Annotated in this window: 97 protein-coding genes, 1 tRNA gene and 2 pseudogenes (1 of these 100 cut by a window edge); 37 read left to right on the plus strand and 63 right to left on the minus strand. The window is 72.5% G+C overall.

Going from position 1 to position 114992, the window contains the following annotated elements; all coding sequences use genetic code 11:
* The 4 genes from BMX65_RS20925 to BMX65_RS20940 form a co-directional block, all read right to left on the minus strand.
* Positions 1 to 2708, minus strand: partial view of a type I polyketide synthase gene (locus BMX65_RS20925; protein ID WP_075001890.1) — the beginning only. The gene continues 4753 nt to the left of window position 1, outside the view; only the first 2708 of its 7461 coding nucleotides appear in the window; the start codon lies at positions 2706 to 2708; its stop codon lies off the left edge, out of view.
* Positions 2705 to 4021, minus strand: coding sequence for a nitric oxide synthase oxygenase (locus BMX65_RS20930; protein WP_075001891.1), 1317 nt, complete (start codon positions 4019 to 4021; stop codon positions 2705 to 2707). The genes BMX65_RS20925 and BMX65_RS20930 overlap by 4 nt, the downstream gene beginning before the upstream one ends.
* 84 nt (positions 4022 to 4105) lie before the next feature.
* Positions 4106 to 5323 (minus strand): cytochrome P450 family protein, encoded by a 1218-nt coding sequence (locus BMX65_RS20935; RefSeq protein ID WP_075001892.1) that lies wholly within the window; start codon positions 5321 to 5323, stop codon positions 4106 to 4108.
* Between the two features lie 75 nt (positions 5324 to 5398).
* A complete protein-coding gene (locus BMX65_RS20940) occupies positions 5399 to 6997 on the minus strand; it encodes a LuxR family transcriptional regulator (RefSeq protein WP_143081873.1) in 1599 nt (532 codons plus the stop codon).
* A 347-nt stretch (positions 6998 to 7344) separates the two neighbouring features.
* Between BMX65_RS20940 and BMX65_RS33655 the strand changes: the two are divergent.
* Positions 7345 to 8187 (plus strand): annotated as a pseudogene (locus BMX65_RS33655) (metallophosphoesterase family protein); the annotation flags it as partial.
* Between the two features lie 168 nt (positions 8188 to 8355).
* The gene (locus tag BMX65_RS33660) at positions 8356 to 9012 is read left to right on the plus strand and encodes a 4'-phosphopantetheinyl transferase family protein (protein ID WP_275435217.1); all 657 of its coding nucleotides are present in this window, start codon (positions 8356 to 8358) and stop codon (positions 9010 to 9012) included.
* Between the two features lie 234 nt (positions 9013 to 9246).
* On the opposite strand, the gene BMX65_RS20950 is transcribed toward BMX65_RS33660, so the two are convergent.
* The gene (locus BMX65_RS20950; protein WP_075001895.1) at positions 9247 to 9903 is read right to left on the minus strand and encodes a maleylpyruvate isomerase N-terminal domain-containing protein; all 657 of its coding nucleotides are present in this window, start codon (positions 9901 to 9903) and stop codon (positions 9247 to 9249) included.
* A gap of 242 nt (positions 9904 to 10145) precedes the next feature.
* Between BMX65_RS20950 and BMX65_RS20955 the strand changes: the two genes are divergently transcribed.
* Entirely contained in the window at positions 10146 to 10676 is a 531-nt protein-coding gene (locus tag BMX65_RS20955; protein WP_027758969.1) for a hypothetical protein, read from the plus strand.
* Positions 10677 to 10755: 79 nt separating this feature from the next.
* On the opposite strand, the gene BMX65_RS20960 is transcribed toward BMX65_RS20955, so the two are convergent.
* The 7 genes from BMX65_RS20960 to BMX65_RS20990 form a co-directional block, all read right to left on the minus strand.
* Positions 10756 to 12837: a SpoIIE family protein phosphatase gene (locus tag BMX65_RS20960; RefSeq protein WP_075001896.1), complete on the minus strand. Its 2082-nt coding sequence runs from the start codon at positions 12835 to 12837 to the stop codon at positions 10756 to 10758.
* Between the two features lie 345 nt (positions 12838 to 13182).
* Entirely contained in the window at positions 13183 to 13719 is a 537-nt protein-coding gene (locus BMX65_RS20965) for a Dps family protein (RefSeq protein WP_075002018.1), read from the minus strand.
* Positions 13720 to 14150: 431 nt separating this feature from the next.
* Positions 14151 to 14480 (minus strand): plasmid stabilization protein, encoded by a 330-nt coding sequence (locus BMX65_RS20970; protein ID WP_075001897.1) that lies wholly within the window; start codon positions 14478 to 14480, stop codon positions 14151 to 14153.
* Between the two features lie 230 nt (positions 14481 to 14710).
* Positions 14711 to 15202: an ATP-binding protein gene (locus BMX65_RS20975; protein WP_075001898.1), complete on the minus strand. Its 492-nt coding sequence runs from the start codon at positions 15200 to 15202 to the stop codon at positions 14711 to 14713.
* A gap of 555 nt (positions 15203 to 15757) precedes the next feature.
* On the minus strand, positions 15758 to 16549 hold the full coding sequence (locus BMX65_RS20980; RefSeq protein ID WP_075001899.1) for an enoyl-CoA hydratase/isomerase family protein: 792 nt from the start codon (positions 16547 to 16549) through the stop codon (positions 15758 to 15760).
* 141 nt (positions 16550 to 16690) lie between these two features.
* Entirely contained in the window at positions 16691 to 17968 is a 1278-nt protein-coding gene (locus tag BMX65_RS20985; protein ID WP_075001900.1) for a L,D-transpeptidase, read from the minus strand.
* A gap of 333 nt (positions 17969 to 18301) precedes the next feature.
* Complete coding sequence (locus tag BMX65_RS20990; protein ID WP_079172011.1) at positions 18302 to 19588, minus strand: L,D-transpeptidase; 1287 nt, start codon at positions 19586 to 19588, stop codon at positions 18302 to 18304.
* A gap of 223 nt (positions 19589 to 19811) precedes the next feature.
* Here BMX65_RS20990 and BMX65_RS20995 point away from each other — a divergent pair, with 223 nt between their 5' ends.
* The 3 genes from BMX65_RS20995 to treS all read left to right on the plus strand — a co-directional run bounded on the left by BMX65_RS20995 (position 19812) and on the right by treS (position 25249).
* A complete protein-coding gene (locus BMX65_RS20995) occupies positions 19812 to 21092 on the plus strand; it encodes an MFS transporter (RefSeq protein WP_075001901.1) in 1281 nt (426 codons plus the stop codon).
* Between the two features lie 430 nt (positions 21093 to 21522).
* Entirely contained in the window at positions 21523 to 23121 is a 1599-nt protein-coding gene (locus BMX65_RS21000; RefSeq protein ID WP_075001902.1) for a M4 family metallopeptidase, read from the plus strand.
* 418 nt (positions 23122 to 23539) lie between these two features.
* Positions 23540 to 25249, plus strand: a complete 1710-nt coding sequence (gene treS, locus BMX65_RS21005; protein ID WP_075001903.1) for a maltose alpha-D-glucosyltransferase — start codon at positions 23540 to 23542, stop codon at positions 25247 to 25249.
* Between the two features lie 92 nt (positions 25250 to 25341).
* Here treS and BMX65_RS21010 read toward each other — a convergent pair whose 3' ends face one another.
* Positions 25342 to 26772 (minus strand): cation:dicarboxylate symporter family transporter, encoded by a 1431-nt coding sequence (locus BMX65_RS21010; RefSeq protein WP_420856827.1) that lies wholly within the window; start codon positions 26770 to 26772, stop codon positions 25342 to 25344.
* Between the two features lie 174 nt (positions 26773 to 26946).
* Here BMX65_RS21010 and BMX65_RS21015 point away from each other — a divergent pair, with 174 nt between their 5' ends.
* Positions 26947 to 28644, plus strand: a complete 1698-nt coding sequence (locus BMX65_RS21015) for an ATP-binding protein (RefSeq protein ID WP_075001904.1) — start codon at positions 26947 to 26949, stop codon at positions 28642 to 28644.
* Positions 28641 to 29363 (plus strand): response regulator, encoded by a 723-nt coding sequence (locus tag BMX65_RS21020; RefSeq protein WP_075001905.1) that lies wholly within the window; start codon positions 28641 to 28643, stop codon positions 29361 to 29363. The genes BMX65_RS21015 and BMX65_RS21020 overlap by 4 nt, the downstream gene beginning before the upstream one ends.
* A 172-nt stretch (positions 29364 to 29535) precedes the next feature.
* On the opposite strand, the gene BMX65_RS21025 is transcribed toward BMX65_RS21020, so the two are convergent.
* Entirely contained in the window at positions 29536 to 30162 is a 627-nt protein-coding gene (locus tag BMX65_RS21025) for an Hsp20/alpha crystallin family protein (protein WP_079172012.1), read from the minus strand.
* A gap of 312 nt (positions 30163 to 30474) precedes the next feature.
* Positions 30475 to 31386: a LysR family transcriptional regulator gene (locus tag BMX65_RS21030; RefSeq protein ID WP_075002022.1), complete on the minus strand. Its 912-nt coding sequence runs from the start codon at positions 31384 to 31386 to the stop codon at positions 30475 to 30477.
* Between the two features lie 182 nt (positions 31387 to 31568).
* On the opposite strand from BMX65_RS21030, the gene BMX65_RS21035 reads away from it, so the two are divergent.
* Entirely contained in the window at positions 31569 to 32936 is a 1368-nt protein-coding gene (locus BMX65_RS21035; RefSeq protein ID WP_075001906.1) for an MFS transporter, read from the plus strand.
* A 285-nt stretch (positions 32937 to 33221) separates the two neighbouring features.
* Here BMX65_RS21035 and BMX65_RS21040 read toward each other — a convergent pair whose 3' ends face one another.
* Positions 33222 to 34247: an ATP-dependent 6-phosphofructokinase gene (locus tag BMX65_RS21040; protein WP_075001907.1), complete on the minus strand. Its 1026-nt coding sequence runs from the start codon at positions 34245 to 34247 to the stop codon at positions 33222 to 33224.
* Positions 34248 to 34576: 329 nt separating this feature from the next.
* Between BMX65_RS21040 and pta the strand changes: the two genes are divergently transcribed.
* Genes pta through pyk form a run of 3 tightly spaced genes read left to right on the plus strand, consistent with a single transcriptional unit; the run spans position 34577 to position 39464 of the window.
* Positions 34577 to 36721 (plus strand): phosphate acetyltransferase, encoded by a 2145-nt coding sequence (gene pta, locus BMX65_RS21045; protein WP_075001908.1) that lies wholly within the window; start codon positions 34577 to 34579, stop codon positions 36719 to 36721.
* 42 nt (positions 36722 to 36763) lie between these two features.
* Positions 36764 to 38020: an acetate kinase gene (locus BMX65_RS21050; RefSeq protein WP_075001909.1), complete on the plus strand. Its 1257-nt coding sequence runs from the start codon at positions 36764 to 36766 to the stop codon at positions 38018 to 38020.
* A 22-nt stretch (positions 38021 to 38042) separates the two neighbouring features.
* A complete protein-coding gene (pyk, locus tag BMX65_RS21055) occupies positions 38043 to 39464 on the plus strand; it encodes a pyruvate kinase (RefSeq protein ID WP_075001910.1) in 1422 nt (473 codons plus the stop codon).
* A gap of 131 nt (positions 39465 to 39595) precedes the next feature.
* On the opposite strand, the gene BMX65_RS21060 is transcribed toward pyk, so the two are convergent.
* From BMX65_RS21060 to BMX65_RS21080, 4 genes are all read right to left on the minus strand, one after another.
* Positions 39596 to 41080, minus strand: coding sequence for a hypothetical protein (locus tag BMX65_RS21060; RefSeq protein ID WP_338068948.1), 1485 nt, complete (start codon positions 41078 to 41080; stop codon positions 39596 to 39598).
* On the minus strand, positions 41049 to 41651 hold the full coding sequence (locus BMX65_RS21065; protein ID WP_075001912.1) for a DUF6114 domain-containing protein: 603 nt from the start codon (positions 41649 to 41651) through the stop codon (positions 41049 to 41051). The genes BMX65_RS21060 and BMX65_RS21065 overlap by 32 nt, the downstream gene beginning before the upstream one ends.
* A 115-nt stretch (positions 41652 to 41766) precedes the next feature.
* The gene (locus BMX65_RS21070; RefSeq protein ID WP_075001913.1) at positions 41767 to 42384 is read right to left on the minus strand and encodes a DUF6230 family protein; all 618 of its coding nucleotides are present in this window, start codon (positions 42382 to 42384) and stop codon (positions 41767 to 41769) included.
* Between the two features lie 693 nt (positions 42385 to 43077).
* Positions 43078 to 44037, minus strand: a complete 960-nt coding sequence (locus tag BMX65_RS21080; RefSeq protein WP_075001915.1) for a tetratricopeptide repeat protein — start codon at positions 44035 to 44037, stop codon at positions 43078 to 43080.
* Positions 44038 to 44237: 200 nt separating this feature from the next.
* Here BMX65_RS21080 and BMX65_RS21085 point away from each other — a divergent pair, with 200 nt between their 5' ends.
* Complete coding sequence (locus BMX65_RS21085; RefSeq protein WP_075001916.1) at positions 44238 to 44942, plus strand: TetR/AcrR family transcriptional regulator; 705 nt, start codon at positions 44238 to 44240, stop codon at positions 44940 to 44942.
* A 138-nt stretch (positions 44943 to 45080) separates the two neighbouring features.
* Positions 45081 to 45563: a cupin domain-containing protein gene (locus BMX65_RS21090; RefSeq protein WP_162637672.1), complete on the plus strand. Its 483-nt coding sequence runs from the start codon at positions 45081 to 45083 to the stop codon at positions 45561 to 45563.
* Positions 45564 to 45588: 25 nt separating this feature from the next.
* Here BMX65_RS21090 and icmA read toward each other — a convergent pair whose 3' ends face one another.
* The 4 genes from icmA to BMX65_RS21110 form a co-directional block, all read right to left on the minus strand.
* Positions 45589 to 47289, minus strand: a complete 1701-nt coding sequence (gene icmA, locus BMX65_RS21095; RefSeq protein ID WP_075001917.1) for a coenzyme B12-dependent isobutyryl-CoA mutase large subunit — start codon at positions 47287 to 47289, stop codon at positions 45589 to 45591.
* 190 nt (positions 47290 to 47479) lie between these two features.
* Positions 47480 to 47818 carry a DUF3817 domain-containing protein gene (locus BMX65_RS21100; protein ID WP_075001918.1) on the minus strand — a complete coding sequence of 113 codons (339 nt, stop codon included), beginning with the start codon at positions 47816 to 47818 and terminating at the stop codon, positions 47480 to 47482.
* 103 nt (positions 47819 to 47921) lie between these two features.
* Positions 47922 to 48440: a MarR family winged helix-turn-helix transcriptional regulator gene (locus BMX65_RS21105; protein WP_075001919.1), complete on the minus strand. Its 519-nt coding sequence runs from the start codon at positions 48438 to 48440 to the stop codon at positions 47922 to 47924.
* Position 48441: 1 nt separating this feature from the next.
* Positions 48442 to 49785, minus strand: a complete 1344-nt coding sequence (locus tag BMX65_RS21110) for an MFS transporter (RefSeq protein WP_075002024.1) — start codon at positions 49783 to 49785, stop codon at positions 48442 to 48444.
* A gap of 102 nt (positions 49786 to 49887) precedes the next feature.
* Between BMX65_RS21110 and BMX65_RS21115 the strand changes: the two genes are divergently transcribed.
* Entirely contained in the window at positions 49888 to 50946 is a 1059-nt protein-coding gene (locus BMX65_RS21115; RefSeq protein WP_079172013.1) for an ArsR/SmtB family transcription factor, read from the plus strand.
* On the opposite strand, the gene BMX65_RS21120 is transcribed toward BMX65_RS21115, so the two are convergent.
* A complete protein-coding gene (locus BMX65_RS21120; protein WP_075001920.1) occupies positions 50900 to 51196 on the minus strand; it encodes an MTH1187 family thiamine-binding protein in 297 nt (98 codons plus the stop codon). The two genes, BMX65_RS21115 and BMX65_RS21120, sit on opposite strands and share 47 nt — an antisense overlap.
* The gene (locus tag BMX65_RS21125; RefSeq protein ID WP_075001921.1) at positions 51193 to 51588 is read right to left on the minus strand and encodes a DUF3817 domain-containing protein; all 396 of its coding nucleotides are present in this window, start codon (positions 51586 to 51588) and stop codon (positions 51193 to 51195) included. Before BMX65_RS21125 ends, BMX65_RS21120 begins: the two co-directional genes overlap by 4 nt.
* A 157-nt stretch (positions 51589 to 51745) precedes the next feature.
* Between BMX65_RS21125 and BMX65_RS21130 the strand changes: the two genes are divergently transcribed.
* The 4 genes from BMX65_RS21130 to BMX65_RS21145 all read left to right on the plus strand — a co-directional run bounded on the left by BMX65_RS21130 (position 51746) and on the right by BMX65_RS21145 (position 54401).
* Positions 51746 to 52390: an AIM24 family protein gene (locus tag BMX65_RS21130; protein ID WP_075001922.1), complete on the plus strand. Its 645-nt coding sequence runs from the start codon at positions 51746 to 51748 to the stop codon at positions 52388 to 52390.
* Complete coding sequence (locus BMX65_RS21135) at positions 52390 to 53040, plus strand: AIM24 family protein (protein ID WP_075001923.1); 651 nt, start codon at positions 52390 to 52392, stop codon at positions 53038 to 53040. Before BMX65_RS21130 ends, BMX65_RS21135 begins: the two co-directional genes overlap by 1 nt.
* Positions 53040 to 53843, plus strand: coding sequence for an AIM24 family protein (locus BMX65_RS21140; RefSeq protein WP_075001924.1), 804 nt, complete (start codon positions 53040 to 53042; stop codon positions 53841 to 53843). The genes BMX65_RS21135 and BMX65_RS21140 overlap by 1 nt, the downstream gene beginning before the upstream one ends.
* Positions 53844 to 53924: 81 nt before the next feature.
* Positions 53925 to 54401 carry a MarR family winged helix-turn-helix transcriptional regulator gene (locus BMX65_RS21145; protein WP_075001925.1) on the plus strand — a complete coding sequence of 159 codons (477 nt, stop codon included), beginning with the start codon at positions 53925 to 53927 and terminating at the stop codon, positions 54399 to 54401.
* A gap of 95 nt (positions 54402 to 54496) precedes the next feature.
* On the opposite strand, the gene meaB is transcribed toward BMX65_RS21145, so the two are convergent.
* Together meaB and BMX65_RS21155 are read right to left on the minus strand one after the other, a co-directional pair.
* Positions 54497 to 55453: a methylmalonyl Co-A mutase-associated GTPase MeaB gene (gene meaB / locus BMX65_RS21150; RefSeq protein WP_075001926.1), complete on the minus strand. Its 957-nt coding sequence runs from the start codon at positions 55451 to 55453 to the stop codon at positions 54497 to 54499.
* 201 nt (positions 55454 to 55654) lie between these two features.
* Positions 55655 to 56854 carry an acetyl-CoA C-acetyltransferase gene (locus BMX65_RS21155; protein WP_075001927.1) on the minus strand — a complete coding sequence of 400 codons (1200 nt, stop codon included), beginning with the start codon at positions 56852 to 56854 and terminating at the stop codon, positions 55655 to 55657.
* 136 nt (positions 56855 to 56990) lie between these two features.
* Here BMX65_RS21155 and mce point away from each other — a divergent pair, with 136 nt between their 5' ends.
* The 7 genes from mce (at position 56991) to BMX65_RS21190 (ending at position 67288) form a co-directional block, all read left to right on the plus strand.
* Complete coding sequence (mce, locus tag BMX65_RS21160; protein WP_075001928.1) at positions 56991 to 57431, plus strand: methylmalonyl-CoA epimerase; 441 nt, start codon at positions 56991 to 56993, stop codon at positions 57429 to 57431.
* Positions 57432 to 57823: 392 nt separating this feature from the next.
* The gene (gene scy / locus BMX65_RS21165; RefSeq protein WP_075001929.1) at positions 57824 to 61612 is read left to right on the plus strand and encodes a polarized growth protein Scy; all 3789 of its coding nucleotides are present in this window, start codon (positions 57824 to 57826) and stop codon (positions 61610 to 61612) included.
* 125 nt (positions 61613 to 61737) lie between these two features.
* The gene (locus tag BMX65_RS21170; protein WP_075001930.1) at positions 61738 to 62691 is read left to right on the plus strand and encodes a coiled-coil domain-containing protein; all 954 of its coding nucleotides are present in this window, start codon (positions 61738 to 61740) and stop codon (positions 62689 to 62691) included.
* A 254-nt stretch (positions 62692 to 62945) separates the two neighbouring features.
* Positions 62946 to 63989: an ABC transporter ATP-binding protein gene (locus BMX65_RS21175; RefSeq protein ID WP_075001931.1), complete on the plus strand. Its 1044-nt coding sequence runs from the start codon at positions 62946 to 62948 to the stop codon at positions 63987 to 63989.
* Positions 63986 to 64756, plus strand: coding sequence for an ABC transporter permease (locus BMX65_RS21180; protein WP_075001932.1), 771 nt, complete (start codon positions 63986 to 63988; stop codon positions 64754 to 64756). Before BMX65_RS21175 ends, BMX65_RS21180 begins: the two co-directional genes overlap by 4 nt.
* 223 nt (positions 64757 to 64979) lie before the next feature.
* The gene (locus tag BMX65_RS21185; RefSeq protein WP_075001933.1) at positions 64980 to 66356 is read left to right on the plus strand and encodes an ABC transporter ATP-binding protein; all 1377 of its coding nucleotides are present in this window, start codon (positions 64980 to 64982) and stop codon (positions 66354 to 66356) included.
* On the plus strand, positions 66356 to 67288 hold the full coding sequence (locus tag BMX65_RS21190; RefSeq protein ID WP_075001934.1) for an ABC transporter permease subunit: 933 nt from the start codon (positions 66356 to 66358) through the stop codon (positions 67286 to 67288). The genes BMX65_RS21185 and BMX65_RS21190 overlap by 1 nt, the downstream gene beginning before the upstream one ends.
* Positions 67289 to 67338: 50 nt before the next feature.
* Here BMX65_RS21190 and BMX65_RS21195 read toward each other — a convergent pair whose 3' ends face one another.
* Positions 67339 to 67698: an ATP/GTP-binding protein gene (locus tag BMX65_RS21195; RefSeq protein WP_075001935.1), complete on the minus strand. Its 360-nt coding sequence runs from the start codon at positions 67696 to 67698 to the stop codon at positions 67339 to 67341.
* A gap of 301 nt (positions 67699 to 67999) precedes the next feature.
* On the opposite strand from BMX65_RS21195, the gene BMX65_RS21200 reads away from it, so the two are divergent.
* Positions 68000 to 69046, plus strand: a complete 1047-nt coding sequence (locus tag BMX65_RS21200) for an LLM class flavin-dependent oxidoreductase (protein ID WP_075001936.1) — start codon at positions 68000 to 68002, stop codon at positions 69044 to 69046.
* Between the two features lie 189 nt (positions 69047 to 69235).
* On the opposite strand, the gene BMX65_RS21205 is transcribed toward BMX65_RS21200, so the two are convergent.
* Positions 69236 to 69628 carry an SCO5389 family protein gene (locus BMX65_RS21205; protein WP_019354640.1) on the minus strand — a complete coding sequence of 131 codons (393 nt, stop codon included), beginning with the start codon at positions 69626 to 69628 and terminating at the stop codon, positions 69236 to 69238.
* A 219-nt stretch (positions 69629 to 69847) separates the two neighbouring features.
* Here BMX65_RS21205 and nucS point away from each other — a divergent pair, with 219 nt between their 5' ends.
* Positions 69848 to 70510, plus strand: a complete 663-nt coding sequence (gene nucS / locus BMX65_RS21210; protein WP_019354639.1) for an endonuclease NucS — start codon at positions 69848 to 69850, stop codon at positions 70508 to 70510.
* 167 nt (positions 70511 to 70677) lie between these two features.
* Here nucS and BMX65_RS21215 read toward each other — a convergent pair whose 3' ends face one another.
* The 4 genes from BMX65_RS21215 to BMX65_RS21230 form a co-directional block, all read right to left on the minus strand.
* Entirely contained in the window at positions 70678 to 73038 is a 2361-nt protein-coding gene (locus BMX65_RS21215; protein ID WP_079172014.1) for an ATP-binding protein, read from the minus strand.
* Positions 73039 to 73147: 109 nt separating this feature from the next.
* On the minus strand, positions 73148 to 73507 hold the full coding sequence (locus BMX65_RS21220; RefSeq protein ID WP_075001938.1) for an STAS domain-containing protein: 360 nt from the start codon (positions 73505 to 73507) through the stop codon (positions 73148 to 73150).
* Positions 73508 to 73785: 278 nt separating this feature from the next.
* The gene (locus tag BMX65_RS21225) at positions 73786 to 74634 is read right to left on the minus strand and encodes a 3-hydroxyacyl-CoA dehydrogenase family protein (RefSeq protein WP_075002025.1); all 849 of its coding nucleotides are present in this window, start codon (positions 74632 to 74634) and stop codon (positions 73786 to 73788) included.
* 189 nt (positions 74635 to 74823) lie between these two features.
* Positions 74824 to 75477, minus strand: a complete 654-nt coding sequence (locus BMX65_RS21230) for a TetR/AcrR family transcriptional regulator (RefSeq protein WP_075001939.1) — start codon at positions 75475 to 75477, stop codon at positions 74824 to 74826.
* Positions 75478 to 75559: 82 nt separating this feature from the next.
* Between BMX65_RS21230 and BMX65_RS21235 the strand changes: the two genes are divergently transcribed.
* From BMX65_RS21235 to BMX65_RS21255, 5 genes are read left to right on the plus strand one after another with little or no spacing between them, the layout of a single operon-like run.
* Complete coding sequence (locus tag BMX65_RS21235) at positions 75560 to 76381, plus strand: ABC transporter ATP-binding protein (protein ID WP_075001940.1); 822 nt, start codon at positions 75560 to 75562, stop codon at positions 76379 to 76381.
* A 40-nt stretch (positions 76382 to 76421) separates the two neighbouring features.
* The gene (locus BMX65_RS21240; protein ID WP_075001941.1) at positions 76422 to 77177 is read left to right on the plus strand and encodes an ABC transporter permease; all 756 of its coding nucleotides are present in this window, start codon (positions 76422 to 76424) and stop codon (positions 77175 to 77177) included.
* A gap of 54 nt (positions 77178 to 77231) precedes the next feature.
* Positions 77232 to 77804, plus strand: coding sequence for a cob(I)yrinic acid a,c-diamide adenosyltransferase (locus BMX65_RS21245; protein ID WP_075001942.1), 573 nt, complete (start codon positions 77232 to 77234; stop codon positions 77802 to 77804).
* Complete coding sequence (locus BMX65_RS21250) at positions 77801 to 78442, plus strand: HAD family hydrolase (RefSeq protein ID WP_075002026.1); 642 nt, start codon at positions 77801 to 77803, stop codon at positions 78440 to 78442. The genes BMX65_RS21245 and BMX65_RS21250 overlap by 4 nt, the downstream gene beginning before the upstream one ends.
* Before the next feature lie 41 nt (positions 78443 to 78483).
* Positions 78484 to 79308 carry a hypothetical protein gene (locus BMX65_RS21255; protein ID WP_075001943.1) on the plus strand — a complete coding sequence of 275 codons (825 nt, stop codon included), beginning with the start codon at positions 78484 to 78486 and terminating at the stop codon, positions 79306 to 79308.
* A 46-nt stretch (positions 79309 to 79354) separates the two neighbouring features.
* Here BMX65_RS21255 and aac(3) read toward each other — a convergent pair whose 3' ends face one another.
* Entirely contained in the window at positions 79355 to 80206 is an 852-nt protein-coding gene (aac(3), locus tag BMX65_RS21260; protein ID WP_075001944.1) for an aminoglycoside 3-N-acetyltransferase, read from the minus strand.
* A 214-nt stretch (positions 80207 to 80420) separates the two neighbouring features.
* A pseudogene (locus BMX65_RS21265) lies at positions 80421 to 80999 on the minus strand (hypothetical protein); the annotation flags it as partial.
* A 426-nt stretch (positions 81000 to 81425) separates the two neighbouring features.
* Between BMX65_RS21265 and BMX65_RS21270 the strand changes: the two are divergent.
* A complete protein-coding gene (locus tag BMX65_RS21270; RefSeq protein WP_075001945.1) occupies positions 81426 to 82772 on the plus strand; it encodes a sensor histidine kinase in 1347 nt (448 codons plus the stop codon).
* Positions 82762 to 83448, plus strand: coding sequence for a response regulator (locus tag BMX65_RS21275; protein ID WP_075001946.1), 687 nt, complete (start codon positions 82762 to 82764; stop codon positions 83446 to 83448). Before BMX65_RS21270 ends, BMX65_RS21275 begins: the two co-directional genes overlap by 11 nt.
* 66 nt (positions 83449 to 83514) lie before the next feature.
* Here BMX65_RS21275 and BMX65_RS21280 read toward each other — a convergent pair whose 3' ends face one another.
* The 24 genes from BMX65_RS21280 to BMX65_RS21395 all read right to left on the minus strand — a co-directional run bounded on the left by BMX65_RS21280 (position 83515) and on the right by BMX65_RS21395 (position 109061).
* Positions 83515 to 83973: a DUF2550 domain-containing protein gene (locus BMX65_RS21280; RefSeq protein WP_075001947.1), complete on the minus strand. Its 459-nt coding sequence runs from the start codon at positions 83971 to 83973 to the stop codon at positions 83515 to 83517.
* Positions 83974 to 84122: 149 nt separating this feature from the next.
* Positions 84123 to 84506, minus strand: coding sequence for a F0F1 ATP synthase subunit epsilon (locus BMX65_RS21285; protein ID WP_075001948.1), 384 nt, complete (start codon positions 84504 to 84506; stop codon positions 84123 to 84125).
* Between the two features lie 163 nt (positions 84507 to 84669).
* Positions 84670 to 86112, minus strand: a complete 1443-nt coding sequence (gene atpD / locus BMX65_RS21290; RefSeq protein ID WP_069992806.1) for a F0F1 ATP synthase subunit beta — start codon at positions 86110 to 86112, stop codon at positions 84670 to 84672.
* A 2-nt stretch (positions 86113 to 86114) separates the two neighbouring features.
* Positions 86115 to 87053 carry a F0F1 ATP synthase subunit gamma gene (locus BMX65_RS21295; RefSeq protein ID WP_075001949.1) on the minus strand — a complete coding sequence of 313 codons (939 nt, stop codon included), beginning with the start codon at positions 87051 to 87053 and terminating at the stop codon, positions 86115 to 86117.
* Positions 87054 to 87055: 2 nt separating this feature from the next.
* Entirely contained in the window at positions 87056 to 88627 is a 1572-nt protein-coding gene (gene atpA, locus BMX65_RS21300; RefSeq protein ID WP_075001950.1) for a F0F1 ATP synthase subunit alpha, read from the minus strand.
* A gap of 144 nt (positions 88628 to 88771) precedes the next feature.
* Positions 88772 to 89587 (minus strand): F0F1 ATP synthase subunit delta, encoded by an 816-nt coding sequence (locus BMX65_RS21305; RefSeq protein WP_075001951.1) that lies wholly within the window; start codon positions 89585 to 89587, stop codon positions 88772 to 88774.
* Positions 89584 to 90123, minus strand: a complete 540-nt coding sequence (locus tag BMX65_RS21310) for a F0F1 ATP synthase subunit B (RefSeq protein ID WP_398760604.1) — start codon at positions 90121 to 90123, stop codon at positions 89584 to 89586. Before BMX65_RS21310 ends, BMX65_RS21305 begins: the two co-directional genes overlap by 4 nt.
* A gap of 55 nt (positions 90124 to 90178) precedes the next feature.
* Positions 90179 to 90421: an ATP synthase F0 subunit C gene (gene atpE, locus BMX65_RS21315; protein ID WP_019354619.1), complete on the minus strand. Its 243-nt coding sequence runs from the start codon at positions 90419 to 90421 to the stop codon at positions 90179 to 90181.
* 78 nt (positions 90422 to 90499) lie between these two features.
* Positions 90500 to 91327: a F0F1 ATP synthase subunit A gene (gene atpB, locus BMX65_RS21320; protein ID WP_177214315.1), complete on the minus strand. Its 828-nt coding sequence runs from the start codon at positions 91325 to 91327 to the stop codon at positions 90500 to 90502.
* Positions 91328 to 91539: 212 nt separating this feature from the next.
* Entirely contained in the window at positions 91540 to 91965 is a 426-nt protein-coding gene (locus BMX65_RS21325) for a Cg1360 family ATP-synthase-associated protein (RefSeq protein ID WP_075001953.1), read from the minus strand.
* Between the two features lie 268 nt (positions 91966 to 92233).
* Complete coding sequence (locus tag BMX65_RS21330; protein WP_075001954.1) at positions 92234 to 93556, minus strand: MraY family glycosyltransferase; 1323 nt, start codon at positions 93554 to 93556, stop codon at positions 92234 to 92236.
* A 140-nt stretch (positions 93557 to 93696) separates the two neighbouring features.
* A complete protein-coding gene (locus BMX65_RS21335) occupies positions 93697 to 94359 on the minus strand; it encodes an arsenate reductase/protein-tyrosine-phosphatase family protein (protein WP_019354615.1) in 663 nt (220 codons plus the stop codon).
* Positions 94359 to 95006, minus strand: a complete 648-nt coding sequence (locus BMX65_RS21340; protein WP_075001955.1) for an L-threonylcarbamoyladenylate synthase — start codon at positions 95004 to 95006, stop codon at positions 94359 to 94361. The genes BMX65_RS21335 and BMX65_RS21340 overlap by 1 nt, the downstream gene beginning before the upstream one ends.
* Entirely contained in the window at positions 95006 to 95851 is an 846-nt protein-coding gene (gene prmC, locus BMX65_RS21345; protein WP_075001956.1) for a peptide chain release factor N(5)-glutamine methyltransferase, read from the minus strand. Before prmC ends, BMX65_RS21340 begins: the two co-directional genes overlap by 1 nt.
* 19 nt (positions 95852 to 95870) lie before the next feature.
* Complete coding sequence (gene prfA / locus BMX65_RS21350; protein WP_075001957.1) at positions 95871 to 96941, minus strand: peptide chain release factor 1; 1071 nt, start codon at positions 96939 to 96941, stop codon at positions 95871 to 95873.
* Positions 96942 to 97078: 137 nt separating this feature from the next.
* The gene (rpmE, locus tag BMX65_RS21355; protein ID WP_075001958.1) at positions 97079 to 97303 is read right to left on the minus strand and encodes a 50S ribosomal protein L31; all 225 of its coding nucleotides are present in this window, start codon (positions 97301 to 97303) and stop codon (positions 97079 to 97081) included.
* 246 nt (positions 97304 to 97549) lie between these two features.
* Positions 97550 to 98740, minus strand: a complete 1191-nt coding sequence (locus BMX65_RS21360) for an LCP family protein (protein ID WP_107437545.1) — start codon at positions 98738 to 98740, stop codon at positions 97550 to 97552.
* Positions 98741 to 99148: 408 nt separating this feature from the next.
* Positions 99149 to 101161 (minus strand): transcription termination factor Rho, encoded by a 2013-nt coding sequence (gene rho, locus BMX65_RS21365; RefSeq protein ID WP_075001960.1) that lies wholly within the window; start codon positions 101159 to 101161, stop codon positions 99149 to 99151.
* Between the two features lie 403 nt (positions 101162 to 101564).
* Positions 101565 to 102548: a homoserine kinase gene (gene thrB, locus BMX65_RS21370; RefSeq protein WP_075001961.1), complete on the minus strand. Its 984-nt coding sequence runs from the start codon at positions 102546 to 102548 to the stop codon at positions 101565 to 101567.
* 409 nt (positions 102549 to 102957) lie between these two features.
* Entirely contained in the window at positions 102958 to 104073 is a 1116-nt protein-coding gene (gene thrC, locus BMX65_RS21375; RefSeq protein WP_075001962.1) for a threonine synthase, read from the minus strand.
* A 175-nt stretch (positions 104074 to 104248) separates the two neighbouring features.
* Positions 104249 to 105547, minus strand: a complete 1299-nt coding sequence (locus BMX65_RS21380) for a homoserine dehydrogenase (protein WP_075002028.1) — start codon at positions 105545 to 105547, stop codon at positions 104249 to 104251.
* A gap of 145 nt (positions 105548 to 105692) precedes the next feature.
* Positions 105693 to 107108: a diaminopimelate decarboxylase gene (gene lysA, locus BMX65_RS21385; RefSeq protein WP_075001963.1), complete on the minus strand. Its 1416-nt coding sequence runs from the start codon at positions 107106 to 107108 to the stop codon at positions 105693 to 105695.
* A 34-nt stretch (positions 107109 to 107142) separates the two neighbouring features.
* Positions 107143 to 108183: a DALR anticodon-binding domain-containing protein gene (locus BMX65_RS21390; protein WP_075001964.1), complete on the minus strand. Its 1041-nt coding sequence runs from the start codon at positions 108181 to 108183 to the stop codon at positions 107143 to 107145.
* A gap of 389 nt (positions 108184 to 108572) precedes the next feature.
* Entirely contained in the window at positions 108573 to 109061 is a 489-nt protein-coding gene (locus BMX65_RS21395) for a response regulator (protein ID WP_075001965.1), read from the minus strand.
* A 150-nt stretch (positions 109062 to 109211) separates the two neighbouring features.
* On the opposite strand from BMX65_RS21395, the gene BMX65_RS21400 reads away from it, so the two are divergent.
* A tRNA-Arg gene (locus BMX65_RS21400) sits at positions 109212 to 109283 on the plus strand.
* Between the two features lie 1029 nt (positions 109284 to 110312).
* Here the strand turns inward: BMX65_RS21400 and BMX65_RS21405 are convergent.
* Positions 110313 to 111485, minus strand: coding sequence for an RNA polymerase sigma factor (locus BMX65_RS21405; protein WP_075001966.1), 1173 nt, complete (start codon positions 111483 to 111485; stop codon positions 110313 to 110315).
* 8 nt (positions 111486 to 111493) lie between these two features.
* Positions 111494 to 111901, minus strand: coding sequence for a YciI family protein (locus BMX65_RS21410; protein ID WP_075001967.1), 408 nt, complete (start codon positions 111899 to 111901; stop codon positions 111494 to 111496).
* 493 nt (positions 111902 to 112394) lie between these two features.
* Here BMX65_RS21410 and BMX65_RS21415 point away from each other — a divergent pair, with 493 nt between their 5' ends.
* On the plus strand, positions 112395 to 113495 hold the full coding sequence (locus BMX65_RS21415; protein ID WP_075001968.1) for a branched-chain amino acid aminotransferase: 1101 nt from the start codon (positions 112395 to 112397) through the stop codon (positions 113493 to 113495).
* Between the two features lie 321 nt (positions 113496 to 113816).
* Here the strand turns inward: BMX65_RS21415 and BMX65_RS21420 are convergent, their stop codons facing one another.
* Positions 113817 to 114905: a DUF8094 domain-containing protein gene (locus BMX65_RS21420; protein WP_075001969.1), complete on the minus strand. Its 1089-nt coding sequence runs from the start codon at positions 114903 to 114905 to the stop codon at positions 113817 to 113819.
* Positions 114906 to 114992: the final 87 nt, after the last annotated feature.

The raw sequence follows: 114992 nt of genomic DNA on the forward strand, positions 1-114992 counted from the left end.
GGCAGCGGCATCACGGTGACCCCGCCCGCGAGGGCGAGGGTGGACTCCCCGGTGCGCAGCGACCGGCAGGCCAGGTGCACCGCGGCCAGCGACGAGGAGCAGGCGGTGTCGACGGTGAGCGCGGGGCCCGAGAGGCCGAGCACGTAGGCGAGCCGTCCGGACAGCACGCTCGGGGTGCCGCCGGTGAGCAGGAAGCCGCCCGCCGCGTCGGCCTGTTCGTGCAGCCGGGCGCCGTAGTCCTGGGCGGTGGCGCCCGCGAAGACCGCGGTGCGGGTGGCGCGCAGCGTGCCGGGGACGATGCCCGCGCGCTCGACGGCCTCCCAGGCCACTTCGAGGAACAGCCGCTGCTGCGGGTCCATCGCGGCCGCCTCCCGGGGGGAGATGCCGAAGAACTCCGCGTCGAAGCGGTCGATGCCGGTGAGGAATCCGCCGGGGCGCAGTCCGGTGACGTCCATCCGCTGCCAGCCGCGCTCGCCGGGCGGCGGGGTGATCGCGTCGACGCGGTCGGCCAGCAGCCGCCACAGGTCCTCGGGGTTCTCCACTCCGCCGGGGAACCGGCAGCCCATGCCGACGACCACCACGGGGTCGGCCGCCTCCTCGGGCGCGGCCGGGTCGGCCGCCGCTGCCGCCGGTCCGCTCGTCGGCCCCGTCGTCGCCGGGGCGGCCGCGGCCGGATCCTGGTCCGGCGGGCCGGCGAGATGCTCCGCCAGCGCGGCGGGGGTGGGGTGGTCGTAGAGCAGGGCGACCGACAGGTCGGCGCCGATCCGCTCCTCGACGAGATCGCGCAGCTCCAGGCCCATCATCGAGTCGAAGCCCTGGTCCCGGAAGGGGATGTCGGGCGCGACCGCCGCGCCCAGCACTCCGGCGGCCAGCTCCAGTACCGCGGCCAGCGGCGGGTCCTGGGTGCCGGACGCGGCTCCGGCGGCCCGCGTCGGCGCGGGCCGCGCCGCCGGGGCGTCCTCCGCTTCGGGCACGGTTGCGCCCAGCCCGGCGGGCCAGTGGCGGCGGCGCTGGAACGGATAGCCCGGCAGCGGCACCCGGACCGGCGCGTACTGCTCGAACACCGCGTGCCAGTCGGCCTGTTCACCGGCCAGGAAGCGGTCGGCGCACTCCTGGACGGACGAAGCGGCGGCGGGAGCGCCGTCGCCGACGGCGGCGCCGACCGGGTCGGCGGCACCGGCCAGTTCGTCCAGTCCCGCCAGCAGGGCCGCCCGGTCGTGGGCGAGGACGAGCGCGCGGCAGGGGTGCGCGGTGCGGGCTGTGGCGAGTGTGCCGGCCACGTCCACCCGGCGCAGCCCGGGGCGGGCGGTCAGGTGGGCGCGCAGTGCGCGGGCCGCGGCGGCGAGGGCCGCGGGCGTCCGCGCGGACAGCGGGAAGGGCAGCGGCTCCGCGGGGTCCACGGCGTCCGCGGCGGGCCCGGGTCCGTCCCCGTCGTGCGCGGCGAGGACGACATGGCAGTTGGTGCCGCCCATGCCGAACGCGCTGACACCCGCCAGCAACGGCGCCTGGGGACGGGGCCAGTCCGCGGTCGTGGTCTGCACCCGCAGGCCGTGCGCGTCCAGCGGGAGCCGGTCGGGGGGCGCGGTGAAGTGCAGGCTGGCGGGCAGTTCCCGGTGGTGGAGCGCCAGCGCCGTCTTGACCAGTCCCGCGATCCCGGCGGCGCCCTCCAGGTGGCCGATGTTGGTCTTCACCGAGCCCACGGCCAGGGGTGTGGCGGAGCGGCCGGCGAAGACCTCGCCGAGCGCGTCCGCCTCGGCCGCGTCACCGGCCGGTGTCCCGGTGCCGTGCAGTTCCACGTACTGCACGTCCGCGGGGTCCGTCCCGGCGGCCCGGTGGGCGGCCCTGAGCAGTTCCCCCTGGGCCCGCGGGTCGGGCGCGGCCATCTCCTCGCCCGCGCCGTCGTGGTTGACCGCGGCGGCGCGGATCACGCAGTACACCCGGTCGCCGTCGGCGACCGCTGCGGCGAGCGGCTTGAGCACGACCAGTGCGCCGCCCTCGCCGCGGACGAACCCGTCGGCGTCCCGGTCGAAGACCCGGCAGCGGCCGCGCGGAGAGAGCACTCCCAGGCGGGCTGCCGCCAGTTGGGTGTCCGGGGCCAGCGCCAGGTTCACCCCGCCGGCCAGCGCCAGTTCGCACTCCCCGGCGCGCAGGCTCGCACACGCCAGTTGGACCGAGACCAGCGAGGAGGACTGCCCGGTGTCCACGAGCAGGCTGGGGCCGCGCACCCCCAGGTGGTGCGAGATCCGGTTGGCGATCACGCCGCGCTGCAGGCCGGTCATGGCGTGGTGGGACAGCCCCGCCGAGCCGTGCCGGGAGGCCAGCAGCGCGTAGTCGTCGGACAGCGAGCCGACGAACACGCCGACCGGCCGGTGGCGCAGTGCGCCGGGTACGACACCGGCGTCCTCCATCGCCTCCCAGGCCAGCTCCAGCGCCAGACGCTGCTGCGGGTCCATGGCCGCCGCCTCGCGGTCGGGGATCCCGAAGAAGTCCGCGTCGAACTCGTCGACGGAGTCCAGGAAGCCGCCCTCGTCCGGCAGCCCGGGCCCGGCCGGTACGGGCGCGGTGCGGCGGCGGGCCGACGGGCGCGCCACGCTGTCGGTTCCGGCCGCCAGGTTGTCCCAGAACTGCGTCGGGCCGTCGGCTCCGGGCACACGGCACCCCACCCCGACGACCGCGATCGGGTCGACGGGTGCGTTCTCCCGCGTCATCCGGTGATCCCTCCTGGGTGGGGCTGACCGGCTGCCCTCTGCCGGTCAGCGCCGGGGGGCGGAGCGGGGTGCGGGCCGGGTGTCCGCTGCGGGCCGTCGGCGCGGCCGCCGGAGGCCGGAGCCTGCTCCTGGGTGACGGGGCAGGTCCGGTGCAGGTAGTTGGGGCGCAGATCGCCCTCGTCGTAGTAGCGGTGGAAGACGAGGGTGGCCGAGCCGGAGAGCGGCGGCACGATCCACGACCAGTCCGCCGGGCAGCTCCGGCCCGCCTCCTCCTCGCGCTCGACGTGGGTGAGGAAGCGCTTGGCCTCGGTGTGGTGGTCGGTGATCTTGACGCCGGCCCGGGCGAAGGAGTGCAGGACGGCGACGTTCAGCTCGACCATCGCCCGGTCCCGCCACAGCGAGGTGTCGGAACTGGTGTCCAGCGCCATCTTCGCCGCGACGACGGGCAGCATGTCGTAGCGGTCGGTGTCCCCGAAGTTGCGGGCCCCGATCTCGGTTCCCATGTACCAGCCGTTGAAGGGCGCCGCCGGGTAGCGGATGCCGCCGATCTCCAGGTCCATGGCGGAGATCACGGGCACCGCGTGCCAGCGCAGCCCCAGCCCGGCGAACCAGGGGTACCGCGGGTGGGACAGCTCGACCTCCAGCACGGCCTCCGGCGGGAGTTCGAACACCTCGATCCCGTCCCGCGGGGTCTCGATGACCAGCGGCAGCACGTCGAACCGGGTGCCGGGGCCCCCGGGCCAGCCGTGCCGCAGTGCCAGTTCCGTCAGACCGGTGTTCATCGGGTCGCCGAGGACCGTGCCGTCCGGCTGCCGGTATCCGGCGTACCGGATGAGCTGCTCGTTGTGGAAGCGGGGTCCGGGTGCGTCGGGCCCGTCCGGCGCGAACACGGTGATGGTGGGCCGGATCCGGCCGCCGCCGCCCGCCTCGGTCAGATGCTTGACCGACTCGGCCGCGATGTCCGCCGCGTCCCGGGTGGCGCGCCGGTCGCGCACCCGCAGGCTGCGCCAGTACAGCCTGCCGATGCACCGATTGCTGTTGCGCCAGGCCACCCGCGCCCCGAAGGCGAGTTCCGCCTGGGTGTGGGTGTAGGTGCCGGTGGCGTCCACCTCGGCGCGGATGTCGGCCATCCGCCGGGCGGCCGAACCGCCCTGCCCCTCGCCCTCGCTGTGGAAGAGGCCGACGAACCGCTCCGCTTCGTCCAGCAGCCGGGCGGTGTCCCGGGCGGACGAGGCGGACGGCGCCTCCGCCGCGAGCGGAGCGGCGCCGGTGGAGCGTTCGGCGGCACGCCGAAAGAGACTTTCACTGAGCAAGGCTTCCCCGTTCCCATGCCCCCGCTGTTCCCCGTCAGTGCGCCGCTCCCCGGGCCCTCGCTCGCGGCCGGCGGAGCGGCTCGCTCAGTGCAGCCGGATCGGCAGTGTGCTCAGGCCGCGGACCAGCAGGCTGTTGCGCCACTGGAGGGTCTCCGGCTCCCGGGCCAGGCTCAGGTCCGGGAAGCGGGCGAGCAGCCTGCTCAGCGCCACCTCGATCTCCACCCGGGAGAGCGGTGCGCCGAGGCAGTAGTGGATGCCGTGGCCGAAGGCGAGGCTGCCGCCCAGCGGCCGGGTGAAGTCCAGCCGGGCCGGTTCGGGGAACTTCTCCCCGTCGCGGTTGGCGGCGATCAGCGAGACCAGGACGAACTGGCCCTTGGGGATGGTGGTGCCGGCGACGGTCACGTCGGTGGCGGTGGAGCGCAGGGTGGCCACGTTGACCGGGCCGTCGAACCGCAGCAGTTCGTCCACCGCGTTGGGCATCAGCGACGGGTCCGCCTTGAGTTCGGCGAGCTTGTCCGGGTTCTTCAGCAGCGCGAGCACGGCGTTGCCGACCATGCTGGCGGTGGTCTCGTAACCGGCGACGAACATCAGCGCGCAGGTCGAGACCAGTTCCCGGTCGCTGAGCCGGTCGCCGTCCTCGCGGGCGTTGATCAGCGCGGTGATCAGGTCGTCGGCCGGGTCGGCCCGCTTGGCCTCGATGACGTCGACCAGGTACTGGTCGACCCCGCGCACCGCCTCGTTCATCCGGGCCGGGTCGTTGGTGGTGAAGATCGTCTCGGTCCAGGTGCGGAAGGCGTCCTCGTCGGCCGGCGGGATCCCCAGCAGCCGGCAGGTGACGGCCATCGACATCGGGAACGAGAGGGAGCGCAGCAGGTCGACCTCGCCCGCAGCGGAGAGCGAGTCCAGCAGGCCGTCGACGATCTGCTGGATCTCGGGGCGCAGCGCCTCGACCCGGCGGCGGGTGAACGCCTTGGCCGCCAGTTCACGCAGCCGCGTGTGGTCCGGCGGGTCGGCGAAGAGCATGTGCTTGGTGAGGATGTCGGTGTATCCCTCGTGCGCCGACACCCCGGTGGTCTGCTGCGCGAAAATGTCCGGCACACCCGAGAAGTCCTTGGTGAACCGGGCGTCGGAGAGGGCCTCCTTGGCCTCCTCGTAGCGGGTGATCACCCAGACGTCGATACCGTCGGGGGTCCGCATCGCGTGGACGGGTCCTTCCACCCGGAGGCGGTCGTAGACCGCGTACGGATCCTGGAAGAACGACATGTCGAGGACTTCGCGGCCGGGCCCGGTCAAGGTCGTCATACGCTTCCACCTCTCCTGTCCCACAAGGGCGTCTCGAACCTATGGTCCTGAACCGGAACCTGCCAATAACGAGAATCAGTTACCCCCGCCCGCGGGCATGGCCGCCCGCTCGGAAGCCGCCGTCGACTCCGCGAGCGTGACCACGCGGGCGACCGCCACCCGGGAACCCACCCGCAGCTTGCGCAGGATCCGGCCGACGTGGACCTGGACGGTGTTCAGCTTGATGTCGAGCGCGCTGGCGATCTGCTGGTTCGAGCTGCCGCGCGCGATCAGCCGGGCCACCTGCAGCTCCCGCGGGGACAGGCACTCGATCGCCCCTGACCCCCGGCCCGTGTCGCCGACGGGGGCCGACCGTCCGGCCGCCCGCAGCAGCCGGACATTGTCCGCCGCGACCGGCGCGGCGCAGTGCCGGTAGAGCTCCTCCGACCGGGCCAGCGCCGACTGGGAAGCGCGGCGGCGCCCCTTCCGCCCGTGCGCCGCCCCGGCCATCAGGTACGCGGCGGCCAGCCCCAGCCGGGCCCGGTCGCGCTCGAACGCCACGCACGCGGTGTCGGCCGCCCGCTGCGCGTCGTCCGGGTCGGAGCCGAGCACCGCCTCGGCGTAGGCGAGTTGGGCGTAGCCGTGGGCGCGGTCCATGCCGCAGGCCAGCGCGCTGCCCATGGCCAGCCGGCTCCACTCGCGGGCCTCGCCGTACTGGTCGAGCGAGGAGTCCGCCGAGGCCAGCACCGCGTAGACCCGGGCCCGGCCGACGACCGGGACCAGCGGCAGCCGCTTGCCGCCCACGGCCTCCAGCACCGTGTCCCGGCCGTCCCGCAGCGATCCCGTGCGCAGCATCGTCATCCCGATCAGTGCCAGCGCCGCGTTCTCGAACCGGCCGGGGAACGGGGTGACGGTCCGCGCCTGCTCGGCCAGTTCCCGGGCACGCTCGTTGTCGCCCGCCTCCAGCGCGATCTCGCTGAGCGCGATCAGCGCCGTCTCGACCAGGTCCGGGTGCCCGCGGGCCTCAGCGCCCCGGAGGGCGTGCAGGGTGTGCTGCTCGGCCTCGCCGAGCCTGCCGAGTTCGCGCAGTGTGGCGCCGTGCAGGACGCGGAGCAGGAGCGCGTGCCGCCACTCCTCCAGCGCCTCGGCCACCCGCATGCCGCGGCGCTGGTGCGCCTCGGCCTCGGGGAGCCGCTGGAGCTGGCTCTCCACCCAGGACAGGTCGGTGAGTAAGGGCAGCAGCCGGCCGACGGCCGCGTCGTCGGTGCGGTCCAGGTGGGCGGCCACCCGGTCGGCGTGCACCCGGGCCGTGTACAGCCCGCCGGTCCAGCAGCCGGCCAGCGCCAGCGACATGCCCGCCTCGGCGACGGCACCGCGGTCACCGAAGGCGACCGCGCGCTCGAAAGCCTGTGCGGCGTAGTACTCCTGCCGCAGATGGTCGTTTTTCTGCAGATAGCACCTGCTCGCCTCCAGCAGAAGTGCCAGTGCGCCCGGATCGCAGGTACCGATCCTGGCCAGCTCCCCGTTGATCTCGGCGAGCCGGTGGTCCGGACCCGCGAGTTGCTCGTGCAGTACCGCGTCGAAGTCGGGAACGCCGTAGCCGGGAGCGCTGCGGTCGGGAATGCCGTGATCGGGAACACTGCGGTCGGGGACGTCGTGGTCGGGGACATCCTCCCGGCGGAAGGATCGCGCCATGGAGAAGGGTATGTACGCCTCCATAAGGGCATCTTCGACCAGGTTCGCGATGCACATGCACCGGAGGGCCAGGAGTGTATCCCTGATCACATACCACTCGGTACGGGAACTTGAACTTCTGTATAGACCAAGCAAGTTGGTCCCGAGGTCTCCCGAGGTGACAGCTCCCGGCAGGGAACCGGACCACGCCCCGCAGCACCCGGAGGCCGGTGCCCGGAGCACCTCCGGGAGCCGTTGACATGCCGGGCGGGCGCTTGTTTCCATGCGGCAGCGAGCACTGCCGGTCAGTCACCGGCCGGCGCGGGCGCTTCGGGCGCGCGTCGCCCCTCGCGGACGGGGGTGAGCACATGGCCGGAAGGCTGCTGGCGGTCAGCGATCTGCACGTCGCCTTCCGCGAGAACCGGACCCTGCTGGAGTCCCTCCGCCCCGGGAGCGACGACGACTGGCTGATCGTCGCCGGGGACGTCGCGGAACGGTTCGCGGACGTCGAGCAGGCCCTGCGGCTGCTGAGCACCCGGTTCGCCAAAGTCCTCTGGGCCCCCGGGAACCACGAGTTGTGGACCCATCCCGGCGATCCGGTGACCCTGCGCGGCGACCGCCGCTACCGGCGGCTGGTCGAGATGTGCCGCAGCCTCGGCGTGGCCACACCCGAGGACCCCTACCCGGTGTGGCACGGCGCGGGCGGACCGGTCACCGTGGCCCCGCTGTTCGTCCTCTACGACTACTCCTTCCGCGCCCCGGGAACGGCGACCAAGGAGGAGTCGCTGCGCCGCGCGCACGAGGCCGGTGTGGTGTGCACCGACGAATACCTGCTGCACCCCGACCCCTATCCGACCCCGGACGCCTGGTGCCGGGCCCGCGCGGAGTGGACCCGGCGCCGGCTCGAAGCACTCCCGCCCGGGCGGCGGACGGTACTGGTCAACCACTGGCCGCTGGTCCGGGAACCCACCAGGATCCTGCGCCATCCGGAGTTCGCCCAGTGGTGCGGCACCGAGCTGACCGCCGACTGGCACCGCCGCTTCCGGGCGGCGGCAGTCGTCTACGGCCATCTGCACATCCCCCGCGTCACCTGGCACGACGGAGTCAGGTTCGAGGAAGTCTCGGTGGGCTACCCGCGCGAATGGCAACCCCGTGATCCGCGGGAGCCGCTGCGCCCGGTGCTGCCCGCCGCCGGCCCGCCACCACCGGCACCCGCCGCTCCGGCGGCTCCGGCCGCGCAGGCTCCCGTTCCGGCTGCGTCTCCGGCCGGGGAGAGCACCCTGCTGGGCACGCTGCTGCCCTCCTCGGTGGCCGCCGCCGAGGCGTTCGCGGATCTGCCGGGGGCGCCCGCCGACCATCTGCACCCGCAGGAGGCGCAGGTGGTCGACCACGCGGTGCCGCGCAGGCAACGCGAGTTCGCCACGGTGCGGCAGTGCGCCCGGCGGGCCGCGGGCAGCCTCGGGGTACGGCCCGTCCCCCTGCTGCCCGACCGGCGCGGCGCCCCGCAGTGGCCGGAGGGCGTGGTGGGTGCCATGACCCACTGCGAGGGCTACCGGGCCGCCGCCGTGGCCCGCAGCGGGGAGATGCTCGGTGTCGGGATCGACGCCGAACCCAACGAGCCGTGCCCGGCCGGGGTCCTGGACCTCATCTCGCTGGAGCGCGAACGGGAGTGGGTGGCCGCGCATGCGCGCGCCGCGCCCGGAGTCCGCTGGGACAGACTGCTGTTCAGCGCCAAGGAGTCGGTGTTCAAGGTGTGGTATCCGCTGACCCGCCGCGAACTGGACTTCGAGGAGGCGCACATCGAGGTCGACCCGCACGACGGGACCTTCACCGCCCGGCTCCTGGTCCCGGGACCGACGGTCGGCGGCAGGCGCCTGGACGGGTTCGCCGGGCGCTGGCTGTGCCGCGGCAACCTGCTGATCACCGCGATCACCCTGCCGGCCACCGCGCCCGGGCACGGCTCCCCGGCCCCGGCACCCGCAGCGGCCGGCCACGGCCGGGACTCCGGCGGCGTGCCGCGGCTCACCGTCCCCTGAGGGCCCTCCGGTCGGCGGTGGGCGGTCAGCGCAACTCCGCGCCGCGGACGGCCCGGTCTGCTCCCTGGCGGCCGCAGGTTCCCCGTCCGGCCCGGCATCTTCGGGCACCTCGATCGCGTACCCGTGCAGCGGCTGGGAGGTGCGCCGGCCGCCGCAGCCCAGTTGGAAGCGCAGGTCCCACGTGCCCGGGGCAGGCGCCCGGCCGTGGCCGGCCGTGCCCCGGCCGAGGACGGGTCACCCCAGGTGGAGCGGCACGCGTACGGCCGCGGCGCCGAGTGCGGCCCGCTCCGCCGCCGTCGGGGCCCGGCGGCCGGTGCCGACCAGGAGCGCGTCCCGGTCGCCGAGCGAGGCCGGGAACGCGGCACCGGCGATCTCCTCCAGCGCCGCCCGGGACCGGGCCAGGCTCTCGGCGGGCGGTCCCGGCACGTGCGGCAGATGCGCGACCAGGTCCAGATGGTGCAGCGTCCACTCCAGGACGTAGGCCGCGAGGTAGTCGCCCGCGGTGAGGACTTGGCCGCGGGTCCGCACCCGCTGCTCCGGGTCTGCGAGTGCGGCGGCGCGTCCCGCGGCGGAGCCGACGTCGTCGAGGTGGAAGGTGAGCAGGTGCGGCTCCCGGTATGCCGCGGCCAGCCGGACGATGAGCGCGTCGAGCGGATCATCGCCGGTCGGCGGCCGGTCCGCGACCTCCCAGTAGGTCACCGCGTCGGCGGTCGGCTCGCTCCCGGTAGGGGTGGCGAGGGTGATCAGGACGTCCTGCGCGTCGATGACCAGATGGCACACCAGGTCCCGCACGAGCCACCCCGCGCACCCGGAGGGCTTCTCGAAGTCGGCTTCCGGGAGCGCGGCGACCGCCGTCCGCAGCGCCGTCCACGAGCAGGCGAAGAGGTCCACTGTCGGCACGCTAGTGCGGCACGCACCCGGCGGACAACCGGACACGGGCCCCGCCTGGTGCTGTGACCGCGGACGTTCACCGGGTCGGGGCGATGTCCTCGATCGCCGGGCGACTGGACATCCCAGCGTGTCCGGCGATGTGCGCAGTCCTCAGGTCCTCCCTCGGCGGGTGTGCCGTCATCCGCAGGGCGGAGACGGTCCGCCGTTGCGGACGACGCGCGGCTGACCTGTCCAGGACCAGCATGTACCTCATGACGACAGCGACCGTTCCGCTCCCCGGCTCCGCATCTGCGCCTGCCTGGGCTCGCCGCGCCGCCCACGCCATCGCTCTGTGTGCAGTCCCGTCCGGCCTGTGGCGCATCGCCATGGCATCCGGTGTCCATGTGGGCTACAGCGACCAGGTGCTCCGCGACGTCTACGACATCCCGGGCTGGGGCATCGCATACGTCGTCGGTCTCTCCCTCCTTGCCGAGCTGGCCGCTCTGTTTCCGCTGCTGCTCGTCAGCAACCGGTGGCGGCCGCTGCATCCCAGGATCCTCGCCCCGCTGGCCTGGACCGCCTCGGGCATCCTGGTCCTGGTGGCACTGTGGCAACTCGTGGTCGCTTTCACCGTCGAGAGCCAGACGTACCTGTCGAGTGGTACAGCACAGACCGTCTGGGGCTTCGCTTTCGCCCCGCTGTTCGCCATCCCGGCCCTGATGACTGCGGTGACTTGGTCGTACGCAAGACGGCACCGGGCACGAGGACAGGCAAAGCGCCGGCCACGACCTTGACACTCGACAACCTCTCCGCGCACACGAACTGGCGGATGACACGTCGGGCGGTCAGGAACAAGCCTTCCCGGTCACAGCGCTAGTGCGCGTTCAGCGGGATCTCGCACCAGACGCGCTTGCCGTTGCCGCGGGGTTCGACACCCCAGTCGGTGGCCAGCTCCTCGATGAGCATCAGGCCGCGCCCCGAGGTGGACTGCTCGGTGGCGGCCCGGCGGTAGGGGTTGTCGGGCGAGGTGTCGGTGACCGCGATGCGCAGGGCGCGGCTGCCGTTGCGCACCGGCCGGGCCGTGAGGGTGGCGTCGCCTTCGGTGTGCAGCAGCGCATTGGTGGCCATCTCGCTGGCGAGCAGCTCGGCGGTGTCCGCCAGGGAGTCCAGGGACCAGCGGTGCAGTGCGGTGCGCAGCGCCTGCCGGGCCGCGTGCAGGGACTGCGGGTCGCTGGAGGAGATGGTGACGGCCATCTGCGGTGCGGCCGGGCGCCGGCCGGAGGCACGGCGCAGCAGCAGCAGCGCGACATCGTCCTCTTCGCCGGTGAAGTCGCCCATGGTGCGCAGCAGGTGGTCGGCGAGGTCGTCGGGGCGTACGGGGCCGTGCCGCACCGCTTCCAGGAGCCGGGCGCGGCCCTCGTCGAGGTCCTGGGTGCGGGACTCGATGAGGCCGTCGGTGCACATCAACAGCGAGGAGCCGGGCTCGACCAGGGTCTCCGAGAGGGCGTACGGGGGCTGGGCCGAGGGCGCGGTGAGCCCGAGCGGCAGCCCGACGGGGGTGTCCAGCCATACGCAGCTCCCGTCGGGGCGGCGCAGCACCGGTTCCGGATGACCGGCCCGGACGGTGACGGCGACTCCGGTGCGGGGGTCGAACAGCACCAGGAGGCAGGTGGCGAACCGGTCGGTGTCCAGTTCGGCGAGGAAGGCCGAGGCGCGGGCCATGACGGTCAGCGGCGGGTGCCCCTCGGCGGCGTAGGCGCGCAGCGCGATCCGCAGCTGCCCCATGACGGCGGCGGCGGTCACGTCGTGCCCCTGGACGTCGCCGACCACGGCGGCGATCCGGCCGTCCGGCAGCGTGACGGCGTCGTACCAGTCGCCCCCGATTCCGCCGCGGGCCCGCGCCGGACGGTAGCGGGTCGCGATGGCCAGGCCGGGGACGTGCGGGATGTGCCCGGGCAGCATCGCCGTCTGGAGTCCGGCGGCCAGCTCGTGCTCCTGGTCGAAGAGCAGGGCCCGTTGGAGGGACTGGGCGATGGTGTTGCTGAGCGCGGTCAGCACGGTGCGCTCGTCGTGGGTGAAGCGGTCCTTGCCCTCGTAGGTCAGGCCCACGGCGCCGATGGGGGTGTCGTGCGCGATCAGCGGGAAGTACACCGCTGCGGTGGCGCGGGGCACCAGGCCCAGGTACTGGCCCAGCCCGGGGTAGCGCCGGGCGAACTCCGCGCGGCTGGTGACGAAGACCGGCTCCCGGGTGCGGACCGCCTCGGTGAGCGGCAGCGGGGCGCCGATCCGGGCCAGGTGGAAGTCGCGGATGATCTCGTCGGGCACCCCGTTGGAGCCCACCAGCCCCATCCGCCCGCCGTCGACCAGACCGAGGGTGATGCTGGCCGCCCCCAGCCGCTGCACCAGCCGGGTGGTGGTGAGCGCCTCCGCGACGTCCTCGACGGTGACGGTGGGGGCGAGGGCGTCGTTGACGTGGCCCACGAGGTCGGCCTGCCGCCGCCGCTCGCTCTTGGCCTGCCGCAGTTCTCGCGTCTGGTCGACCGCCTGGAGCTCCTCGCTGGCGTCCCGGATGATCCCCACGACCCGCGCCGGGGTGCCCTTGTCGTCGCACACGACGGTGGCCTGGGAGTGCGTCCAGCGCAGCGAGCCGTCGGGATGGCGTACCCGGAAGTAGATGCTGTATCCCGTCCGCGCCTTCAGCGCGCGGCCGACCTGCGCCTGGACCCCGGGCAGTTCCTGGGGCACCATCCGGTCGGCGATGGTGGCCGGGCGCTCGTCGTACTCCCCCGGCCGGAACCCCAGCACGGCGAGTCCCGCGTGGTCGTACTTCATCTCGCCCGACTGCAGGTCCCAGCAGAAGCTGCCCATGCCGTTGACGGCCAGCGCGACCTCGGCGGCGACCGGCGGGTCGCCGCGACCGGCGGGCCCCGTGTTCGGTTCGCGGAAGCGGTGCATCGCTGTCTCCCGATCGCGTGGCCTCAGTGCCTGCGCCCCGCTCAGCGACAGCCGAGGCAGCGCCTGGCGAGGCCACCTCCCCATCATGCGGGGAGCCGACCGGTACCGCGCGGCGAGCGGCGCGGCGCTGGCCCGGACGCGTGAGGGACCGGCCGGGCGGGAGCGGGGGCGGAGCGGTCCGGAGGGGGAGCCGCCGGGGCCGAGGCGCCGGCCCGGCAGTCCGTCGGTCCGGGGGGCCGGGGTCCGGGGAGCCGGGGGCCGGGGGGCCGGGGGCAGCAGGACAGCCGAGGACCCCGGCGCCGGAGCGCCGGGGTCCTGGGAAGGGTGCGGGTGCCGGGCCCGTGGTCAGGGCTTTCCGCGGGCCTGGCCGGCGGCCTTCTCGGCGGCGGCCGACTCGGAGTCGTGCGGGCTCGTCGCGAGCTTGCCGCCGCCGCTCTCGATGTGGGCGCGGACGAACCACTGGAACAGCTCCAGTTTGCGCAGGTGCTCGATGAGCAGGTCCTGGGTGACCAGGTCGGAGCTGTCGGTCGCCTTGACGGCCTTGCGGTGGTCCTCGATCACGCCGGTGTAGACGACGTCGAGGGCGCCGAGGTGTTCGATGGCCTCGGCGCGTCCGAGCGTGTAGTCGTGCCAGGTCCGCTCGGCGACCAGCACTCCCGGGGTGCCCCAGGGGGAACCGCCCAGCGTCGAGATCCGCTCGGCCGTGTTGTCGATCATCTCCCGGACGGCGTCGACCTGCGGGTCGAGCATCTCGTGGACGGCGATGAAGTGCGGTCCGATCACGTTCCAGTGCACGTGCTTCAGCGTCAGCGCCAGATCGTTGAGCGCGTGCAGCCGCATGCGCAGCAGTTGGATGACGCTGCCGCCCTCTGCCGTGGACATGCCGGGAACGGTGTAGGACGGGGTCGAGCCCTCGTTGGACGCGTGAGCTGCCACGGTGCGCTCCAATCCTCGGAAGTGGTCGGGAGGCGCGGGGCCGACGAGGTGGGCCCGTCGCCCTCCCAGCGGGTACGGCTCCACGGAGTGGGCGTACGTGAGCTGTTCCCGTCCCGGGGTTTCCGCCGAGCACGAGGCCAAACCTTGCCGCACATCCATTCGGGCGCCGGGGTGGCGAACCGGTCCGAGACCGTGCGGGAGTGCGGGACACCTGGAATACGGGACTCCCGGGACGCGGAACACCTGGGGCGCGGGACTCGCGGGGCGCGGAACACCTGGGGCGCGGGACTCGCGGGTCGCGGGACTCCTGGGGCGCGGGGCCCGGGCGCACACGGAGCGCCCGGACGTGCCGGGGTCCGGGCGTGCGGAGCGGCCCCTCAGCGGCCGAGGGCGCGCTGGAGCTGGGCCTTGGTCATCTGCGAGCGGCCGCGGACACCTCGCTGCCGGGCCTCGTTGTAGAGCTGGTCGCGCGTAAGGCCGCCGGGGCCCATGCGGTTGCCGGAGCGCCGTCCGCCGCGCCGGGAGGGGGCGGTGTCGCGCACCGAGGTGCGGCTCGCGCTCCTGGCCTCACCGTGCCGGGCACGCTCCTTGTTCACCGTGCGGGCCGCGATCTCCTCGGCCCGCGCGGGTGAGGCACCCTGCCGCCGGGCTCCCTCCTTGATGTGCTCGTACTGGCGTTCGCGCTTGCGGTCGGACCCTGCAGGCATGGTTCCTCCGAACGTCGAAAGATCCCCCGCCGCATCGCGCGCCGGCTCGCGGCGTGCCGTCGCGACGGTTCGGCACCGGGTTCCCCGCGCCCGGGAGCGCCACACCTCGGTGGCCGGCACGCCCGGGCCGGCGGACGGGCCGCCGGGCGCCCGTACAGGTCCGGACCCGGTTCCGAGTCCGGGTCGGGCGCCCGCAGGGCGGCTCGCAGGGCGAGGGGGCCGGGACGGGGTCAGCTCGTCGCACGCATCTCGAACCACGTCGTCTTGCCCCGCGGCAGCAGATCCACACCCCAGCGCTCGGCCAGAGTGTCCACGAGGAAGAGCCCCCGGCCGCTGGTGTCCAGCTCTCCGACCGGCAGCAGGCACGGCAGCCCGCGGGAGGGGTCCCGGACCTCGACGCGGATCCACCCCGAGCGCCGCAGCATCCGGATACCGATGGTGTGCGCGCCGGTGTGCCGCACGGCGTTGCCGACCAACTCGGAGACGAGCAGCACGGTGTACTCCGTGCGCTCCGCCGGAAGGGCCCACCGCTCCTGCAGCACGGCCTGGGTGAGGCGCCGGGCCAGACGGGCGGATTCCGGAAGGTTGGGCAGCGGCACCTCCCGTACGGTCGGATCGCCCGCTTGTTCGAGAACGGTGCGCACCGGCTCGGCGTCCCACTTCCCCGCTGGGTCTTCCGGAACCCGTTCGGTCACGCTCGCCACATCTCCCTGACCCGCCATGCCTCCATCATGGCGGCAGGGGGGTGCCGCTGGGGGCGGTTCGCGGGTATCCGCGAAGGCGGAACGACCGCCTCCAGGGCGGACCGTCCACCGCCACCCTGCTCCCCGGAACCCGGTGGATGCGCCCTGACCAGGGACGACCTGGGGTAACCAGTCGTGCGCAGATGATCACACCACGCCACGGCCCACCCACGAACGAGGGAGGCCCGGGCACGACGAATTCCCCCACACGGTGGGGTGTTCGGCCCGTGCGACGCTTTACGCCACCCCCGACCACCCCACCCCGCCGCCCTCTTGCCCGGCGCGGAGCGGTCGAGCACCGAATCGGCCGCCGGGGGACGGGAGGTCGGCCCGGCGGTCGTCCGGTCGGAACAGCCGGGCCGTGACGGCCGGTCGGCCGGGACAGCCCGTCGACCGGTCCCGCCGGTCGGTCGGTCCCGCCGGTCGGTCGGTCCCGCCGGTCGGTCGGGAGAGCCAGTCGGTCGGGAGAGCCAGTCGGTCGGGAGAGCCAGTCGGCCGCTCCAGCCGCGCCGCACCCGGCCGACCGCGGACCCCTCAGCGGAACCGGGCCTTGCCGGGGCCGTCCTCCACGAAGCTGCGCATGCCGATCTGCCGGTCCTCGGTCGCGAACAGTCCGGCGAACCAGTTCCGTTCGAGCGCCAGACCGGTCTCGATGTCCGCCTCCAGACCGAAGTCGACCGACTCCTTCGCCGCGCGCAGCGCGAGCGCCGGCCCCCGCGCCAGTCGCACGGCCCAGGCGTGCGCCTGCTCGTACACCTCGGCGTCCGGCACCACATGGTCGACCAGGCCGATCCGGGCGGCCTCGGCCGCCGCCACCGTCCGTCCGGTGAAGATCAGGTCCTTGGCCTTGGCGGGACCGACCAGCCGGGACAGCCGCTGGGTGCCGCCCGCGCCGGGGATCAGCCCCAGCAGAATCTCCGGTTGCCCCAACTTGGCGCCTTCGCCCGCGAACCGGACGTCCGCGCACAGCGCCAGCTCGCAGCCGCCGCCGAGGGCGTAGCCGGTGACGGCCGCGGCGACCGGCTTGGGGATGCGGGCCACCGCGGTGAACGCCTCCTGGAGACCGCGGGAGCGCAGGACCATCGCGGAGTGGTCCATCTCGCGCATCTCCTTGATGTCCGCACCGGCCGCGAACACCTTCTCGCCGCCGTAGAGCACCACGGCGCGCACGTCCTCGCGGCGGGTGGCCTCCTCGGCGAGTTCGCGCAGCAGGTCCTGGGTGGCGATGTCGAGGGCGTTCATCTTCGGCCGGTCGAGCCGGATGGTGCCGACGCCGTCGGCGACCTCGAGGCGCGCGGTGGCGCCGCTGGATTCGTCAGTCGTCATGCCGGGAAGGTTAACGGCCGTTCCGCGCTGCGGACCCGGTGCCATTCCTCACAGCGCCGGCCGGTCCCCCGCTGTCCCGGAGCGCCCGGCCACTGCCGCCCCCCGGGCACTCCGCGCGGCGGGCCGCCGAGCGACGGCCCGCTACTGCTTCGCCGTCCACTTCTCCCAGGACATGTTCCAGCCGTTGAGGCCGTTGTCCGGCTTGATGGTCTCGTCCTGCGAGTTCTCGACCTCGACCACGTCGCCGACCATGGAGTGGCTGAAGAACCAGGCGCCCGGCGTCCCGTTGGCGCCGCCGCCGCGCATGTCGAACAGGCCCACACAGCCGTGGCTGCCGTTGACCTTGCCGAACTGGTACTTGGCCATCCAGTAGTTGCCGTGGATGAAGGTGCCCGAGGTGCTCAGCCGCATCGCGTGCGGCACGTCCTTGATGTCGTACTCGCCGCCGAACCCCACGGTGTCCCCGTTCATCCGGGTGACCTCGTGCTTCTCGCTGATGACCATACGGCCGTTGTAGGTGGGGTTGGCCGGGCGCCCGGAGGTGATGGGAAAAGTCTTGATCTTCTCACCGTCGCGGGTCACGGTCATCGTCTTCTTCTTCGCGTCCACCACGCTGACCTGCTGCCTGCCGACGGTGAACCGCACGGTCTTGCGCTGCGTCCCGTAGACGCCCTCGGAGCCCTCGACGCCGCTCAGGTTGAGGTCGACGGCGACCTTCGTCCCGGCCTTCCAGTACTTCTCGGGCCGGAAGTCGAGGCGCTGGTTGCCGAACCAGTGGCCCGCCACCTCGACCTCCGGGTCCGCGGTCACGGATATGGCCTTCTCCACGGCCTCCCGGTGGGCGACCGGACGGTTGAAGTTGACCGAGAACGGCATCCCCGCGCCGACCTTGTCGCCGTTCTCCGGCGTGAAGTAGCCCACGAAGGTGTTCTGCGGCACGAACGTGGTGAACGCGGCGTGCTTGGCCGCGGCGCGCCCCTCGGAGTCCTCGGCCACCGCGTCCACCGTGTACTTGGTACCGGCCGCCAGGTGGGTGGCGGGGCGCCACACCGTGCCGCCCTCGGCGAGCTTCCCCTCGACCTTCGCGCCCTTGGCGTCCTGGACGGTCACCTTCGTCAGCTTGCCCTTGGCCGCCTGGACCTCCAGGACGCCCGAGGTCTGCACGTCGTCGGCGCCGTCCTTCGGGGCGACGGTCAGCACGGCCTCGGAGGGCCCCTTGGCGGGCTTGTCCCGGTCGTCGTCGCCGGTGTTCGCGCGGGCGCCGGTGCCGCCACCGCCGCCGCAGGTGGTCAACGTGAGCAGCAGCACCACCAGCAGCACCACGAAGCCGACGGCTGAGCCTCCGATGATCCGGGCACGGCTGTCCCCCCGGATCGCCTTCCACGTGAGCTTGTCCCCGGCCACGGTCTTCAGATCCAAGACGGCCCCATCCCTCGTCCTCACACGGCTTCGCGCACCCGTGTGCGCCCCCGAAAACGCGACATCGCGCCGCCCGGCCGTGAACGGCACATGAACGGCGGCGCGCATCCGCATTGTTAGATAACCACACCGCAATGACGGCGAACCGCTCCCTGGGGTCACCGTTCGGTCGCGTTTTTGGGAAGGGCGGAAGGAGAGGGTGTGCCCGGTCACCGGAGCCAGGGCGCCGCGTCCGTGCTCGGGAGACCGCGGTCGGGCTGGAAGCCGCGGACGAGGGGAAGCGGACGAGGGGAAGCAGACGGCCGGGAGGCCGGCGCGCCTTCCGGCCGCGGGTCAGTCCAGGGCCGAACCGCCGACCCAGGTCTCCCAGGGCATGTTCCAGCCGCCCAGCCCGTTGTCCGCCGCCACGGTCCGGTCGTGCGAGCCGCGCACGGTGACCAGGTCGCCGATCAGCGAGCGGTGGAAGAACCGCCCGGCGGGGGACTTGTCGTCCCCGCCGCGCTCGTCCTCCAGTCCGACGCAGCCGTGGCTGGTGTTCTTCTTGCCGAACGTGCGCTCGGAGGCCCAGTAGTTGCCGTGCAGGAAGGTGCCGCTGCGGGTGAGGCGCATCGCGTGCGGGACATCCTTGATGTCGTACTCGCCACCGAAGCCCACGGTGTCCCCGTTCATCCGGGTCTCCTGGAACTTCTCGCTGATGACCATGCGGCCGTTGTAGGTCGGGTTCTTCTTCGTGCCCGCCGTGACGTCCAGCCGGTCGACGGTGCGGCCGCCCTGGCGCACGGTCAGGGTGCCGCGGCCCACGTCCACGACGCTGCGCTGGTCGCGGCCGATGGTGAACGTCACCTGCTTGCGCTGCGTCCCGTAGACGCCGGGCGCCCCGCGGACATCGCGCAGCCGCAGGTCGAGGGTCACCTCGGTGCCGGGCTGCCAGTAGGTGCGGGGCCGGAAGTCGAGCCTGTTGCGGCCGAACCAGTGGGGGGCGATCTCCACGCGGGGGGTGGAGGTGACGTCGACGGCCCGCTCGACGGCCGCCCGGTCGGCGATGGGCCGACTGAACTCCAGCGAGACGATCATCGCGGTGCCGACGGTCTGGCCGTCCTCCGGGCGGAAGGTGCCCACGAAGCGGTGCGGCGGCACCCGGGTGGCGAAGGTGGCGTGCCGGATCACCCGGTCTCCCTCGCCGTCGACGGCCACCACGTCCACCTCGTAGGTGCCGGCCAACTCCAGCACCGTGCCCTTGCCGTGCCCGGCTCCGCGCCCTGAGGCGTTCTCCTCGGAGGCGGGCAGCGGGCGCCAGCTCCGCCGGTCGGCGGAGAACCGGCCCGCGATGGCCCGCCCGGCGTCCTTGCCCTTGTGCTGCATCCGGACGCTGCGCAGCTTCCCTTCCGGGACCGAGACCTCCACCCGCGCGTCGGTGGGGACGTCGCGGGCGCCGTCCTCGGGCGTCACCCGGATGGCGCCCTCGGGCGGCTTGGAGTCGTCCACGACGGCGCATCCGACCGGTGCGGTGCACAGGAGCGCGAGCACCACAGCGGCCGATCCGGCGCGCACCGCCCGTCGTACGCCCCGCGCGTGGTGCAGCAGCGCCCCGACCCGCCGTGCCGTCGTGCCCCGTCCCATACCGTCCCCGCTCCTGTGCGTCGCCTGCTGTCGAGGGCGTTCAGCCGCCCGCTCTCACCCGGACGAACGGACCAACGAAGCGCGTGCGGGAGGGACACCGGGCTCACACGGGTGAACGAGGAATCCCCGCGGCGGCCGAGCCGCCCCCGGAGCGCCGCGCACGTACGGGTACCGCGGGAAATCCGTTCGCCGCGGACCGCGCCCCCGGCCACACTGGCTGGACGTGACCCCTCCCGGTGCCGCGACGGCCGCTCTGCGTTCCCGCAACTTCGCCCTGTTCTTCACCGGCCGGGCCGTCGCCAAGCTCGGCGACGCGATGCTGCCCATCGCCCTGTCCGCCGGACTGATCCAGCACGGTCACGGGCCCGGTGCGATCGGGGCGGCGCTGGCCTCGCTGACGGTGTTCCTGGCGGGCTTCGTCGTCTTCGGAGGCGTCTTCTGCGACCGGTTCGACACCCGGACGCTCATGATCGGCGCGGATCTGGTGCGCGTGGTCACCCAGGCCGGCATGTCGGCGCTCTTCCTGAGCGGGCACGTGGTGCTGTGGCAGGTGTGCGCGATCGGTGCCGTCAACGGCGTCTGCGCGGGCCTGTTCCAGCCGGGGGTCGCCAGCACCGTTCCCCGGGTGGCCGACGACGTGCAGGGCGCCAACGGGCTGATCCGCACGGCGGAGTCCCTGGCCATGCTGCTGGGCCCGGCCCTCGCCGGTACGCTGGTGGGCGGCTTCTCCCCGGGCGGGGTGTTCGCCGCGCATGCCGGGACCTATCTGCTCAGTGCGGTGTGCCTGGCGCTGCTGCGGCTGCCGGCCGCCCGGGGCCGCCCGGCGGAGCGCACCCGCTACCGCGCCGACCTGGCCGAGGGGTGGCGCGAGTTCCGGGCCCGCACCTGGATGTGGAGCGTCATCCTCATCTGGATGGTCTACATGGTCACCGTCTCCGGACCGCTGGTGCCGCTGACCGCAGCCGAGATCATCCCGTCGCAGGGACCGGGGGTCTACGGGCTGGTCAACTCGGCACTGGGCGGCGGCACCGCGCTGGGCGGGCTGCTGGCGCTGCGCTTCCGGCCCGAACGGCAACTGCGTGCCGGGGCGTTCGCGCTGCTCGGGTGCTGCTGCTATCCCGCGGCTGTCGGCCTGGGCCTGCCGCCCGCGGTCATGATGGGGGCCGCGGCCGTCTGGGGTGTGGGCGGCGGGGTGTGGAGCGTGATGTGGGCGACCAGCGTGCAGACCCAGGTGCCCGGGCAGATCCTCAACCGCATCCACGCCTACGAGGTGGCCGGCTCGCTCGCCATGATGCCCGCGGGCCAGGCACTGGCCGGCCCCGCGGCGCAGTTGCTCGGGGCCCGGACGGTGCTGCTCGCGGGCGGCGTGATCATGGTCGGGATCAGTGCGGCGCTGCTGTCGGTCCCGGCCGTCCGTACGCTGCGCGCGGTGCCCCGCCGAACTCCGGCCCGCGGGAGGCCGTCCGCGGGGCGCGGCGCGGCGACCCGCGACGTCGACGCCTGAGCCCGCTGCTGCCGGGAGCACGGCCGGCGCCGGGTGCGTACCGGTGACGGCCGGGTACCGGCGGCACCGCGACACCGCGACACCGCGACACCGCGACAGTGCGGCACCGCGACACCGCGGGGCAGTGCGACACGGCAGCGGGCAACGGGCAGTGCACGGGCGCTGGACAGCGGAAGCACTTCTGTCAATTGTCCGCTATGCGGGCACGAGTTTCGTATCAACGAACAGAATCTGGCCAACCTGTGATCAGAGGTTGATGCGCCGGTGACATGTCCATGTCGTTAGTGGCAGGCTCACCAGCACGTCACACGGGATACGTACAGCAGCACGATCCCCGTCCGTACTTTCGCGTGACGCACCGCAGTTCAGTTCTGCCCGGGCGGTTGATCAGCCATGCCGTCCGGTCCCCACGGCAGAAGGAGTCACCGACGTGAGAATCACCTCCAAGCAGCGGATATCTGCCCTCGCCGCCACGGCGGCCCTGGTCGCGGCGGGAATCACCGCCGGAACCGCGGGCGCGGCCCCGGCCGGCGAGACCACCGCGAACGGCGCACTGCCCGCGCAGTTGACCGCGAGCCAGCACACGAAGCTGGTCAAGACGGCGGACACGGAGGCGGCGAAGTCCGCCGACGCCCGTGCCCTGGGCCTCGGCTCCAAGGAGAAGCTCCACGTCAAGGATGTCGTCAAGAACAAGGACGGCTCCACACACGTGCGTTACGAGCGCACCTACGACGGGCTGCCCGTCCTCGGCGGCGACCTCGTGGTGCACAAGTCCGCCTCCGGCAAGCGCACCGGCGCCTCCAAGGCCACCCGCGCGAAGATCGCGGTGAAGACATCGGCCCCCGCCGCGCACAAGCCCGTCAAGGCCGAGGCCAAGGGCAGCAAGGCCCCCCGGAAGATCGTCTGGGCGGGCGAGGGCAAGCCCGTGCTCGCCTGGGAGACCGTCGTCGGCGGCGTGCAGAAGTCCGGCGCGCCCAACCAGCTCCACGTGATCACCGACGCGAAGACCGGCAAGAAGCTCTTCGAGTTCCAGGGCATCAAGGAGGGCACCGGCAACAGCCAGTACAGCGGCAAGGTCGAGATCGGCACCTCGGGCTCGTCCGGCTCGTTCACGATGAAGGACGACGCGCGCGGCGGGAACCGCACCTCCGACCTCAACGGCGGCCAGAGCGGCGAGGGCACGGTCTTCACCGACGACGACGACGTCTGGGGCGACGGCACCACCGGCGACCGGGCCACCGCGGGCGTGGACGCGCACTACGGCGCCGGCCAGACGTGGGACTACTACAAGCAGGTGCACGGCCGCGAGGGCATCGCGGGCGACGGAAAGGGCGCCCTCAGCCGGGTCCACTACGGCGACAACTACGTCAACGCCTTCTGGGACGACTCCTGCTTCTGCATGACCTACGGCGACGGCCAGGGCAACAAGAACCCGCTCACCTCGCTGGACGTCGCGGCGCACGAGATGTCGCACGGAGTCACCTCCACCACGGCCAACCTGGAGTACGCGGGCGAGTCGGGCGGCCTGAACGAGGCCACCTCCGACATCTTCGCCGCCGCGGTCGAGTTCCACGCCGACAGCCCGGACGACGTGCCGGACTACCTCGTGGGCGAGAAGATCGACATCAACGGCGACGGCACCCCGCTGCGCTACATGGACGAGCCCAGCAAGGACGGCAGCTCGCTGGACTACTGGAGCCCCGAGGCCGGGGACGTGGACGTCCACTACTCCTCCGGCATCGCCAACCACTTCTTCTTCCTGCTGTCCGTGGGCAGCGGGGAGCGCGAGGTGAACGGCGTGAAGTACAACTCGCCCACCAAGAACGGCGAGAAGCTGGACGGGATCGGCATCGAGAAGGCCGAGCAGATCTGGTTCAAGGCGCTGACCGAGCAGATGACGTCGACGACGGACTACGCGGGCGCGCGCAAGGCGACCGTGCAGTCCGCCACCGACCTCTACGGCGCGGACAGCGCCGAGGTCAAGGCGGTGAAGGCCGCCTGGGCCGGGGTGAACGTGACCGGTAGCTGAACTGCGGCGGCGCCGCCCGCGGGGCTACGGCCCGTCCCCCACCGGGGAGGCAGCGGATCGGTGCCCGCCCGCGCGTGACATCGGCTCCCAGGACCTGTCGAGGTCCTGGGAGCCGTTGCCGTTTCCGGGAGCGCGCGGCTGCCGGTCCGCACCGGCGCACCGCCGGGGGCGCGGTCGGCCGCCGAAGCACCACACCCACGCGGCGGCGGTGTCGTTGAACAGCTCGCGCTTCGCATCCGGACCGTGTGCCGCTCAGTTGAGCGGCTCCGGGTCCTGCCGGTACGCGCCGCGTACGCCGAAGAGCCCGATCACTGGGGCAGGGAGGGCGGCGTGCGGCTCCTGCGGGGGAGGTGGGTCCTCCGCCCGGCCCGCGTCCGCGCCCTGCGACCGTCCTCACCGACCGGAGGGTCACCCACGCATGAGCGTCAACGAGCCCGTCCCCGACACCTTCGAGGACACCCCCGCCCGGGACCGCGATCCCGACTGGTTCAAGCGCGCCGTCTTCTACGAGGTGCTCGTCCGCTCCTTCCAGGACAGCGACGGCGACGGCATCGGGGATCTGAGAGGGCTCACCGCGAAGCTGGACTACCTCCAGTGGCTCGGCGTGGACTGCCTGTGGCTGCCGCCGTTCTTCGAGTCCCCGCTCAAGGACGGCGGCTACGACGTCTCCGACTACACCTCCGTGCTCCCCGAGTTCGGCGACCTGGCGGACTTCGTGGAGTTCGTGGACGCCGCGCACCAACGCGGCATGCGCGTGATCATCGACTTCGTCATGAACCACACCAGCGACCAGCACCCGTGGTTCCAGGAGTCCCGGCGCGATCCGGATGGGCCGTGGGGCGACTACTACCTCTGGGCCGACGACGACAAGCAGTTCCAGGACGCCCGCGTCATCTTCGTCGACACCGAGGTGTCCAACTGGACCTTCGACCCGGTGCGCAGGCAGTACTACTGGCACCGCTTCTTCTCCCACCAGCCCGACCTCAACTACGACAATCCGCTGGTCCAGGACGAGATGATCTCCGCCCTGCGGTTCTGGCTGGACCTGGGCATCGACGGCTTCCGGCTGGACGCCGTCCCCTACCTGTACGCCGAGGAGGGCACCACCTGCGAGAACCTTCCGCAGTCGCACGCCTTCCTCAAGCGGGTCCGCCGGATGGTCGATGCCCACTACCCCGACACCGTGCTGCTGGCCGAGGCCAACCAGTGGCCGGAGGACGTCGTCGACTACTTCGGCGACTACGCGACGGGCGGCGACGAGTGCCACATGGCCTTCCACTTCCCGGTCATGCCACGCATCTTCATGGCCGTGCGCCGCGAGTCGCGCTACCCGGTCTCCGAGATCCTCGCCAAGACGCCCGCGATCCCCTCCCGCTGCCAGTGGGGGGTCTTCCTGCGCAACCACGACGAGCTGACCCTGGAGATGGTCACCGACGAGGAACGCGACTACATGTACGCGGAGTACGCCAAGGACCCGCGGATGCGGGCCAACATCGGCATCCGCCGCCGGCTGGCGCCGCTGCTGGACAACGACCGCAAGCAGATCGAGCTGTTCACCGCGCTGCTGCTGTCGCTGCCCGGCTCGCCCATCCTCTACTACGGCGACGAGATCGGCATGGGCGACAACATCTGGCTCGGCGACCGGGACGCCGTCCGCACCCCCATGCAGTGGACGCCCGACCGCAACGCCGGGTTCTCCTCCTGCGATCCGGGACGGCTGTTCCTGCCGACCGTCATGGATCCGGTGCACGGCTACCAGGCCACCAACGTCGAGGCCGCCATGAGCTCGCCGAGTTCGCTGCTGCACTGGACCCGGCGGGTGATCGAGGTGCGCAAGCAGAACCCCGCCTTCGGGCTGGGCTCCTACGAGGAGCTCTCCTCCTCCAACCCGTGCGTCCTGGCCTTCCTGCGGGAGCTCGGACTCCCCGACGGCGGCGACGACCTGGTGATGTGCGTGCACAACTTCTCGCGGTTCCCGCAGCCGACCGAGCTGGATCTGCGGGAGTGGAAGGGGCGGGTCCCGGTGGAGCTGATCGGCGGCGTCCGCTTCCCCGCCGTCGGCGACCTGCCCTACCTGCTGACGCTCGCGGGGCACGGCTTCTACTGGTTCCGGCTGCGCAGGACCTGATCCCGCACCGGAACGCCCCCGCTCCGGCGGATGCGGGGCGGGGGCGGGGCGGCCTCGGGGGCCGGGGGGACCGGGGGGACCGGGGGGCCGGATCAGCCCTTGCCGGCCGCGGCGGCGCGCTCCTGCTGCGGGACCTGCTCGGCCGCGGCCTCGTCCACCCGGTCCCGGGCGGACTCCTCGTGGGCGGCCTCCAGGGTCCGCTCGTCGAAGGGCAGCGCACCGCGCAGCACCTCACCGACGCGCTCCCGGTCGATCTCCTTGGTCCAGGTGCCGACCAGCACGGTGGCCACGGCGTTCCCGGCGAAGTTGGTCAGCGCCCGGGCCTCGCTCATGAACCGGTCGATGCCGACGATCAGGCCCACGCCGTCCACCAGTTCGGGACGGTGCGACTGGAGGCCGCCGGCCAGGGTGGCCAGTCCGGCGCCGGTGACCCCGGCGGCGCCCTTGGACGCGACGAACATGAAGATCAGCAGCGAGATCTGCTCACCGATGCCGAGCGGGTTGCCCATGGCCTCGGCGACGAAGATCGAGGCCATGGTCAGGTAGATCATGGTGCCGTCGAGGTTGAAGGAGTAGCCGGTGGGCACGGTGATGCCCACGACGGGCCGGCTGACGCCCAGGTGCTCCATCTTCGCGATCAGCCGGGGCAGCGCCGACTCGGACGAGGAGGTGGACAGGATCAGCAGGAACTCCCGTCCGAGGTACTTCAGCAGCTTGAAGATGTTCACGCCGGTGAAGACCCGCAGGATCGTCCCGAGCACGGCGAAGACGAACACGAAGCAGGTCAGATAGAAGCCGATCATGATGACGGCGAGGGACTTCAGCGCGTCCACACCCGTCTCGCCGACCACCGCCGCCATCGCGCCGAAGGCGCCGACCGGGGCCACCCACATGATCATCGCCAGCACCCGGAAGACGACCTTCTGCAGGTGCCCGATGCCGCGCAGCACCGGCTCCCCCGCCGAGCCCATGGCCTGCAGTGCGAAGCCGACCAGCAGCGCGATGAGCAGGGTCTGGAGCACCTCGCCCCCGGTGAAGGCGGAGACCATGGTGGTGGGGATCATGCCGAGCAGGAAGTCGGTCAGGCCCTCACCGCCCTCGGCCTGCGAGGCGCCCGCGTCCCGCGCCGCGTCGGTCAACTGCAGCCCGTGGCCCGGCTCCAGGACGTTGCCGACGACCAGCCCGATCGCCAGCGCGACCAGCGACATCACCAGGAAGTAGCCCAGTGCCAGGCCGCCGACCGCACCGACCTTGGCCGCCTTGCGGACCGAGCCGATGCCCAGCACGATCGTGCAGAAGATGATCGGGGAGATCATCATCTTGATGAGATTGACGAACCCCGTGCCGAGCGGTTTCAGCTCGGTGGCCACCCCCGGTGCCGTCAGTCCCAGGACCACGCCCAGCACCACGGCGCCGATCACCGCGATGTAGAGGTAATGGGTGCGGTCCCGCTTGGCCCCCGGCTGCTGCGGGGCGTCCGGCGCAGCACCCGCTGCGGCCTGCTGCGGTGTCTTCTTCGACACGTCGGCGGCTCCTCGTCCATGGGTCACGTCACGATGTCTCCGCCGGAACGCCCTGGTGGACGCTCGATTGCGAATTCCGATCGTGTTGAGTCCCGGCGACTATGCAACACGGTGCGATGTGCGTCACCCTTACGTGCATTACGTGCACGAAACAAGCCACGGCAGACTGAGACGATGCGCGTCCCCCGACCCCGCTCCCCCTTGCGGTCCCGCCCGCGCAGCCTGGCAGGACAGCTCTTCGCCGTGCAGGTGGTGCTGGTCGCCGTGGTGGTCGCCGGATGCGCGGTGTTCGCGTACGTTTCCGGAAAGTCACAGGCCAGGGAGGCGGCGACGCACCGCGCCCAGGCCACGACGCAGGCCGTGGCCGATTCCCCCTCCGTCCGGGCGGCCATCGGATCCGACGATCCCAGCGCGCGTCTGCAGCCCTACGCGGAGCAGGTGCGCCGGGACACCGGCGTCAGCTTTGTGACGATCATGGATCCGCACGGCAAGCGGTGGACGCACCCCGACCCCGACCGGATCGGCGAGCAGTTCGTCGGCCACATCGGGCCGGCGCTGCGGGGCCACACCTTCGACGAGACCTACACCGGCACGCTGGGCCCGTCGGTGCGCGTGGTGACCCCGGTCCGGGAGGCCGGGCACGGCGGACGGGAGGGCCGGATCATCGGCCTGGTCAGCGCCGGGATCACCATCGACACCATCAGCAGACAGGTCGGCGAGCAGCTCACCGCCGTGCTCGCGGTGGCCGGCGGGGCCCTGGCGCTGGGTGCCGTCGGCACGTATCTGACCAACGCCCGGCTGCGCCGCCACACCCACGGGATGAACGCGGTCGAGCTCAGCAGGCTGCACGACTACCACCAGGCCACGCTGCACGCGGTACGCGAAGGACTGCTGCTGCTCGACGGGGAGGGACGGGTTGCGCTCGTCAACGACGGCGCCCGGCTGCTGCTGGGGCGGGACGGACCGCAGGAGCTGGTGGGCCGGACCGTCGCCGATCTCGGACTGCCGCCCGAGCTGACCGAAGCGCTGCTGGCCGGGGAGCCGCGCCGGGACGAGGTCCATCTGACCGGCGAGCGGGTCGTGGTCGTCAACACCGCGCCGGTGGACGGCGGGGAGCGCCGGGGCACGGTGGTGACCCTGCGCGACCACACCGAACTGCGGGCGCTGGCCGGTGAGCTGGACTCGGTGCGCGGCTTCGCCGAGGCGCTGCGGTCCCAGGCCCACGAGGCCGCGAACCGGCTGCACACCGTCGTCTCCCTGATCGAGCTGGGCCGGGTGGCGGAGGCGGTGCGCTTCGCGACCGAGGAGCTGGAGCTGGCGCAGGCGCTGACCGACCGGGTGGTGAGCGCGGTGCGGGAGCCGGTGCTGGCCGCGCTGCTGCTGGGCAAGGCCGCTCAGGCCAAGGAGCGTGGCGTCGAGCTGACGCTCGATCCGGACTCCGGTGCCGAGGACGTGCCCGGGATTCCGGGCCGCGACCTGGTGACGGTGCTGGGCAATCTGATCGACAACGCGGTGGAGGCCGTCACCGGCCCGCCCTCCGGCCCGCAGACGGGTACGGGCCCGGCCGGCGAGGAGCCCGCCGACAGCCCACGGGTGACCGTCACGATCCGGTGCACCCGCTCCGGCGACTTGCTGCTGCGCGTCGCCGACACCGGCCCCGGCCTGCCGCCCGGAGCCGGGGAGAGGCTCTTCGAGCGGAACTGGTCCACCAGACCCGGCCGGGGCGGCGGCATCGGCCTGGCCCTGGTGCGGCAGACGGCACACCGGCACGGGGGCGAGATCAGCGCCCGTGATCTCCCCGGTGCGGGCGCCGAGTTCGAGGTGCGGCTGCCCCTCCCGCAGCAGGCAGGGAGCCAGGAGGTACTGCGATGACACTCCGTGTCCTGGTCGTCGAGGACGACCCCGTGGCGGCCGACGCGCACGCCCTGTACGTCAGCCGGGTGCCGGGGTTCGAGGTGGCCGGAAAGGCGCACTCCCGTGCCGCGGCGCTCCGTGCGCTGGAGGACGCGGCGGGCCGGGGCGGCGGCGTCGATCTGATCCTGCTCGATCTGTATCTGCCTGACGGCAGCGGCCTGGACCTGCTGCGCGCGCTGCGTGCGGCGGGCCACTCGGAGGACGTGTTCGCGGTGACGTCGGCCCGCGATCTGACGATGATCCGCGAGGGGGTCGCACTCGGGGTGGTCCAGCATGTGCTGAAGCCGTTCACGTTCCGCACGCTCAGCGACCGGCTGCTGCGCTACGCGGACTTCCGCGCCACGGCCGAGGCCGGGGGCGAGGCGGTCAGTCAGGACGAGGTGGACCGGACGCTGTCGGTGCTGCGGGCCGCGCCCGCCGCCTCGGCGCTGCCGAAGGGGTTGAGCTCCCCGACGCTGGCGAGGGTGACGGACCGGCTGCGGGAGGCGGCCCGCGAGGGGCTGACGGCGAGTGAGGCAGCGGCGGCGCTCGGCGTGAACCGGATCACCGCACGCCGCTATCTCGAACACCTCGTCACCACCGGCTCTGCGGAGCGGCGGCAGCGCTACGGGCAGGTGGGGCGCCCCGAGCACCACTACCTGTGGCGCGGAGGCCCGGCGTCGGGCGGCGGGCCGTAGGGCCCCGTCGGGCGTAGGGCCCCGTCCCGGGCAGCGGCCGCCCGTCGGGCGGGGGCGAGGGACCGAGCCGCCCGGCGGCCGGCCGAGGCGGGCCGCCGGGCGGTGGTGCGGGCTGTCCGTCAACCGTCCGAACGAACGGTCCGGGGCTGCACGGGGGACAGCCCCGGGTGGATCAGCTCTGCGAGGAGCGGCGCTTGCGCGCGAAGGCGACGAGGCCCCCGCCTGCGATGACCACGGCGGCCGCGATGCCGGCGATCATCGGGGTGTTGCTGGAGGAACCCGTCTCGGCGAGGTCGTCGCCGCCGCCCTGCGGCTTCTCCGCCGGGGCGCTGGAGCTGGACTCGGGCGCGCTCGGCTCCGGCTTCTCGCTGGGGCTCTGCGAGGGGCTGGGCGAGGAAGGCGGGGTGGACTCCGACTCGCTGGGCGTCGGGCTGGGCGTCGGCTTGTCGCAGACCGGGGACGTCTTGGTCTCCGGGCCCCACGAGAAGCGGTCGCCGTCCGAGGCCACGACCTGAGCGGTGACCTTCAGCGGCTCGCCGTGCTCGGGCAGGTCGACCTTCTTGTGGAAGCTACGGCCGAAGGTCTCGCTGATCAGCGTCTCGTCACCGGCCTTGATGGTGACCTTGTTGTCCTTCGGCGCGTACATCTTCAGGTCGATCGAGACCGAGTCGCAGGTCACCGACCATGAAGGGGTGTGTGCCTGGGCGGGGGCGGCCGCTATCGCGGTACCGACGAACGCCGCGGCACCGGTCGCCGCGATGGCGACCGACCGCTGCCATCTGAGGCGCAGTGCTGTCATCGTTTTCCTTCCGGTAGGACCGTCGCACGAGATGCACGTACGACGGGTGACAGCACGGTACTCGCATCCTCAACCCGGAGCACACGCGCCCCGGAATATCCAAGTGTTCCCGTCCGTGGCCCAGTTCGGCCGGGCGCGGCCCGGGAGGCGAGACCGCAGGTCGCAGCGGGGTCAGCGGGCGCTGCGGGAAGAAGGTTGCGATTGGGTGAAGTTGGACATCCGCTTCCGGCCGGCCGCAGCCGCGGCCCGGCTGCGGGTACCGACTGCGGGTACCGACTGGGGTCTCGGCTGCGGAGAGGGAAGCCGCGGTCCTCAGCAGGGTCCCGGTACGGCCGGAACCGGACGGACCGTACCGGCGGAGTCGGCCACAGCCCGCACGAACGCACGCTGCAACGCGCTGCCGTGGCCGCCTCCCGTCACCACCGCCAGCTCCGACGGCGGCAGTCCGCCGACCGGCACGAAGGCGATGTCCGCACGGGCGTGCGCCTCGGCCGTGGGGCGGCACAGCAGCATGCCCCCGCGCCCCGCGGCGGCGTTGGCCAGTCCCTCCTGCAGGGTGGTCACCGCCGGGCCCCGTGCGATGGTGCGGCCGCCCGGCGTGCACGGCGGGGCCTGATAGTCGCGCCAGTACCCGGGGGCGGGCGGCGCTGCGGCGATGAGCCGGCAGTCCGCGAGATCCTCGGCGCTCAGTGCGGACCGGGCGGCGAGCGGGTGGCCGGCGGAGACGGCCAGGGTCCACGGCTGCTCCGCGAAACCCGGCCCCACCACCAGATCGGGCTCCGCGACCGGCAGCAGCAGCACGGCGGCGTCCACCTCGCCGCGCCGCAGCGGTCCGAACGGGTCCGCCATGGTGATCTCCACGATGGCGGTCTCCACCTGGGGATGACGGGCGTGCAGGAGGCCCAGAGCCGCCGTCGTCCGATGGTCGGCGCTGCCCAGGAACCCCAGCCGCAGCCGGCCGGTCACGCTCCGGGCCGCGGCGCGCGCCTCGTCCACGGCATCACCCAGCAAGCCGTAGGCGGGCCGGAGCTGTTGGAGGAACCGGGCGCCGAGCGCCGTCAGCGCCACTCGGCGGCTGGTGCGCTCCACCAGCCGCGCCCCGATCCGGTTCTCCAGCGAGCGCAGCAGTTGGCTGACCCTGCTCTGCGACACGTACAGCCGCTCTCCGGTGCGCCCGAAGTGCAGTTCCTCGGCGAGGACGAGAAAGCACTCCAGTTCCCTCATCTCCAGCGACCGGATCCGCGTACCGCCACCGCTGTCCGACTCCGCCTCCTGCACTCCGGCCTGCCCTCCCCCGCCCTGTCGACGGACCGCTGCTTCGCTCACGGAAGACCGATGAGCCCTGCTCATGGAAGGATGAGAAGTCCGCCGTTGTTCCCGGACGGCCGGGCGCGAAGTCTTGAACCATGACTGAGACCCCCACCCGCGTGGATCCCCGAGGACACGAGCCCGGCGGCCGGGAGCGCACGCCGCTGCGTGCGTGGCTCGGTGTCGCCTCGCTCACGTCCGCCACCTTCGCCGTCACCGCGGCCGAGATGCTGCCCGTCGGGCTGCTCACCCCGGTCGGCGGGAGCCTGGATGTCTCGGAGGGCTCGGCGGGACTGACCGTCTCCCTCACCGGCATCGTCGCGGCACTCGCCGCGCCCCTCGTGCCACCCGCCGCGGGCAGGCTCGACCGCCGCACCGTGCTGGCGGCGCTGGCGCTGCTGCTGGCCGCGGCCAACACCCTCTCGGCGACGGCGCCCTCCCTCACCGTGCTGCTGATGGCCCGCGTCCTGGTGGGGGTCGCCCTGGGCGGCGTATGGGCGCTGGCGGCCACCCTGCCGGTACGGCTGGTGCCGCAGCGCTCGCTGAGCACCGCGCTGGCGGCCGTCTTCGGCGGCATCGGGCTGGCCAGTGTGCTGGCGGTACCCGCGGGCACCATGCTGGGCGAAGCGTTCGGCTGGCGGGCGGCGTTCGGCGCCGCGGCAGGGCTGTCGGCTGCCGTGGCGGTGGCCCTCGCGCTGTTGCTGCCCGCGCTGCCCGCCGACCGCCCGGTGCGCCCCGGCACGCTGCCGCGACTGCTGCGGAACCCCCGGCTGCGCACCGGATTCGTCTTCCTCGCGCTGCTGGTGACCGGCCACTTCGCCGCCTACACCTATGTACGGCCGGTACTGGAGCAGCTCTCCGGCGTCGCGCCCGCGCTGGTCGGGGTGCTGCTGCTGGCCTACGGTGCGGCGGGCGTCGCCGGGAACTTCGCGGCGGGCGCCCGCGCGGCCCGGTGGCCCAAGAGCACGCTGTTGACGCTGGCGGGGGGCATCGCGGTGACGACCCTGCTGCTGGCAGCGGCGGGCCCGGCCACCGGAGCGGCCGTGGCGGCGCTGCTGCTGTGGGGTCTGGCCTACGGCGGGGTCTCGGTGAGCAGCCAGAGCTGGGTGCTGGCCGCGGCACCGCTCGAACGCGAGGCGGCTGGGGCCCTGTTCGCCTCCGTCTTCAACGCGGCCATCGCGCTGGGCGCCTTCCTCGGCGGCCGGGTGGTGGACGCCGCGCCGCTGCGCTCGGTGCTGCTGGTGGGCGCCGCGCTGGCCGCCTGCGCCTCGGTGGTGCTCGCCTTCGTCCGGGCCCCGGCCGGTCGGCAGCAGGAAACGGTGCAGCAAGAAACAGTGCAGCAGGAAACGGTGCAGCAGGAAACGGTGCGGCCGGAGGACGCCGGAGCCCGCCGGGCGGCGTGGACCGCGCCCCGCCCGGCACACGCCGGGGCCGCCGAGCCGCACGGGAAGCCGCACGGGCAGTGACCCCGCTCCGGCACCGGGCCGGGCGAAGGGGCCGGGGACCGGGCGGTACGGGCTGATCGAGCCGCCCGGCTCCGGCGGCGGGCGACCGCGCCGGGCCGGACGTCCCGGCGGCGCCGTCGCCCGGGGCGGTCGGACCGGCGTGCGGGCGGTCGGTCGGACCGGCGTGCGGGGGCACCTGAGGGCGTGTGGAGTCCTCCGCACACCCGGTGGTTCAGCGGCCGGACGCGGAGGGCCGCTGCGGCCGCCCGGCACCCGCGTCTCGCGGGACGGCGGCCGGGCCGCGGCTCAGAAGACCGCTTCGGTCTCGTCCATCCGGTCCTGCGGGACCCGCTTGAGCTCGGAGACCGCGTCGGCGAGCGGGGCCATCACGATCCGGGTGCCGCGCAGCGCTGTCATCCGTCCGAACTCCCCGCGGTGCGCGGCCTCGACGGCGTGCCAGCCGAAGCGGGTGGCGAGCACCCGGTCGTAGGCCGTGGGCGTGCCGCCGCGCTGGATGTGGCCGAGGATGACGGGCCGCGCCTCCTTGCCGAGCCGGTGCTCCAGCTCGACCGCGAGGCGGTTGCCGATTCCGGTGAAGCGCTCATGACCGTACTGGTCGATCACGCCCTTCTCGTACGGCATGGAGCCCTCGGCCGGGTGCGCGCCCTCGGCGACGCAGACGATGGCGAACTTCTTGTCCCGCGCGAACCGCTCCTCGACCATCTTGGCCAGGTCGTCGACCTCGAAGTTGCGCTCGGGGATGCAGATGGCGTGCGCGCCCGCCGCCATGCCCGCCTCCAGCGCGATCCAGCCCGCGTGCCGGCCCATGACCTCCACGACCATCACCCGCTGGTGGGACTCGGCGGTGGTCTTGAGGCGGTCCATGGCCTCGGTGGCGACGCCGACGGCGGTGTCGAAGCCGAAGGTGCGGTCGGTGGCGGAGATGTCGTTGTCGATGGTCTTGGGGACGCCGACGACCGGCAGCCCGATCTCGGCGAGCATCCGCGCGGCGGTCAGGGTGCCCTCGCCGCCGATCGGGATGAGCGCGTCCAGGCCGAGGCGGTCGATCAGCTCCTCGGAGTTGTTGCACGCCTCCCGCAGCCGGTCCCGCTCCAGCCGGGCCGAGCCGAGGATGGTGCCGCCGCGGGCGAGGATGCCGCTGACGGAATTTATGTCCAGGGGGCGGTAGCGGCCCTCCAGCAGGCCCTTGAATCCGTCTTCGAATCCGATGACCTCGTCGCCGCGGTCGTGTACGGCACGGTGCACGACGGATCGGATCACGGCATTGAGACCGGGGCAGTCTCCGCCCGCGGTGAGCACTCCGATACGCATGGGGTTCGCTTCTCCTGCTCCGTAGATGCCCACCCGGGAGGCGGGCCGCTTGGGGCACGGTCGGACCTCACTGTCCGGGGGTGCCGCTGGTCCCTGAGCCGGTGCGATTGTTTCACGTCTTGAAGGCGAGGGAAGGGGCCCCGCTCAGCATCCGGACCGCCTGGGAGCCGCCCTCCCGCACGGGCGCATCAACCACCCGCCTGGCGCGCGGGCTAACCAGTGGCGCAGGTATTGTCAAGGGTATAGCCCTGCCCTTACGGGTGCTTTCCAGGCGGAACTGCTCAAGAAATCCCCAAGGCGCTCCCGATCGCGACCGGAGGAGACAGCGCGTGACGCGCAGCGTGTACGTGACCGGCATCGGCCGCAGCGACGGCCGCCAAGTGGTCGAGCTGGGGGTCATGGAGCTCCTGACCCGCCAGGTGGACCGCGTGGGGGTGTTCCGGCCCCTGGTGCACGACGAGCCCGACGAGCTCTATGACCTGCTGCGCAGCCGCTACCGGCTCACCCAGCCCGCCTCCTCCGTCTTCGGCATGGGGTACGAGGAGGCGGCGGCGCTCCAGGCCGAGCAGGGCACGGACGAGCTGATCTCCCGCCTGGTGGACCGCTACCACCAGGTCTCCGACGCCTACGAGGCCGTCCTCGTGCTCGGCACCGACTTCGCCGACACCGGGCTGCCCGCCGAGCTCGCGCTCAACGCGCGGCTCGCGAACGAGTTCGGGGCCGCCGTGCTGCCGGTCGTCGCCGCCCGCGACCAGGCCCCCGAGGCAGTGGTCGCCGAGGTGCGCAACGCACACGACGCCTACGCCTCGCTGGGTGCCGACCTGATCGCGATGGTCGCCAACCGGGTGGCCGACCCCGAGGCCGCGGCAGCCGTGCGCGGACTGGCCGAGCGGCTGCCCGAGCCGGTGTTCGTGCTGCCGGAGGAGCCCGCGCTGGCCGCGCCCACGGTGGCCCAGGTCAAGGAGGCGACCGCGGCGAAGATACTGCTCGGGGACCACGCCGGACTCTCCCGCGACGTCCGCAACCTGGTCTTCGGCGGAGCCCACCTGCCCGTCTTCCTGCCCGCACTCACCGAGGGCTGTCTGGTGGTCACCCCCGGCGACCGCTCGGACCTGCTCATCGGGGCGCTGGCCGCGCACTCCGCCGGCTCCCCCGCCATCGCCGGCGTCCTGCTCACCCTGGACGAGCGCCCCGACGACCAGACGCTGGCGCTGGCCGCGCGGCTGGCGCCCGGCACACCGGTGCTGGTGGTCCCGGAGGGGTCGATGCCGACCGCGGACGCGCTGCTGTCCCTGGAGGGGAAGCTGACCGCCGCCACCCCGCGGAAGGCCGAGATCGCGCTGGGGCTGTTCGAGACCCACGTGGACGCCGCCCAGCTCTCGGCCCAGCTCTCGGTGGAGCGCAGCGAGCGGGTCACGCCGATGATGTTCGAGCACGAGCTGGTGGAGCGCTCACGCGCGGCACGGCGGCACATCGTGCTGCCGGAGGGCACCGAGGAGCGGGTGCTGCGCGCGGCCGAGGTGCTGCTGCGGCGCAACATCTGCGACCTGACGCTGCTGGGCGACCCGGCGGTGATCCGCAAGCGCGCCGCCGAGCTGAGCATCGGCCTCGACCTGCCGGCCGGCGACGAGACCCCCGCCGACCCCCTCTCCGGCCCGGGCGGCGCCACCGCGCGCATCGTCGATCCGCAGACCTCCCCGCTGCGGGAGCGCTTCGCCGAGGTGTACGCGGCGCTGCGCGCGCACAAGGGCGTCACCTACGAGCTGGCCCACGACGTGGTCTCCGACGTGTCCTACTTCGGCACGCTCATGGTCAACGAGGGCCTGGCAGACGGCATGGTCTCCGGTGCCGTGCACTCGACGGCGGCGACGGTCCGCCCGGCCTTCGAGATCATCCGCACCCGGCCGGACGCCTCGATCGTCTCCTCGGTGTTCTTCATGTGCCTGGCCGACCGGGTGCTGGTCTACGGGGACTGCGCCGTGGTGCCGGACCCGGGCGCCGAGCAGCTCGCCGACATCGCGATCCAGTCGGCGACCACCGCGGCCCGGTTCGGGGTGGAGCCGAGGGTCGCGATGCTGTCGTACTCGACCGGCACCTCGGGCTCGGGCGCCGACGTGGACAAGGTGCGGCGGGCCACCGAGCTGGTCCGCGAGCGCCGCCCGGACCTCCTGACGGAGGGACCCATCCAGTACGACGCGGCCGTGGAGCCCTCGGTCGCCGCCACCAAGCTGCCCGGCTCCGCGGTGGCAGGGCAGGCGACCGTGCTGGTCTTCCCGGATCTGAACACCGGCAACAACACCTACAAGGCCGTGCAGCGCTCGGCCGGGGCCATCGCCGTGGGCCCCGTGCTCCAGGGGCTGCGCAAGCCGGTCAACGACCTGAGCCGCGGTGCCCTGGTGCAGGACATCGTCAACACGGTCGCGATCACCGCGGTCCAGGCGCAGGACGCGTTCCCGCACGGCTCCGGCGGCTGAGCGCCGCCCTGTCCCCCGTACCCGCACAGAGAGCACCCTGCCGTGAGCCCCTCCCGGATCCTCGTCCTCAACTCCGGCTCGTCGTCGGTGAAGTACCAGCTGATCGACATGGCGGACCGCAGCCGGCTGGCCGCGGGCCTCGCCGAACGGATCGGCGAGGAGACCTCGACCGTCACCCACCAGCCGCTCGCCGCCGGGGGCGAGCGGCGCACCCGCACGGGCAGGCTGGCCGACCACGGCGCGGCGCTGGGAGCCGTCGCCGAGGAGCTGGCCGCCGACGGACTCGGCCTGGACTCCCCCGAGCTGGCCGCGATCGGCCACCGGGTGGTGCACGGCGGGCTGCGGCTGACCGAGCCGACGGTGGTGGACGACGCCGTGCTCGAGGAGATCGAGCGACTGGTCCCGGTGGCGCCGCTGCACAATCCGGCGAACCTCACCGGCATCCGCACGGCGCAGCGGCTGCGCCCCGACCTGCCGCAGGTCGCCGTCTTCGACACCGCGTTCCACTCCACGATGCCGGAGCACGCGGCCCGCTACGCCATCGACACGGAGACCGCCGACGCGCACCGGGTGCGCCGCTACGGCTTCCACGGCACCTCGCACGCCTATGTGTCGCGCAAGGCCGCCGAGCTGCTGGGCAAGGACCCCGGCGAGGTCAACCTGATCGTGCTGCACCTGGGCAACGGCGCATCGGCCTCCGCGGTGCGCGGCGGGCGGTGCGAGGACACCTCCATGGGACTGACCCCCTTGGAAGGGCTGGTGATGGGAACCCGGTCGGGGGACATCGACCCGGCGGTGGTCTTCCACCTCAAGCGGGTGGCCGGAATGGACGCGGACGCGGTGGACGAGCTGCTGAACAAGCGCAGCGGCCTGCTGGGGCTGTGCGGCGACAACGACATGCGGGAGATCCGCCGCCGGATCGACGCGGGCGACCGGGCCGCGGCGCTGGCCTTCGACATCTACATCCACCGGCTGAAGAAGTACATCGGGGCCTATTACGCCGTACTGGGCAGGGTCGACGCCGTCGTCTTCACCGCAGGCGTCGGCGAGAACGCCGCACCGGTGCGCGAGGCCGCCGTGGCGGGTCTGGCGGAGCTGGGTCTGGCCGTGGACGGCGAGCTGAACACGGCGGCGGGAAGGGAGGCGCGGCTGATCTCGCCCGGGTACGCGAGAGTGGCCGTGGCCGTGGTTCCGACCGACGAGGAGCTGGAGATCGCAGAGCAGACCTACGCGCTGGTCGCCCCGAGCCGAGCGGCCCCGACGCCCGGGGGCGCCGCCCCCGAATCGTTCAGTACCTAAACAAAACGATAGGATCGCCACCATGCGCCGTTCCAAAATCGTCTGCACCCTGGGCCCCGCCGTCGACTCCTACGAACAGCTCAAGACGCTGATCGAGGCGGGTATGAACGTGGCCCGGTTCAACATGAGCCACGGCTCGCACTCCGAGCACGAGGAGCGGTATCACCGCACCCGCAAGGCCGCCGAGGAAACCGGCCGTGCGGTGGGTGTCCTCGCCGACCTGCAGGGCCCCAAGATCCGGCTGGAGACCTTCGCCGAGGGGCCCGTCGAACTCGTCCGCGGCGAGGAGTTCACCATCACGACCGAGGACGTGGCGGGCGACAAGAGCATCTGCGGCACCACCTACAAGGGGCTGCCCGGCGACGTCTCCAAGGGCGACCCCGTGCTGATCAACGACGGGAACGTCGCGCTGCAGGTCGTCGAGGTCGAGGGTCCCCGGGTCCGCACGATCGTCATCGAGGGCGGTGTCATCTCCGACCACAAGGGGATCAACCTGCCGGGCGCCGCGGTGAACGTGCCCGCGCTCAGCGAGAAGGACATCGAGGACCTGAAGTTCGCGCTCCGGATGGGCGCCGACATGATCGCTCTCTCCTTCGTGCGCAACGCCTCCGACGTGCGCGACGTGCACCGCGTGATGGACGAGGTCGGGCGCCGGGTCCCGGTGATCGCCAAGGTCGAGAAGCCGCAGGCCGTCGCCAACATGGAGGAGGTCGTGCTGGCCTTCGACGGCGTGATGGTGGCGCGTGGCGACCTGGCCGTGGAGTACCCGCTGGAACAGGTCCCGATGGTGCAGAAGCGACTCGTGGAGCTGTGCCGCCGCAACGCCAAGCCGGTGATCGTGGCGACCCAGATGATGGAGTCCATGATCACCAACTCCCGGCCCACCCGCGCGGAGGCCAGCGACGTCGCCAACGCGGTGCTGGACGGTGCCGATGCGGTGATGCTCTCGGCCGAGTCCTCGGTGGGCCAGTACCCGATCGAGACCGTCAAGACGATGTCGAAGATCGTGCAGGCCGCCGAGGAGGAACTGCTCGGCCGCGGCCTGCAGCCGCTGGTGCCCGGCAAGAAGCCACGCACCCAGGGCGGTTCGGTCGCCCGCGCGGCCTGCGAGATGGCCGACTTCCTGGACGGCAAGGCCCTGGTGGCCTTCACCAAGTCCGGCGACACGGCCCGGCGGCTGTCCCGCTACCGGGTCGGCCAGCCCATCCTCGCCTTCACCACGGAGGCGGCCACCGCCAACCAGTTGACGCTGAGCTGGGGTGTGGAGACGTTCGTGGTCAAGCACGTCGACCACACCGACGAGATGGTCGACCTCGTCGACGCCGAACTGCTGCGGCTGCAGCGGTTCGAGACCGGTGACACGATGCTGATCACCGCAGGCTCCCCGCCCGGCGTTCCGGGCACCACCAACATGGTCCGCGTCCACCACCTGGGCGCCGCCTGATCCGCTGACGGGTGCCCGCACCCGGCGCCTCCGGGCGCCGGATGCGGAGGCGCCCGACCGGACCGGCGAGAAGTCCCGCACCCTGGGCAGGGTGCGGGACTTCTCGTGACGGGGCGCCTGCTGTCCGGGGCCTACCGGCTGACGTACTGGTGCAGTCCGGGAATCGTCAGGGTGCCGCCGAACTGGCCCGCCTGCCGTACCGACACATCGGTGAAGTAGGCGAAGGGCACATTGATCGGCGGAGGGGTCTCGGGACTGAAGGTGATCGGGATGAGCCCGAACAGCTTGCCCTTCAGCTCCTCGGTGTACATGGTCACCTTGCCGCCGCGGATGGTCGACCGGGATCCCTCGGCGGCCTGCACGTGGTAGGTCACGCCGTCGGCCTGCACTGTCTGGTGCAGATCGCCGATGTCCAGCGCGTCGGCGGTGAACTTGAGGGCCTGCTTGGTCTTCCCGTTGGGCATGGTGATGTTGACGACCCCCTGGTAGTCGAGGCCCATCAGCGTCAGCGAGGACGCCTCCAGGTGCCAGGGGTCGTTGGGAACCTGGGCCGGGGTCTGCTCGCCGGTCCCCTCGACGTCCATCTTCTCGGGGCACGGGAAGGGCTTGCCGGCGTCCTTCTCGGGGTCGTAGTCGCGGGCGGTGCCGTCCTTCGCGTCGGCACCGGCGCCGGAGTCCTCGCCCGGCTTGCCGTCCTTGTCTTCCTTCTCGTCCCCGGTCTTCTTGCCGTCCTTGGCGCCCTTGGCGTCCTTGCCGTCCTTGTCGGACCCGCTCGCGGCGCCGCTCCCGTCGGCCTTCTCGGTCCGGTCGGCCGTGCCACCGCCGTCCGATCCGCGCTCGGACTTCGCGGCACCGCCGGACGAGGAGCTCGCGTCCCCGGAGTCCCCGGCATCCCCGGAGCCCTCCGAGGGGCTGGGCGTGGGACTGCCGGAGGGTTCGTCGGCGGGCTCGTCGGTGTCCTCGCCCTTGTCCGGGTGGAGGAGGTCGTCGAGCGTGTTGCCCACCCCCAGCGGGTCGTACCAGGGGTTCTCCTCCTCGTCGTCCTGCGCGCTCTCCTCGGCCTCGGCGGACGGCGAGGGCGAGGTGGCGGGCTTCTCGGAGGCGGTCTTCCCGGAGGGGGCGGCAGAACCGGAGGATCCGGACGGCTTGTCGCCGTCGGTCCCGGCATCGGAGTCGCCGTCCTCGGACTTCCCGTCCGAGTCCTTCTCGCCGTCGGCCTTCCCGGCGGCTTCCTCGGCGGCCTTCTCCCGCTCGGCCTGCTTGCGGGCCAGCTCCTTCTTGAGCTTCTCGGCCCGCTCCTTGCGCTCGGCCTTCTCCTCCTCGGTCTCCTGCTGCTCGGATATGGAGACGCAGGAGTCGCCCTTGAAGGGGTTCTTGGGGAGCGGCTTGGCGTTGGCGAGCTGCGGAGTGAGTCCGACTCCCAGCAGGACGGCCGAGGGCATCGCGGCCAGGGCGACCGCCTTGCCGGCCGGCAGATGGAACCGGGTCAGCAGCGGCTTCCTGGGGGCGGCGTGCCGGGGTCCGGCTCTGCCCCGGGCACCCGACGCGGCGCCCGGGCGCGCGCCCTCCCCTTCGTGGACCTCGTCACCCGGCACGGTGCCTCCCGTTCCCGTCATACGCGTCGACCCCGTCCGCGGGGGACGCTCCAGAGACTGCTGTGTTGTCGCTCGCCGGCCCCGTTCCGTCGTCCGTACCGGCATCCTCCGCGGGGTGCTCGGCCTCCTCGGCGCGGTCGGCCCGCTCCGTGCGCTCGGCCCGCTCGGCCGGCGCGGTGGGCTCGGCCGCGACCGTCTTGCCCGGGACCCAGGAGACGCCCAGCGCTCCACCGATCAGTCCGAGCAGGAAGCCGATCAGGAAGGCGCCGAAGTTGGAGACGACGAGGGAGACCAGCGCGAGGAGGATCGCGGCCACGCCTGCGAACACCCGCGACTGGGGCTGGAACCACATGGTCAGTCCGAGCACGACCAGCAGCACGCCGATGATCAGCGAGCCCGCGCCCGCGGTCGTCGACATCCGGATGGTCAGGGACCCCAGAGTGAGGTTCTGGTAAGGGACGTACATGATCGGGATGCCCGCCAGCAGCGTCAGCATCCCGCCCCAGAACGGGCGCTGGCCGCGCCAGTGCCGGAAGGACTGCCTCTTGTGGCCGAATCCGGTCGTCAGACTCTGTCGCGTGTCGGCGCTCATGGTACGGGGCTCCTCGGAACTGGCACAGAACTTGCTGGTGTGGAGCGGACCCTACGGGTGCGGAGGTGCGGTCGGAGCGGGTGCCCTCGCCCTCCGCACCCGCGGGAGGCTCACATCAGTAGCACTCGGACTTGCCCTTCTTGACGCTCATGTGCAGACCACTGAGCTTGAAGGTGCCTGCGGTGGTCGCCCACGCGCGCTGCTTCACGTCGGTGAACCGGACGCTCTCCGCCTGCTGGGCGAAGGAGCCCTTGGCGTAGGCGTCGCCCTTGTGCGGACCGGGACCCTTGGTGGTCTTGTCCGTGCTGACGCCGATGTCGATGTTCTTGAACGTGGCGTTCGCGTACAGGTCGTCGGCGTCGATGTAGAGCTTCTTCGCCTCGACGCGCGGACCGCCGTTGCCGCCGGCGCTCAGCTTCATCGAGACATCGCCGAAGACCGGGACCGGAACGACGACCGACTGGCAGAGATTGCGTATCTTCGCCGAGTTCATGCCGACGACGGCGACGGGCTTCTTGCCCTTCTCCGTGCTGTCGAGCGCGCCGTACTGGACGAAACCGGTGCCGTCCAGCTGATCCGCCGTCACCTTGAACTGCTGGCCGGAGACGCTGAACGACGCCGCCAGCGCACCCTGCGAGAGGGCGACACCGATCGCTGCCGTAGCGGCCACGCTCGGCACCATGACTACGGCGAACCGCTTCCATCTGGTCCCGCCACGAGCCAGGGACTCCATGACTTTCCTCCTTCTCGGACGTACATCTCCGGCTCGGAGAGCCGTGCCGCCTGTGCTCAGCGGGCCGCTCCTGCCGTGGGGGTACCTCCCGGCCACCTGGCTGGGGAGGGAGACGAGCTACGTCCTCGGAACGGAGAGCGCCAACGTCGTCCATGCCGTCCTCACGCACGTCACGTCCGAGTTGTTGACGATCACCCCCGAGCGACAACCACGGGCCACGCTCTCGCGCAACCTTGCTTTGAAGGACAGGCCCTGCCGTGGAGCAGGGACCCCCCTGTCCTGAGGACCGGCGGGTGGAACGGATGTTGGGTGATGCATGTGGTGCAGATGGTGCGATGCCGGTCCACTCGGTGGGGAACCATCGACCACGGCGCCGAATGGATGCCGGGCTGCGGTGCGATGGACCGAGCGTGGCCGATCGTGGTGCATCTGAGCCCGCCGCACAAGGGGGTTCGTTACTTACGAGTAACGGCTGGATAACCCGGAAGCCGTCGCGGGGTACCGATCGGCGACGGAGAGTCGTGAAAGGGGGTGGGGGCGAAACCGTGTCAACCGGGCAAGCCGGGAGGTTTTCGCCAGATTTCGCTACGGTGCGTAAGGGCGGCCGCGATTACCAAGTTTTGGTAAAGCGCGGCCGCCGTTGTCGCTAAATCAATGAGTTGCGGCGCCTGTGTGACCGTCGGTACGGGCAGGTCAGAACAGCGCGCGGGCGAGGGCCGCGCGCGCGGACCCGACGCGCGGATCCTCCGGGCCGATGACCTCGAACAGCTCCAGCAGCCGCACGCGTGCCGCGTCCCGGTCCTCACCGGCCGTGCGCCGCACCGTGTCCACCAACCGGCCGAAGGAGTCCTCGACGTGACCGCCGGCCATGTCCAGATCGGCGACCCGCAACTGCGCGGCCACGTCGTCCGGACGGTCGGCGGCGTCCTTGCGGACCTGCCGGGCGTCCATGTCCTGCACCCGGGAGAGCAGTTCGGCCATCGCCAGACCGACCTTGGCCTCCACGTTCGCCGGCTCGTCCGCAAGCTTGTTGCGGTACGCCTGGATGGCACCGGGCAGATCGCCCGAGTCCAGCGCCTGCTGGGCGGCGGCCAGCACCGGGTCCTCCGGGGCCTGCGGCTCGGCCGGCTCGGCGGCGGCCTCCTCCTGGGGGACCCCCTGCAGGCCGGTGATGCCGAAGCGCTGCTCGGCGACCTGGACGAGCTGGTCCAGCGTGGCGCGGATCTGCTGCTCGGGGGCCGCCCCCTGGAACAGCGGCAGCGCCTGCCCGGCCACCACGGCGAAGACCGCCGGGATGCCCTGGACGCCGAACTGCTGCATCAGCATCTGGTTCTGGTCGACGTCGATCTTGGCCAGCAGCAGCCGGCCCGCGTACTCCTGGGTGAGCCGCTCCAGGAGCGGCGAGAGCTGCTTGCACGGCTCGCACCACTCCGCCCAGAAGTCGATGACGACCGGCACCTCGGCGGAGCGCTCCAGCACCTCCGCCTCGAAGTCGGCCTCCCCGACATCGAGCACCAGGCCGGCCGGCCCCGGCGGCCCGTTCCCCTCGGCGGCACGGGCTCGCCCCTGCTCCGCCTTCTGCTTGGCCTCACCGGCCGCCTTCACCGCGGCGAGGTCGACGACTCCGCTCATGGACATGTTGCGTGGCTGCATGAGTCCAGTCTCCCCCCTTGCCGCGGCCTCGTGTGCAGTGGTCGCCAGGTCCCCACCCGGCGTGTGATCGTCGCGGGGGTCATTCCGCTACGAGTCGTAGCGTAACTTGTACGACCCGCGCCCCCGCAAGACACCAACGCACCGGCACGCAGTGATCCACCTCACTCTGCACCTTCCGTACCGATCGGTAGGGTCTGCGCATGGCCGTCCCCGACCCCCTGCCCTCAGCCCAGCGCCGCGGCCGTCCGCGCAGCGCCGCGGCCGACCGGGCGATCCTCGCCGCCACGCGCGCCGCGCTGGTCGAGATCGGCTGGAGCAGGCTGACGATGGGCGAGATCGCCCAGCGTGCCGGAGTCGCCAAGACCACCCTCTACCGGCGCTGGGCCGCCAAGAGCGAGCTGGTGATCGACGCGGTCGCCGTCCTCTTCGACGAACTGCGGCTGCCCGACCGGGGCTGCCTGCGCGCCGACGTGGAAGGGGTCGTGCTCTCCTTCGCGGCCCTGCTGCGCCGCCCCGAGGCCAAGACCGCGCTGATGGCCGTGCTCGCCGAGTCCACCACCGACGAGGCGCTCCGGCCCCGCATCCGCGAGGCGATCGTGGACCGTCAGAAGCGGCTGGTCCTGGACGGGCGCGCGCGGGCGCAGCAGCGCGGAGAGCTGCCTCCCGACCCGGCCGACCCCGCCGAGACCGCACGCGTCGTCGACCTGATCTTCGATGTGATCGCCGGCGCGGTGGTGCACCGCTCGCTGGTGAGCGACTGCCCGGTGGACGAGTCATGGGCCCGGCTGTTCACCACCCTGCTGCTGGAGGGGCTGGGCGCGGTCTCACCCCCGCCGGCCCCCGGCGGCGCGGCAGCCGGCGCAGCCGCGCCGGACGGGACCGAGCCGACCGGCGGCGGCCGTTAGCCGGCCGGCATCCGGAAGCGGCCCGCCGCGGACTGCGGGCACCACCGCGGTGCGCCTCGCGCCCGTCGGCACAAGCTGCCGGGTCCGCCTGCGGGAATTCCCCGGTGGGCGGCGGCCACGCTCTGCCACAATGCGGCGGTGACCGCACAGGAAGCACCGCAGACCCTCCCCGCACCGCTGCTCCGCGGCCCTCAGGAGGGAGAGACGATCGATGTGGCCGGCGTCGAGCACTTCTTCCGGCTGACGGCCGAGCACACCGAAGGGCGCCTCTCCTTCGAGGAGTTCACCCTGGCCCCGGGCGTCGTCGGGGCCAGGCCGCACGTCCACCACGGACACGACGAGTACTTCTACGTACTGGAGGGCGAGCTGACCCTCCACAACGGCGAGGGGGAGGTGACCGCGGGCCCCGGCGCCCTGCTGGCGGCCGTGCGCGGCACCCCGCACGGCTTCCGCAACGCGGGGACCCGCACGGCGCGCGCCCTGTGCCTCTACACTCCAGCCGGTTACGAGGGCTACTTCCGCGACGTGCACGATGCGGTGGCCTCGGGCGCCGAGGTGACGGACGCGCTGCTGGCGGAGTTCCGCGGCCGCTACCGCACCACCTCCGCGGACCCGGCCTGAGCCGCCCGGGTCCGCGGGCCCGGGATCAGAAGACCGGCGGCTCGGTGTAGGTGCCCCACTCGTCCCGCAGGGCTCCGCAGATCTCCCCCAGCGTGGCCTCGGCCCGGACCGCCTCCAGCATGGGCGCGATCATGTTGCCCTCGCCCCGCGCGGCCTGCACGAGCGCGCTGAGCGCGGTGCGCACGGCGGCGTCGTCCCGCGCGGCGCGCCGGTCGGTGAGCGCCGCCACCTGCTCGCGCTCCACCTCGTGGCTGACCCGCAGGATCTCCAGGTCGCCGGTGACCGATCCGGTGTGGCAGTTGACGCCGACGACCCTCTTGTCGTTCTTCTCCAGCGCCTGCTGGTAGCGGAAGGCGGACTCGGCGATCTCGCCGGTGAACCAGCCGTCCTCGATGCCCCGCAGGATGCCGGAGGTGATCGGGCCGATCGGGTGCTGCCCGTCGGGCACGGCGCGCCGCCCCCGCTCCCGGATCTGCTCGAAGATCTTCTCGGCGTCCGCCTCGATGCGGTCCGTCAGGTCCTCGATGTACCAGGACCCGCCCAGCGGGTCGGCGACGTTGGTGACGCCGGTCTCCTCCATCAGCACCTGCTGGGTGCGCAGCGCGATCTCGGCGGCCTGTTCGCTGGGCAGCGCGAGGGTCTCGTCCAGCGCGTTGGTGTGCAGCGAGTTGGTGCCGCCCAGGATCGCCGAAAGGGCCTCCACGGCGGTGCGGACGACGTTGTTGTAGGGCTGCTGGGCGGTCAGCGAGACGCCCGCGGTCTGGGTGTGGAAGCGCAGCCACTGCGCCTTCTCGCTGGTGGCGCCGTAGACGTCGCGCATCCAGCGGGCCCAGATGCGGCGCGCCGCACGGAACTTGGCGATCTCCTCGAAGAAGTCGAGGTGGGCGTCGAAGAAGAAGGAGAGTCCGGGCGCGAAGGTGTTGACGTCCAGGCCGCGGCTGAGCCCCAGTTCGACGTAGCCGAAGCCGTCGGCCAGGGTGTAGGCGAGCTCCTGCGCCGCGGTGGCCCCGGCCTCGCGGATGTGGTAACCGGAGACCGACAGCGGCTTGTAGGCCGGGATGCCCGCCGCGCAGTGCTCCATCAGGTCGCCGATGAGCCGCAGATGGGGCTCCGGCTGGAAGAGCCACTCCTTCTGCGCGATGTACTCCTTGAAGATGTCCGTCTGCAGGGTCCCGTTCAGGACGGCCGGGTCGACGCCCTGCCGCTCGGCGGCGACCAGGTACATGCAGAAGACGGGGACGGCGGGACCCGAGATCGTCATGGAGGTGGTGACGTCCCCCAGCGGGATGTCCCGGAAGAGGACCTCCATGTCGGCGGCGGAGTCGATGGCGACGCCGCAGTGGCCGACCTCGCCCAGCGAGCGCGGGTCGTCCGAGTCCCGCCCCATGAGCGTGGGCATGTCGAAGGCGACGGAGAGCCCGCCGCCGCCGGCCTCGAGGATCATCTTGTAACGCTCATTGGTCTGCTCGGCGTTGCCGAACCCGGCGAACTGGCGGATGGTCCAGGTCCGGCCCCGGTAGCCGGTCGGGTAGAGCCCGCGGGTGAAGGGGAACTCGCCCGGCCACCCGATGCGCTCGAAACCCGCGACGGTGTCGCCGTCCCGGGGCCCGTAGGCCGGCTCCACGGGGTCGCCGCTGAGCGTGGTGAAGTCGGCGTCCCGCTTGCGCGCGGAGTCGTAGCGCTCCTGCCAGCGGCGGCGGCCTTGTGCGATGGCGTCAGCATCCATACCCTCGAATTTACTAGGACGTCCAAGTAAATGTCGATGACACAGTGCCCCGGTGTGGCCCACGCGACCCCGGCCGGAGGCCGGAGCCGCCGGGGCGGGAAGCGGGAGCCGCCGGGGCCGGAGGCCGGAGCCGCCGGGGCCGGAGGCCGGAGGCCGGAGCCGCCGGGGCGGGAAGCGGGCCGGGCCGGGCTCAGGCGCCGACCGGGGCCGCCGTCCCGTCCTTGAGCAGCGGCGCGACCTCGCGGGTGACCTTGCGCTCGACGAAGAAGGCGGCAGTGGGGACGGTGCCCGCCAGCAGCACCCACAGCTGCTTGCCCAGCGGCCACTTCGCCTTCTGGCCCAGATCGAAGGCGAAGATCAGGTACAGGATGTAGAGCCAGCCGTGCGCGATCCCGACCACACTGGTGAAGCCGTCGGCGCCGTCCATACCCAGCAGGTACTTGCCGATCACACCGAGCGTCAGCAGGACGAGGAGCACAGCGGTGACGTACGCCATGACGCGGTAGCGGGTCAGCACGCTTTGTTTCATGGAAACGAGCGTAACCGCCGCTCCCGCGCGCCCCGCCACCGCCCTGGACGCTGCCCCCGGTCCCCCGGCGGACGCCTCCTGCCGCCCTTCGGGCGGATCCGGCTCAGTGCCCGGGCTCCTCGGGGAAGTCCCCGGCGGCCACCCGCAGCGGGCGCAGCAGGGCGAAGATGTCGCCGAGCTGCCCGACGTCGTAGGCGCCGAGGCCGAAGTCCATGGCCATCAGGTCCTCGGTGGCCGCGTCGCACACCTCGCGGCCCTTGTCGGTGATCGCCGCGAGGGTGCCGCGGCCGTCGTCGGGATTGGGCCGCTTCTCCACGAAGCCCGCCGCCTGCAGCCGGTCCACGGTGTTGGTCACCGACGTCGGATGCACCATCAGCCGTTCGCCGATCTTCGACATCGGCAGCTCGCCCTTCCTCGAGAAGGTCAGCAGCACCAGGGCCTCGTACCGCGCGAACGTCAGCCCGTAGGGCTTGACCACCGCGTCGACCTCGGACAGCAGGATCTGGTGAGCGCGCATGATCGAAGTGATCGCGGCCATGGACGGGACCGAGCCCCATCGCTGCTTCCAGTGCTCATCGGCACGGGCGATCGGGTCGAACGTCAGACTGAGCGGCTTGGGCACCCTACGACCCTACCGGCCGGTCATGTACCGGCTGAAGTCGTCTCACCCTCCGGGCGTTCCACATCACGCACCCGGTGCCCACGGCACCGGTCAGCGCGATGACGGTGTGCGCCGGCACGGCCTCGGCCAGTGCTCCGCCCAGCGCCATCCCCAGCCCCTGGGAGCTCATCAGGCCCGCCGTCATCAGCGTCAGGGCCCGGCCCCGCAGCTCCTCGGGGGCCGCGTCGAAGAACCACCGGTCCAGGCCCAGGGTGTAGCCCAGGCCCGCGCCCGAGAGGCACAGCGCGGCCAGTGCCAGCGGCAGCCCCGGGCGCAGGACGAAGACGAGCAGCGGGAGCAGCAGCGTGGCGGCGAGCGGCAGGACCAGCCGCTCGCGGGCCGCCGGGGACAGCAGCGAACCGACGGCCAGCTCGCCCGCCACGCTGCCCACGGGCGCCGCGGCCAGCAGCACACCCACCCCGACGGGCCCGGCCCCCAGCGCGTCGGCGTACGGCGCGGCCAGCCCCTCGGGGACGACGGCGAACAGCGGCGGCAGCCAGCACAGCAGCAGCAGCGCCCGCACCCGCGGATCGGCCAGCAGCCGGCGGGTGCCGCCGCGGGTGTGTGCGGCCGCGCGCACCAGCGCCGGCCGCAGCCGGGTGCCGGTCTGCAGGATCAGCGCCGACCCCAGGAACCCGGCGACGGTGAGGACCAGCGCCGTGCGCGGCGCGATGACGACCAGCAGCAGCCCGGTCGCCGCGTTGCCGACGATCAGGGCGCTCTGCGCGACGACCCGCAGCAGCGACCGGCCGAGCACGAACGCGTCCTGGCCCGGCAGGATGGCGCCCAGGCTGGCGGCCCGCACCCCGGTGAACAGCGGCTGCACGAAGGCGGCCGCGGCCCGCAGCGCGAGCAGCAGCGCGACCTGCGCCCCCGGCAGCAGCATCGCGGCGACGCAGGCCGCGCTGAACACGTCGCAGCCGACCAGTACCCGGCGGGCGCTGAACCGGTCCGCCACCGAGGCCAGCGCGGCCCCGCCCACCGCGTTCGGCAGGAAGCCGAGTGCGAAGGTCAGGGCGCTCAGCAGCGGCGAGGAGGTCTCCGCGTAGATCATCACGGGCAGTGCGAGTCCCGCCACGACCGTCCCCAGCAGGGAGAGCACATGCGCCGCGAACACGGCGCGGAACTCCGGCACCCGGAAGAGCCCGGCGTAGCGCGCCCGCTGCGGGACCGCGCCCGCCCGCGCGCTGTCGGTTCGCTCGCTGTCGGCGCACTCGCTGTCGGCTCGCGCGCTGTCCGCCCGCTGCGGGACCGCGTCCGCCCGCGCGCTGTCCGACGAGGTGCTCGGTTCGTTGTCCGGTGGCATGAACCGAGGCTGGACCAGGCGGCCCGCGCGGGACAGAGTTTCGGCTGCAGCCGAATCGTCCGCCCTCGGCCGTACCCGGCCGGACCCGCCCAGGGAGCACCCGTGCCGTTCGAGATCCGCTTCGGCCCCGCCGATCCGCTCCACTGCCGGTTCGCGCTCTCGCCGGTGTGGGAGACGCAGGCCGCCGTGCGCCTGCTCGTGCACGCCCGGGACGCCACCCCGCACCGGCACTGGGTACGGCGCGCACTGCCGCTCGCGCGCTCCCTCGCGCTGGAACCGCTGCGGGCAGTGCTGCCCCGGCGCGGCTACACCCCGGACTTCCTCTTCCCCGCACCGGCCGGGCCCGCGAGCAGCTTCGCGGAGGAGATCGGGCGGGTGCGGGCCACCGACCCGGCCCGGGCGCACGCCGAGATCGTCCGGGCGCTCGCGGACACCCCCGGCGCGGCGGAGTCCCGCACGGCGCGTGAACTGCTCGGCGATCCGGCAGGTGCGGTGGAGGCGCTGGCGGCAGCCGAGACCCGGGCGTGGGAGGCGCTCGTCGCACCGGAGTGGCCCCGGCTGCGCGCCGTGCTGGAGGCGGACATCGGCTTCCGGGCGCGGCAGCTCGCGGAGGGCGGCCTGGCCCGGGTGTTCGCGGCGCTGCACCCCCGGGTGAGCTGGCAGGACGGGACGCTGCGGGTGGACCGGCCACCCCGGCACACCCGCGCCCTCGCCGGCGGAGAGGGGGTCACGCTGGTCCCCAGCGTGTTCGTGTGGCCCACCGTGGCGGCGGGGTTCGACCCGCCCGCACCGGCCGCGCTGATGTATCCGGCACGCGGCATAGCCCGGCTGTGGGGGGCCGCGCCGGACGATCCGTCGCGCGCCCTGGCCCGGCTGCTGGGCCGCAACCGCGCCGCCGTGCTGGCCGCGCTGGCGGAGCCCGCCTCCACCAGCGCCCTGGCGGCCCGGCTGGGCCTGGCACCCTCCTCGGTCTCCGCCCACCTCGCGGCGCTGCGCGGCGCGGGGCTGCTGGCCTCGTCGCGGGCCGGCCGCCAGGTGCTCTACGGGCGGACGCCGCTGGGCCGGGCGCTGGCAGCCGGCCGGGACGAGGGCGGCTCCGCTCCGCCGGGCCCGGTCAGCTCCCGTCGAGGTACCGGTCGACCGTCGCGACCTTCGCGGTGAGTCCGTCGGTGACGCCGGGCCGGATGTCGGCCTTGAGGACGAGCGAGACCCGGGGCGCCCGCGCCTCGACCGCCGCGACCGCCTGCCGTACGACCTCCATGCACTCCTCCCAGTCGCCTTCCAACGAGGTGAACATGGCGTCGGTCCGGTGCGGCAGCCCGGACGCGCGGACCACCCGCACGGCGTCGGCGACGTACTCGCCCACGTCCTCGCCGACCCCCAGCGGCGTGACGGAGAAGGCGACGATCACGAGTTGACCGCGCTGGGCGAGGTCTGCTCCTTGCGGGCGCGCGCCGCGATCACTCCCGCTTCCTCCTCCTTGCGGAGCATCTTGTCCGCGAAGAAGCCGCCGGTCGGGAGCACCGAGAGGACGAAGTAGAGCGCGGCGCGGTTCCGGTCCCACTTGTTCCGGTACCAGGCGTCCAGCCAGAAGAGGACGTAGATGAGGAACAGGACTCCGTGAATGGGACCCATCACCTTCACGGCGCCCGGCGCCCAGCCGATGTCCGTCGCCCACTTCAGCAGCGAGCAGGGGAGCAGGATGAGGAAGGAGATCGCCTCGGGCACCGAGGTGAGTCGCAGACGGCGCAAGGCGGAGACCGCCTTGGGCGGCAGGCCGCTAGGAGTTTCCAGTATGGCCACGGCAGGTCCTCAGATCGTATGGGTCGAGCGGGGTCGGCGGTGCGGGGAAGCCGCGGAGAAGGGGACGAGCGGCGCCCGGCGTTTGTGAAGGAACGCACAAGCTCTTCCATTGTGGCAGCCCTGCAATGGATCTCGGGCCGCAGGGTAGGTTCGTCGCGTGGCTCAGTTCCGACTCGACGGCACCAAGGTGCTGGCCGTCACGCTCGAGGGCGGCGGCGACGCGGTCAAGGCGAAGAACGGCTCGATGGTCGCCTACGACGGCGAGATGGCGTTCAAGAAGTTGAGCGGCGGCGGCGAGGGCGTGCGTGGCATGGTCACGCGCCGGCTCACCGGCGAGCAGATGACGGTGATGGAGGTGAAGGGCCGGGGCACCTGCTACTTCGCCGACCGGGCCTGCGACATCAACCTCGTCCGGCTGAACGGCGAGAAGCTGCACGTCGAGGCGAGCAACCTGCTGTGCACGGACAGTGGTCTGCGCACCGGTACCAGCTTCACCGGACTGCGCGGGGCCTCCCAGGGCAACGGGCTGTTCACCACCTCCGTCGAGGGCACCGGCCAGGCGGCGCTGATGTCGGCAGGCCCCGCGGTGCTGCTGCGGGTCACTCCGCAGACCCCGCTCCAGGTCGACCCGGGCGCCTATGTCGCACACCAAGGGGATCTGCGGCAGAGCTTCCAGTCCGGGGTGAACTTCCGCACGCTGATGGGCGAGGGCTCCGGCGAGGCGTTCCAGGTCCGGTTCGAGGGCACGGGGCTGGTGTACGTGCAGCCGAGCGAGCGCAACACGCTGGGAGGGGACGTCTGATGCCGTTCCGGGAGTTGTCCGGCAAGCTGGTGGAGGCCCGTGTCGTCCCCGGGCAGCGGATGTTCAGCCAGCGCGGCGCGATGGTCGGCTACCGGGGCGAGGTCTCCTTCACGCCCAACATCCAGGGCGGCCAGGGCGGTGTGATGTCGATGATCGGCCGCCGGGTGGCGGGCGAGGCCGCGCCGCTGATGACCGTGGAGGGCGACGGCACCGTGATGTTCGGCCACGGCGGCCACCACATCCAGGTGATCGACCTCGACGGCGACACGCTGTGCGTCGAGTCGGACCGCCTCCTCGCCTTCGACGGCACCCTGCGGCAGGGCACCCTCTTCCTCGGCAGGGACGGCGGGGTGATGGGCATGGTGCGCGGCCAGGTCTCCGGGCAGGGCCTGTTCACCACCACGCTCTCCGGGCAGGGCTCGGCGGCCGTGATGGCGCACGGCGGCATCGTCCAGCTCCCCATCGCCCCCGGCCGCCCCGTCCATGTGGATCCCCAGGCGTATGTGGCGCACTTCGGCGACGTACGCAACAAGCTGTCCTCGGCGCTGGGCTGGCGGGACATGGTGGGGCGCGGCTCGGGCGAGGCGTTCCAGCTCGAACTGTCCGGCAGCGGCGCCGTCTTCGTGCAGGCCAGTGAGGAGAAGCTGTGATGTCCCAGCCGCCGCAGGGGGGCGCCCCGCAGGACTACCAGGTGTACGACGCGGCGTCGCTGCCCGCGAACGACAACGTCAACCCCTACGCCTTCTGCGTCGAGCTGGACGGCCAGTGGTTCCTGCAGAAGGGGAAGATGATCGCCTACTACGGGCAGATCGACTTCCACGGGATCGGGCACGGACCGCTGGACGGACTCGTCGCGAGCAGCTTCCACTCCCCGCTGCACGCCGCGGACTGGGTCGTCGCCCAGGGGCGCGGCAAACTGCTGCTGGCCGACCGCGCCTTCGACATCAACTCCTACGACCTGGAGGACGGCAATCTGACCGTCCGGTCCGGCAACCTGCTCGCCTTCGACCCGTCCCTCTCGCTGAAGCAGTCGATCATCCCGGGCTTCCTCACCCTGATCGGCACCGGCTCCTTCGTGGCCGCCTCGAACGGGGAGGTGCACTTCGTGGAGCCACCGGTGCGGGTCGATCCGCAGGCACTGGTCGGCTGGGCGGACTGCCCTTCGCCGTGCCACCACTACGACCACCGGTACCTCAAGGGCGTCATGGGCGGGTTGCGCGCCATGACGGGGGTGGGCGGCGCCTCCGGCGAGGAGCACCAGTTCGAGTTCGTCGGAGCGGGCACCGTGCTGATCCAGTCGTCCGAGGTGCTCATGGACGAGCGCGACACGGGCGGCGTCCCGCAGCAGGCCGGGGTACCCGGCGGCCAGGGCGGCGACAGCGGCCACGGCGGGCAGCAGGGGCCGCAGCTACCGGGCCAGTTCGGCAGTCTCCAGCGCCGTCTGGGGCTCTGAACAGCCGTCCGGCAACGCTGCGGAGCGCAGATACCACGCGGCGTAAGCACGCCTGTACGAGCGTGGGTAGAGTCTCACGGTATGGACACCGATGACGGCACCCGTTGGCTCACCGAGGACGAGCAGCGCGCCTGGCGCACCCACCTCGACGTCGGCAGGCTGCTCAGCTATCAGCTCGAGCGCGATCTGCAACCGTTCGGGTTGACCCTCAACGACTACGAGATACTCGTGAATCTCTCGGAGTCGCCCGAGCACCGCTTGCGGATGACCGACCTGGCCACAGCGACGCTCCAGTCCAAGAGCCGGCTGTCGCACCAGATCACCAGGATGGAGAAGGCCGGGCTGGTGCGGCGGGAGTCCTGCGAGTCGGACAAGAGAGGGCTGTTCGCGGTGCTCACCGAGCACGGCTGGGAGACCATGCGCACGGTGGCACCGCACCATGTCGCCTCGGTGCGGCGCCACTTCATCGACGGGGTCTCCCCCTCGGACCTCGCCCATCTGGAGCGCATCCTGCGCCCCATGGCGGAGAAGCTCCGCACCGAGCGGGGCCGCGTGTAGCGCTCCCGCACCTGCCGGCCCCACTCCCGGGGGCGTCGTCGGGAACCGGGTGGACGCGGAAGGACGACGACCGCTCCGTCGTCCTGGTCCGGGCCTCACCCCTCGGTGACGCCCTCGACCAGCTCGTCGGCCGCGGTGTAGGGGTCCAGCGTCCCCTCGACCACCCGCGCGGCCAGCGCGTCGAGCCGCTTGCCGCCCCGCAGCTCGCCGATGCGGCGGCGCAGCGCGGTGACCGCGATGGTCTCGATCTCCTTCGCGGCACGTGCCGCGCGGCGCTCGGCCAGCACGCCGCGCTCCTCCATCCAGCCGCGGTGCTTGTCCAGGGCCGCGACCATCTCCTCCAGCCCCTCGCCGCGCGCGGCCACGGTCCTGACCACCGGCGGCCGCCAGTCGCCGGGGCTGCGGGCCTCGCCCAGCCCGAGCATGTGGTTGAGTTCGCGGACGGTGGCGTCGGCGCCGTCCCGGTCGGCCTTGTTGACGACGTAGACGTCGCCGATCTCCAGGATTCCGGCCTTCGCCGCCTGGATGCCGTCGCCCATGCCGGGCGCGAGCAGCACCACGCTGGTGTCCGCCTGCGCCGCGATCTCGACCTCGGACTGCCCGACACCGACGGTCTCGACCAGGATCACGTCGCAGCCCGCCGCGTCCAGCATCCGGATCGCCTGCGGGGCCGCCCAGGCCAGGCCGCCCAGGTGGCCGCGGGTGGCCATGGACCGGATGTAGACGCCCGGGTCGGAGGCATGCTCCCCCATCCGCACCCGGTCCCCCAGCAGGGCGCCGCCGGAGAACGGCGAGGACGGGTCGACGGCCAGCACGCCCACCCGCCTGCCCTGCGCGCGGTACGCGGTGACCAGCGCGGAGGTGGTGGTGGACTTGCCGACGCCGGGCGACCCCGTCAGGCCGACCACATAGGCGTTGCCGCAGTGGGGCGCGACGGCCGCCATGGCCTCGCGAAGCTGCGGGGAGGCTCCCTCGACGAGGGAGATCAGCCGCGCCACGGCCCGCGGCGCGCCCTCCCGGGCCGCCGCCACCAGCGCTGCGACATCCGCCATGTCAAACCGCTCCGTTCTGGGCTGTCACCGTCTGTCCGTTCCTCCTACCCGGTTGCGGCGGGATCTCCGCTCCGGACCCGGGCCGTCCCGCCGCATCCTGCTGCAGCCCGCTGCGACCCGCCACCGGCGGACGGAGGGCACCCGCCGGGGCGACCGCCCGGCCCGGGAACGACTTCCCGGGCCCCGGCGGGAGAGCCGCCGTCAGGGGACGCGGATCAGCAGGGCGTCGCCCTGTCCGCCACCCCCGCAGAGGGCCGCGGCGCCCAGCCCGCCCCCGCGCCGCTTCAACTCCAGCGCGAGGTGGAGGACCAGGCGCGCCCCGGACATCCCGATGGGGTGCCCCAGGGCGATGGCACCGCCGTTCACGTTCACCTTTTCGGGGCCGATTTCCAGGTCCTTCATGGACTGGTACGCGACGGCCGCGAACGCCTCGTTGATCTCGACCAGGTCGAGGTCGGCGACCGCGTGCCCCGCCTTCTTCAGCGCGTGCTGAATGGCGTTCGAGGGCTGCGACTGGAGCGAGTTGTCCGGCCCGGCGACGTTGCCGTGTGCACCGATCTCGGCGATCCACTCCACACCGAGCTCCTCGGCCTTCGCCTTGCTCATCACCACGACCGCCGCGGCGCCGTCGGAGATCTGGGAGGCGGAACCGGCGGTGATCGTGCCGTCCTTGGCGAACGCGGGCCGCAGCTTGCCCAGCGACTCGGCGGTGGAGTCGCCCCGGATGCCCTCGTCCTCGGAGAAGAGCACCGGGTCGCCCTTGCGCTGCGGGATCTCCACGGGGGTGATCTCCGCCTGGAAGAGCCCGTCGCGCTGCGCGGCGGCGGCCCGCTGGTGGGAGCGGGCGGCGATCTCGTCCTGCACCTCGCGCGGGATGCCCAGGCGGGTGTTGTGCTTCTCGGTGGAGGCGCCCATGGCCACGCCGTCGAAGGAGTCCGTCAGGCCGTCGTGCGCCATGGAGTCGAGCACCTCGAGGGAGCCGTACTTGTAGCCCTCGCGGGACTTGGGCATCAGGTGCGGGGCGTTGGTCATCGACTCCTGGCCGCCCGCGACGACGACGTCGAACTCGCCCGCGCGCACCAGTTGGTCGGCGAGCGCGATGGCGTCGAGCCCGGAGAGGCACACCTTGTTCACGGTCAGTGCCGGGACGTTCATCGGGATGCCGGCCTTGACCGCGGCCTGGCGCGCCGGGATCTGCCCGGCCCCGGCCTGCAGGACCTGGCCCATGATCACGTACTCGACCTGGTCGCCGCCGATTCCCGCCCGCTCCAGGGCCGCCTTGATGGCGAAGCCGCCCAAGTCCGCCCCCGAGAAGGACTTCAGCGAACCGAGCAGCCGCCCCATGGGCGTGCGGGCTCCGGAGACGATCACGGATGTGGTGCTGCTGGGGGTGGGAGTCATGTGAAGTTCCCTTCCGGGGGGAAGTTAACGAGGGTTACCACTCAAGATACTGAGCGGTACCACCCGCGGTCACCGGTCGATGAGTGTGACCGTGCGCACGTTGCGTAACCGCGCGGAGAGCGCTGCACTGTTCCCCATGCTGACGCGTATCGACCACATCGGAATCGCCTGCCGGGACCTGGAGGCCACCGTCGACTTCTACTCTCGCACCTACGGCTTCCAGGTGTTCCACACCGAGGTCAACCAGGAGCAGGGCGTCCGCGAGGCCATGCTGCGGATCAACGGCACGGACGACGGCGGCGCCTCCTACCTGCAGCTCCTGGAGCCCATCCGGGAGGACTCGGCGGTCGCCAAGTGGCTGGCCAAGAACGGCGAGGGCGTCCACCACATCGCGTTCGGCACCGCGGACGTGGACGGCGAGGCGGAGGCCATCCGCGACAAGGGCGTCCGCGTGCTGTACGACGAGCCCCGCAGGGGCAGCATGGACTCGCGGATCACGTTCCTGCACCCCAAGGACTGCCACGGGGTGCTCACCGAACTGGTCACCGCGGCGGCGCCCGGCGACGGGGAGCACTGAGTCCCGGACCGCCACGGGCACCGGACCCCCGGTCCGGCGGGGCACCGCGCGCCGTCCGGGCGACGGCGCGGCCCGCGCCCCGAGGGACCGGCACACCCTGATCGCCCACCTCGCCCGTCGATCCGGTCACACTCCGCCATGCCCGGCGCACCGCCCCCGTACCCCCTGGACCACTGCAGCACCAACGGACCACTGACGTCGGCTTCCAGGCCCGGTAGAGTGGCCCTTCGGCCGGGGCGGGCCCTCCCCACCCGTACGGAGATCTCCGGGCTGGGGGCTCGGTCCACGTTCCGCCGATGATCTGACACCATTTCCGGAAGACGTGTCTATTCAAGTCCGGGAGAGGGCTCGGGTCATCTCCACGACTACCAGGGGACGGATGGGACCGCGCAGTGCGGGGCTACGACCGCTACGAGGCTGACGATCACCTCTCGCAGTTCGAGGCCGAGATGGAGCGGCTGAAGAAGGAGCGGGAGAAGGCCGTCGAGCATGCCGACGACCTCGGCTACCAGGTCGAAGTGCTGCGCGCCAAGCTGCACGAGGCGCGCCGCGCCCTGGCCACGCGCCCGGCGGGGTACGACAATCTCTCCCATCAGGCCGAGCAGTTGCTGCGCAACGCCCAGCTCCAGGCCGACCAGATGCGCGCCGACGCCGAGCGGGAGCTGCGCGAGGCGCGCGCCCAGACCCAGCGGGTGCTCCAGGAGCAGGCCGAGCAGCAGGCGCGGCTGGAGGCCGAGCTGCACGCCGAGGCGGTACGCCGCCGCCAGCAGCTCGACCAGGAGCTGGCCGACCGCCGCGCGACGGTCGAGACCCACGTCAACGAGAACGTGGCCTGGGCCGAGCAGCTCCGCTCCCGCACCGAGCAGCAGGCCCGCCGGCTCATGGAGGAGACCCGCGCCGAGTCCGAGCAGGCGCTCTCCCAGGCGCGCGCCGAGGCGCAGCGGCTGACCGAGGAGTCGCGGCAGCGGCTGACCACCGAGGCCGAGCAGGCCCGCAGCGAGGCCGAAGCGGTCCTGCGGCGGGCCCGCGCCGACGCCGAGCGGCTGCTGACCGCCGCCTCCACCCAGGCGCAGGAGGCCACCGACCACGCCGAGCAGCTCCGCAGCTCCACCGCGGGAGAGGTGGAGAGCAGCCGCCGCGAGTCCGCCGAGCTGATGCGCGGCGCCGAGGAGCGGATGCGGGAGGCCGAGGAGGCCCTGCGCGAGGCCCGGGAGCAGGCCGCCGAGAAGCTCCAGGAGGCCGAGGAGGAGGCGGGCAAGCGGCTCAGCGACTCCGAGTCGGTGAACGAGCAGCGCACCCGCACCGCCAAGGCGGAGGTGGCCCGGCTCGTCGGCCAGGCCACCAAGGACGCCGAGGCCATCACCGCCGAGGCGGAGCAGGTCCGCGAGGATGCCCGGGCCGAGGGCGAGCGGCTGATCGCCGAGGCCCGCGAGAAGGCCCGCACCACCACCGCCGAGGAGTCCGCGAACCAGCTCGCCGAGGCGGCCCGCACGGCCGAGGACGTCCTCAACCGCGCCTCGGAGGAGGCTCAGGCCACCACGAAGTCGGCCGCCGAGGAGGCGGAGCGGCTGCGCCGGGAGGCCGAGGAGGAGGCCGACCGGCTGCGCGCCGAGGCGCACGACGTGGCCGCGGAGCTCAAGGGCGCCGCCAAGGACGACACCAAGGAGTACCGGGCCAAGACGGTCGAGCTCCAGGAGGAGGCCCGCAGGCTGCGCGGCGAGGCCGAGCAACTGCGCGCCGAGGCGGTCGAGGAGGGCGAGAAGATCCGCGGCGAGGCCCGCCGCGACGCCGTCCAGCAGATCGAGGAGGCCGCCAACCGGGCCGAGGAGCTGCTGGGCAAGGCCAAGGCCGATGCCGAGGAGACCCGCACGGACGCCGCCACGGAGAGCGAGCGCGTGCGCACGGAGGCGATCGAGCGGGCCACGGCGCTGCGCACGCAGGCCGAGGAGGCGCTGGAGCGGGCCCGTACGGAGGCCGAGCAGACCCGCACCGAGGCCGAGGAGCACGCCGAGCAGGCGCGCACCGAGGCGGACGAGGCCGCCCGGCGCGCCCGCGAGGAGGCCGAGGAGGCGGTCCGCGAGCGGAAGGCCGAGACCGAGGCGGAGCTGACCCGGCTGCGCGAGGAGGCCGAGGCCAGGCTGGCGGAGGCCGAGTCCGGGCTCGCCGAGGCCCGCACCGAGGCCGAACGGCTGCGCGAGGAGGCCAGGGCCGAGTCCGAGCGGCTGCGCAGCGAGGCGGCGGAGCGGGTGCGCACGCTGCGCGAGCAGGCCGAGGAGGAGGCGGAGCGGCTGCGCACCGAGGCCGCTTCGGACGCCTCGCAGGCTCGTGCCGAAGGCGAGTCGGTCGCCGTCCAGCTACGCAGCGAGGCGACGGCGGAGGCCGAGCGGCTGCGCGAGGAGGCCAGGACGACGGCCGACCGGGTGCGCGCCGAAGCGGACGCGGCGGCCGAGCGGACGAACGCGGAGGCCGCCGAGGCGCTGGGCGCGGCCCAGGAGGAGGCCGCCCGGCGCCGGCGCGAGGCCGAGGAACTGCTGACCTCCGCCCGCGAGGAGGCACACCAGGAGCGCACGGCGGCCCGCGAGCAGAGCGAGGAGCTGCTGGCGGCGGCCCGCAAGCGGGTGGCCGAGGCGCAGGAGGAGGCCGAGCGGCTGACGGAGGAGGCCGAGCGGCGCGCGGCCGAACTCGTCGCGTCGGCCGAGGAGACGGCCCAGCAGGTGCGCGACTCGGTCGCGGGTCTGCGCGAGGAGGCCGAGGAGGAGATCGCCGGGCTGCGCTCGGCGGCCGAGCTCGCGGCGCAGACGCTGCGCCGCGAGGCGCAGGAGGAGGCCGACGCCGCCAAGGCGCTGGCCGAGCGGACGGTCTCGGAGGCGGCCGAGGAGGCGGAGCGCACCCGTGCCGACGCGCAGCGCGGCAGCGAGGAGTCCCGCGCGGAGGCCGACCGGCTGCTGGACGAGGCGCGCGAGGAGGCCGCGAAGAAGCGCGCCGAGGCCGCCGAACAGGCCGACCAGCTCCTCGCCGAGGCCCGGCAGGAGGCGGACCGCGCGCGCGGCGAGGCGGAGCAGTACAGCGCGGAGACCCGCACCGGCGCGGACCAGTACAGCGCCGAGACCCGCACCGGCGCCGACCAGTACAGCCAGGAGACCCGCGCCGAGGCCGAGCGGGTCGGCGGCGAGCTGCGGGCGGAGGCGGAGCAGTTCAGCGAGGAGACGCATGCCGCGGCGGAGCGGATCGCCGAGGAGTCCCGCGCGGAGGCCGACCGGCTGCTGGACGAGACGCGCGAGGAGGCCGCGAAGAAGCGCGCCGAGGCCGCCGAACAGGCCGACCAGCTCCTCGCCAAGGCCCAGGAGGAGGCCCTGCGCACGCAGGCCACCGCCGAGGAGCAGGCGGACTCCATGGTCGGCGCCGCGCGCGGGGAGTCCGACCGGCTGGTGACCGAGGCGCAGGCCGAGGGCCGGGAGCTGGTCGAGAAGGCCCGCTCGGACGCGGACACCATGCTGGAGGAGGCGCGCAGCGACTCCGGGGCGATCCGCGAGCGCGCCGAGGAGCTGCGCACCCGCGTCGAGGCGGAGGTCGAGGAGCTGCACGAGCGGGCCCGCCGGGAGGCCGCCGAGGCGATGCAGTCGGCGGGCGAGCGGTGCGACAAGCTGGTTGCGGCCGCCGAGGAGCAGCTCGCCGAGGCACGGAAGAAGGCCGAGGAGGTGCGTGCGGACGCCGATGCCGAGGCGGGCAAGGTGCGCATCGCCGCCGTCCGGAAGGCCGAGGGGCTGCTGAAGGAGGCCGAGCAGCGGAAGGCCGCCATGCTCCAGGAAGCCGAGCGGATGCGGGAGGAAGCCTCGGAGGAGGCCCGGCACACGGTCGAGACGGGGCAGCAGGAGCTGGATGTGCTGATGCGCCGCCAGGAGGACATCAACGCGGAGATCTCCCGGGTGCAGGACGTGCTGGAGGCGCTGGAGTCGTTCGAGACGCCGGGGGCGGCGTCAGCGGCCGGAGCGGACTCCGGGCCGGAGTCCGAGGAGGATTCCGCTTCCGGCTCCGGCGGCGGCTCCGGGTCGGGGCGCGGCGCGGGGGCCGGCGCGGGATCCGGCCGGAAGAGTGGACGTGACACCGGCGCAAAGGGTGGTGTGACAGCGGGCGTTGGCGCTGGTACAACTCGTTCGAGTGGCAAGAGTTCGGAGAGTTAGCCACTCGAACGAGGGCACATTCTCCAGATCAAACCCGCATAAGCTCGATGACACGCCGCTTCGGCCCCTAGGATTCCCTCTATCACTCCCCCGTCTGATAACCCGTCTGACTCGACAGGAACCCCATGAGCGACACTTCCTCCCCCTTCGGCTTCGAGCTCGTGCGGCGTGGCTACGACCGCGGGCAGGTGGACGACCGCATCACGAAGCTCGTCGCCGACCGTGACAGCGCCCTGGCCCGTATCACCTCTCTGGAAAAGCGCATCGAGGAGCTGCACCTCGAAACGCAGAATGCCCAGGCTCAGGTCAACGACTCGGAGCCGTCGTACGCCGGGCTGGGCGCCCGTGTCGAGAAGATCCTCCGGCTCGCGGAGGAAGAGGCCAAGGACCTGCGTGAGGAGGCCCGCCGCGCCGCCGAGCAGCACCGCGAACTCGCCGAGAGCGCCGCCCAGCAGGTGCGCAACGACGCCGAGGCGTTCGCCGCCGAGCGCAAGGCGAAGGCCGAGGAAGAGGGCTCGGGCATCGTCGACAAGGCGAAGACCGAGGCCGCCGCGCTGCGCAGCGAGGCCGAGAAGGACGCCCAGTCCAAGCGCGAGGAAGCCGACTCGCTCTTCGAGGACACCCGCGCCAAGGCGGCGCAGGCCGCCGCGGACTTCGAGACGAACCTCGCCAAGCGGCGCGAGCAGTCCGAGCGCGACCTCGCCTCCCGGCAGGCCAAGGCCGAGAAGCGGCTGGCCGAGATCGAGCACCGCGCCGAGCAGCTCCGCCTGGAGGCCGAGAAGCTGCGCACGGACGCGGAGCGGCGCGCCCGGCAGACCGTCGAGACCGCGCAGCGCCAGGCCGAGGACATCGTGGCCGACGCCAACGCGAAGGCCGACCGGGTGCGCAGCGAGTCCGAGCGCGAGCTGGCGGCCCTCACCAACCGCCGCGACAGCATCAACGCGCAGCTCACCAACGTGCGCGAGATGCTGGCCACGCTCACCGGCGCGGCCGTGGCGGCCGCGGGCCAGCCCGGCGCCGAGGAAGCCACCGACGAGGAGGCCGCGGGCCGCTCGGTGCCGGCTCAGCAGTCCCGCTGAGCAACCGCGCCGGAGACACCGTCCTCCGCCGCGTCCGCCGTACGACGCGCCCGTACACCGTTCCCGCCGCGCGGGGCCGATGGGGTTCCAGCAGCCCCACCGGCCCCGCGCGGCGTGTCCATGCGTAGGTGTACGTACGACACACCGCGCACCGCCGATCGACCGCATCGGAACGATGCGTTTCGCGTGTGCGGGTGATGTGCGGATAATGCACACGAGTGGCGGGAGCGAGGACCGGCCCTTAGCGTCGAAGAATGATCGAGTTGCGGGATCTCACCAAGAGATACGGTGACAAGCTGGCCGTCGACGGACTCAGTTTCACCGTACGTCCCGGTACGGTCACCGGATTCCTGGGCCCGAACGGCGCGGGCAAGTCGACGACCATGCGCATGGTGCTGGGGCTCGACGAGCCGACGCGGGGCGACGTCCGGATCGAGGGGAAGCGCTACGCGGAGTTGCGCGAGCCGCTGCACAGCATCGGCGCGCTGCTGGAGGCCAAGGGCGTCCACGGCGGGCGCCGGGCCCACGACCACCTGCTGTGCCTGGCGCAGTCCAACGGGATTCCCGAGCGCCGGGTCGGCGAGGCGCTGGAGATGGTGGGCCTGCAGGACGTGGCGCGCAAGCGGCCCAAGGGGTTCTCCCTGGGCATGGGGCAGCGGCTGGGCATCGCGGCGGCGCTGCTGGGCGACCCGCGCATCCTGATGTTCGACGAGCCCGTCAACGGCCTGGATCCGGAGGGCATCCACTGGATCCGTACGCTGATGCAGCAACTGGCCCGGGAGGGCCGGACGGTGTTCGTCTCCAGCCATCTGATGAGCGAGATGGCCCAGACCGCCGAGCATCTGGTCGTCATCGGGCAGGGCAAGCTGCTGGCGGACACCTCGATGTCGCAGTTCATCGCCGAGAACTCCCGCACGCACGTCCGGGTGCGCACCCCGGAGCCGGAGCGGATGCGGGACCTTCTCACCGAGGCCGGGCTGCGCCCGGTGCCGGGTGCGGAGGGCGCCCTGGAGGTGGACGACGGGGACGCGCCCCGGATCGGCGAACTGGCCGCCGCCCACGGCGTGGTGCTGCACGAGCTGAGCACCCAGCGGGCCTCCCTGGAGGAGGCGTTCATGCGGCTGACGGCCCAGAGCGTCGAGTACCACGCCGCCGCACCCGGCGGCACGCACGCGCCGCCGGTGCCGCAGGAGGGGACGGCGCCGCATCCGGGCGGCCCACAGAGCCCTCCGGGCGCGGCCCAGCCGCCTCCGGCGTGGGGCGAGGACTGGCAGGACCGGAAGGGGCGCCGAGGATGAGCCACAGCACGCGGGTACTCAAGTCCGAGTGGACCAAGGTCCGCTCCGTCCGCTCCACCGTATGGACCCTGGCCACCGCGCTCCTCGTCTCGGTCGGCCTCGGCGCCCTGATCTGCGGGGTGACCGCGTCCACCTTCGACGACATGTCCAGCTCGGAGCAGGTGACGTTCGACGCCACCTACACCAGCTTCGCCGGAATGGGCATCGGGCAGCTCGCGATGATCGCGTTCGGCGTGCTGATCGTCTCGGCCGAGTACAGCACCGGTATGATCCGCAACTCGCTGGCCGCGGTTCCGCAGCGGGGCACGTTCCTGTGGAGCAAGGTGCTGATCGCCGGGGCATTGGTCCTCGTCGTCGGGATGGTCACCAGCTTCTGCGCGTTCTTCCTCGGCCAGGCGCTGCTCGGCTCGCACGGGGTGGGCATCGGCGACGAGGGCGTGCTGCGCGCCGTGGTCGGCGGCGGCATCTACATGGCGCTGATCGCGATGTTCGCCGTGGGGATCACCTTCGTGCTGCGCAGCCCGCTGCTGGCGTTCGCGATCCTGATGCCGTTCTTCTTCCTGATCTCGAACATCCTGGGCAACGTCGAGGCGACCAAGAAGGTCGGCCAGTACCTCCCGGACCAGGCGGGGACGACGGTGATGGCCGTGGTGCCGGACACCCTGAACCGGCCGTACGGCCCCTGGGAGGGGCTGCTGATCATGGTGGCCTGGACGGCGGCCGCGCTGCTGGCGGGCTTCTTCGTCCTCAAGAAGCGCGACGCCTGAACCCCGCGGCACACCGGCTCCGGACACCGGCTCCGGACACCGGCACGGGCGCCCCCGGGCACCGGTCCAGGCACGCCCGGACACCGGCGCGCGCTACCGGAGGACGCCCCGCGGGGGCGTGCGCACTGCCAGGGGGCGCCGTAGGGAACCGATTCCCCGCCCCGTAGCCTCCTAGCCGATGTCCGGGGGCGAACGCGCCCCGAACTGCGTCCAGGGGCAAAGGATGATCGAGGCGTACGGCCTGACGAAGCGCTACGGCGCCAAGACGGCCGTCTACAACCTGTCCTTCCAGGTACGGCCGGGGGCCGTGACCGGGTTCCTGGGGCCCAACGGCTCCGGGAAATCGACCACGATGCGCATGATCCTGGGGTTGGACACACCGACGTCCGGCCAGGTCACCGTGGGCGGCCACACCTTCCGCGGGCTGCCCAACGCTCCCCGCCAGGTCGGAGCGCTCCTCGATGCGAAGGCGGTGCACGGCGGGCGCAGCGCCCGCAACCACCTGCTCTCCCTCGCCCAGCTCTCCGGTATCCCGGCCCGCCGGGTCGACGAGGTGCTGGGCGTGGTGGGGCTGCAGGACGTCGGCCGGAAGCGCTCCAAGGGCTTCTCCCTGGGCATGGGCCAGCGGCTGGGCATCGCCGCGGCGCTGCTCGGCGACCCGCAGGTGCTGCTCTTCGACGAGCCGGTCAACGGCCTGGACCCGGAGGGCATCCTGTGGGTCCGCAACCTGATGCGGCAGCTCGCCGCCGAGGGCCGGACGGTGTTCGTCTCCAGCCATCTGATGAGCGAGATGGCCCAGACCGCCGACCACCTCATCGTCATCGGCCGCGGGCAGTTGATGGCCGACATGTCCGTGCGGGAGTTCATCGAGCACAACTCCATCGGCTTCGCCCGGGTGCGCACCCCCGACGGTGCCCCGGAGCAGCGGGAGAAGCTGCTGGCGGCGCTGCAGGAGGCGGGCGGCCAGGCACAGCCCGAGGAGGACGGGGCGCTGCGCGTCACCGGGCTCCCGCTGCCCCGCATCAGCGACCTGGCGCACGGCGCCGACGTGCGGCTGTGGGAGCTGTCGCCGCACCAGGCGTCGCTGGAGGAGGCGTACATGCGCCTCACGCAGGGCTCGGTGGACTACCGCTCGACGGCCGACATGCGCTCCGGCCTGCAGCAGCCGATGGCAGCGCCGGGAACGGCCGGCCCCGGAGCGGTGCCGCCGCAGGCGGCCGCTGTTCCGGGGATGGCGGCGGCGCCGCAGATGCCGGCGGCGCCGCAGGGCGCCCCGTACCCGGGACCGTACGGTCCGCCGCAGCAGCAGGGCGCCCCCATGCAGCCGGGCGTCCCGATGCAGCCGGGCGCACCCGCCCCGCAGCAGGGCGTCCCGGCGCCGCAGACCCCGCCGCAGGCGGCCCCGCCGCAGCCGCGCGCCCCCGAGGGCGGCACGCTGCAGATGCGGGCGCCGCAGGCCCCGGCGGGCGGCCCGGGCACCCCGAATCCGTACGCGACCGACAGCCCCGCGCCCCCGGTCGGTCCGCCGGCCGGAAACCCGCCCGGCACAGTCCCCGGCACCGCCCCCGACAGCGCCAAGAACGAAGGCGAGGACGCCTGATGAGCATCCAGCAGCACGACGGCCAGGCGGCTCCGGGTGCGCCGCAGCAGCAGGCGGCGCAGGGGAACTGGCCGAACGGTATCGCCCCCTACAGCTCGCCCATCCCGATGGCGCGCACCCACCTGGGCCACGCGCTGGTCTCGGAGTGGACGAAGATCCGCACCGTCCGCTCCACCGTGTGGACGCTCAGCGTGATGTTCGCCCTCGTCGTCGGGATCGGTTTCCTGACGGCACTGGGGCTGAGCGGTGACGACTTCACCGGCCAGCCGCTGCTGGCCGGCGGCCTGTTCGGGCTGATGCTCGGGCAGATCTGCGTGATCACGCTCGGCGTGCTGGTGGTCACCTCCGAGTACGGCACCGGAATGATCCGCACCACCCTCACCGCCTGCCCGCAGCGCGGCAGGGTGCTGCTGGCCAAGGCGGTGGTCTTCTTCGGACTGGCCTTCGTGACCACGACGCTGGCCTGCGTGCTCACCGCGCTGATCAATTCCGCGCTGTTGGGCGACCAGACCCGTCCCTCGTACGTGAACGCCGAGGACTTCAGCGGGTCCTTCGAAGGAGGGAAGGTCGTCGCCTCGGGCGGCGAATGGCTGGGCGCGACGGTCGGCGCGGGGCTCTACGTGGCACTGCTGGGGCTGCTGTCGCTGGCGGTGGGCGCACTGCTGCGGCACTCGGCGGGCGCGATCACCACGATGCTGGGCGTGGTGCTGCTGCCGCTGGTGATGGCGCTGTTCATGGTGGGCGAGGCGCTGCAGGACGTCCGCAGGATGCTGCTGGAGTACTCACCCCTCAACGGGCTGGCCTCCCTCTACCGGATCCCGATGAGCGAGGACCAGGACGCGACCGGATGGCCGCTGCTGGGCGGCCTGGCGATCGTCACACTGGCCGTCCTCGCGGCGGCCTACGCGCTGCTCAACAAGCGCGACGTGTAGGACGCGCGCAGCGGCGCCCCGCGCGGGCCCGCTGCATCCACCCAGCCGCGTCAGTAGCGCGGTGCGTTGCGGGACCGCTGGAGCCTGGCGCCCCGGCGGTCCCGCGCGTTCCAGCAGGCGCGGTGCCAGTGCCGGCGGTCGGCCACATCGCCCTCCAGAGGCCAGACGACCACGTGCGGGACGCCGGGCGGGATCTCCTGGTCACAGCCGGGGCACCGGTAGTGCTTGACCGCGGCGCCCCCGCTTATCTGCCGGACGGCCCACTCCTCGCCCTGCCAGTCCTCGGTGCGCTGCAGCCCGAACCGCTCCCGCCCCTCGCGCTCCCCGCCACCGGGGGTCCCGGATCCGGTGCGGGCGGCCTTGGCTGACTTGACGGCGCCGCTGCGGGAGCGGTTACGACGCGGGGACACGGGGGCACCTCGGGGGTCGACGGCGATGGGCACGTTGCGGGCCGGTCGCGCCACAGCGTGCGGTACGCGCGGTTCTGCTGCCGTGGGGCGCGGCGGCCGGGTATTTTCCAGCCTACGCAGAGGACCGACGACCGCACGCGCCCGTCCACAGGCGGGAGCAGATCGGCGTTCATCCGATGAACAGCACTGCGGGCCGTGCCCTCGGCACCCCGTGCGCCGTTAGTGCTGGATGGGGTGTCCGGTCCTTCGAACGCCCGGCCCGGACCGGACCGGCCGCGGGCAGTCATGAGGGCGGTGGGGAATGCACGTTGGAGCTTTCGTCCTGGGCGCGCAGTTCCCGGGCCAGCAGCAGGGCGAGGCGCTGGACCGGGCCGTGGGCGTCGCAGAGGCCGCCGAGCGGGCGGGGCTGGACCACGTCTGGCTCGCCGAGCACCACTTCGTGTCGTACGGCGTATGCCCCTCGGCGGTGACGCTCGCGGCGCTGCTGCTGGGACGCACCCGGCGGATCGGCGTCGGCACCGCGGTCAGTGTGCTGCCCAACGTGCACCCGGTCGCGCTCGGGGAGCAGACCGCGCTGCTGCACCTGCTCTCCGAGGGACGCTTCACGCTCGGGGTCGGTCGCGGCGGGCCGTGGGTGGATCTGGAGGTCTTCGGCGGCGGGACCCGCGCGTTCGAGGAGGGCTTCCCCGAGGCACTGGACCTGCTGCTGCGCTGGCTGCGCGAACCGCGGGTGGGTGCGGAGGGCGAGCGCTACCGCTTCCGCGAGGTGGCCGTGGTGCCGCGCCCGGACCCGATCGGCTGCCCCGGTCCCGGTGCGGCTGCCGGGCCCGGTGTGGTCGTCGCCTGCACCTCGCCGGGAACCGTCCGGCTGGCCGCCGAGCGGCTGCTGCCCATGCTGCTGGGCATGCACTGCGGGGACGAGGACAAGGCGGACCTGACGCGGCTGTGGCGGAGTGCGGCGCTGGAGGCCGGGCACCCTCCGGAAGCGGTCGCGGCCACCGCCCGGCAGCATGTGTCGGCCGGGGTCGTGCAGGTGGGCGACTCGCACGAGGAGGCACGGCAGGCGCTGACCAAGGCGATGCCCGGCTGGCTGCAGGAGGGCCTGGGACAGCATGTGACCGTGGACGGCCGCCCCCGCGCCATGCGGGACCCGCTCGCGTACACGGAACTGCTGTGCGAGCTGCACGCGGTGGGCTCCCCCCGGCTGTGCGCCGACCGGCTGGCGGCGACGGCCGAGCGCACCGGGATCGACCGGTTCGCGCTGCTGGTCGAGGGCACCGGCGACCGGGACGGCACCCTGCGGAACGTCCACCGGCTGGCCGAGGAGGTGCTGCCGCTGCTCACGTGAGGCCGGGCGGCGGCCCGGTGTCCGATCCGGAGCCCGGCGTCCCGCAACGGCCGAAAAACGTTGCAGCCGGACGGCGTTGCCCGGCGGCGCCGGACCGCGGCAGGGCACAGCGGCGTTGCGGCGGTGGGTTCCACCGCCGCAACAGACGCGATCCGTACCCGCCCGACGCTCAGCGGCCCCGCGAGCCGCTCAGCAGTCGCGCAGCTCCGGCGACTGGTTGAGAAGCTGCCCCCGTATGGAGGTGAAGCGGGCGAGCCGGTCGTCTGCCGACGTGTCCAGCGGGAAGACGGCCACGCGGTGGCAGTTCTGGAAGGCGAGCCGTACGCCGAAGTGCCGCTCCAGGGCACCGCGGATCGCGTCGCTGGCCAGCGCGCGGAGCAACTGGCCACGGTGCTGCTCGTCCGGGGGCGGCGTCTGGTTGTCGGCGAACTCCCCGCCGTCCACCTTCAACTGCGCGACGAGCGAACTGACCATCTCCCACGCGTACGGGAGGGAAGTGCGGACGCAGTCGACGAACGCCGCCTCATCCACCTCGCCACGCTCTGCCTGGTCCAACAGCGCAGGTGGGACGTCGAGCGACATGGGTTTCTCCTCTCGCGACCCGGGCCCGGGGGCCGAGGTCTCTTGGGGGTGAAAGGACATCACCGTGTAGTCGCGCAATTTCGTACGGCGACGTCCAGCCTTACCGTACGGCTCCGGACGTGAGGGCAGCACGAGAATGGGAATACTCGCGCCACTGCCGAACACCCCATCCGGGGGCGAATCGCGCGCGGCGGCGGCGGTCGAGTAGCGTGACCGACCATGCGTCTCGTCATCGCCCGCTGCTCGGTCGACTACGCCGGCAGACTCACCGCGCATCTGCCCGCCGCACCCAGGCTGATCCTGGTCAAGGCGGACGGCTCGGTGTCCGTCCATGCCGACGACCGTGCGTACAAACCCCTCAACTGGATGTCTCCCCCGTGCACCCTCAAAGAGGGGGACGACCAGCGCTGGACGGTGGAGAACAAGGCGGGCGAGAAACTGATCATCACGATGGAGGAGATACTGCACGACTCCTCCCACGAACTGGGCACCGACCCGGGGCTGATCAAGGATGGCGTGGAAGCGCACCTCCAGGAACTCCTCGCCGACCGCATGGAGACGCTGGGCGAGGGCTGGTCCCTGATCCGCCGTGAGTTCCCCACCGCGATCGGGCCCGTCGACATCCTGGGCCGCGACAGCGACGGGACGACGGTCGCCGTGGAGATCAAGCGCCGCGGTGAGATCGACGGCGTCGAGCAGCTCACCCGCTATCTGGAGCTGCTCAACCGCGATCCCCATCTCGCCCCCGTCAAGGGCGTCTTCGCCGCGCAGGAGATCAAGCCCCAGGCCAGGGTGCTGGCCGCCGACCGCGGCATCTCCTGCGTCACCCTCGACTACGACGGCCTGCGCGGCATCGAGGACGACAAACTCCGGCTGTTCTGAGCCGCGCCACCCCGCTCACCGACCGCAGCCCCCACCGGACCGCCGAGGCGGTCCGGTGGGGGCTGCGGTGCTTCCGCGGACGGGCCCGGCACCCCGCGGCGCAGCCGTGCGCGCCCGCGGGTGCCCTGACGGGCCGCACGGGCGGCTCGTGCGGCCCGTGCGGCCCGTCAGGACGCCGAGGGTTCGGGTGCGCTCGCCTCCGTGCTGCCGCCGGGCGTCCGCTCCGGTTCGCCGCCGGTCTGGGTCGTGGTGTTGTCCGCGCCACCCGAGGGCGTCTTCGGCGGGTCCTCCGAGGTCGGGTCGTCGCTGGGGGTGGGCGAGGGGTCCTCGGAGGTGGGCGGGTCCTCCGGCGAGGAGGACGGGGGCCGGTGCGAGGAGGGCGGACCGTCCGGCGAGGACGGCGGGTCGTGCGGAGCACCGGAGTCGTCGGGGGCTTCCGAGGAGCTCTTCGAGGAGCTGGGCTCCTCCCCCGGCTTCCCGGCCTCCTGCGAGGAGGCGGGGCTGTCCGTGCCCGGCGAGGGCCGGCCCGCGACGGGCCGCTGGTCCGGCTGCCCGCTCCGGCCGCCGTCTCCCGGCGCGGCGTCGCCGGGAGCGTTGTCCTCGTCCTCCTGCGAGGTGGCGGAGTCCGGCTGCACGGAGTCCGGCGGGCTCTCGTCGGAGACGGTGCCCAGAGTGACGACGGTGCCGAGCACGGCCGCCAGCAGGGCGCCGGCACCGGCCGCCGCCAGGTTCCGCTTGCTGCTCGTGAAGGCGCGCCAGCCGCGCGCCCCACCGTGCCGGCCGCTCGCGGAGGCGGTGCCGGCGGCGGGAGGTTCCGCGTCGGCAGCACCGTCCGACGGGGAGACAAGCGTCGCTCCCGGCTGCTGCTGGGCGGCGGCGGTCGAGAGCACCGGGGTGGTGGTGGCGTCCGCGGCGGCCCGGGGCGTGCCCCGCGCCGGCCTGCCGGCGGCGGCGCTCGGCGCCCCGGCGGCCGGGGCCGCGAGCTGGTCGGTGACCAGCGCCAGGGCCCTGCGGCCCGCGACCGTTCCCCGCTGCTCGGCCAAGGTGCCGCGCAGCCCCAGTGCCGTCTCCAGTTCGGAGCGGGCCCGCTCGGGATTGCCCGCGGCGAGGGCGAGAACGCCCAGCTCGTGGTGGAAGTAGGCTTCCTCGGCGACCTCCCCGGAGGCCCGTGCCGCCTCCTGGCCGGCGCGCAGCACCCGCTCCCAGGCGCTCCACCGCATCCCCGCGGCCAGCACCGGTGCCGCGGTACGGGCGAGCAGTACGGCGGCGCTGGCGCTGCCCGTGCGCTGCGCGCCGCGCACGGCGGCGAGCAGCGGATCGGCCTCCAGCGCGACGCGGTCGGCGGTGACGGTGGTCTGCCCGGCCCACCAGCTGTAGTGCTGCGCGGCGGTGAGCGCGTAGGGGGTGACCGTCTCGGCGTGCCCGGCCTCGGTCAGTTCCGCGGCGCAGTTCGCGGCGAGCTTGAAGTGGTCGCCCGCCGGACTGAGCAGTCCGGCGGCCAGCAGTTCGCTCTGGCAGTCCGCGGCCTGCGGGTCGCCGACGAGGGCCGGCAGGTGTTCGACGTGCGGCAGCTCCCCGCCGAGCGCGAGCGCCAGCCGCAGCGTCTCGCGGCCCGCCTCGGAGAGAGCCGCGGCCAGCAGGGGGGCGAGTGCCACGTCGTCCGGCAGGTCGGCGACGACGCTCTCGCCGCCCTGGAGCCGCAGCAGCGCGCCGGCCTGGACGAAGCGCAGCGGCAGGCCCTCGGAGCCGAACCACAGGTCGGCGGCCCAGTCGGCCTCGCCGTCGGTGGCCTGGCGGTGCACGGCCCGCTCCAGCAGCTCCAGGCAGGCGGTGCGGCTGAGTCCGGGCAGGAAGACCTCTTCGAGGCCGGAGCCGGGAGCGGGCGCGGGCACCTCGGGCGTGGCGGTGAACAGGAAGGCGCACTCGGGGGTGGCCCGCAGCAGGTCGTCGAGCGCCGCGCCGCCGAACTCCAGGTCGTCGACGAGCACGACAGCGCCGATCCCGCCCAGCGCGCTGTCCAGCTCGGCCTTCCCCGGGCGGTGCTGGGGGGCGTTGTGGACCGCGGCGAACAGGTCGTACAGCAGATCGCTGGGGGTGCGGCGGTAGCCGTTGAGCCGGACCACTCCGTCGGGCGCCAGGGTGGCGATGTCCTCCGCGACGGCGTCGAGGAGGACGGTGCGGCCGGACCCGGCGGGCCCGGTGAGCCGGACCGAGCGGCCGCGGGAGAGCAGCCGGGCGAGCCGTTCGCGCTCCTCGTCGCGCTCCAGGAGGCTGTCGGGGGGCAGCGCCGCGGCGGCGGTGGCCTCCTGGACCGGACGGTCCCGGAGGGGGCGCTTGGGCGCGGCGGTGTGCTCCTCGCCCGGCGGGCGGGGTTCCACCTCGCTGCCGTCGACCGGGTTGACCGTCACGAGGTACCGGTCGGCGACGAGCCGGACGGCCCGGACCTGTTCGCCGCTGGTCCCACCGCTGGTGGACGGATGCTCGTCGCCGTGTGCGGGACGGTCGCTGCCGTGCCGTTCCATCGTCATGTCTCCCAAGAACAGGTGGCGCGATCGGCCGACCGGGAGGGGCCGGTCCGGCGCACGGCCCCCATTGTCCAGGAAGCGACGGCGCGTGAGGGCGGTACCGGCCCGGCTGTCATGGCTTCGCCAGGATACCGGGCTGCCCGGGGCGGGATCCGGCGGCCGGGGCAGCGCCCGGCGCGGCGGTCTCGATGGCCAGGATCCGGTGCAGCCGGGTGGCCACCAGCAGGCGTCGCATCTGCGGCGGCACCTTGCGCAGGACGAGTCTGCGGCCGCAGCGTCCCGCGCGGCGGTGTGCGCCCATGATGACCCCGAGCCCCGTGGCGTCCCACGAGTCGAGCTCGGCGAGGTCCAGCACGAGGTCGCCGTCACCCGAGTCGACGGCTGCGTGCAGGACCGTACGGGCGTCCGCCGCGCTGCGGACGTCGAGACGACCTTCGACGACCAGCTCGGCGTGGTCGCCCCTGATATGCATATGTGCTCCCGGCGTGGTGTCCGTGGCGTGGTTCCTCATGCTGGTGCAGTCCCACCGCGGATGACTGGTGCCACAGCGGCGGAGTTGCCGTCCGTTTCCGGACCGATACCGAGATTCACCCCCACGGGTGCCTCGGGCGACGATCCGGCCGTGGTCCGGTCCGGCCTTCCCGCTCCGGCCGGATCGCGCGCGGCGCTCCAGGCCGGGCCGCGCGCGGCGGGGCACCGGTGCGGCCGGGGGCGGCGCGGATCCGCCCCTCGGCCGCGCCGGCCCCGGAGTCAGTGCTGGTAGAAGCCCTGCCCGGCCTTGCGGCCCAGGTCCCCGGCGTCGACCATGCGGCGCATCAGCTCGGGCGGGGCGAACTTGCCGTCCTGGGACTCGGTGTGGATGTTCTCCGTGGCGTGCAGCAGGATGTCCACCCCGGTCAGGTCGGCGGTCGCCAGCGGACCCATGGCGTGGCCGAAGCCGAGCCGGCAGGCGGTGTCGATGTCCTCGGCCGAGGCGACGCCGGACTCGTAGAGCTTGGCTGCCTCCACCACGAGCGCCGAGATCAGGCGCGTGGTGACGAACCCGGCGACGTCCCGGTTGACGACGACGCAGGTCTTGCCGACCGACTCGGCGAACTCCCGTGCGGTGGCCAGGGTTTCGTCGCTCGTCTTGAGCCCGCGCACCAGCTCGCACAGGGCCATCATGGGCACGGGCGAGAAGAAGTGCGTGCCCACGACCCGCTCCGGCCGGGCGGTGGCCGCCGCGATCTTGGTGATCGGGATGGCGGAGGTGTTGGAGGCGAGGACGGCCTCGTCGCGGGCCAGCTTGTCGACGGCCGCGAAGATCTCCCGCTTGACCTCGATCCGCTCGAAGACGGCCTCGACGACGACATCCGCCTCCGACACCGCCTCCAGGTCCGTGGTGGTGGTGATCCGGCCGAGGGCGGCCTCCGCGTCCGCCGCGTCGAGCCTGCCCTTGGAGACGAACTTGTCGTACGACGCCTTGATCCCGTCCCTGCCGCGGGTGAGCGCCTCGTCCGTCACATCGCGGAGCGTCACGTCCCAGCCCGCCTGAGCGGAGACCTGTGCGATTCCGGAGCCCATGAGTCCGGCTCCGATGACGGCGAGCTTCTTCGCCACGTTCTTCACCCTCACTTCGTCGCACCGGTCCGCACGCCCGCTGCGGCGGCGTGCCCGGCGCCTTGTGAATGACCGTTCGTTGGGCGGACATTAGCGTCTCCCGGCGGGGCGTGGGAGGCGAAGAGACACGTATCACGTCTCACATGGCGGACGTCACACCCCGCGCGCCGCACCCCGCCGCCGACCCCATCAGCCGGGCCGCACCGCGTACTTGAGGAAGCGCTCGGAGACGAGCCCCTCGTAGGTGTCGAGCTTCCCGAGCGCGGCGGCCGCCGCCTGTTCGGGTGACATCCCGGCGGCGACGGCCCGGGTCGCCCCCCGGAAGAGCTGGTTGGAGATGTGGACGAGTTCGCCCGCGACCAACTGGGGCATCGGGTCCTCGGGGTCGTCACCGGTCTCCTCGGCGAGGGTCTCGGTGAGCCGCTCTGCGGTCCGGTACTGCATCAGCATCAGCCGGGCCAGCAGCGAGGGCGCCCCGTGGATGCAGCGCATGAAGGCGTCGTAGCCCTCCAGCACCCCGGCGTAGACGCTGCGGTCCTCGATCTCGGCGCGCAGCCTGCCCAGCACCGCGTCCGCCGCCGACTGGCCCGGCAGCCGCTCGCGCACGAACCGGGAGGGGCGGTCGATCACTTCCTCCGCGCGGTCGAAGAAGAGGTCCTCCTTGGTCGGGAAGTAGTTGTAGACCGTGTTCACCGAGACGTCGGCGGCCTCCGCGATCTCGGCGATGGTCACGGCGTCGAAGCCGCGGTCGAGGAAGAGCCCCGTGGCGATGTCGGAGATCCGCAGCCGGGTCTCGCGCTTCTTCCGTTCCCTGCGGCCCTCCTGGGGTGCGGTGCTGGTCATGGCTCCATCGTAGGCCGGGCGTGGTGCCGGTGAAATTTTGGAGTGGTTGCAAGTTTTAAGTCACTCTGTTTTTCTGGGTGCCATGCCAGCAGCCATCCGGACCTCCGGGCTGACCCGGACGTTCCACATCACGTCACCCATGTCCCGCGCGTTCCGCCTGCCCCGCACGCCCCGCACCGTCGAAGCCGTCCGCGGCATCGACCTCACCGTCGAGCAGGGCGAGATCCTCGGCTTCCTCGGCCCCAACGGAGCGGGCAAGACCACCACGCTCCGGATGCTCACCACCCTGCTGCCGCCCACCTCCGGCACGGCGACCGTCGCCGGGCGCGACCTGCGGACGGATCCCCGCGGGGTACGGCGGCGCATCGGATACGTCGCCCAGTCCGGCGGCACCGACCCCGCCGTGCGCGTCCGCGAGGAACTGACCACCCAGGCCAGGCTCTACCGGCTGGCCGGCAGCGCAGCCGGACGCCGCACCCGGGAGCTGGCGGCGGACCTCGACCTGACCGGCCTGCTCGACCGGCCCTGCGGCGCGCTCTCCGGCGGGCAGCGGCGCCGGCTCGACATCGCCATGGCCCTCACGCACGACCCGGAGCTGCTCTTCCTCGACGAACCCACGACCGGACTCGACCCCGGCAGCCGCGCCGAGGTGTGGCGGCTGGTGCGGCGGCTGCGCGACGAACGCGGCGTCACCGTCTTCCTGACCACGCACTACCTGGACGAGGCCGACGCACTCGCCGACCGGCTGGTGATCGTGGCCGACGGCCGGATCGCGGCACAGGGCAGCTCCGCGGAGCTGCGGCGCGACTACGGCGGCTCGGCCGAGGCCGGACTGCAGGAGGCGTTCCTCGCCGTCACCGGGCGGCCCGTTCCGCGCGAGGAACAGGCCCCCGTCGCCGTCTGACTCCCCCCGACCGCCTCCGCAGAGAACGGACCACTCCGCTGTGCGCCACCTGCTGACCGACACCCGGATCATCGCCGGCCGCTGCATCCGGCAGACGGCCGCGTCGAAGATCGGCCTGCTGTTCGGCCTCCTCCAACCCCTGCTCTTCCTGCTGTTCTTCGGTCCCCTGCTGGAGGATCTGAGCATCGGCGGGGACGGCGACTCCTGGCAGACCCTGGTGCCGGGGCTCCTCGTCCAGCTCAGCCTCTTCTCCTCGGCCTTCGCCGGGTTCACCCTCCTGATGGAGAAGCACCACGGCGTGGTCGAGAGGATGCGGGTCACGCCGGTGAGCAGGCTCGCCCTGCTGCTCGGCCGGCTCGTGCGCGACGTCCTCCAGCTCTCCGTGCAGTCGGCCCTGCTGGTCCTGGTCGGCGTCGCGATGGGACTGCGTGCGCCGCTCGCCGGGATCCTGCTCGGCTTCGCCCTCGTCGGCCTGCTCGCCGCGGCCCTGGCCGCGCTGTCCTACGCGCTGGCGATGCGGGTCAGCACCCCCCAGGAGTTCGCACCGGTGATCAACTCCCTCAACATGCCCGCGATGCTGCTCTCCGGCGTCCTGCTGCCGATGACGCTGGCGCCGGGCTGGCTGGACGCGGTCTCGCGCTGCGTACCGTTCCGGTACGTCGTCGAGGCCGTGCGCGACGCCTACACCGGGGACTACACGGACGGCACCCTGGCCCTGGGCACGGCGGTGGCCGTGGCGCTGGCCGCCGCCGCGCTGGCGCTGGGCACCCGGGTGTTCCGCAGAGCGGGCGCCTAGGGACTCCCCCGGCGGCGCCCTTCCCCGCCGGCGGGTGCGGGCTACGCTCGCTGCATGGTTAACCTCACGCGGATCTACACCCGGACCGGCGACAAGGGCACGACAGCGCTCGGCGACATGAGCCGCACCGCCAAGACCGACACCCGCATCGCGGCGTACGCCGACGCCAACGAGGCGAACGCCGCGATCGGCGTCGCGCTGGCCATGGGCGGACTGGACGAGCCGGTCCGCAGCGTCCTGCTGCGGGTGCAGAACGACCTGTTCGACGTGGGCGCCGACCTGTCCACGCCCGTCGTGGACAACCCAGAGTTCCCGCCGCTGCGGGTCGAGCAGAGCTACATCGACAAGCTGGAAGCCGACTGCGACCGCTTCCTGGAAGAGCTGGAGAAGCTTCGCTCGTTCATCCTTCCGGGCGGCACCCCGGGCGCGGCGCTGCTGCACCAGGCGTGCACCGTCGTACGGCGTGCGGAGCGCTCCACCTGGGCGGCCATGGAGGAGCACGGCGAGACGATGAACCCGCTGCCGGCGACCTACCTCAACCGGCTCTCCGACCTGCTGTTCATCCTGGCGCGGACGGCCAACAAGCCGGTCGGCGACGTGCTGTGGGTGCCGGGCGGCGAGCGGTGAACGCACCCGGCGCCCGGCCCACAGGGAGGCGGCCCGCGCTGCTGATGGACCTGGGCGGGGTGCTGGTGGCCGACAAGTTGCCGGCCGCCGCCGCCAAGTGGGCGGGGCGGCTGGACCGCACCGAGCGGGACGTCGTCACGGCCGTCTACGCGGGCAACGACACCGAGGTGCTCGTCGGGCGGATGAGCGGCGCCGCGTGGTGGTCCGTCGTCCGCGAGCGGCTCGGGCTGGACGGCGCCGCCGTGGCCGAACTGCGCCATGACCTGGCCGGCGACCCGGTGTGGGACACGGCCCTGCTGGACGCGGTGGCCGCGCTGCGGGGCCACGCGCGTACGGCGTTCGTCAGCAACGCCTGGCCGGACGCCCGCCCGAACCTCGCCCCGCACCTGGCGGTCGCCGACGCCGTCGTGCTCTCCTGCGAGGTGGGCTTCGCCAAGCCCGATCCCCGCATCTACACCCACACCCTGGACCTGCTCGGCGCCGCCGCCGAGGACGCGCTGTTCGTCGACGACGTCCCGGAGAACGTCGAGGCCGCCCGGGCCCTGGGCATGGCCGGACATCTGCACACCGGCACCGACGGCAGCCTCGCCGTCCTGAAGGCGTTCTCGGCCCGGCTTCCGCAGGTCACAGACCTGTAGCCGACGGTCTGCCGCCGAGTGGAACCGGGTACTGTGCGTGCATGGCCATACCGGGGGCACAGCCGCAGCAGCCGTTCTCACAGCAGCCCACATCCGTCGGGACACCCGCGTACCAGTTCAACCCGTACGCGCAGCCGTCCGCTCCGCCGCCCGGCCCGCCCGGGCAGCCCCCGACGGGGCAGGGACGCGGCGGCGGGCCGCGCTGGCTGTGGGCGCTGGGCGGCGTGGTGGTCGCCTCGGTCACCTGGGCGGCGACGCTCATGGCCACGGGGGCGCTGGAGAAGGACACCGCGGACTTCCGGGGCTACCGCTTCCACCACGACATGTGCGAGGTGGCGGAACTGGCCTCGTTCAAGGAGGACTACGAGTTCAAGGACAGTTCCTCGGACAACCCCGACGGCTACTCCTCCCGCCAGAAGGGGTACGACATCAGCCAGTGCAGCCGCGCGATGACCAAGAAGGGCGATACGTCCGGCACCGCGCTCAGCACGTACGTGAGCACCACCGTGGAGTGGCACAAGAAGTCCGACCCCACCGGGGAGTTCGCCTCCCAGCAGCAGGTGTGGGAGGACCAGAAGTCCCGCACGTACAAGTACTCGGTCTCCTCCGTCGACGGCTTCGGCGACGAGGCGTATCTGGTCAAGGAGGAGCGGGGCGGCAGCCTGGGCAGCCTCAAGCTGACCGTGCGCGCGGGGTGGATGACCTACGAGATGCGGTGGAGCTGGTTCGGCGGCACGGGTGAGAACGCCGGCCCGCCGTCCGTCGAGACGGTCACCGAGTGGCTCAAGACCGACACCCGCGCCGCCCTGAAGGCCCTGGAGAAGCCCGACTCGAAGAACGTTCCCGGCCGCGACCCCGACGCCTGACGCGCTCGGGGGCACCCGCCGGCCGGAAACATTCCGAGCGCGCGGCCTACTCCCGCGTGATGTTCCGTTCGATCCAGCGGACGCCGAAGTGCACCAGCTCCGCCGCCTCGAACAGGTGGCTCTCGGCCGCACCGACCCGGCCGCGCAGACCGATGCCCTCGGCGAGCGCCTCCCGTGCGATGACGGTGAAGGGCCACACCCCCTCGGGTACGGCCTGTCCGTAGGCGAACGCCTCGTCCTCGGTGTCGATGTCCCAGTAGGACTGCCAGACCCGGGCACCGTCCGGGCCCAGCACCGGCACCTCGTAGCGGAGATGGCGCTTGCCCGGCGCCCGGGCCAGCGCCTCGGCGTGGTGCAGGACCGTGAGCGTGTCCAGCGGAGCGCCCAGCAGCAGGACCCGGCCACCGGCGGCGACGAGCCTGCCGAGCGGCCCGGCCGCGCCGTACGGGTCGTCCCACGGCACCTCCCCGACCAGCGCCTCGGCCGCCGCGCCCAGCGCCGCGAAGCTGTCCGGGTGCCGGGTGCGCCGCGCGCCCGGCAGCCGGCGCAGGGCCTCGGGCAGCCGCCCGTTGTCGTGGGTGCCCTCGCTCAGCTCGGGGTCGTAGGCGGGATGTTCGGCCCGCACGGCCTGCTGCCAGGGCGCGGGCCAGGTGGTGAAGTCCTGCGGCGGCGCGTCGTTCCAGCCGCTGTAGACCAGCAGCGTGCCCCGGGCGCCCAGCACCTCGCGGAGCGCGGCGACGACCGTGAGGGGCCCGCCGGGCACATAGCCGAGTGCCGAGAGCGCGGTGTGGAACATGACCGTGTCGCCGGGCCGCAGCCCCAGGGCGGCCAGTTCCCGGACCAGTCTGCTGCGGGTGACGGGCCCGCCGGAGCGGGCCAGCAGAGCGCGTTCGTCCATCCGGCGAGCCTACGAGCAGTCAAGGGCCCGCGGCCGCCGATTATTTCCGGACACGTGCGGCCCACGGGTCCGCGGGGTACCGCGGGGCGGCCGGGGGCGCCGTCGCGGACTCGGTCTCCGCACGCTCCGTCCCGGCCCCGGACCCGGCACGCTCCGTCCCGGAGCCGGACTCAGCACGCTCGGGCAGGCGCGTCGGCCGGGACAGCCCGGTCGGCCCGGTCGGCCCGGTCGGCCCGGAACGCTGTCCGCTCCTGCCGGCATGCTTCGGCCGCTTGGGCCAGATCGTGTAACTGACCGCGATCAGCAGGCTGATACCGGCCACCACCCCCATCCGGCTCTGCCACTCGCGCAGCGGCGCGGCCTGCGACGCGTCGTCGACGTACCAGATCGCGGCCTGCAGCAGGACGGCGGCGAGGGCGGTGCCGCCGAGGGCACGCCCGCACATCTTCCACTCGTGCACGGTGTGCGCCATGCCGTAGCGGGGCGGCTTGGCCGGGCGCTCCCCCTTGCCGAGCAGATGCGCCGCGTGGCCGTCCGCCCACCTGACCATGTAGTGGCCGTGCGTGGCGGTGAACCCGATGTACACGGCCGCCAGCCCGTGCTTCCAGTCGGGCTCCGCACCGTTGCGCAGGTCGATCGCGGTGACGATCAGCAGCACGACCTCCAGCAGTGGCTCGCACAGCAGTACGGCGGCACCGGCACGGGGCAGCTTCGCCAGATAGCGCAGCGCGAGGCCCACGGCGAGCAGCACCCAGAAGGCGACCTCGCAGATGACGATCAGAGTCACAATCACAGGCGGAGCCTTTCTGACACGGCCCTTGGCGGAGGGGATGCGGCGGCACCACCGGGCGCCGGTCCGCACGGCCGGGGCGGGAGACGGTCCGGAAGCGCACCCCCACACTGTGGCGCCCCGCAACCGCCCGCGGCGTCGTCGCGCACGACGATTCGCGCCGGCGGGGACTGCATCTTTCGATGCAGTCCCCGCCCTCCGGCTGCTCGCTCCGGCGAACGACGACCGCCGCCGCGGCCCCGGATAGGCTGAGCCGACCGGAGGACGGAATCCGGAAGGGCCCCACCGGCCGGGCTCCGGATCCCCGGTCCCGCGCCCGGCACCGTCGCACCGGAGGACGCCGGGAAGAATGATCTCCCCTTCGTGGAGGAGTACTCGCCCTGCCGAAGGGGGGCACTCGCTCCCCGGGAGCCGTGACCTGTTGGAGTCGTGATCGCCGCCGCAGCCATATCCCGGGCCCCCCGCTCCCCGCGCGGTCCCCGCCCGCACCGGGACGACGTGCTGGTCGCGGTCGCCGGTGCCGCCGGGGGGCTGCTGCTGTGGGCGTTCGAGCTGAACAGCAGACCGCTGTGGCAGACCGGACCGCGCTGGCTGGTTCTGCTGCCGCTCGCCACGATGTGCCTGGCCACGCTGTCGCGGCGGTTCGGGCAGCCGTACTCGCTGCTGCTGGGCACGGTCGCCGAGGTCGCCGACCTGACGGTGGGCTCGCTGCTGGCGACCATGGTGCTGTTCACCGACGTCCTCTACGCCGCGGTGCTCTACGGCTCGGCCCGGCTCGCCCGCACGGTGCTGCGGACCTCGGTGGTGGTCAGCGTGCTGGTCTCGGCCGGATTGCTGATCGCGTTCCGGGACGCGGAGATGCTGCTGGTCGGAGCGGCCTGCGTCGGGATTCTCGTGGTCCCCACCACCTCGGGCGAGATGATCCGCAACCACCGCGACAAGGCGGCCGCCGAGCGGCTGCGAGCGGAGCAGACGGCGCTGCTGGCGGAACTCGACCGCAAACAGGCGGTGACCGCCGAACGCGCCCGGATGGCCCGTGAGCTGCACGACGTCGTCGCCAACCACCTCTCGGCCATCGCCATCCACTCCACGGCGGCGCTCTCCTTCCCGGAGCCGGCCGCCGGCGGCGGTGCCACCCGCGACGCACTGGGCGTCATCCGGGAGAACAGCGTGCAGGGACTGGCCGAGATGCGCCGCCTCATCGGGCTGCTGCGCAACGCGGACGGCCCCGAGGAGCCGACCGCGACACCCTCGCTGGAGGGGCTGGAGGCGCTGCTGCGGCGGGCCCGGGCGATGGCGGGCGACGGCCGTACCTTCACCCTGGCCGACCACCGGCCCGACGGGGAGCGCCTCCCGGCCCCCGTGGAGCTGGCGGCCTACCGCGTCGTCCAGGAAGCCGTCACCAACGCGCTGAAGCACGCCGCTCCCGGAGATGTCACCGTGGCACTCGACCGGGACGCGGCCCGCCCGGGCACCCTCGGCATCCGCGTCCGCAGTCCGCTGGGCGCGGCTCCGGTGGACGACGGCGCCCCGCGCGCGCCCGGCGCGGGCGCGGGCCTGGTCGGGATGCGGGAGCGGGTCGAGCTGCTGGAGGGCGAACTGACCGCGGGGCCCGTGGACGCCGCAGCCGGGGAGCGGATCTGGCAGGTGCACGCGGTGCTGCCCGCCCCGCACGAGGCGGAACCGGCCGCCGACGGCTCCGGCGCCGCGCGCCGGCACGAGAAGCACGCGACACTCGAGAAGCACGAGAAGGGGGAGCCGGAACGTGACCGCTGAACGGACCGTCCGCGTTGTGATCGCCGAGGACCAGCAGGCCGTACGCGCGGGACTCGTGCTGATCCTCCGCAACGCCGCCGGAATCGACGTGGTCGGTGAGGCGGGGGACGGCGAGGAGGCCGTCCGGCTGGCCCGGGAGCTGGCCCCGGACGTGGTGCTGATGGACATCCAGATGCCGCGCCTGGACGGGGTGACGGCCACCGGGCAGATCACCGGAGACCGGCTCGCCGATGTCCTGGTGCTCACCACCTTCGACCTGGACGCGTACGTCTTCGGGGCACTGCGCGCGGGCGCCGCCGGCTTCCTGCTCAAGGACAGCGAGGCGGCGGAGGTGGTGGAGGCGGTCCGCACGGTCGCCCGCGGGGAGGGCATGATCGCGCCCGCCGTGACCCGGCGGCTGATCGCCGAGTTCGCGAGTTCTGCGGCACCGGGCCTCGCCTGCGCCCCGGGGGCCCCGGGCACGCCGCCGCCCGGACTGGGCGAACTCACCCGCCGGGAGCGGGAGGTGCTCGGCTGCCTGGGCGTGGGACTCTCCAACGCCGAGATCGCCGACCGCCTCACCATGGCGGAGGGCACCGTCAAGACCCATGTGAGCAGGCTGCTCGCGAAGCTGGAACTGCGCAGCCGCACCCAGGCCGCCGTACTGGCCCAGGAGTGGGGCGTCGGGGCGCCGTAGCCGCAGGAGGCCCGCCGCACTGCGGCCCCGGAGCCCGGGAGCCCGGCGCGCGCCGGACGGCGGACGTCAGGCCACGTTCACCCGCTGGCCGGGCGGGGCGGCCTCCAGCCAGGCGAGGAAGCCGGTGAGCGCGTCCTCGCTCAGGGCGAGCTCGACCCGCACCCGGTCGGGGCCGACCGCGCAGGCCAGCACCACCGCGTCGGAGAGCAGCGCCTGCTCCTCCTCGCCCAGCGGGGAGCGCCGCTCCAGAACGTCGATGGCCCCGCGCACCAGATGGCGGCGGGGCCTGGGGGCATAGGAGAAGACGCGGAACCATTCGATCCGGTCTCCGTTGTAGCGGGCGATCCCGTACGCCCAGCCTTTTCCTTTGGGGTCGTCGGCCTCTCCCTCGGAGACCGCCCAGCGCAGGTTGCAGTCGAACGTTCCGCCGGACCGCTGGATGAGCCGCCGGCGTACGCCGAAGGCGAAGAGTCCCGCCACCACCAGCAGGACGACCACGCCGCACAGCAGCAGAGCAAGGGCCATCGTCACCGACCTCCTCGCTCTCTTCGGGACCTGCCGCGCGACAAGTCTCTCAAACCCTGCGGTATGGCTTCAGCCGCGGGCGGACCCGGGAAATTCCGGGACCGCCCGCGGCTGAGGGTCGTCGTGCGCCGGATGTGACGCGACGGACGTCAGCGTGCGGCCGTCACCGACCGCAGCCGGACATCGGCGCGCTTCTCGGCGTCGTCGTCCGCCTGGGACTTCGCGTCCTCCAGCGCACGCTCCGCCCGCTCGACGTCGATCTCGTCGGTCAGCTCCGCGACCTCGGCGAGCAGCGAGAGCTGGTTGTCGGCGAAGGAGATGAACCCGCCGTGCACCGCGGCGACGACGGTGCCGTTGCCGCTCTCGCCCGTCGTACGAATGGTGACCGGGCCGGACTCCAGCACACCGAGCAGCGGCTGGTGGCCGGGCATGACGCCGATATCACCCGAGGAGGTACGCGCGACGACCAGGCTGGCCTCACCGGACCAGACCTTGCGGTCGGCGGCGACCAACTCGACGTGCAGCTCAGCCACTGTGGCTCCTCAGACTGGGATGGGGAAAGGATACGGGGTGCGGCGCGGGGGCGGGTACTCCACCCGCCCCCGCCGCGCAGCACGACCGGCGCACATCCCGCACCCGATCGCTCGCGACCGCGCACGGGAGCACATGGATGCGCCGGGGTGCCGGGGCCCGGCGTCAGGAGACGCCGAGCTCCTTCGCCTTGGCCTTGAGGTCCTCCAGGCCACCGCACATGAAGAACGCCTGCTCGGGGAAGTGGTCGTACTCGCCGTCGGCGATCGCGTTGAAGGCCGCGATCGACTCGTCCAGCGGGACGTCCGATCCGTCGAGACCGGTGAACTGCTTCGCCGCGTGGGTGTTCTGCGACAGGAAGCGCTCGATCCGGCGGGCGCGGGACACCGTGAGCTTGTCCTCCTCGGACAGCTCGTCGATGCCGAGGATGGAGATGATGTCCTGCAGGTCCTTGTACTTCTGCAGGATCCCCTTGACCCGCTCGGCGCAGTCGTAGTGGTCCTGCGAGACGAAGCGCGGGTCCAGGATCCGGGAGGTGGAGTCCAGCGGGTCCACCGCCGGGTAGATGCCCTTCTCCGAGATCGGACGCGAGAGCACCGTGGTGGCGTCGAGGTGCGCGAAGGTCGTCGCCGGGGCCGGGTCGGTGAGGTCGTCCGCGGGCACGTAGATCGCCTGCATCGAGGTGATGGAGTGGCCGCGGGTCGAGGTGATGCGCTCCTGGAGCACACCCATCTCGTCCGCCAGGTTCGGCTGGTAGCCCACCGCGGAGGGCATCCGGCCCAGCAGGGTGGAGACCTCGGAACCGGCCTGGGTGAAGCGGAAGATGTTGTCGATGAAGAACAGCACGTCCTGCTTCTGCACATCGCGGAAGTACTCCGCCATGGTCAGACCGGCCAGCGCGACCCGCAGCCGGGTCCCCGGCGGCTCGTCCATCTGCCCGAAGACCAGCGCGGTCTGCGGGAGCACGCCGGACTCCTTCATCTCCTCGATGAGGTCGTTGCCCTCACGGGTGCGCTCGCCGACGCCGGCGAACACGGAAACGCCCTCGTGCAGCTTGGCCACACGCATGATCATTTCCTGGATGAGGACGGTCTTGCCGACGCCCGCGCCGCCGAACAGGCCGATCTTGCCGCCCTTGACGTACGGGGTCAGCAGGTCGACGACCTTCAGACCGGTCTCGAACATCTCGGTCTTGGACTCGAGCTGGTCGAAGCTGGGGGCCTGGCGGTGGATCGCCCACCGCTCGGTGACCTCCGACTCGGCCTCCGGCTCGTTCAGGATCTTGCCGAGGGTGTTGAACACCCGGCCCTTGGTGACGTCGCCGACCGGCACGGTCAGACCGGTGCCGGTGTCGGTCACCGGCGCCTGGCGGACCAGGCCGTCGGTCGGCTCCATGGCGATGGCGCGGACCAGGCCCTCGCCGAGGTGCTGGGCGACCTCGAGGGTCAGCGTCTTGCGCTTGCCCTCCTCGGACGGGTCGAGGACCTCGACCGTCAGCGCGTTGTAGATGTCCGGCATGGCGTCGACGGGGAACTCCACGTCGACGACCGGGCCGATGACCCGGGCTACGCGGCCCGTCGCAGCGGCCGTCTCAACTGTGGTGGTCATGGTTAGCGGTCACTCCCCGCGTTAGCGTCAGCCAGCGCGCTCGCCCCACCGACGATCTCGCTGATTTCCTGGGTGATGTCGGCCTGGCGGGCCGCGTTGGCAAGCCGTGTCAGCGACTTGATGAGGTCTTCGGCATTGTCGGTCGCGGACTTCATCGCCCGGCGCGTGGCGGCGTGCTTGGAGGCAGCCGCCTGCAGCAGGGCGTTGTAGACCCGCGACTCGACGTACCGCGGCAGCAGCGCGTCCAGCACGTCCTCGGCCGACGGTTCGAAGTCGTAGAGCGGCATGAGCGCGGTACCGCCCTTGGCGGCGCCCTCGCTCTCGCCGGCGGACTCGACGCCCCCCGCGAAGGAGAGCGGCAGCATCCGGGCGTCCACCGCGGTCTGCGTCATCATCGAGACGAACTCGGTGTAGACGATGTGCAGCTCGTCCACGCCGCCCTCGGCGGTCTCCCGCTGCACCGCCTCGATCAGCGGTGCGGCGACGGCCTTCGCGTCCGCGTAGCTCGGGCTGTCGGTGAAGCCGGTGAACGACTCCTTGACCGCCCGGTCGCGGAAGCTGTAGTAGGCCACGCCCTTGGAGCCGACGATGTAGCTCTCGACTTCCTTGCCCTCGGCGGCCAGCCGCGTGTTGAGCTGTTCGGCCGCCTTGATGGCGTTGGAGTTGTAGCCGCCCGCCAGACCGCGGTCGCTCGTGATGAGCAGGACCGCGGCCCGCCTGGGCTGCTCCGCCTCGGTCAGCAGGGGGTGCTTGGTGTCGGAACCCTGCGCGACGGCGGTGACCGCGTGGGTCAGCTCCTTCGCGTACGGCTCCGACGCCGTCACCTTGCGCTGCGCCTTGATGATGCGGGAGGCCGCGATCATCTCCATCGCACGCGTGATCTTCTTGGTCGCAGTGACGGATTTGATCCGCCGCTTGTAGACCCTGAGCTGGGCACCCATGCTCAGCCCTCGCCCAGCAGCTTGCCGTCCGAGGTCTCGAACTGCGTCTTGAACTTGTCGACCGCGTCACCCAGCATCTGGATGGTGTCGTCCGACATCTTGGCGCCCTCGCGGATGCTGGTCAGCAGGGGCTGCTCCTCGCGGTGCATGTAGTCCAGCAGCTCGCGCTCGAAGCGCCGGATGTCCTCGACCGGCACGTCGTCCATCTTGCCGTTGGTGCCGGACCAGACGGAGACGACCTGGTCCTCGGTGGAGAACGGGGCGTACTGCGACTGCTTGAGCAGCTCGACCATGCGCTTGCCGCGCTCCAGCGCGCCCTTGGAGGCGTCGTCCAGGTCGGAACCGAAGGCGGCGAACGCCTCCAGCTCGCGGTACTGGGCCAGGTCCACCCGGAGCGAGCCGGTGATCTGCCGGATCGCCTTGTGCTGGGCCTTGCCACCGACGCGGGAGACGGAGATACCGACGTTCAGCGCCGGGCGCTGGCCCGCGTTGAACAGGTCGGACTCCAGGAAGCACTGGCCGTCGGTGATGGAGATGACGTTGGTCGGAATGAACGCCGAGACGTCGTTCGCCTTGGTCTCGACGATCGGCAGGCCGGTCATCGAGCCCTTGCCCATGTCGTCGGAGAGCTTGGCGCAGCGCTCCAGCAGCCGGGAGTGCAGGTAGAAGACGTCGCCCGGGTACGCCTCACGGCCCGGCGGACGGCGCAGCAGCAGCGACACCGCGCGGTAGGCGTCGGCCTGCTTGGACAGGTCGTCGAAGACGACCAGGACGTGCTTGCCCTGGTACATCCAGTGCTGGCCGATGGCCGAGCCGGTGTACGGGGCGATGTACTTGAAGCCGGCCGGGTCGGACGCCGGGGCCGCCACGATGGTGGTGTACTCCAGCGCGCCCGCCTCCTCCAGCGCACCGCGCACGGACGCGATGGTGGAGCCCTTCTGGCCGATGGCGACGTAGATGCAGCGGACCTGCTTCTCCGGGTCGCCGGAACGCCAGTTGTCGCGCTGGTTGATGATCGTGTCGACGCACAGCGCGGTCTTGCCGGTCTGGCGGTCGCCGATGACGAGCTGGCGCTGGCCGCGGCCGACCGGCGTCATGGTGTCGACGGCCTTGTAGCCCGTCTCCATCGGCTCGTTGACTTCCTGGCGCTGCATGACCGTGGGGGCCTGGAGCTCCAGGGCGCGGCGGCCCTCGGTCTCGATCTCCCCGAGGCCGTCGACCGGCGCACCCAGCGGGTCGACGACACGGCCGAGGTAGCCGTCGCCGACCGGGACCGACAGGACCTCGCCGGTCCGCTGCACCGACTGGCCCTCTTCGATACCGCTGAACTCGCCGAGGACGACCGCACCGATCTCGCGCTCCTCGAGGTTGAGGGCGAGGCCGAGGGTGCCGTCCTCGAACTTCAGCAGCTCGTTCGCCATGGCCGAGGGCAGCCCCTCGACCTTCGCGATGCCATCACTGGCAGCGCTGACCGTACCGACCTCTTCGCGCGAGGCCGCGTCCGGCGTGTACGACTGGACAAAGTTCTCCAGCGCGTCCCGGATCTCATCCGGCCGGATCGTGAGCTCCGCCATCTGGGTTCCCTGCTCTCCTTGTTGGGCCCGTAAGTTCCTTCGGGCTCCGGGGGGCGCTTTTCCCCCGACTCCCTGTGTACGGCCCAACTCGGGCCGCTTTCGTGCTTGTTGAGTTGGTTGGCGCTCGCGCGCCGGGGTACTGCTTCAGCCCGCCATCCGGCGCTTGGCCGCTTCCAGCCGGTCGGCGATCGAGCCGTTGATGATCTCGTCGCCCACCCGCACCGTGATCCCGCCGAGGACCTCGGGGTCCACGTCCAGGTTCAGGTGCACCTGGCGGCCGTAGAGCGTGGCCAGCGCCGCGCTCAGGCGCCGCTTCTGCTCGTCGCTCAGCGGAACCGCGGAGGTCACGACGGCGACCGAACGGTTGCGCCGCTCGGCAGCCAGCCGGGAGAGGGCTTCCAGCCCACTGTCCAGGCTACGTCCCCGCGGCTGGGTGACCAGCCGGGTCACCAGGCGCTCGGTGGCCGGCCGGACCCGGCCGCCCAGCAGCTCCTGCAGCAGGGCGCGCTTGGCGTCCGGTCCGGCCGTACGGCTGGCGAGCGCCGCACGCAGCTGCGGCGAGGAGGCGGCAGTCCTGCCGAAGCGGAACAGCTCGTCCTCGACGTCGTCCAGCTGCCCGTCCCGCTCGGCCGACACCAGGTCGGCCAGGTCCGCCAGCTCCTCGACGGCGTCGGCCAGGTCGCGCGGCGCGGACCAGCGGGAGCGGACCATGCCGGAGACCAGGTCGGTGGCCGGGCCGCCGACCTGGCCGGCGAGCAGCCGCTGCACCAGCGACGCCTTGGCCTCGCCGTCCCGCGCCGGGTCGGTGAGGACCCGGCGCAGCGAGACCTCGCGCTCCAGCAGCGCGGTGACGGCGGCGAGCTCGTCGGCGAGGGCCGCTGCGTCGACCGAGGTGGAGTCGGTCAGCGCGGTCAGGCTCTCGCGCGCGGCGGCAAGCGCCTCACGGCTCGCACCATTCATCGGGCGGCTCCGCTGGCGTCTGCCTCGGCGGCGTCTTCGAGCCCGTCGAGGAAGCGGTCGATCACGCGGCTCTGCCGGGCGTGGTCGTCGAGCGACTCGCCGACGAGCTTGCCCGCCAGGTCGGTGGCGAGCTTGCCCACGTCCTGGCGCAGCGTCTGCGCGGCCTGCTTGCGGTCGGCCTCGACCTGGGCGTGACCGGCGGCGATGATCTCCTCACGCTGCCGCTGGCCCTCCGCGCGCATCTCGGCGATGAGCGTGGCGCCCTGCTCCTGGGCCTCGGACCGCAGCCGGGCCGCCTCGTGGCGGGCCTCGGCGAGCTGGTCCTTGTACTGCTGGAGTACGTCGGCGGCTTCCTGCTGCGCGGCCTCGGCCTTCTCGATGCCGCCCTCGATGGCGTCACGACGCTCTTCCAGCACCTTGTTGATGCTCGGGAGGAGCTTCTTCCACAGGACGAAGAAGACGATGGCGAAGGCGAGCAGACCGATGACGAACTCGGGGATCGGCGGGACGAGGGGGTTCTCCTCCTCGGCCGCCATCTGTACGAAGGCGATCACATCAGTGCCTTTCGTCGAAAGGGACGGGGTCGCCGGATCAGCTGGGGTAGGCGTAGCCCATGACCAGACCGATCAGCGCCAGCGCCTCACAGAGCGCGAAGCCGAGGATCTGGTTCTGGCGGATGAGGCCGGCGGCCTCGGGCTGCCGGGCGAGCGCCTGCGTGCCGTTGCCGAAGACGATGCCGACGCCGATGCCGGGGCCGATGGCGGCGAGGCCGTAGCCGATCGCGGCGAGGTTGCCCTGGATCTGGACGGCGGCGAGGCTCTGGAGAGCGGACATGCTCGTTACTTCCTTCTCGTTCACGGACCGGTGGGGGTTGGCCACCGGTGGATGGGAAATCGGGTGAGCGGCGGCCGGTCAGTGGCTCTCGGAGAGAGCGCCCTGAATGTAGTTGGTGGCCAGCAGCACGAAGACGTACGCCTGAACCGCCTGGATGAACAGCTCGAAGGCCACCATCAGCACGGTCATGATGAAGGAGACGCCGGAGTAGAGAATGCCGAAGCCGTTCAGCAGGTACCACGTGGCGAGCGTGAACAGCAGCAGCAGGGTGTGCCCGGCGAACATGTTGGCGAAGAGTCGCACCGCGTGCGTGAAGGGACGCACGAGCAGGTTCTGGAAGAGCTCCAGGAACATGATCAGGGGCAGCACCGGGCCGAGCGACTTGTCGTAACCCGAGAGGTTCTTCCAGCCTCCGACGAATCCGTTCCGCTTGAACGTGAGGCTGATGTACAGCACGTACACGATCAGGGCCAGGGCCGCCGGGTAGGAGATGACCGACGTCACGGGGAACTGTGCGAGCGGAATGACCGCCCACATGTTCATGATCCAGACGAAGAAGAAGAGCGAGACGATCAGCGGAACGTACTTCTCTCCTTCCTTCTTGCCGAGCCCCTCGTACACGACACCGCGGCGGATGAAGTCGTACCCGGCCTCGCCGACCATCTGGAGTTTGCCCGGCACCAGCTTCGGCCTGGCGAAAGCGGCCCAGAAGAACCAGACGATCGCGACCGTGCCCACCAGTGCCAGCAGCATGGTCTTGTTGAACTCGATGCCACCGACGGTGAACAGCGGTTTGAAGATGAACGAATGGACTCCGGGCGCCTCGAAGCCGCAGCCGGAGAAGATGTGGCAATCGGTCTCGAAGGCGAGCATCTGGTCAGCACTCACCGCGAGCTCCTTCTGCATGGCGCATGTATACGGCTACCTCGGTGTGTCGGCGCGGCGTGCGACCGCGGAGCGGCACTGGACTGGTCTTGCGGATTGGGGGGCGGCGGCCGGCCGGAGAGCGAGAGCGCCCGTTCCGTCTCCCGGAACGCGGAACCTCGACCGTCCCCGCCTGCTGCGCCGCAGTTGGTCTCGGACGATAGCAGTTGCTCGAACGAGCACTTATCCCGCCCCTACGTGCCACTGGCCTTCTCGCCGGAGCTGGAGGAGGGCTCGACGTACAGGATCTTCGCCTTCATGTGCGCCCTGGTCTGCGCGGCCACCCACACGATGGTGCTGGCGAGAAGGGCGAGAGCGAAGCTCCGGGTGTCGAAAAGGGTCGTATCCCGGAACGCGATCAGCACCACGAGCAGCAGCAGGATCTGCGTCGTGTAGAGCAGCAGACCCATCGCCTGAAAGAGGTGCGGAAGGGATTTGGCCGTGCGCTGCAGAGCGTAGAGACCCATCCCCATGAAGAGGAGGGCCACGAGCGCTCCGGCGGCACCGCCGATCGCGCCCTTGCTTCCGGCGAAGACGCCGCTGATCACTGCGGCCACGACAGCGGCCACGGCGGTCGGGACGGCGCAGTGCAGCAGCATGCGTGCGTCGTTCGACTGCATGTGGTGTGCTCCGGGGGAAATCTGGGGGACGTGAATCGTCGAGGAAGAGCGTAGCCCGGCGCGGAGGGCGGACCTCCCACAGAAGAGCCCGCGAGAGTGCGGAACTTCGGCTGGCCACCGGGTTTCGTGAACGGTATCACAAACTATTTGATGAGGTCTTTACCTACTTGGTGTGCCCCCCGTCACACGCAGGGGTGACAGAAGACATCTCCCGCTGACGGCAGCCGCTTTGTCTGGTATCGGCGGCTTCCCCTGCTCAGGGAGCGGCTCACTCAGGGGTGTTGATCTTCTTCGTCCGGGTGAACTGCCGCCGCTCCCCGATGGCAGTCGCTCCGTGCAACCCGGCCATCGCGGGCTCACGCTCCCCCGCGGCCTCCGCGTCCGGCTCCGGCGCCGCCGCCTCGGCATCCACCGGCTCCGGGCCGCCCCGCCGGTACCGGGGCGGCAGCACCCGCTGCGCCCAGCCGGGCACCCGCGGCGTGTAGCGCGGCATCAGCAGCACCACCAGGCCCACCGCGCTCAGCAGCACGATCGTCAGCACGATGGCGAGGCTGGAGGAGCGCACCGAGAAGGCCACAGCCCCGAAGGCGATCAACGCGGCCCAGAAATACATGATCAGCACGGCACGGCTGTGCGAGTGCCCGACCTCCAGCAGCCGGTGGTGCAGGTGCCCCCGGTCGGCCGCGAACGGCGAGCGGCCGTTCCAGGTGCGCCGCACGATCGCCATCACCAGGTCGGCCACCGGGATCGCGATGATGCTCAGCGGCAGCAGCAACGGCATGTACAGCGGCACCATCGTGTGCACCGCGGACTTGACCGAACCGGTGTGCTCGACCATCAGGTCCGGGTCGACCTGGCCGGTGATGGAGACCGCGCCCGCGGCCAGGACCAGGCCGATCAGCATCGAACCGGAGTCGCCCATGAAGATGCGGGCCGGATGCATGTTGTGCGGCAGGAAGCCCAGACACATCCCCATCAGCACGGCCGCGAAGAGCGTGGCAGGAGCCGCCGCCTCGATGCCGTAGCCGTACCAGATGCGGTAGGCGTACATGAAGAACGCCACACTCGCGATGCAGACCATGCCCGACGCGAGGCCGTCCAGGCCGTCCACGAAGTTCACCGCGTTGATGGTGATCACCACCAGCGCCACCGTGAGCAGCGTGCCCTGGAAGGGAGTGAGTGCGACGTTCCCCACGCCCGGCACCGGCAGCCACAGGATCGTCAGCCCCTGGAGCACCATCACACCGGCAGCGATCATCTGCCCGCCGAGCTTCACCAGCGCGTCGACGCCCCACTTGTCGTCCAGCACGCCGATCAGCCAGATCAGCCCGGCACCCGAGAGCAGCGCCCTGGGCTCATCGGAAAGAGTGAACAGCTTCCCGATGTTGGTGAGCTGTGAAGCGACCAACAGCCCGGCGCACAGTCCGCCGAACATAGCGATACCGCCGAGCCGGGGAGTCGGCTCCCGGTGCACGTCGCGCGCGCGGACCGGAGGCATCGCGCCCGCCGCGATGGCGAACTTCCGCACCGGCCCGGTCAGCAGATAGGTGACCGCAGCCGTGACGCACAGCGTCAGCAGATATTCACGCACCGGAAGGGCTCCCCAGAGGTCTCGCAGTCAACGCAGGCCCGGTCGGCCGGGCTGTTCAGGCCCACACCATAGGACACGCTCACTGCTGACCGCTGGTTCTGGTGTGGTGGTACGCGGTGGTGTGGCCGGCAGGGCACGGTCTAGGCAGGCGCCGGGACCCCCGTCAGGGCGGTGACCACCGGATCGAGCGCACCGCTGATCTCCTCGCCGACGCTGCGGAAGTACGGGATGGGGGCGCCGTAGGGATCGTAGATCTCGTCCGCCTCCGGGCTGGGCGCCAGCAGCCAGCCGCGCAGCGCGGCCGCCGCCTGCACCAGCGCGCGGGCGCGCTCCACCACGTCCTCGGGGCTGCCCGCGACCGGCAGCGTCGCGGGGTCTATCGCCCGCACCAGCCGGGTGAACTCCTTGAGCGTGAAGGTGCGCAGGCCCGCGGAGTGGCCCATGGAGATCACCTGCGCACGGTGGTCGCGGGTGGCGGTCAGCACCAGGTCGGCCCGGATCACGTGCTCGTCCAGCAGCTCGCGCCCGGTGAACCCCTCGGCGTCCGCGCCGTGTTCGAGCAGCACGGCGACCGCGTTCTCCTCCATGGGCGCGCCCTCGTGCCCCCACGTCCCCGCACTCTCGACCACGAGGCCGCCCGTGCGGCGCTCCCCGAGCCGATCGGCCAGGGCATGCCGGGTGAGCCGCTCGGTGATCGGCGAGCGGCACACGTTGCCTGTGGAGACGTGGAGGATACGGAACGCGCCGTCGGCGCCGCTTATGCCGCCGGCCGCGGCCGGCCCACGCCCGGGTGGGGCGGTCACTACGGGGCCACCTCCAGGCCCGGTACGACCTTGCGCAGCTCGTCCGCGTCGATGGCGCCCGCACGCAGCAGCACCGGCACCGCGCCGGTGACATCCACGATCGACGAGGGCACATTGTCCTGGGTGGGCCCGCCGTCCAGGTAGACGGCGACGGACTCGCCCAGCATCTCCTGGGCCTCGTCGCAGTCCTTCGGCGCCGGGTGCCCGGAGAGGTTGGCCGAGGAGACGGCCATCGGGCCGAACTCGTTCAGCAGCTCGATGGCGACCGGGTGCAGCGGCATCCGCACCGCCACCGTGCCATGGGTCTCCCCCAGGTCCCAGGTCAGCGACGGCTGGTGCCGCGCCACCAGAGTCAGCGCGCCGGGCCAGAAGGCGTCGACCAGTTCCCAGGCCGCCTCGGAGAAGTCCGTGACCAGGCCGTGCAGCGTGTTCGGCGAGCCCACCAGGACCGGCGAGGGCATGCCGCGGCCGCGCCCCTTGGCCTCCAGCAGATCGCCGACCGCGTCCGCGCTGAACGCGTCCGCACCGACGCCGTAGACGGTGTCGGTCGGCAGCACGACGAGTTCTCCGCGCCTGACGGCCGAGGCGGCCTCGCGGAGGCCGGTCGCCCGGTCGGTCGCGTCGGAGCAGTCGTATCGCCGTGCCATTACGGCACCTCCCTGCGTGCAGTGGCAAAACGGGGCCGGTTGTTGAGGTCGGGGTGGTCCGCGGCGTCCGCCCAGCCGCGGTCCTCGGTGAAGATCCAGGGCACCTGCCCGCCCTGGGTGTCGGCGTGCTCGACGACCACGACGCCGCCGGGGCGCAGCAGCCGGTGGGCGGTGCGCTCCAGGCCGCGGATGACATCCAGGCCGTCCTCGCCGGAGAACAGCGCGACCTGGGGGTCGTGGTCGCGGGCCTCCGGTGCCACATACTCCCACTCGGTGAGCGGAATGTAGGGCGGGTTGGAGATCACCAGGTCGACCTGGCCGTCCAGTTCGCCCAGCGCGGTGCGCGCGTCGCCCTGGTGCAGGGTCACCCGCGAGCCCTCGACGTTCTTGCGCGCCCACACCAGCGCGGACTCGTCCAGTTCCACGGCGTGCACCCGGGAGCGGGGCACCTCCTGCGCGAGCGCCAGCGCGATGGCCCCGGAGCCGGTGCACAGGTCCACGATCAGCGGCTCGGCCACGTCCATCGCCCGCACCGCGTCTATCGCCCAGCCGACCACGGACTCGGTCTCGGGCCGGGGCACGAAGACGCCGGCTCCCACATACAGCTCCAGGTAGCGGAAGAAAGCCCGCCCCGTGATGTGCTGAAGCGGTTCGCGGGCCTCGCGGCGGGCCACCGCCTCCCAGTAGCGCGCGTCGAAGTCGGCGTCGGCGACGCGGTGCAGCTCGCCCCGTCCCACGCCGTGCACGAAGGCGGCCAGCTCCTCCGCGTCGAAGCGCGGTGAGGGCACACCCGCGTCGGCCAGCCGTTGGGTGGCCTGGGCCACCTCGGCGAGCAGCACGTTCACTCCGTCCCCCTCCCGGGCGTCATTGTGCGGCGGCCAGCTTGGCCGCGGAGTCCGCGTCCACGCACGCCTGGATGACCGGGTCGAGCTCGCCGTCCAGCACCTGGTCCAGGTTGTACGCCTTGAACCCGACGCGGTGGTCGGAGATGCGGTTCTCCGGGAAGTTGTAGGTGCGCACCCGCTCGGACCTGTCGACCGTGCGGACCTGGCTGCGGCGGGCGTCCGAGGCTTCCTTCTCGGCCTCCTCCTGCGCCGCGGCCAGCAGCCGCGCGCGGAGGATGCGCAGGGCCTGCTCCTTGTTCTGGAGCTGGCTCTTCTCGTTCTGGCAGGAGACGACGATGCCGGTCGGCTCGTGGGTGATGCGCACCGCCGAGTCGGTGGTGTTCACCGACTGCCCGCCGGGTCCGGAGGACCGGTAGACGTCGATGCGCAGGTCGTTCGGGTTGATCTCCACATCCACGTCCTCCGCCTCCGGCAGCACCAGGACACCGGCCGCCGAGGTGTGGATGCGGCCCTGGGACTCGGTGGCGGGCACCCGCTGCACGCGGTGCACTCCGCCCTCGTACTTCAGCCGCGCCCACACGCCCTGGCCCGGCTCGGCCGAACCCTTGGTCTTCACGGCGACCTGGACGTCCTTGTAGCCGCCGAGGTCGGACTCGTTGGACTCGATCAGCTCGGTCTTCCAGCCGAGGCGCTCGGCGTAGCGCAGATACATCCGCAGCAGGTCACCGGCGAACAGCGCGGACTCGTCGCCGCCCTCGCCCGCCTTGATCTCCAGGATGACGTCCTTGTCGTCGCTGGGGTCGCGCGGGACCAGCAGCAGCCGCAGCCGCTCGGTGAGCTCCTCGCGGCGCCGCTCCAGCTCCTTGACCTCGTCGGCGAAGTCCGGGTCCTCCGCGGCCAGTTCCCGCGCCGTACCGATGTCGTCCCCGGTCCGCTTCCACTCGCTGTAGGCGGTGACGATGGGGGTGAGTTCGGCGTAGCGCTTGTTGAGCCGGCGGGCACCCGCCTGGTCGGCGTGGATCGCCGGATCGGCGAGTCGCCGCTCCAGGTCGGCGTGCTCGCCGACGAGTTCCTCGACCGCCTCGAACATCGTGGCCATCCCTTGCTGATGAGTGGGGGCGCGGCGCCGCCGCGCAGCGGGCAGCGGGCGCCTGGGCGCTGAGCACCAAAAGAGCGCCGGGCCGCGCTGCCCGGCAGGGGCAGTCGCGGACCGGCGCTGCGGTGTCGCTACTTCTTGGCGCTGCCGGCGTTCTTGCCGAAGCGGGCCTCGAAGCGGGCCACGCGGCCACCGGTGTCGAGGATCTTCTGCTTGCCGGTGTAGAAGGGGTGGCAGGCCGAGCAGATGTCCGCGCGGATCACGCCTTCCGGCATGGTCGTGCGCGTGGTGAACGAGTTGCCGCAGGTGCAGCTCACCTGGGTCTCGCGGTACTCGGGGTGGATGTCGCGCTTCAAGGTCACTCCTAGGTTCGGGAGGGCACCGGGTCGGGAGACGGGTTGTTTCCCGTGAACCGGGGCCGACGGTCCAGTTTGCCACTGGTGGCCGCACCCCCCAAAACCGGGGGGACGCGCCCGGTATTCCCGGCACCGCCCCCGCCTGTCCGGCCGGGGGCTCCGGCGCGCCCCGACGGCCCGGGCGCCCCCGCCCGGCCGGACCGCTCGCCCGGCCGGAGCGCCCCCGGGTGGACGCCGCGGCGCAGGTCAGTCGTCGGACCGCTGCCCGGTGCCCGCCTGCGGCGTGGCCGAGGCACTGGCGCGGCCGTCGTCCACCACCCCGCCGATGTCGGTCTTGTCGCCCGCCGAGCCCTTGGTGGCGGACTTCGGCACCGGCTCGTCGTGCCGGAGCGCCGACCAGACCTTCTCGGTCTTCGAGCGGATCTGCACCACCCGGTTCGGGTCCCCGGGGTCGTAGGCGACCGGCAGCGTGGTCATCCGGATGTCGTCGGACTTGATGCCCTTGAGGGTCTTGGCCATGCCGGTCAGCTTGCCGACCGAGTCCAGCTCCGAGTCGGTGGTGACCGCGGAGGTCGCGGTGTCCGCCAGGTCGTAGAGCTTCTTGGGGCTGCTGAACAGGCCGACGCTGTTGACCTGGTCGATCAGTGCCTTGAGGAACGCCTGCTGGAGCTGGATACGGCCCAGGTCGCTGCCGTCGCCCACCCCGTGCCGGGTGCGGACCAGGCCGAGGGACTGCTCGCCGTCCAGGCGGTGGGTGCCCGCCTTGAGCTTCAGGTGGCTTTCCTTGTCGTCGATCGCCTTGTGGGTGGTCATCTCGACGCCGCCGAGGGTGTCTATCAGCTTCTGGAAGCCGGCGAAGTCGACCTCGAGATAGTGGTCCATCCGGACGCCGGAGAGGGATTCGACGGTCTTGACGGCGCAGGCGGGGCCGCCGACCTTGTACGCGGAGTTGAACATGGCCCGCTGGGCCGGGACGGTCCTGCCCTTCTCGGACTCGTCGCCCTTGCAGCTCGGCCGCTGCACCACGGTGTCCCGGGGTATGGAGACCACGCTGGCCTTGTCGTGCTTCTCGTTGATGTGCAGCACCATCGCCGTGTCCGAGCGGGCGCCGCCCTCGTTCTTGCCGTACTTCGCGTTCGCCCCGGCGCGGCTGTCCGAGCCGAGCACCAGGATGTCCATGGAGCCGTCCGGGGTGTCCTCCGGCCGGTCCGCGCCCAGGGCCGCGTTGATGTCGATGCCGGATATGTTGCCGTCGAGCTTGAAGTAGACGAACCCCAGACTTCCCCCGCCGATCACGAGCGCGCCCGCCACGGTCCAGGCCGCGACCCGCACGGCACGCCGGCTTCCGCTGAGCGGCCTGCGGCGACGGCCGGAGGCACGTATGCCCCCGGAGCGGCGCGGTGCCGCCGTGTCGCCCTCGTAGCTGTCGCCCGCCATGGTCACTTCCCTCAGTCCTGCCTCGTGGCGCCGTGTGTCGTGTGTGGACGCCGTGCGGTCGTTCCGATCAAGACGTCGTCCCCGCGGGGGACGCGCTGTCTCGCCGGAAGGGTTGCACAACGCGTCGCCGCACTCGGCAGGAGCGCGGGTCGGCACTGCGGCGTACGGACCGGGCCGCAACGCGGCACTGCTCCCGTTTTACCTGCGACGACGCGCTCGCGCCTGCCGGGCGGCGGGCGGGCACCGGCCGGCCGGGGCTGTGGGCAAGCTCTCAGCGGCCCGGACGCACGGCGAGGGCCGCCCCACCGTGCGTGGTGGGGCGGCCCTCGCGCTGACCCGTCCGGGCGACGGAGCGGCTCGCGGACCGGGATCCGGGCCGCTCCGGGCGCCTTCGACTGCCGGGCGGCGTCAGTCCTGGCCGCCGGGGGTCGGGGTGTTCTTCTGGATCTGGAGCAGGAACTCCGCGTTGGACTTCGTCTGCTTCATCTTGTCCAGCAGCAGCTCGATGGCCTGCTGCTGGTCCAGGGCGTGCAGCACGCGCCGCAGCTTCCAGACGATCTGGAGCTCCTCGTTCGCCATGAGGATCTCCTCCTTGCGGGTGCTGGACGCGTCCACGTCCACCGCGGGGAAGATCCGCTTCTCGGCGAGCTTGCGGTCGAGCTTGAGCTCCATGTTGCCGGTGCCCTTGAACTCCTCGAAAATGACCTCCTCCATCCGGGAGCCGGTCTCCACCAGCGCCGCGGCGAGGATCGTCAGGGAGCCACCGTCCTCGATGTTCCGGGCCGCGCCGAAGAACTTCTTCGGCGGGTACAGCGCCGTGGAGTCCACACCGCCGGAGAGGATGCGGCCCGAGGCAGGCGCGGCGAGGTTGTAGGCGCGGGCGAGCCGGGTGATGTTGTCCAGCAGGATCACCACGTCGTGCCCCAGCTCCACCAGCCGCTTGGCCCGCTCGATGGCCAGCTCGGCGATGGTGGTGTGGTCCTCGGCCGGGCGGTCGAAGGTCGAGGAGATGACCTCGCCCTTGACCGACCGCTGCATGTCGGTGACCTCTTCCGGACGCTCGTCGACCAGGACGACCATCAGGTGGCACTCGGGGTTGTTCCGGGTGATCGAGTTGGCGATCGACTGCAGCACCATGGTCTTGCCCGCCTTCGGCGGGGCCACGATCAGGCCGCGCTGGCCCTTGCCGACCGGCGAGACCAGATCGATGATCCGGGGGGTGAGCTGGTTGGGCTCCGTCTCCAGCCGCAGCCGCTCCTGCGGGTAGAGCGGGGTGAGCTTGTTGAACTCGGAGCGGCCCTTGCCGTCGTCGGGCGACATGCCGTTGACCGAGTCCAGCCGGACCAGCGCGTTGAACTTCTCGCGCCGCTCGCCCTCCCGCGGCTGACGCACCGCGCCGGTGACGTGGTCGCCCTTGCGCAGGCCGTTCTTGCGGACCTGGGCCAGCGAGACATACACGTCGTTCGGCCCCGGCAGGTAGCCCGAGGTGCGGACGAACGCGTAGTTGTCGAGGATGTCGAGGATGCCCGCGACGGGGATCAGGACGTCGTCCTCGGCGATCTGCGGCTCGAAGTCCTCGCGGCCGCCGCGGCGGCCCCTCCGGTCGCGGTAGCGGCCGCGCCGGCCGCGGCGGCCGCCGCCGTCGTCGTCGAAGCCGTCGTCGCGGCGGCCGCCGCCACCGCCCTGGTTCTGCTGGCCGCCACCGCCGCCGCCACCGCCGTCGTTCTTGTTGCGGTTGCGGTCACGGTCGCGCTGGCGCTCGCGCTTGGAGGGCCGGTCCTGCTGCTGCTTGCCCTCGCCGGAGGAGCCGCCCTTGCCGTCCTTCTCGGAGCGCTCGGACTTGCCGTCCCGGCCGTCCCGGTTGTCCTTGCCCTCCTGCTTGCCCTCGGCGCCCTCGGCCTCGCCCTTGGCGCGGCGGCCGCGGCCGCCCTCCTGGGCCGCCTTGGCGTCGCCCTCGGTCTGGCCGGGGATGTCGATCTGGCCCTGCCCGTCCTGCTGCGCGGCCTCGGACTCGCCGGTGCGGGCCCGGGAGGTGGCGCGGCGCTTGGGCTTGGCCTCCTCGGCGCCCTCGCCGCCGGAGGTGGCGTCGGCGCCCTTGGCGGGCTTGGCCTGCTTGCTCTCGGCGGTCTTGCCGCCCTTGTCCGAGGCCGCGGGCGCGGAGTCCGAACTTCCGCCTGCCTGGCGCTCCTTGATGACCTCGATCAGTTGGCTCTTGCGCATCCGCGCGGTGCCCTTGATACCGAGGCCGGAGGCGACCTGCTGGAGTTCGGCCAGAACCATGCCCTCCAGCCCCGTGCCGGAGCGCCGTCGCCTGGGTGCGGCACCGGAGGCAGGCGTGGCGGATGCGTCCGTGGCGGGCGCCGCGGCACCGTCGGCGGCGGTATCGGCGTTCACGCCCATCAGATCGGTGGTGTCGCTCACGAAGGGTCCTTCCCTGGAGCGGACGTCGGCCAGTCTGGCTCGGCGACCGGTTGTGCTGTCCGGCTGCGGTCCGGTCTGTGCGGACCTGGCCGGGGCGGTGGTCCCGCCTGGATGTACGGCGGGCAGATCAGTACGTGGGTTCGGCGTGAAGCCTCGACATGGATGTCCTTCACGTCGGCTCCGGAGCGTGTTCGCCGCTGCCCGGCAACGGGCCGAGCAGTGTGGGAGGCTCCTGGAAGAAGAGGTGGTCCCTACTGGAGCTACCAGGGGAACACGCAAGCACCGCACTCTTCGGACTATCGCACTTACCTGTACGAAGCCCACGAGACTGCACGTGCAGACTTGAGGTTAACACTACCGGATCCAACAAACATTCCCCCTCTCGAAGATCCGCAACCCGCCGTCACCGGGACCCGCTGTCCGTGCCTCCCGGCCCGCTCCCGGCCTCGTCAACGCTGCTCCGCGCCCCCGCGGAAAGCGGCAGGACGCTTGCTCCGTCCAGGTCGAGCGCCAGCCGGTTCGCCGTCCAGCCCTCACCCGCCAGCCGGGACACCTTGTCGGCCTCTCCCTCGTCCGAGGCCAGCGCCAGCACCGTCGGGCCCGCCCCCGAGATCACGGCGGGGACGCCCTCGCTGCGCAGCCAGCCGACCAGATCCGCGCTCTCCGTCATCGCCGGGGCCCGGTACTCCTGGTGCAGCCGGTCCTCGGTGGCGGCCAGCAGCAGCTCCGGACGGCGCGTCATGGCCTCCACCAGCAGCGCTGCGCGCCCCGCGTTGAACGCCGCGTCGACATGCGGCACGGTGCGCGGCAGCAGCCCCCGCGCGGTCTGCGTGAGCAGCGGCTTCGCGGGGACGAAGACCACCGGGACGAGGGAGGCGGCGGGCGCCATCCGCAGCGCGCGGGCCGCGCCGCCGTCCGTCCAGGCCAGGGTGAAGCCGCCCAGCAGGCAGGCGGCGACATTGTCGGGGTGGCCCTCGATCTCGGTGGCGAGCTCCAGCAGCGCGGTGTCGTCCAGCCGGGCCTCGCCGCCGGTGGTCACGGCGCGGGCCGCCATCACCCCGGCGCAGATGGCGGCGGAGGAGGAGCCCAGGCCGCGGCCGTGCGGGATGCGGTTGGCGCACACCACCTCCAGGCCGCGCGGCTGCCCGCCCAGCAGGTCGAAGGCGGTGCGCAGGGAGCGGACGAGCAGGTGCTCCTCGTCCCGGGGCAGGGCCTCGGCGCCCTCGCCCGCGATGTCGATGTGCAGACCGGAGTCGGCGACGCGGACCACCACGTCGTCATAGATCCCCAGGGCGAGACCGAGTGCGTCGAAGCCGGGGCCGAGGTTGGCGCTGGTGGCGGGGACACGCACTCGGACGGCGGCGGCGCGGAACGCGGGACCGGCCATCTCTCGATGACTCTCCTTGGTTTGGGTGTGCGGAGCATCCCCTCGACCGCGGCTGCGCCGGACCGGTCACGGCTCCGGGCACACCCGTGGCGGGGACGTACGGGAGTCGGGGTGAAACTCAGCCTATCGAAGGTGGGTTCACTGGCGACATAGGGCGCACGGGAGGCGCACGATGCGTGTCGTAAGCCTCACCGTGCTTCCGCGCGGTACGCGTCCGTACCGCGCGCCGAACCTTCCCGCCCCGGAGGGGGGCCGACCCGGTGGGACGGTCGGGGTGGGCGGTTCGGTCGAGACCCGCACCAGGGGTCTGCCCCGGCGACCACCCCGGGGAAACCCGCTGAGCGGATCCGGTCCGGAACTCCGGCCGGGCGGCTCCGGCACGGCGGGCCGCGCCGGAGCCGCCACCGGGTCAGACCAGGCCGAGGCGCTCGGCGGCGGCGTCCGCGTCGACGGGGACCACGATCGGCTGCGGCGCGCCCGCCACGGCCCAGTCCGGGTCCTTGAGTCCGTTGCCGGTGACGGTGCAGACGATCCGCTGTCCGGTGTCGACCCTGCCCTGCTCGGCGGCCTGCAGCAGACCCGCCACCGAGGCGGCCGAGGCGGGCTCCACGAAGACGCCCTCCTGCGCGGCCAACAGCCGGTAGGCACGCAGGATCTGACGGTCGGTCACGGCGTCGATGAATCCGCCCGACTCGTCGCGCGCCTGCTCGGCCAGGGTCCAGGACGCCGGGTTGCCGATCCGGATGGCGGTGGCGATGGTGCTCGGCTCCTTGACGGCCTCGCCCCGCACGATCGGCGCCGCGCCCGACGCCTGGTAGCCCCACATCCGCGGGGTGCGGGCGGCCGGACCGTCCTGGTGGTACTCGCGGTAGCCCTTCCAGTAGGCCGTGATGTTGCCGGCGTTGCCCACCGGGAGGACGTGGATGTCGGGCGCGTCGCCGAGCATGTCCACGATCTCGAACGCCGCGGTCTTCTGCCCCTCGATCCGCACCGGATTGACGGAATTGACCAGCGCCACCGGATACTTGTCCGACAGCCCGCGGGCCAGCTCCAGGCAGTCGTCGAAGTTGCCGTCGACCTGGAGGATCTTCGCGCCGTGCACCAGCGCCTGCCCCATCTTGCCCAGCGCGATCTTGCCCTGCGGCACCAGCACGGCGCAGACCATCCCGGCCCGCACGGCGTAGGCCGCCGCCGAAGCGGAGGTGTTCCCGGTGGAGGCGCAGATGACGGCCTGGGCCCCCTCCTCCTTGGCGCGGGTGATGGCCATCGTCATCCCGCGGTCCTTGAAGGAACCGGTGGGATTGGCGCCCTCGACCTTGAGGTGGACGTCGCAGCCGGTCAGCTCGGAGAGCTTCTGGGCCGGCACCAGCGGCGTGCCGCCCTCACGGAGGGTGACGGGCGCGGTCCCGGGGGCCACCGGCAGCCGGTCCCGGTACTCCTCGATGATGCCGCGCCACTGCGGGCGCCCCGCACCGGGCCCGGCGGCGGGCGCGGCTGAAGCACCGGCGTCGCCGGCCTCCCGCATCTGTGACATCGCAGGCTCCATGACGGTCACTGTTCCTCGGCTCCCTTACTGACCATTGTCCGACGCTGCCCACCGCGCCGGGCTGCTCGCGCCGCGTGCCGCAGGCCGCGGCCGCACCCTCGCGCCTTTCCGTGTCCGGCACCCCGCGGGTTCCCGCGGGCGGCGCCCGGCACGCTCACTCCCCCTCGACCCGCATGATGCTGGCCACCCCGCGCACCGTGTCGAGGCCGCGGAGCGCCTCGACCGTCGCGCTGAGCGCCGCGTCCTGGGCACGGTGGGTGACCACGACGAGCCAGGCGCCGTCGTGCGGGCCCTCCTTGCCCTTCTGCCGCACGGTGTCGATGGAGACCCCGTGCTCGGCGAAGACCATCGCCACCTGCGCCAGCACACCCGGCTTGTCGGCGACGTCCAGGCTGATGTGGTAGCGGGTGACCACCTCGCCCATGGGCGAGACGGGCAACTGCGCGTAGGCCGACTCGCCGGGGCCCCGGCCGCCGCTGAGCTTGTTGCGGCAGGCGGCGACCAGGTCGCCGAGCACGGCGGAGGCGGTGGGCGAGCCGCCCGCTCCCGGGCCGTAGAACATCAGCTGCCCCGCCGCGTCGGACTCGACGAAGACGGCGTTGTACGCCTCCCGCACCGAGGCCAGCGGATGGCTGAGCGGCAGCATCGCGGGGTGCACCCGTGCGGTCACCGAGCGGCCGTCCGCGGCCCGCTCGCAGATGGCCAGGAGCTTGACGGTGCAGCCCATCCGCTTCGCGGAGGCGATGTCGGCCGCCGTGACCTCGGCCAGGCCCTCGCGGTGCACGTCGTCCAGCCGCACCCGGGTGTGGAAGGCGATACCGGCCAGGATGGCGGCCTTGGCGGCCGCGTCGAAGCCCTCCACGTCGGCGGTGGGGTCGGCCTCCGCGTACCCGAGCGCGGTGGCCTCGTCCAGCGCCTCGCTGTAGCCGGCGCCGGTGGACTCCATCCGGTCGAGGATGAAGTTGGTGGTGCCGTTGACGATGCCCAGCACGCGGTTGACCTTGTCGCCCGCCAGGGACTCGCGCAGCGGCCGCACCAGCGGGATGGCGGCGGCGACGGCCGCCTCGTAGAAGAGGTCGACGCCGTACTTGTCGGCGGACTCGTGGAGGGTGGAGCCGTCCTCGGCCAGCAGTGCCTTGTTCGCGGTCACGACGCTGGCGCCGTGCTCGAAAGCCGAGGTGATCAGGGTCCGGGCCGGCTCCAGGCCACCGATGACCTCGACCACCACGTCGATGTCCGCGCGCGCGGCGAGCGCCGCCGCGTCGGTGGTCACCAGCGCCGGGTCGATGCCCGCGCGGACCCGGTCGGGACGGCGTACGGCGACCCCGGCCAGCTCGACCGGGGCGCCGATGCGCTGCGCGAGGTCCTCCGCGTGCGTCGTCATGATGCGTGCCACCTCTGAGCCGACGACCCCACAGCCCAGCAGCGCCACCTTCAGCGGACGCGTACGCATCATCTGACCTCTTCTCGACTTCTTCTCGACTGCTTCTCGCACGGGCCGCCTTCCGGCCTGCCGCACCCGGCGTTTCGTCCCGTCAAGTCTCACTTACCGATACGGAGATTCCACGCCTGTTCCAGTATGTGGGACGTATATCTCGCTAACCGACATCGAGCCGCAGGAGATCCTCCTCCGTCTCGCGCCGCACGATCGTCCGCGCCTGCCCATCCCGTACCGCGACGACCGGCGGCCGCAGCGCATGGTTGTAGTTGCTCGCCATCGAACGGCAGTACGCGCCCGTCGCCGGCACGGCCAGCAGATCGCCCGGCGCCAGATCGGCGGGCAGGAAAGCGTCCCGTACGACGATGTCACCGCTCTCGCAGTGCTTGCCCACCACCCGGCTGAGCATCGGCTCCGCCGCCGAGGCCCGGGAGACCAGCGCCACGCTGTACTCGGCGTCGTAGAGCGCCGTACGGATGTTGTCCGACATCCCGCCGTCCACGCTCACATACGTCCGCAGCCCCTCCAACTCCTTGAGCGTGCCGACCTCGTACAGCGTGAACGCCGTCGGCCCGGCGATCGCACGGCCCGGCTCCACCGACAGCCGCGGCACCGCCAGCCCCGCCGCCTCGCACTCCCGGGTGACGATGTCCCCCAGCGCCTTGGCGATCTCGTGCGGCTCGCGCGGATCGTCCTCGGGCGTGTAGGCGATCCCCAGCCCGCCGCCCAGGTCGATCTCCGGCAGCTCGACCCCGTGCTCGTCCCGGACCCGGGTCAGCAGCCCCACCACGCGGCGGGCCGAGACCTCGAAACCGGCCATGTCGAAGATCTGCGAGCCGATGTGCGAGTGGATCCCGGTCAGCTCCAGGCTGTCCAGCATCAGAACCCGGCGCACCGCCTCGGCCGCCGGCCCCTCCCCGGCCCCGGACGAGCCGCCCCCGGCCAGCGCCAGCCCGAACTTCTGGTCCTCGTGCGCGGTCGCGATGAACTCGTGCGTGTGCGCCTCGACACCGACCGTGACCCGGATCTGCACCGGCTGCCGCCGCCCCAGCCGCGCCGCGGTGTGCGCGACCCGGGCGATCTCCTGGAACGAGTCCAGCACGATCCGCCCCACGCCCGCCTCGACAGCCCGCTCGATCTCCTCGTCGGACTTGTTGTTGCCGTGCAGCGCGATGCGCTCGGCGGGCATCCCCGCGTCCAGCGCGGTCGCCAGCTCGCCGCCCGAGCACACGTCGAGGTTCAGCCCCTCCTCGTGCAGCCAGCGCACGACGGCCCGGGAGAGGAACGCCTTCCCCGCGTAGTAGACGTCGGCGTCCGGCCCGAAAGCGTCCCGCCAGGCACGGCAGCGGGCCCGGAAGTCGGTCTCGTCCATCACATACGCCGGGGTGCCGAACTCCTCGGCCAGACGGCGCACGTCCAGGCCGCCGACCGCGACGGCCCCCTCCGGCGTGCGCTCCACGGTCTGCGCCCACACCCGCGGGTCGAGCGAATTGAGATCGGCCGGAGGCGCCGTGTAGTGGCCCTCGGGAAGAACGTCGGCGTGCCGGGGCCCGGCCGGGTGTGCGGAACGGCTCATGATCGTGTCCCTGTGTCCCTGGATTGCGAAATGTCTACAGATGCGCGGGTGCGCTGACGCCGAGCTGGGACAGGCCGCCTGCCAGCACCGCTCCGGTGGCCTCGGCGAGGGCCAGCCGGCCGCGGTGCGCGGCCCCGGGTTTCTCCTCACCGCGGGGCAGCGGCGGACACACGTCATGGAAGGCGGCGAACGCCTGGGCGACGGCGTCCAGATGCCGCGCCAACGGCCCGGCCGCCGTGATCCGCGCCCGGTCCGCGAGCAGCGCCAGCAGCCGGGCACCCGCGGCGTCGAGCGGCACCGCGCCCTCCGCGTCCGGGCGCAGCCCGAGCCGGCGCCCGTTGCGCAGCAGCGAGCAGACCCGGGCGTGCGCGTACTGCACCCGGAAGAGCGAACTCGCACGCTCGGTACGCACGGCGAGCACCGCCGGATCCTCACCGGTGACCGCGGCCCAGCGCGGAATGTCGCGGGCGGGGACGTCGGTCGGCGCGGTGGGGGGCGCCTCGCTGTCGGGGGATGCGGTGGGCGGTGTCGCGTAGTCGGTCGGTGCGGTGGGCGGTGCCCCAGCGTCGGACGGTGCCCGCTGGTCCGCGGTCCGGGGTGGGGCTGCGGTCCGGAACGGTTCGGCGACCAGCGTCGGTTCCGCGGTCCGAGTCGGGGCTGCGGTCCGGGGCGGTTCCGCGGTCCGAGTCGGGGCTGCGGCCCCAGCCGACCCGCTCTCCGTCAGCGTACGCAGCAGTGCGACCCGGGCCTCGTTCGTCAGGGTGACGTTCACGAACCCTCCGCCGACGACCTCGGCACCGCCGACCGCGTCCACATCCCCCTCGAGCCGCGCACATAGCTGCTGCGCGAGCTCCTGCGCGGGGCGGCCGCACGCTGCCGCGATCTGGAAGGCGACCCCGGTCGCGTAGTCACCCGGGCCCCGCCGGGGCGGGGACTCCACCACGACACGCACGCCGCCGATGCGAGCCGCCGCACTCCCCGAGGGCCCGTCCCCGGTGAAACGGGCGGCCTCACCATCGGGCAGCACATGAGGCAGCACGTGCCGGATGGTGCGGGAGAGCTGGGCGGGGGTCACAGAGCAAGCGTATGGGAGGCGGGGTGGGTCCGCGCGAACCGGTTTCGGTAGCTGGGACGTCTCCGCGGCCCCCGCAGGCGCCGCGCTCACGCGCTGCGCCGACCCGGCGACGCACGGCATCAGGACCAGGGGAGCGCGGAGTGCGGGACACGGGGGCGCGGGGCCTCGGCAGCGGGCTCCGCCGGGCGCCCTCGCGTCCCCAGCGCACTCCGGCGCCGCGGCGGAACCGGAGTCCGGCACGGGCATCGGCGTCACCGCAGGGACGCACGTCCGGCACCGGGACGGGGGCCACCGATCCGGCACGGCACGGCCAGCGGCAGCCGCGCACCGAGTCCGGCAGCCACCCCGACCTCCCCGCACTCTCAGGAATCTCAGGGCTTTCAGGGCTTTCAGGGCTCGACGGTCTCGGAAACTTCGGAGACCTCGTCGGCACCGCCGAAAGCATGGGGAGCCCCGCCGGACACTCTCCCCGCGGAACCGCCCCCCTCCGCCCCGGCCCCTCCGGGTCTCCCGAACGTCAGCCGGTGCACCATCTGCACGAGATCCGCGGGCTCGAAGGGCTTCCCGAGGAACGCGTCCACGCCTCTCTCACCGCCGACCACACCCCCGCCCTCCAACTCGGTGCACGCGCTCACGAGCGCGAGCGGCAGGTGCCTCGTACGCGGATCGGCGCGCAGCCGCTCCGCAGTACGGACCCCGTCCAGACGCGGCATCACCGCATCGAGCGTCACGACATCAGGCCGCACGCGATGCACCACGTCCAGGCACTCGGCACCGTCGACTGCGGTCACCACCTCGAAGCCCTCCAGCTCGAGGTTGACCCTGATCAACTGCCGGATGACGCTGCTGTCGTCCACAACAAGCACCCGGCCGGACATACCTGGCACATCCAGAAGCGTAGGCGCGCCCCTCCACCCGCGTCCGGGATTTGCCCATTTCCACCCCTGCTCCCACCCACCCGCACAACGCGTTCCGTCCCACCCGCAGTGACCTGGTAGTGTTCTACCTGTCGCCGCCCAGACGGCCACGCCCCCGTAGCTCAGGGGATAGAGCAACGGCCTCCGGAGCCGTGTGCGCAGGTTCGAATCCTGCCGGGGGTACTTTGAACGAAGTACTGAAACGCCCTGTGACTCATGCTGATGATCACAGGGCGTTTGTCGTCGTATACGCGGTTCGTGACGGCCCGAGTCGACAGCAGTCCGCTGAGGTGGTCAGGCCGCGGCGGCGTCAGAGGCGGGCCGGGGGCAGACCAGACCCCACCCAGGCCCTCTCGTGACACAAAACAGTCCCCGGAGTCCTCATCGTTGCCATCAACCTCGGTCGTCGCCGAGGCTCCGGTAACGAGGGGCTTCGGGGGCCTCGCCAGATCCTGCGGGAATCTCCTGCCGATAGACGTCTCCACCGACGGTGGGATTCTCCGGTTTTCTGGTCTATTACCCAGTTTCCACGCCACCCGACCCGTGTCAAGCGACCACCACGGTGAGGGGCGTTGAGCCTGGTCAGGCCCCCTCTGCAACCGTCGGCAGGCCGCGCGGGGCTACGACCCGAGGGGGAGGTGTTCCCCGGCGACGAGGGGACCCGACAACGATGGGGGCCCGACGAAATCGCCAGGCCACCCGGAGACGGGACATCCGGGAAGAGGTGGTCATGACGGCGGAGGCGCGAACGGATTCGCGGGGTCGTCGGGGTCGTGAAGATCGACGCCTTGGCGCTCCAGTTCCTGCATGGCGGAACCGATCTCCCGCAAGCATGAATCGCACAAGGTCATGCCGTCGTCGAGGCCGGTCGCACCACACTTCTTGCACGTACCCATCTGCCAACTCCCCACCGGCCCAGGGCCCTTTGAGTGCTGCTGCGCCACACAGAAGGTGAAAAGTACCTCACTGCGCGTATCAGCGACAGGTTGTTTGAAGGTCGGATCCCAGATCTGTGGCTGGAGTCCGTCCCGGCCGGTCACCTGTGGCTCCGCGGTGACGCACGTCGCAACTTCACCGTGCGACTCCGCGCCGGACAGGGCGGAACTCTCACCGAACCGACAGCTCAGCACGGACGTGGGTGGCTCCGCGTTCGGACCGGGGCGCGGCGGCACGGCCGGATCGGACTGTCGGCAGCAGCCGACGCCGAAACCGTCACGGAGACGAGATGTTGAGGCGGGCGGCCTGGCGGGTCAGGTGGCCGCGTTCGGCGAGGTTGGGTGCCTTGCGGGCCGCTTCGGCGTACAGGCGCGCCGCTGTCGCCCGGTCGCCGGCTCGCTCGTGGAGGTGGGCGGCCACCGCGGTGTGGCGGGGCAGGGAGTCGTCCAGAGCGGCGAGGGCGGCCAGTCCGGCACGCGGGCCGTCGGCCTCGCCGACGGCGACCGCGCGGTTGAGGCGGACGATCGGGCTGTCGGTGAAGCGCGTGAGCTCGTCGTACCACTCGAGGATCTGCACCCAGTCGGTCTCCTCGGCGGTGGGTGCGTCCGCGTGGAGCGCCGCGACGGCGGCCTGGGCCTGGTACTCGCCGAGTCGGTCGCGGGCGAGGGCGGCCTGGAGGATCGCGATGCCCTCGGTGATCGCCCCGGTGTCCCACCGGCCGCGGTCCTGCTCGGCGAGTGGGACCAGGCTGCCGTCGGGCGCGGTCCTGGCGGCGCGCCGGGCATGGTGGAGCAGCATGAGGGCGAGCAGTCCCGCCACCTCGGGGTGGTCGACGGCGGTCGCGAGTTGCCGGGTGAGCCGGATGGCCTCGGCGACGAGGTCGATGTCACCGCTGTAGCCCTCGTTGAAGACGAGGTACAGGACGCGCAGCACGGTGGCGAGGTCGCCGGGCTGGTCGAAGCGTACTCCGGAGACGGTGCGCTTGGCCCGGCTGATGCGTTGCGCCATGGTCGCTTCGGGCACCAGGTACGCGTGGGCGATCTGGCGGGTGGTCAGCCCGCCGACGGCGCGCAGGGTGAGCGCGACCGCGGACGACGGTGTCAGCGACGGGTGGGCGCACAGGAAGTAGAGTTGGAGTGTGTCGTCCACGGAGCCGGCGGGGCCGGGGGCCGGCTGCTCCTCGACGAGGTCTTCGCGTCTGCGGCGTGCGCTGTCCGCTCGGGTGGCGTCGAGGAACTTGCGCCAGGCCACGGTGACCAGCCAGCCCTTCGGGTCCCGCACAGGGGACCCGCTGCCGGGAGAGCCCTGTGCGGAGGTGGCGGGCCAGCCGCGGAGCGCCTCGATGAGTGCTTCCTGCACGGCATCCTCGGCCGCCGCGAAGTCGGCCCCGCGGCGGACGAGGATGCTGAGCACGCTCGGCGTGAGGCGCCGGAGCAGGAGTTCGTCCATCTGTCGGGTCACTCCGTGACGGTGGGCGGCTCGGTCAGGAAGGGGCGCAGCTCCAGCCATTCGTGGATCGGCTTCCCGCCGGCGCCCGGTGCGGCCGACAGTTCCCCGGCGAGTTCGACGGCACGCTCGTAGCTGTCGACGTCGATCGCCATCCATCCGGCGATGAGGTCCTTGGTCTCGGCGAACGGACCGTCGGTGACCGGCGGGCGGCCCTCTCCGTCGTACCGGACGAACGTCCCTTCGGGAGCGAGTGCCTGGCCGTCGACGAACTCGCCGGTCTGCTCCAGCCGCGCCGCGAAGTCCTGCATGTACTTCACGTGCGCCGAGATCTCCTCCGGCGTCCACTGGTCCATGGGGACGTCGTTCACTGCGGCGGGGGCGCCGCGGTAGTGCTTGAGCAGCAGGTACTTGGCCATCGTGGTCCTCCTCGATGCGGGCGCGGCCCTTGTCGCCGCGTTCACAGTCTGTCGGGCTTCTGCCGAGTGTTCACAGCTTGTTCCGCATTCACAGTCTGCTCGGTGTTCACAGCCTGTTCCGCGTGTTCGGCCCGTTCCGGGTTGTTCTCGTATTCACCCCGGGGACGGAGCCGGTCCCGGGTTCTCGACATCCCTCGACGTCCCTCGACGAATTTTTTTCGGCTCTCCCGGAGGAGCTCGGGCGAGGGGCGGCGCCGGTGCCGCGGCCTGAGGGCCGTCGGGTGGCCGGCTGACTGGTGGTGTCCGTGCGCGCCCGTCAGGGACGCATGGGAGGAGCACGGTCCGCACCCGAGGGGCGCCGCGGCGCGTACTAGGAGCGCCGCGCCGCGTACGAGGAGCGCCGCGCCGGGCCGCAGGCAAGCCGCGTCCGGGACGGGTCGGGCGACTTACGATGCCCGGTGCCGGTCGTGGCGGGAGGCGGGAGGAGCCGAGGGTGAGTGCGGAGTTCGCAGTGGTGCGCAGTGAGCGGCCCGTGGGTGAGGACGCGCGCGCCTCGATCCTGGCGGCGCCGGGGTTCGGGCGGTACTTCACCGATCACATGACCTCGGCGACCTGGACCGCGGACGACGGCTGGACGGGGCACAGGGTCGGGCCGCTGGAGCCGTTCCGGCTCCATCCGAGTGCGGCCGTCCTGCACTACGCGCAGGAGATCTTCGAGGGGCTGAAGGCGTACCGGCACGGCGACGGCAGCGTGTGGCTCTTCCGGCCGGACGCGAACGCGCGGCGGTTCGCTCGGTCCGCGCGGCGGCTGGCGCTGCCGGTGCTGCCCGAGGAGGACTTCGTCGCCGGTGTCACCGCGCTGGTGCGCACGGACGAGCCGTGGGTTCCGGCGCCGGCGGGTGAGGAGAGCCTGTATCTGCGGCCGTTCATGTTCGCCTCGGAGGCGTTCTTGGGGGTGCGGCCCGCCGCCCGGGTCGAGTACGCGGTGATCGCGTCGCCCGCGGGGCCGTACTTCGCTTCGGGGGTCACCGGGGTCACTCTGTGGGTGAGCACGACGTACAGCCGTGCGGCGGAGGGCGGTACGGGTGCCGCCAAGTGCGGCGGAAACTACGCCGGGAGCCTGGTGGCGCAGCGGGAGGCCGCGGAGCACGGCTGCGACCAGGTGCTGTATCTCGACAGTGCCGGAAAGGGGAACCTGGAGGAGTCCGGCACCATGAACCTCTTCCTGGTCACCTCGGACGGCCGTCTCGTCACTCCGGAGCTGGGCACCATCCTGGAAGGCGTCACCCGCGACAGTCTGATGGCGCTGGCGGACCAGCACGGGCTGACTGCGGTGGAACGCTCCGTCGGGGTCGGCGAACTGCGCGCCGGGATCGCGGACGGCACGTTCGTCGAGGCGTTCGCTGCGGGCACGGCTGCCGTGGTCACTCCGATCACCGGTTTCAAGGGCGAGGACTCCGGAGGCGGCAGCTACGCGCTCACCGTGGGCGAGGGAACGCCGGGCAGGAAGACACTCCAGTTGCGGGAGCATGTGCTGGACATCCAGTACGGCCGTGCCGGTGACGCGCACGGCTGGTTGCACCGCGTGTGCTGAGCGGCGTCGCCCCCCTCGGCCTGCCCGTCGCCCCGCTCGACCTGCCCGTCGCCCCGCTCGACCTGCCCGTCGCCCCGCTCGGCCTGCCCGTCGCCTCGCTCGGCTTGCCGGTGGATTCGCCGGGCCGTGTCCCGTCCTGGGCGTGAGGGGTGCACCGGGCGCTCCCGGGAGCGGCCGGCCTCGGCGACGCCCCTGCGCCACGAGGCGCCCTCACGCCGGCTGGGTCGACGGTTCCGCAGGGGGATCGACGGTTCCGCGCGGAGGTGGTCCGACCGCCTTCGTTCGCGTGTCCATGCCCACGATGTGCTCCGGTAGCCGACGTCATCGTGAATCCACCAGCGCGTACTTCGCCGAGAGCACCGCCGGACGTCCCTGCTGCGGCAGGTGGGCGAGCGCTTGGCCGTGGAAGGTGCTGACCACGGAGTCGCGTGGCGTCGCGTCGTAGACCGCTTCCTCGTCGGAGGGGGTGATCTGGTACCCGGGTCCGGTGACGCGCAGCCGCTGTTCGTGTGCGAGGGGCACGACCGCAAGCACTCCCCCTCCGGCAGTACGCAGTGCGTAACTCTCGCTGTGGCTGGGCCGTGCCGGTACGAAGCGTCTTCGGGCCCGCTCCGGACCCAGCTCGTCGTTGCGGTGGCGATAGGTGCTGCGTGCTTCCTCGGTCACGGCGTTGGGTGCGAGTGCCGCTGCCTCGCCGGTACCGCCGGTGCGCCACAGGTCCTCGTACGTCTCGGGGACATCGTGCGGGCGCAGGGTGCCGCTCCTGGTGGAGATGCCGGCCTCGGCCGCGAGGCCGGAGCGGCCTGTGGCGATCCGGGGCAGCCGCCCGGCCTGGAGGGGCAGGGCGGCGTGCAGCCGCCAAGCGGCCACCGCGGCGCCGTCGGCCGCCTCTCCCCCGGTGGCTTCCGGCCGCTCGGCCTTCCCGTTCCGGGCGAAGACCAGCACGGTGTGCTGCGGCTGGGGGGAGGTACGGGTGGCCGTCACCATGAACCAGCGGGCTCCGGCGGGAATGTGGAACTCGGGCTTGCGGAAGCTGGTCGGGCGGGCGAACGCGGCACGTTCGGTGCGCGGCAGCGCGTCGTACTGCTCGTAGCCGGCCGTCGCTCGCTCCAGCGCGTTTCCCGCGGCGACATGGGCCAGCAGCGCAGCATCCCGGTTCCGGTCCGCTCGGGTCGCTACGCGCTCGTAGTGGTCGAGGATCCGGCGGGCCTGTACGGCGGTCACCGGGGCGGGCTGATGCGAGGGTGCCCCGGTCCGGCCGTCACCACCGCGGGCGTCACGGCCGGCGGGTCCGGAACCGTCCGTTCCGGGGAGGTGCCCTCCGGCGCAGCCCGCGGTGGTTCCGGCGACGAAGAGCGCGGCCAGGACAATGGCGACGGCGATCCGGAGGCGGTGGGGCAGCCGCCGCATGGGCGGACGACAGCAGGCACACATGGCGGAGCTCCTGGTGCGGGTCCGAAGGGCGGTCGTGGTTCCGAGGGCCGGGAGGAGACGGAC

This window comes from Streptomyces qinglanensis (assembly GCF_900111245.1).
Lineage (GTDB): Bacteria > Actinomycetota > Actinomycetes > Streptomycetales > Streptomycetaceae > Streptomyces > Streptomyces qinglanensis.

Coding starts and splice junctions, on each gene's coding strand:
- BMX65_RS21190 (WP_075001934.1), top strand. CDS start 66,356: ATGAGCATCCAGCAGCACGACGGCCAGGCGGCTCCGGGTGCGCCGCAG.
- BMX65_RS21155 (WP_075001927.1), bottom strand. CDS start 56,854: ATGACTCCCACCCCCAGCAGCACCACATCCGTGATCGTCTCCGGAGCC.
- BMX65_RS20940 (WP_143081873.1), bottom strand. CDS start 6,997: ATGGCGCGATCCTTCCGCCGGGAGGATGTCCCCGACCACGACGTCCCC.
- BMX65_RS21215 (WP_079172014.1), bottom strand. CDS start 73,038: ATGACGATGGAACGGCACGGCAGCGACCGTCCCGCACACGGCGACGAG.
- meaB (WP_075001926.1), bottom strand. CDS start 55,453: ATGGCGGATGTCGCAGCGCTGGTGGCGGCGGCCCGGGAGGGCGCGCCG.
- BMX65_RS20935 (WP_075001892.1), bottom strand. CDS start 5,323: ATGACGACCTTGACCGGGCCCGGCCGCGAAGTCCTCGACATGTCGTTC.
- BMX65_RS20990 (WP_079172011.1), bottom strand. CDS start 19,588: ATGGGACGGGGCACGACGGCACGGCGGGTCGGGGCGCTGCTGCACCAC.
- BMX65_RS21185 (WP_075001933.1), top strand. CDS start 64,980: ATGATCGAGGCGTACGGCCTGACGAAGCGCTACGGCGCCAAGACGGCC.
- BMX65_RS21220 (WP_075001938.1), bottom strand. CDS start 73,507: ATGCATATCAGGGGCGACCACGCCGAGCTGGTCGTCGAAGGTCGTCTC.
- BMX65_RS21410 (WP_075001967.1), bottom strand. CDS start 111,901: ATGGCCAAGTACCTGCTGCTCAAGCACTACCGCGGCGCCCCCGCCGCA.
- BMX65_RS21255 (WP_075001943.1), top strand. CDS start 78,484: ATGGCCATACCGGGGGCACAGCCGCAGCAGCCGTTCTCACAGCAGCCC.
- BMX65_RS21110 (WP_075002024.1), bottom strand. CDS start 49,785: ATGCCACCGGACAACGAACCGAGCACCTCGTCGGACAGCGCGCGGGCG.
- BMX65_RS20975 (WP_075001898.1), bottom strand. CDS start 15,202: ATGGCGGGTCAGGGAGATGTGGCGAGCGTGACCGAACGGGTTCCGGAA.
- pyk (WP_075001910.1), top strand. CDS start 38,043: ATGCGCCGTTCCAAAATCGTCTGCACCCTGGGCCCCGCCGTCGACTCC.
- BMX65_RS21200 (WP_075001936.1), top strand. CDS start 68,000: ATGCACGTTGGAGCTTTCGTCCTGGGCGCGCAGTTCCCGGGCCAGCAG.
- BMX65_RS21085 (WP_075001916.1), top strand. CDS start 44,238: ATGGCCGTCCCCGACCCCCTGCCCTCAGCCCAGCGCCGCGGCCGTCCG.
- BMX65_RS21325 (WP_075001953.1), bottom strand. CDS start 91,965: ATGCAGTCGAACGACGCACGCATGCTGCTGCACTGCGCCGTCCCGACC.
- BMX65_RS21230 (WP_075001939.1), bottom strand. CDS start 75,477: ATGACCAGCACCGCACCCCAGGAGGGCCGCAGGGAACGGAAGAAGCGC.
- BMX65_RS21170 (WP_075001930.1), top strand. CDS start 61,738: ATGAGCGACACTTCCTCCCCCTTCGGCTTCGAGCTCGTGCGGCGTGGC.
- BMX65_RS21080 (WP_075001915.1), bottom strand. CDS start 44,037: ATGCAGCCACGCAACATGTCCATGAGCGGAGTCGTCGACCTCGCCGCG.
- BMX65_RS21135 (WP_075001923.1), top strand. CDS start 52,390: ATGCCGTTCCGGGAGTTGTCCGGCAAGCTGGTGGAGGCCCGTGTCGTC.
- BMX65_RS21025 (WP_079172012.1), bottom strand. CDS start 30,162: ATGACAGCACTGCGCCTCAGATGGCAGCGGTCGGTCGCCATCGCGGCG.
- BMX65_RS20965 (WP_075002018.1), bottom strand. CDS start 13,719: ATGTCCACGGCAGAGGGCGGCAGCGTCATCCAACTGCTGCGCATGCGG.
- BMX65_RS21065 (WP_075001912.1), bottom strand. CDS start 41,651: ATGAGCGCCGACACGCGACAGAGTCTGACGACCGGATTCGGCCACAAG.
- atpD (WP_069992806.1), bottom strand. CDS start 86,112: ATGACCACCACAGTTGAGACGGCCGCTGCGACGGGCCGCGTAGCCCGG.
- atpB (WP_177214315.1), bottom strand. CDS start 91,327: ATGCAGAAGGAGCTCGCGGTGAGTGCTGACCAGATGCTCGCCTTCGAG.
- BMX65_RS21405 (WP_075001966.1), bottom strand. CDS start 111,485: ATGGACGAACTCCTGCTCCGGCGCCTCACGCCGAGCGTGCTCAGCATC.
- BMX65_RS21020 (WP_075001905.1), top strand. CDS start 28,641: ATGACACTCCGTGTCCTGGTCGTCGAGGACGACCCCGTGGCGGCCGAC.
- BMX65_RS21100 (WP_075001918.1), bottom strand. CDS start 47,818: ATGAAACAAAGCGTGCTGACCCGCTACCGCGTCATGGCGTACGTCACC.
- BMX65_RS21175 (WP_075001931.1), top strand. CDS start 62,946: ATGATCGAGTTGCGGGATCTCACCAAGAGATACGGTGACAAGCTGGCC.
- thrC (WP_075001962.1), bottom strand. CDS start 104,073: ATGCGGGAGGCCGGCGACGCCGGTGCTTCAGCCGCGCCCGCCGCCGGG.
- BMX65_RS21145 (WP_075001925.1), top strand. CDS start 53,925: ATGGACACCGATGACGGCACCCGTTGGCTCACCGAGGACGAGCAGCGC.
- atpA (WP_075001950.1), bottom strand. CDS start 88,627: ATGGCGGAGCTCACGATCCGGCCGGATGAGATCCGGGACGCGCTGGAG.
- prfA (WP_075001957.1), bottom strand. CDS start 96,941: ATGTTCGAGGCGGTCGAGGAACTCGTCGGCGAGCACGCCGACCTGGAG.
- BMX65_RS20960 (WP_075001896.1), bottom strand. CDS start 12,837: ATGCACCGCTTCCGCGAACCGAACACGGGGCCCGCCGGTCGCGGCGAC.
- BMX65_RS21360 (WP_107437545.1), bottom strand. CDS start 98,740: ATGGCGGGCGACAGCTACGAGGGCGACACGGCGGCACCGCGCCGCTCC.
- BMX65_RS21395 (WP_075001965.1), bottom strand. CDS start 109,061: ATGTCCGGCCGGGTGCTTGTTGTGGACGACAGCAGCGTCATCCGGCAG.
- BMX65_RS21040 (WP_075001907.1), bottom strand. CDS start 34,247: ATGCGTATCGGAGTGCTCACCGCGGGCGGAGACTGCCCCGGTCTCAAT.
- BMX65_RS21035 (WP_075001906.1), top strand. CDS start 31,569: ATGACTGAGACCCCCACCCGCGTGGATCCCCGAGGACACGAGCCCGGC.
- mce (WP_075001928.1), top strand. CDS start 56,991: ATGCTGACGCGTATCGACCACATCGGAATCGCCTGCCGGGACCTGGAG.
- thrB (WP_075001961.1), bottom strand. CDS start 102,548: ATGGCCGGTCCCGCGTTCCGCGCCGCCGCCGTCCGAGTGCGTGTCCCC.
- BMX65_RS21235 (WP_075001940.1), top strand. CDS start 75,560: ATGCCAGCAGCCATCCGGACCTCCGGGCTGACCCGGACGTTCCACATC.
- BMX65_RS21180 (WP_075001932.1), top strand. CDS start 63,986: ATGAGCCACAGCACGCGGGTACTCAAGTCCGAGTGGACCAAGGTCCGC.
- icmA (WP_075001917.1), bottom strand. CDS start 47,289: ATGGATGCTGACGCCATCGCACAAGGCCGCCGCCGCTGGCAGGAGCGC.
- BMX65_RS21380 (WP_075002028.1), bottom strand. CDS start 105,547: ATGCGTACGCGTCCGCTGAAGGTGGCGCTGCTGGGCTGTGGGGTCGTC.
- BMX65_RS21280 (WP_075001947.1), bottom strand. CDS start 83,973: ATGGCCCTTGCTCTGCTGCTGTGCGGCGTGGTCGTCCTGCTGGTGGTG.
- treS (WP_075001903.1), top strand. CDS start 23,540: ATGAGCGTCAACGAGCCCGTCCCCGACACCTTCGAGGACACCCCCGCC.
- BMX65_RS21070 (WP_075001913.1), bottom strand. CDS start 42,384: ATGGAGTCCCTGGCTCGTGGCGGGACCAGATGGAAGCGGTTCGCCGTA.
- BMX65_RS20980 (WP_075001899.1), bottom strand. CDS start 16,549: ATGACGACTGACGAATCCAGCGGCGCCACCGCGCGCCTCGAGGTCGCC.
- BMX65_RS21245 (WP_075001942.1), top strand. CDS start 77,232: ATGGTTAACCTCACGCGGATCTACACCCGGACCGGCGACAAGGGCACG.
- BMX65_RS21420 (WP_075001969.1), bottom strand. CDS start 114,905: ATGCGGCGGCTGCCCCACCGCCTCCGGATCGCCGTCGCCATTGTCCTG.
- nucS (WP_019354639.1), top strand. CDS start 69,848: ATGCGTCTCGTCATCGCCCGCTGCTCGGTCGACTACGCCGGCAGACTC.
- BMX65_RS21030 (WP_075002022.1), bottom strand. CDS start 31,386: ATGAGGGAACTGGAGTGCTTTCTCGTCCTCGCCGAGGAACTGCACTTC.
- BMX65_RS21310 (WP_398760604.1), bottom strand. CDS start 90,123: ATGGCGGCCGAGGAGGAGAACCCCCTCGTCCCGCCGATCCCCGAGTTC.
- lysA (WP_075001963.1), bottom strand. CDS start 107,108: ATGAGCCGTTCCGCACACCCGGCCGGGCCCCGGCACGCCGACGTTCTT.
- BMX65_RS21340 (WP_075001955.1), bottom strand. CDS start 95,006: ATGGCACGGCGATACGACTGCTCCGACGCGACCGACCGGGCGACCGGC.
- BMX65_RS20955 (WP_027758969.1), top strand. CDS start 10,146: ATGTACCTCATGACGACAGCGACCGTTCCGCTCCCCGGCTCCGCATCT.
- BMX65_RS21015 (WP_075001904.1), top strand. CDS start 26,947: ATGCGCGTCCCCCGACCCCGCTCCCCCTTGCGGTCCCGCCCGCGCAGC.
- BMX65_RS20970 (WP_075001897.1), bottom strand. CDS start 14,480: ATGCCTGCAGGGTCCGACCGCAAGCGCGAACGCCAGTACGAGCACATC.
- BMX65_RS21295 (WP_075001949.1), bottom strand. CDS start 87,053: ATGGGTGCCCAGCTCAGGGTCTACAAGCGGCGGATCAAATCCGTCACT.
- atpE (WP_019354619.1), bottom strand. CDS start 90,421: ATGTCCGCTCTCCAGAGCCTCGCCGCCGTCCAGATCCAGGGCAACCTC.
- BMX65_RS21205 (WP_019354640.1), bottom strand. CDS start 69,628: ATGTCGCTCGACGTCCCACCTGCGCTGTTGGACCAGGCAGAGCGTGGC.
- BMX65_RS21305 (WP_075001951.1), bottom strand. CDS start 89,587: ATGAATGGTGCGAGCCGTGAGGCGCTTGCCGCCGCGCGCGAGAGCCTG.
- BMX65_RS21140 (WP_075001924.1), top strand. CDS start 53,040: ATGTCCCAGCCGCCGCAGGGGGGCGCCCCGCAGGACTACCAGGTGTAC.
- BMX65_RS21060 (WP_338068948.1), bottom strand. CDS start 41,080: ATGACGGGAACGGGAGGCACCGTGCCGGGTGACGAGGTCCACGAAGGG.